General features: G+C 59.3%; 106 protein-coding genes, 1 other RNA gene and 1 pseudogene (2 of these 108 running past the window's edge). 73 read left to right on the top strand and 35 right to left on the bottom strand.

Annotation, left to right across the window (positions count from 1 at the left end; all coding sequences use genetic code 11):
* From E1573_RS00250 to E1573_RS00260, 3 genes are all read left to right on the top strand, one after another.
* Positions 1–900, top strand: the 3' portion of a protein-coding gene (locus E1573_RS00250) for a DUF1329 domain-containing protein (protein WP_133209445.1). 456 nt of this gene lie to the left of the window's left edge; the window shows 900 of its 1,356 coding nt (coding positions 457–1,356); its start codon lies beyond the left edge, outside the window; it ends in the stop codon at positions 898–900.
* 80 nt (positions 901–980) lie between these two features.
* Positions 981–2,054, top strand: a complete 1,074-nt coding sequence (locus tag E1573_RS00255; RefSeq protein ID WP_133209447.1) for a YCF48-related protein — start codon at positions 981–983, stop codon at positions 2,052–2,054.
* A 33-nt stretch (positions 2,055–2,087) separates the two neighbouring features.
* A complete protein-coding gene (locus E1573_RS00260) occupies positions 2,088–4,565 on the top strand; it encodes an RND family transporter (protein WP_133209449.1) in 2,478 nt (825 codons plus the stop codon).
* Positions 4,566–4,715: 150 nt separating this feature from the next.
* Here the strand turns inward: E1573_RS00260 and E1573_RS00265 are convergent, their stop codons facing one another.
* Genes E1573_RS00265 through E1573_RS00275 form a run of 3 tightly spaced genes read right to left on the bottom strand, consistent with a single transcriptional unit; the run spans position 4,716 to position 8,736 of the window.
* Positions 4,716–5,774 (bottom strand): NAD(P)-dependent alcohol dehydrogenase, encoded by a 1,059-nt coding sequence (locus E1573_RS00265; RefSeq protein WP_133209451.1) that lies wholly within the window; start codon positions 5,772–5,774, stop codon positions 4,716–4,718.
* 60 nt (positions 5,775–5,834) lie between these two features.
* Complete coding sequence (locus E1573_RS00270) at positions 5,835–7,292, bottom strand: acyl-CoA reductase (RefSeq protein WP_133209453.1); 1,458 nt, start codon at positions 7,290–7,292, stop codon at positions 5,835–5,837.
* Positions 7,293–7,296: 4 nt separating this feature from the next.
* Complete coding sequence (locus E1573_RS00275; RefSeq protein WP_133209455.1) at positions 7,297–8,736, bottom strand: hypothetical protein; 1,440 nt, start codon at positions 8,734–8,736, stop codon at positions 7,297–7,299.
* Positions 8,737–9,023: 287 nt separating this feature from the next.
* On the opposite strand from E1573_RS00275, the gene E1573_RS00280 reads away from it, so the two are divergent.
* The 3 genes from E1573_RS00280 to E1573_RS00290 are packed head-to-tail and all read left to right on the top strand — an operon-like array spanning position 9,024 to position 11,337.
* Positions 9,024–10,175, top strand: a complete 1,152-nt coding sequence (locus tag E1573_RS00280) for an iron-containing alcohol dehydrogenase (RefSeq protein ID WP_133209457.1) — start codon at positions 9,024–9,026, stop codon at positions 10,173–10,175.
* Positions 10,172–10,609, top strand: a complete 438-nt coding sequence (locus E1573_RS00285; protein WP_133209459.1) for a thioesterase family protein — start codon at positions 10,172–10,174, stop codon at positions 10,607–10,609. The genes E1573_RS00280 and E1573_RS00285 overlap by 4 nt, the downstream gene beginning before the upstream one ends.
* 59 nt (positions 10,610–10,668) lie before the next feature.
* The gene (locus E1573_RS00290; protein ID WP_133209461.1) at positions 10,669–11,337 is read left to right on the top strand and encodes a TetR/AcrR family transcriptional regulator; all 669 of its coding nucleotides are present in this window, start codon (positions 10,669–10,671) and stop codon (positions 11,335–11,337) included.
* Positions 11,338–11,413: 76 nt separating this feature from the next.
* On the opposite strand, the gene yaaA is transcribed toward E1573_RS00290, so the two are convergent.
* Positions 11,414–12,193, bottom strand: a complete 780-nt coding sequence (gene yaaA, locus E1573_RS00295; RefSeq protein WP_133209463.1) for a peroxide stress protein YaaA — start codon at positions 12,191–12,193, stop codon at positions 11,414–11,416.
* A gap of 134 nt (positions 12,194–12,327) precedes the next feature.
* Between yaaA and E1573_RS00300 the strand changes: the two genes are divergently transcribed.
* The 6 genes from E1573_RS00300 to E1573_RS00325 all read left to right on the top strand — a co-directional run bounded on the left by E1573_RS00300 (position 12,328) and on the right by E1573_RS00325 (position 17,388).
* Positions 12,328–13,443, top strand: coding sequence for a polysaccharide deacetylase family protein (locus E1573_RS00300; RefSeq protein ID WP_133209465.1), 1,116 nt, complete (start codon positions 12,328–12,330; stop codon positions 13,441–13,443).
* Between the two features lie 311 nt (positions 13,444–13,754).
* Positions 13,755–15,149 carry a PhoH family protein gene (locus E1573_RS00305; RefSeq protein ID WP_133209467.1) on the top strand — a complete coding sequence of 465 codons (1,395 nt, stop codon included), beginning with the start codon at positions 13,755–13,757 and terminating at the stop codon, positions 15,147–15,149.
* A 94-nt stretch (positions 15,150–15,243) separates the two neighbouring features.
* Positions 15,244–15,720, top strand: coding sequence for a cyclic pyranopterin monophosphate synthase MoaC (gene moaC, locus E1573_RS00310; RefSeq protein WP_133209469.1), 477 nt, complete (start codon positions 15,244–15,246; stop codon positions 15,718–15,720).
* Positions 15,717–15,962, top strand: a complete 246-nt coding sequence (locus tag E1573_RS00315; protein WP_133209471.1) for a MoaD/ThiS family protein — start codon at positions 15,717–15,719, stop codon at positions 15,960–15,962. Before moaC ends, E1573_RS00315 begins: the two co-directional genes overlap by 4 nt.
* A gap of 1 nt (position 15,963) precedes the next feature.
* Positions 15,964–16,410: a molybdopterin synthase catalytic subunit MoaE gene (moaE, locus tag E1573_RS00320; RefSeq protein ID WP_133209473.1), complete on the top strand. Its 447-nt coding sequence runs from the start codon at positions 15,964–15,966 to the stop codon at positions 16,408–16,410.
* 204 nt (positions 16,411–16,614) lie between these two features.
* Entirely contained in the window at positions 16,615–17,388 is a 774-nt protein-coding gene (locus E1573_RS00325) for an ABC transporter substrate-binding protein (protein WP_133209475.1), read from the top strand.
* Between the two features lie 26 nt (positions 17,389–17,414).
* Here E1573_RS00325 and E1573_RS00330 read toward each other — a convergent pair whose 3' ends face one another.
* The 5 genes from E1573_RS00330 to E1573_RS00350 form a co-directional block, all read right to left on the bottom strand.
* Positions 17,415–18,041 carry a transcriptional regulator gene (locus E1573_RS00330; protein WP_133209477.1) on the bottom strand — a complete coding sequence of 209 codons (627 nt, stop codon included), beginning with the start codon at positions 18,039–18,041 and terminating at the stop codon, positions 17,415–17,417.
* Positions 18,042–18,115: 74 nt separating this feature from the next.
* Positions 18,116–19,246: an FAD-binding oxidoreductase gene (locus tag E1573_RS00335; protein WP_133209479.1), complete on the bottom strand. Its 1,131-nt coding sequence runs from the start codon at positions 19,244–19,246 to the stop codon at positions 18,116–18,118.
* 10 nt (positions 19,247–19,256) lie between these two features.
* On the bottom strand, positions 19,257–20,207 hold the full coding sequence (locus E1573_RS00340) for an ornithine cyclodeaminase family protein (RefSeq protein WP_218568351.1): 951 nt from the start codon (positions 20,205–20,207) through the stop codon (positions 19,257–19,259).
* A gap of 143 nt (positions 20,208–20,350) precedes the next feature.
* Positions 20,351–21,787 (bottom strand): ATP-dependent RNA helicase RhlB, encoded by a 1,437-nt coding sequence (gene rhlB / locus E1573_RS00345; RefSeq protein ID WP_218568352.1) that lies wholly within the window; start codon positions 21,785–21,787, stop codon positions 20,351–20,353.
* Positions 21,788–21,889: 102 nt separating this feature from the next.
* The gene (locus E1573_RS00350) at positions 21,890–22,546 is read right to left on the bottom strand and encodes an alpha/beta hydrolase (RefSeq protein WP_133209485.1); all 657 of its coding nucleotides are present in this window, start codon (positions 22,544–22,546) and stop codon (positions 21,890–21,892) included.
* Between the two features lie 336 nt (positions 22,547–22,882).
* On the opposite strand from E1573_RS00350, the gene E1573_RS00355 reads away from it, so the two are divergent.
* The 4 genes from E1573_RS00355 (at position 22,883) to E1573_RS00370 (ending at position 27,039) form a co-directional block, all read left to right on the top strand.
* A complete protein-coding gene (locus E1573_RS00355; RefSeq protein ID WP_133209487.1) occupies positions 22,883–23,911 on the top strand; it encodes an amino acid ABC transporter substrate-binding protein in 1,029 nt (342 codons plus the stop codon).
* Positions 23,912–23,977: 66 nt separating this feature from the next.
* The gene (locus E1573_RS00360) at positions 23,978–25,156 is read left to right on the top strand and encodes an amino acid ABC transporter permease (protein ID WP_133209489.1); all 1,179 of its coding nucleotides are present in this window, start codon (positions 23,978–23,980) and stop codon (positions 25,154–25,156) included.
* 10 nt (positions 25,157–25,166) lie between these two features.
* On the top strand, positions 25,167–26,264 hold the full coding sequence (locus tag E1573_RS00365; RefSeq protein WP_133209491.1) for an amino acid ABC transporter permease: 1,098 nt from the start codon (positions 25,167–25,169) through the stop codon (positions 26,262–26,264).
* A gap of 10 nt (positions 26,265–26,274) precedes the next feature.
* Complete coding sequence (locus E1573_RS00370; protein WP_038607148.1) at positions 26,275–27,039, top strand: amino acid ABC transporter ATP-binding protein; 765 nt, start codon at positions 26,275–26,277, stop codon at positions 27,037–27,039.
* 63 nt (positions 27,040–27,102) lie between these two features.
* Here the strand turns inward: E1573_RS00370 and algW are convergent, their stop codons facing one another.
* A complete protein-coding gene (algW, locus tag E1573_RS00375) occupies positions 27,103–28,263 on the bottom strand; it encodes a Do family serine endopeptidase AlgW (protein WP_133209493.1) in 1,161 nt (386 codons plus the stop codon).
* 235 nt (positions 28,264–28,498) lie between these two features.
* Between algW and E1573_RS00380 the strand changes: the two genes are divergently transcribed.
* From E1573_RS00380 to E1573_RS00400, 5 genes are all read left to right on the top strand, one after another.
* Entirely contained in the window at positions 28,499–29,257 is a 759-nt protein-coding gene (locus E1573_RS00380; protein ID WP_133209495.1) for a Nif3-like dinuclear metal center hexameric protein, read from the top strand.
* A 136-nt stretch (positions 29,258–29,393) separates the two neighbouring features.
* A complete protein-coding gene (gene cysD / locus E1573_RS00385; RefSeq protein WP_133209497.1) occupies positions 29,394–30,311 on the top strand; it encodes a sulfate adenylyltransferase subunit CysD in 918 nt (305 codons plus the stop codon).
* Between the two features lie 101 nt (positions 30,312–30,412).
* On the top strand, positions 30,413–30,754 hold the full coding sequence (locus tag E1573_RS00390) for a four helix bundle protein (RefSeq protein ID WP_133209499.1): 342 nt from the start codon (positions 30,413–30,415) through the stop codon (positions 30,752–30,754).
* A 53-nt stretch (positions 30,755–30,807) separates the two neighbouring features.
* The gene (gene cysN, locus E1573_RS00395) at positions 30,808–32,709 is read left to right on the top strand and encodes a sulfate adenylyltransferase subunit CysN (protein WP_133209501.1); all 1,902 of its coding nucleotides are present in this window, start codon (positions 30,808–30,810) and stop codon (positions 32,707–32,709) included.
* 150 nt (positions 32,710–32,859) lie between these two features.
* Positions 32,860–33,351 (top strand): hypothetical protein, encoded by a 492-nt coding sequence (locus E1573_RS00400; protein ID WP_133209503.1) that lies wholly within the window; start codon positions 32,860–32,862, stop codon positions 33,349–33,351.
* 304 nt (positions 33,352–33,655) lie between these two features.
* Here E1573_RS00400 and E1573_RS00405 read toward each other — a convergent pair whose 3' ends face one another.
* Complete coding sequence (locus tag E1573_RS00405; protein WP_133209505.1) at positions 33,656–34,135, bottom strand: Lrp/AsnC family transcriptional regulator; 480 nt, start codon at positions 34,133–34,135, stop codon at positions 33,656–33,658.
* A gap of 127 nt (positions 34,136–34,262) precedes the next feature.
* On the opposite strand from E1573_RS00405, the gene E1573_RS00410 reads away from it, so the two are divergent.
* Both E1573_RS00410 and mdeB read left to right on the top strand, forming a co-directional pair.
* Positions 34,263–35,459 (top strand): methionine gamma-lyase, encoded by a 1,197-nt coding sequence (locus tag E1573_RS00410; RefSeq protein ID WP_133209507.1) that lies wholly within the window; start codon positions 34,263–34,265, stop codon positions 35,457–35,459.
* 38 nt (positions 35,460–35,497) lie between these two features.
* Positions 35,498–38,197 carry an alpha-ketoglutarate dehydrogenase gene (gene mdeB / locus E1573_RS00415; protein ID WP_133209509.1) on the top strand — a complete coding sequence of 900 codons (2,700 nt, stop codon included), beginning with the start codon at positions 35,498–35,500 and terminating at the stop codon, positions 38,195–38,197.
* A gap of 120 nt (positions 38,198–38,317) precedes the next feature.
* Here the strand turns inward: mdeB and E1573_RS00420 are convergent, their stop codons facing one another.
* The gene (locus tag E1573_RS00420) at positions 38,318–38,755 is read right to left on the bottom strand and encodes a YhcB family protein (protein WP_133209511.1); all 438 of its coding nucleotides are present in this window, start codon (positions 38,753–38,755) and stop codon (positions 38,318–38,320) included.
* Positions 38,756–38,884: 129 nt separating this feature from the next.
* Here E1573_RS00420 and E1573_RS00425 point away from each other — a divergent pair.
* From E1573_RS00425 to zapE, 3 genes and pseudogenes are all read left to right on the top strand, one after another.
* Positions 38,885–39,532, top strand: a pseudogene (locus E1573_RS00425) (alpha/beta hydrolase); the annotation flags it as partial.
* Between the two features lie 24 nt (positions 39,533–39,556).
* Positions 39,557–40,906 carry a tryptophan--tRNA ligase gene (locus E1573_RS00430; protein WP_133209515.1) on the top strand — a complete coding sequence of 450 codons (1,350 nt, stop codon included), beginning with the start codon at positions 39,557–39,559 and terminating at the stop codon, positions 40,904–40,906.
* An 82-nt stretch (positions 40,907–40,988) separates the two neighbouring features.
* On the top strand, positions 40,989–42,083 hold the full coding sequence (gene zapE / locus E1573_RS00435) for a cell division protein ZapE (protein ID WP_133209517.1): 1,095 nt from the start codon (positions 40,989–40,991) through the stop codon (positions 42,081–42,083).
* 69 nt (positions 42,084–42,152) lie between these two features.
* Here the strand turns inward: zapE and E1573_RS00440 are convergent, their stop codons facing one another.
* Positions 42,153–43,001 (bottom strand): GlxA family transcriptional regulator, encoded by an 849-nt coding sequence (locus E1573_RS00440; RefSeq protein WP_177494553.1) that lies wholly within the window; start codon positions 42,999–43,001, stop codon positions 42,153–42,155.
* Between the two features lie 321 nt (positions 43,002–43,322).
* Positions 43,323–44,363 carry an NADP(H)-dependent aldo-keto reductase gene (locus E1573_RS00445; RefSeq protein ID WP_133209519.1) on the bottom strand — a complete coding sequence of 347 codons (1,041 nt, stop codon included), beginning with the start codon at positions 44,361–44,363 and terminating at the stop codon, positions 43,323–43,325.
* Between the two features lie 248 nt (positions 44,364–44,611).
* On the opposite strand from E1573_RS00445, the gene rplM reads away from it, so the two are divergent.
* The 7 genes from rplM to E1573_RS00480 all read left to right on the top strand — a co-directional run bounded on the left by rplM (position 44,612) and on the right by E1573_RS00480 (position 49,482).
* Positions 44,612–45,040: a 50S ribosomal protein L13 gene (gene rplM, locus E1573_RS00450; protein WP_038607182.1), complete on the top strand. Its 429-nt coding sequence runs from the start codon at positions 44,612–44,614 to the stop codon at positions 45,038–45,040.
* Between the two features lie 14 nt (positions 45,041–45,054).
* Positions 45,055–45,447, top strand: coding sequence for a 30S ribosomal protein S9 (gene rpsI / locus E1573_RS00455; protein WP_036996798.1), 393 nt, complete (start codon positions 45,055–45,057; stop codon positions 45,445–45,447).
* Between the two features lie 263 nt (positions 45,448–45,710).
* The gene (petA, locus tag E1573_RS00460) at positions 45,711–46,304 is read left to right on the top strand and encodes a ubiquinol-cytochrome c reductase iron-sulfur subunit (protein WP_133209521.1); all 594 of its coding nucleotides are present in this window, start codon (positions 45,711–45,713) and stop codon (positions 46,302–46,304) included.
* On the top strand, positions 46,304–47,515 hold the full coding sequence (locus tag E1573_RS00465; RefSeq protein WP_133209523.1) for a cytochrome bc complex cytochrome b subunit: 1,212 nt from the start codon (positions 46,304–46,306) through the stop codon (positions 47,513–47,515). Before petA ends, E1573_RS00465 begins: the two co-directional genes overlap by 1 nt.
* The gene (locus tag E1573_RS00470; RefSeq protein ID WP_133209525.1) at positions 47,515–48,297 is read left to right on the top strand and encodes a cytochrome c1; all 783 of its coding nucleotides are present in this window, start codon (positions 47,515–47,517) and stop codon (positions 48,295–48,297) included. Before E1573_RS00465 ends, E1573_RS00470 begins: the two co-directional genes overlap by 1 nt.
* Before the next feature lie 118 nt (positions 48,298–48,415).
* On the top strand, positions 48,416–49,033 hold the full coding sequence (locus tag E1573_RS00475) for a glutathione S-transferase N-terminal domain-containing protein (RefSeq protein WP_133209527.1): 618 nt from the start codon (positions 48,416–48,418) through the stop codon (positions 49,031–49,033).
* Positions 49,034–49,050: 17 nt separating this feature from the next.
* Positions 49,051–49,482, top strand: coding sequence for a ClpXP protease specificity-enhancing factor (locus E1573_RS00480; RefSeq protein WP_133209529.1), 432 nt, complete (start codon positions 49,051–49,053; stop codon positions 49,480–49,482).
* 44 nt (positions 49,483–49,526) lie between these two features.
* Here the strand turns inward: E1573_RS00480 and E1573_RS00485 are convergent, their stop codons facing one another.
* The 5 genes from E1573_RS00485 to E1573_RS00505 all read right to left on the bottom strand — a co-directional run bounded on the left by E1573_RS00485 (position 49,527) and on the right by E1573_RS00505 (position 53,332).
* Positions 49,527–49,745: a YgdI/YgdR family lipoprotein gene (locus tag E1573_RS00485; protein WP_133209531.1), complete on the bottom strand. Its 219-nt coding sequence runs from the start codon at positions 49,743–49,745 to the stop codon at positions 49,527–49,529.
* A gap of 93 nt (positions 49,746–49,838) precedes the next feature.
* On the bottom strand, positions 49,839–50,417 hold the full coding sequence (locus E1573_RS00490) for a BON domain-containing protein (protein WP_133209533.1): 579 nt from the start codon (positions 50,415–50,417) through the stop codon (positions 49,839–49,841).
* Entirely contained in the window at positions 50,414–51,007 is a 594-nt protein-coding gene (locus E1573_RS00495) for a phosphoheptose isomerase (RefSeq protein ID WP_026001179.1), read from the bottom strand. Before E1573_RS00495 ends, E1573_RS00490 begins: the two co-directional genes overlap by 4 nt.
* A 133-nt stretch (positions 51,008–51,140) precedes the next feature.
* Entirely contained in the window at positions 51,141–51,512 is a 372-nt protein-coding gene (locus E1573_RS00500) for a YraN family protein (protein ID WP_133209535.1), read from the bottom strand.
* The gene (locus tag E1573_RS00505; protein ID WP_133209537.1) at positions 51,512–53,332 is read right to left on the bottom strand and encodes a penicillin-binding protein activator; all 1,821 of its coding nucleotides are present in this window, start codon (positions 53,330–53,332) and stop codon (positions 51,512–51,514) included. Before E1573_RS00505 ends, E1573_RS00500 begins: the two co-directional genes overlap by 1 nt.
* Before the next feature lie 185 nt (positions 53,333–53,517).
* Here E1573_RS00505 and rsmI point away from each other — a divergent pair, with 185 nt between their 5' ends.
* From rsmI to lpxC, 18 genes are all read left to right on the top strand, one after another.
* Positions 53,518–54,393, top strand: coding sequence for a 16S rRNA (cytidine(1402)-2'-O)-methyltransferase (gene rsmI / locus E1573_RS00510; protein WP_133209539.1), 876 nt, complete (start codon positions 53,518–53,520; stop codon positions 54,391–54,393).
* 67 nt (positions 54,394–54,460) lie between these two features.
* An RNA gene (gene rnpB / locus E1573_RS00515) (RNase P RNA component class A) lies at positions 54,461–54,820 on the top strand.
* A gap of 309 nt (positions 54,821–55,129) precedes the next feature.
* A complete protein-coding gene (mraZ, locus tag E1573_RS00520; protein WP_010220775.1) occupies positions 55,130–55,585 on the top strand; it encodes a division/cell wall cluster transcriptional repressor MraZ in 456 nt (151 codons plus the stop codon).
* Positions 55,582–56,529 (top strand): 16S rRNA (cytosine(1402)-N(4))-methyltransferase RsmH, encoded by a 948-nt coding sequence (gene rsmH, locus E1573_RS00525; protein WP_165957274.1) that lies wholly within the window; start codon positions 55,582–55,584, stop codon positions 56,527–56,529. The genes mraZ and rsmH overlap by 4 nt, the downstream gene beginning before the upstream one ends.
* Positions 56,526–56,819, top strand: a complete 294-nt coding sequence (gene ftsL, locus E1573_RS00530; protein ID WP_133209541.1) for a cell division protein FtsL — start codon at positions 56,526–56,528, stop codon at positions 56,817–56,819. The genes rsmH and ftsL overlap by 4 nt, the downstream gene beginning before the upstream one ends.
* Positions 56,819–58,552, top strand: coding sequence for a penicillin-binding protein 2 (locus E1573_RS00535; protein ID WP_165957275.1), 1,734 nt, complete (start codon positions 56,819–56,821; stop codon positions 58,550–58,552). Before ftsL ends, E1573_RS00535 begins: the two co-directional genes overlap by 1 nt.
* Entirely contained in the window at positions 58,552–60,015 is a 1,464-nt protein-coding gene (locus E1573_RS00540; RefSeq protein WP_133209545.1) for a UDP-N-acetylmuramoyl-L-alanyl-D-glutamate--2,6-diaminopimelate ligase, read from the top strand. Before E1573_RS00535 ends, E1573_RS00540 begins: the two co-directional genes overlap by 1 nt.
* Positions 60,008–61,375, top strand: a complete 1,368-nt coding sequence (murF, locus tag E1573_RS00545) for a UDP-N-acetylmuramoyl-tripeptide--D-alanyl-D-alanine ligase (RefSeq protein ID WP_133209547.1) — start codon at positions 60,008–60,010, stop codon at positions 61,373–61,375. The genes E1573_RS00540 and murF overlap by 8 nt, the downstream gene beginning before the upstream one ends.
* A complete protein-coding gene (mraY, locus tag E1573_RS00550; RefSeq protein ID WP_107025105.1) occupies positions 61,375–62,457 on the top strand; it encodes a phospho-N-acetylmuramoyl-pentapeptide-transferase in 1,083 nt (360 codons plus the stop codon). Before murF ends, mraY begins: the two co-directional genes overlap by 1 nt.
* Positions 62,458–62,463: 6 nt before the next feature.
* Entirely contained in the window at positions 62,464–63,810 is a 1,347-nt protein-coding gene (gene murD / locus E1573_RS00555) for a UDP-N-acetylmuramoyl-L-alanine--D-glutamate ligase (RefSeq protein WP_133209549.1), read from the top strand.
* On the top strand, positions 63,807–65,021 hold the full coding sequence (gene ftsW / locus E1573_RS00560; protein ID WP_133209551.1) for a putative lipid II flippase FtsW: 1,215 nt from the start codon (positions 63,807–63,809) through the stop codon (positions 65,019–65,021). Before murD ends, ftsW begins: the two co-directional genes overlap by 4 nt.
* Positions 65,011–66,090: an undecaprenyldiphospho-muramoylpentapeptide beta-N-acetylglucosaminyltransferase gene (gene murG, locus E1573_RS00565; RefSeq protein ID WP_133209553.1), complete on the top strand. Its 1,080-nt coding sequence runs from the start codon at positions 65,011–65,013 to the stop codon at positions 66,088–66,090. The genes ftsW and murG overlap by 11 nt, the downstream gene beginning before the upstream one ends.
* Positions 66,083–67,537 carry a UDP-N-acetylmuramate--L-alanine ligase gene (gene murC, locus E1573_RS00570; RefSeq protein WP_133209555.1) on the top strand — a complete coding sequence of 485 codons (1,455 nt, stop codon included), beginning with the start codon at positions 66,083–66,085 and terminating at the stop codon, positions 67,535–67,537. Before murG ends, murC begins: the two co-directional genes overlap by 8 nt.
* On the top strand, positions 67,534–68,493 hold the full coding sequence (locus tag E1573_RS00575; RefSeq protein WP_133209557.1) for a D-alanine--D-alanine ligase: 960 nt from the start codon (positions 67,534–67,536) through the stop codon (positions 68,491–68,493). The genes murC and E1573_RS00575 overlap by 4 nt, the downstream gene beginning before the upstream one ends.
* 4 nt (positions 68,494–68,497) lie before the next feature.
* Positions 68,498–69,367, top strand: a complete 870-nt coding sequence (locus tag E1573_RS00580; protein ID WP_133209559.1) for a cell division protein FtsQ/DivIB — start codon at positions 68,498–68,500, stop codon at positions 69,365–69,367.
* Positions 69,368–69,381: 14 nt separating this feature from the next.
* Entirely contained in the window at positions 69,382–70,635 is a 1,254-nt protein-coding gene (gene ftsA / locus E1573_RS00585; RefSeq protein ID WP_133209561.1) for a cell division protein FtsA, read from the top strand.
* 56 nt (positions 70,636–70,691) lie between these two features.
* A complete protein-coding gene (gene ftsZ, locus E1573_RS00590; RefSeq protein ID WP_045183523.1) occupies positions 70,692–71,882 on the top strand; it encodes a cell division protein FtsZ in 1,191 nt (396 codons plus the stop codon).
* A gap of 111 nt (positions 71,883–71,993) precedes the next feature.
* On the top strand, positions 71,994–72,905 hold the full coding sequence (lpxC, locus tag E1573_RS00595; protein ID WP_133209563.1) for a UDP-3-O-acyl-N-acetylglucosamine deacetylase: 912 nt from the start codon (positions 71,994–71,996) through the stop codon (positions 72,903–72,905).
* 133 nt (positions 72,906–73,038) lie between these two features.
* Here lpxC and E1573_RS00600 read toward each other — a convergent pair whose 3' ends face one another.
* Positions 73,039–73,494 (bottom strand): DUF721 domain-containing protein, encoded by a 456-nt coding sequence (locus E1573_RS00600; RefSeq protein WP_133209565.1) that lies wholly within the window; start codon positions 73,492–73,494, stop codon positions 73,039–73,041.
* Between the two features lie 284 nt (positions 73,495–73,778).
* Between E1573_RS00600 and secA the strand changes: the two genes are divergently transcribed.
* The 4 genes from secA to E1573_RS00620 all read left to right on the top strand — a co-directional run bounded on the left by secA (position 73,779) and on the right by E1573_RS00620 (position 79,520).
* Positions 73,779–76,514, top strand: a complete 2,736-nt coding sequence (gene secA, locus E1573_RS00605) for a preprotein translocase subunit SecA (protein ID WP_133209567.1) — start codon at positions 73,779–73,781, stop codon at positions 76,512–76,514.
* Between the two features lie 127 nt (positions 76,515–76,641).
* The gene (gene argJ, locus E1573_RS00610; protein WP_133209569.1) at positions 76,642–77,859 is read left to right on the top strand and encodes a bifunctional glutamate N-acetyltransferase/amino-acid acetyltransferase ArgJ; all 1,218 of its coding nucleotides are present in this window, start codon (positions 76,642–76,644) and stop codon (positions 77,857–77,859) included.
* An 87-nt stretch (positions 77,860–77,946) separates the two neighbouring features.
* Positions 77,947–78,579, top strand: coding sequence for a glutathione S-transferase (locus E1573_RS00615; RefSeq protein WP_133209571.1), 633 nt, complete (start codon positions 77,947–77,949; stop codon positions 78,577–78,579).
* The gene (locus E1573_RS00620) at positions 78,576–79,520 is read left to right on the top strand and encodes a Nudix family hydrolase (protein WP_133209573.1); all 945 of its coding nucleotides are present in this window, start codon (positions 78,576–78,578) and stop codon (positions 79,518–79,520) included. The genes E1573_RS00615 and E1573_RS00620 overlap by 4 nt, the downstream gene beginning before the upstream one ends.
* A gap of 72 nt (positions 79,521–79,592) precedes the next feature.
* Here the strand turns inward: E1573_RS00620 and E1573_RS00625 are convergent, their stop codons facing one another.
* The 3 genes from E1573_RS00625 to E1573_RS00635 are packed head-to-tail and all read right to left on the bottom strand — an operon-like array spanning position 79,593 to position 83,161.
* Positions 79,593–80,153 (bottom strand): cob(I)yrinic acid a,c-diamide adenosyltransferase, encoded by a 561-nt coding sequence (locus tag E1573_RS00625; protein WP_133209575.1) that lies wholly within the window; start codon positions 80,151–80,153, stop codon positions 79,593–79,595.
* Between the two features lie 2 nt (positions 80,154–80,155).
* Complete coding sequence (locus E1573_RS00630) at positions 80,156–82,192, bottom strand: ATP-binding protein (protein ID WP_133209577.1); 2,037 nt, start codon at positions 82,190–82,192, stop codon at positions 80,156–80,158.
* 51 nt (positions 82,193–82,243) lie between these two features.
* Entirely contained in the window at positions 82,244–83,161 is a 918-nt protein-coding gene (locus E1573_RS00635; RefSeq protein WP_133209579.1) for a putative 2-dehydropantoate 2-reductase, read from the bottom strand.
* 113 nt (positions 83,162–83,274) lie between these two features.
* Here E1573_RS00635 and E1573_RS00640 point away from each other — a divergent pair, with 113 nt between their 5' ends.
* The 3 genes from E1573_RS00640 to E1573_RS00650 all read left to right on the top strand — a co-directional run bounded on the left by E1573_RS00640 (position 83,275) and on the right by E1573_RS00650 (position 86,154).
* Entirely contained in the window at positions 83,275–83,760 is a 486-nt protein-coding gene (locus E1573_RS00640) for a YajQ family cyclic di-GMP-binding protein (protein ID WP_133209581.1), read from the top strand.
* 112 nt (positions 83,761–83,872) lie between these two features.
* Positions 83,873–84,712, top strand: a complete 840-nt coding sequence (locus E1573_RS00645) for a mechanosensitive ion channel family protein (protein WP_133209583.1) — start codon at positions 83,873–83,875, stop codon at positions 84,710–84,712.
* A 191-nt stretch (positions 84,713–84,903) separates the two neighbouring features.
* Positions 84,904–86,154, top strand: coding sequence for an MFS transporter (locus tag E1573_RS00650; RefSeq protein WP_133209585.1), 1,251 nt, complete (start codon positions 84,904–84,906; stop codon positions 86,152–86,154).
* A 24-nt stretch (positions 86,155–86,178) separates the two neighbouring features.
* Here E1573_RS00650 and E1573_RS00655 read toward each other — a convergent pair whose 3' ends face one another.
* Together E1573_RS00655 and E1573_RS00660 are read right to left on the bottom strand one after the other, a co-directional pair.
* Positions 86,179–87,732, bottom strand: a complete 1,554-nt coding sequence (locus E1573_RS00655) for an AmpG family muropeptide MFS transporter (protein WP_133209587.1) — start codon at positions 87,730–87,732, stop codon at positions 86,179–86,181.
* A 43-nt stretch (positions 87,733–87,775) separates the two neighbouring features.
* Positions 87,776–88,129 (bottom strand): MGMT family protein, encoded by a 354-nt coding sequence (locus E1573_RS00660; protein WP_133209589.1) that lies wholly within the window; start codon positions 88,127–88,129, stop codon positions 87,776–87,778.
* Positions 88,130–88,280: 151 nt separating this feature from the next.
* Between E1573_RS00660 and E1573_RS00665 the strand changes: the two genes are divergently transcribed.
* The 5 genes from E1573_RS00665 to groL all read left to right on the top strand — a co-directional run bounded on the left by E1573_RS00665 (position 88,281) and on the right by groL (position 92,938).
* On the top strand, positions 88,281–89,288 hold the full coding sequence (locus tag E1573_RS00665) for a DUF481 domain-containing protein (protein WP_133209591.1): 1,008 nt from the start codon (positions 88,281–88,283) through the stop codon (positions 89,286–89,288).
* Between the two features lie 106 nt (positions 89,289–89,394).
* Positions 89,395–90,123: a HugZ family protein gene (locus tag E1573_RS00670; protein ID WP_133209593.1), complete on the top strand. Its 729-nt coding sequence runs from the start codon at positions 89,395–89,397 to the stop codon at positions 90,121–90,123.
* A gap of 64 nt (positions 90,124–90,187) precedes the next feature.
* Positions 90,188–90,688 (top strand): FxsA family protein, encoded by a 501-nt coding sequence (locus E1573_RS00675; protein WP_133209595.1) that lies wholly within the window; start codon positions 90,188–90,190, stop codon positions 90,686–90,688.
* 256 nt (positions 90,689–90,944) lie between these two features.
* On the top strand, positions 90,945–91,238 hold the full coding sequence (locus E1573_RS00680) for a co-chaperone GroES (protein ID WP_009050540.1): 294 nt from the start codon (positions 90,945–90,947) through the stop codon (positions 91,236–91,238).
* 47 nt (positions 91,239–91,285) lie between these two features.
* The gene (gene groL / locus E1573_RS00685; RefSeq protein ID WP_133209597.1) at positions 91,286–92,938 is read left to right on the top strand and encodes a chaperonin GroEL; all 1,653 of its coding nucleotides are present in this window, start codon (positions 91,286–91,288) and stop codon (positions 92,936–92,938) included.
* Positions 92,939–93,005: 67 nt separating this feature from the next.
* Here the strand turns inward: groL and E1573_RS00690 are convergent, their stop codons facing one another.
* A complete protein-coding gene (locus E1573_RS00690) occupies positions 93,006–93,773 on the bottom strand; it encodes a phosphatase PAP2 family protein (RefSeq protein WP_133209599.1) in 768 nt (255 codons plus the stop codon).
* A 189-nt stretch (positions 93,774–93,962) separates the two neighbouring features.
* On the opposite strand from E1573_RS00690, the gene colR reads away from it, so the two are divergent.
* The 5 genes from colR (at position 93,963) to E1573_RS00715 (ending at position 97,695) form a co-directional block, all read left to right on the top strand.
* Complete coding sequence (colR, locus tag E1573_RS00695; protein ID WP_038998896.1) at positions 93,963–94,646, top strand: two-component system response regulator ColR; 684 nt, start codon at positions 93,963–93,965, stop codon at positions 94,644–94,646.
* Positions 94,636–95,934, top strand: coding sequence for a HAMP domain-containing sensor histidine kinase (locus E1573_RS00700; protein ID WP_133209601.1), 1,299 nt, complete (start codon positions 94,636–94,638; stop codon positions 95,932–95,934). Before colR ends, E1573_RS00700 begins: the two co-directional genes overlap by 11 nt.
* Before the next feature lie 136 nt (positions 95,935–96,070).
* Positions 96,071–96,751 carry a class I SAM-dependent methyltransferase gene (locus tag E1573_RS00705; RefSeq protein WP_133209603.1) on the top strand — a complete coding sequence of 227 codons (681 nt, stop codon included), beginning with the start codon at positions 96,071–96,073 and terminating at the stop codon, positions 96,749–96,751.
* 6 nt (positions 96,752–96,757) lie between these two features.
* On the top strand, positions 96,758–97,468 hold the full coding sequence (locus tag E1573_RS00710; protein ID WP_133209605.1) for a lipopolysaccharide kinase InaA family protein: 711 nt from the start codon (positions 96,758–96,760) through the stop codon (positions 97,466–97,468).
* Positions 97,468–97,695: a hypothetical protein gene (locus tag E1573_RS00715; protein WP_133209607.1), complete on the top strand. Its 228-nt coding sequence runs from the start codon at positions 97,468–97,470 to the stop codon at positions 97,693–97,695. The genes E1573_RS00710 and E1573_RS00715 overlap by 1 nt, the downstream gene beginning before the upstream one ends.
* Before the next feature lie 45 nt (positions 97,696–97,740).
* On the opposite strand, the gene E1573_RS00720 is transcribed toward E1573_RS00715, so the two are convergent.
* From E1573_RS00720 to E1573_RS00755, 8 genes are all read right to left on the bottom strand, one after another.
* The gene (locus E1573_RS00720; RefSeq protein ID WP_256659443.1) at positions 97,741–100,833 is read right to left on the bottom strand and encodes a multidrug efflux RND transporter permease subunit; all 3,093 of its coding nucleotides are present in this window, start codon (positions 100,831–100,833) and stop codon (positions 97,741–97,743) included.
* Between the two features lie 13 nt (positions 100,834–100,846).
* Positions 100,847–101,998 carry an efflux RND transporter periplasmic adaptor subunit gene (locus E1573_RS00725; RefSeq protein ID WP_133209609.1) on the bottom strand — a complete coding sequence of 384 codons (1,152 nt, stop codon included), beginning with the start codon at positions 101,996–101,998 and terminating at the stop codon, positions 100,847–100,849.
* A 220-nt stretch (positions 101,999–102,218) separates the two neighbouring features.
* Complete coding sequence (locus E1573_RS00730) at positions 102,219–103,316, bottom strand: DUF1513 domain-containing protein (protein ID WP_133209611.1); 1,098 nt, start codon at positions 103,314–103,316, stop codon at positions 102,219–102,221.
* A 2-nt stretch (positions 103,317–103,318) separates the two neighbouring features.
* Complete coding sequence (locus E1573_RS00735) at positions 103,319–104,383, bottom strand: imelysin family protein (protein WP_133209613.1); 1,065 nt, start codon at positions 104,381–104,383, stop codon at positions 103,319–103,321.
* Positions 104,384–104,399: 16 nt separating this feature from the next.
* On the bottom strand, positions 104,400–105,827 hold the full coding sequence (locus E1573_RS00740; protein ID WP_133209614.1) for a di-heme oxidoredictase family protein: 1,428 nt from the start codon (positions 105,825–105,827) through the stop codon (positions 104,400–104,402).
* 113 nt (positions 105,828–105,940) lie between these two features.
* Complete coding sequence (locus E1573_RS00745) at positions 105,941–106,324, bottom strand: hypothetical protein (protein ID WP_133209616.1); 384 nt, start codon at positions 106,322–106,324, stop codon at positions 105,941–105,943.
* A 23-nt stretch (positions 106,325–106,347) separates the two neighbouring features.
* Positions 106,348–106,830 (bottom strand): hypothetical protein, encoded by a 483-nt coding sequence (locus tag E1573_RS00750; protein ID WP_133209618.1) that lies wholly within the window; start codon positions 106,828–106,830, stop codon positions 106,348–106,350.
* Between the two features lie 175 nt (positions 106,831–107,005).
* Positions 107,006–107,941, bottom strand: coding sequence for a LysR family transcriptional regulator (locus tag E1573_RS00755; protein ID WP_133209620.1), 936 nt, complete (start codon positions 107,939–107,941; stop codon positions 107,006–107,008).
* A 164-nt stretch (positions 107,942–108,105) separates the two neighbouring features.
* Between E1573_RS00755 and E1573_RS00760 the strand changes: the two genes are divergently transcribed.
* From E1573_RS00760 to E1573_RS00780, 5 genes are read left to right on the top strand one after another with little or no spacing between them, the layout of a single operon-like run.
* Positions 108,106–109,035, top strand: a complete 930-nt coding sequence (locus tag E1573_RS00760; RefSeq protein WP_133209622.1) for an alpha/beta hydrolase — start codon at positions 108,106–108,108, stop codon at positions 109,033–109,035.
* A 41-nt stretch (positions 109,036–109,076) separates the two neighbouring features.
* Entirely contained in the window at positions 109,077–110,411 is a 1,335-nt protein-coding gene (locus E1573_RS00765; RefSeq protein WP_133209624.1) for an MFS transporter, read from the top strand.
* On the top strand, positions 110,408–111,166 hold the full coding sequence (locus E1573_RS00770; protein WP_133209626.1) for an SDR family NAD(P)-dependent oxidoreductase: 759 nt from the start codon (positions 110,408–110,410) through the stop codon (positions 111,164–111,166). Before E1573_RS00765 ends, E1573_RS00770 begins: the two co-directional genes overlap by 4 nt.
* A gap of 13 nt (positions 111,167–111,179) precedes the next feature.
* A complete protein-coding gene (locus tag E1573_RS00775) occupies positions 111,180–111,995 on the top strand; it encodes an SDR family NAD(P)-dependent oxidoreductase (protein WP_218568353.1) in 816 nt (271 codons plus the stop codon).
* Entirely contained in the window at positions 111,992–112,675 is a 684-nt protein-coding gene (locus tag E1573_RS00780) for an SDR family NAD(P)-dependent oxidoreductase (protein ID WP_133209630.1), read from the top strand. Before E1573_RS00775 ends, E1573_RS00780 begins: the two co-directional genes overlap by 4 nt.
* Positions 112,676–112,883: 208 nt before the next feature.
* On the opposite strand, the gene E1573_RS00785 is transcribed toward E1573_RS00780, so the two are convergent.
* A protein-coding gene (locus E1573_RS00785) for an imelysin family protein (RefSeq protein ID WP_133209632.1) crosses the window boundary here: on the bottom strand, positions 112,884–113,379 show its final stretch. The gene runs 839 nt beyond the window's last position; the window shows 496 of its 1,335 coding nt (coding positions 840–1,335); its start codon lies off the right edge, out of view — the gene reads right to left on this strand; its stop codon occupies positions 112,884–112,886.

Genomic DNA, 113,379 nt, shown 5'->3' on the forward strand with positions numbered 1-113,379 from the left:
CCGGGCGTACCGTTCCCGATACCGACCTCAGGTGCCGAGGCCATGTGGAACCACCTGCTGCGCGTCGGCGGTAACCGTAACGTCAAGTACGACTCCTGGAACGTCGACTCGGCGGGTGTGCCGACACTCTCGACCACGGCGCTGTCGTTCTCCAACTACCCGGTTTACGACGACATGTCGAAGCCGTTCAACAGCACCGACGTGTTCTTTCAGATGAAGCTGTACTACACCGGCCCCGCACGCCGTGCGGGTGAGGCGATCATGCTCAAAGACACCGCCAACCCCTTGGTACAGGCGCGCCGCAGTTGGCAGTACTTGCCTGGCCAGCGCCGCGTGAAGCTGGCCCCTGATCTGGCTTACGACACTCCGAACCCAGGCACTGGCGGGGCCGGCACTTATGATGACGTGTTCGTTTTCAACGGTGCTCTGGACCGCTTTGACTGGAAGCTGGTGGGCAAGCAGGAAATGATCATTCCCTACAACACCTACAAGCTGACCTACGCCGTGGACCCGAAAAAGGTGGTGACGCCCAACCATATTTCGCCGGACTTCGTGCGATGGGAGAAGCACCGGGTCTGGGTGGTGGAAGGCACGCTCAAGTCTGGTGCACGGCACATCTATCAGAAACGCCGCATGTACCTGGACGAAGACAGCTGGATCGCTCTGGCCTCTGATCAATATGACTCCAACGGCACGCTCTACCGTGGCTCGTTCGCCTTCCTGAGCCAGAGCTACGACAAGAACATCCCGGATGTCACGCCGTTCATGATCTACGACCTGGTGGGCGGCTCTTACAACATCAACGGTGTTGCTGGCACTTACGGCGGTATCAAGTACATCGAGTCGCTATCGAAGGCGCAGTGGGCGCCTGATGCACTGGCCGCGTCCGGTATCCGCTGAGCGCCCGTTCTGGGTTACCGACTTGGTCACCGGGCAGCCTGTCTCAGGCTGTCCGGTGCCGCTTTTCTGAAAGGTGCGGTATGGAATTCTTGAGAAATTGCGTGCTGGCACTGCTGTGTGCGCTGCTGGCGTTGATTCACAGCGTCGCTCAGGCGGCCGCTTACGTTGATGTGTTGGACCTGCCAGCCAGGCACAGTGCCTTGGCTGCGCACAGCCCGTTGACCGCTATTGCGCGTGCCGGTGATCGCCTGGTCGCGGTTGGCCAACGTGGCCATATTGTTTACTCCGACGATGCCGGCAAGCACTGGCAGCAGGCGAGCGTCCCGGTCAGCAGTGACCTGACGGCGGTGTTTTTCCCTTCGCCTCGGCAGGGCTGGGCCGTCGGCAATGATGGTGTGGTACTGCACAGTAGCGATGCTGGCGTCAGTTGGCGCAAGCAGCTCGACGGTCGGCAGATCGGCGCTTTGCTGGTGGCTCACTATGAAGCGCTGGCCAGCGCCCAGCCGGGCAACGAGCATTGGGCGCAGTGGGTGGCTGAAGGTCAGCGCCTGGTGGCGCAGAGCGCCGACAAACCCTTCCTCGATGTGTGGTTCGCCAACGACCGGCTGGGCTTTGTGGTGGGGGTGTTCAACCTGATTCTGCGCACTGAAGACGGGGGGCAGAGCTGGACGCCCATGCAGGACCGCACCGACAACCCGCAGGCCTTTCACCTCAATGCCATCGCCTCCACTGGCGATGCGTTGTACATCGCCGGTGAGCAAGGGCTGCTGCTCAAGTGGGATGACGCCAGGCAGCGTTTCAAGGCACTGCAGACGCCTTACCAGGGCAGCTACTTTGGCGTCGTCGGCAAACCTGGCGAAGTGCTTGCCTACGGCCTGGCTGGCAACGTGGTGCGCAGCAGCGATGGCGGCCAGCACTGGAGCCCGGTGCCCAGCGGTCTGCCTGTCAGCATCACGGCTGCGCTGCTCGATGCCCAGGGTCAGTACGCGCTGTTCACCCAGGCCGGCCAAGGGCTGATCAGCCAGATGGGGGCTCAGCCCTTGCACTGGTCACAGCGCGAGGGGCTGCCTCCAGTGGCTGATGCCGTCCAGGCTGCCGATGGCTCGCTGGTGGTGGTCGGTAGCCACGGTGCGCAGGCACTGTCGGCCAAGTAAGCCCTAGACAACAATTAGAACGAGAACTTCGCCATGGGCACTATCAAACAAGACACCATGCCGGTGATCCGCGCGTTGCGTGACTTCGACCAGTCTTCGGGTAATCGCCTGGAACGTCTGGTGTTCAATTTCCGTCCGCTGTTCATGCTGCTGATGGCGCTGACCACGCTGGTGCTGGGCTATGGCGCGCTGACCCGCCTGGAACTGCATCCCAGCTTTGAGAAGATGATTCCGCAGAGCCAGCCGTACATCCAGAATTTCCTGGAAAACCGTCAGTCGCTGCGTGGTCTGGGCAATTCGGTGCGGGTGGTGGTCGAGAACACCCAGGGCGATATCTTCGACCCTGAATACCTGGATGTGCTCAAGCAAGTCAACGATCAGTTGTTCCTCGCTGAAGGCGTCGACCGCTCGTGGATGAAGTCGTTATGGAGCCCGGGCGTACGCTGGACGGAAGTTACTGAAGAAGGCTTTCGTGGTGGCCCGGTAATGCCCGACAACTATCAGGGCACGCCCGAACAGATCGAGCAGTTACGCCAGAACATTGCCCGTGCGGGGATTGTCGGCAGTCTGGTGGCCAGTGATTACAAATCGAGCATGCTGATCGTGCCGCTGCTGGACAAGGCCACGGCAACGGGCAAGAGCATCGACTATCACCAGTTCTCGCGGTTGCTCGAAGAGCAGTTGCGCGACAAGGTCGAGTTTGCCGGCGACAGCGCTGCGCGCAAGGCTGGGGGCGAAGGCAAGGGCCCGTACAAGGTGCGGGTGATCGGCTTTGCCAAACTGATGGGCGACCTGATCGATGGCTTGATTCAGGTAATGATGTTCTTTGGTTTGGCGGTGATCACTTCGCTGTTGATCATTTACGCCTACACCCGCTGCGTGCGCAGCACGTTACTGGTGGTCGGTTGCTCGCTGATTGCGGTGGTCTGGCAGCTGGGTATTGTCGCCTGGCTGGGGTATGCAATTGATCCGTACTCGGTGTTGGTGCCGTTCCTGATCTTCGCCATTGGGGTGTCCCATGCCGCGCAGAAGATGAACGGCATCATGCAAGACATCGCGCGAGGTACGCACAAGCTGATCGCTGCGCGTTACACCTTCCGGCGCCTGTTCATTGCCGGTATCACGGCGCTGTTGGCCGATGCGGTGGGCTTCGCCGTGTTGATGCTGATCGATATCCCGGTGATCCAGGACCTGGCAATTACCGCCAGCATCGGTGTCGCCGTGTTGATTTTCACGTCGTTGCTGCTGATGCCGGTGGCGCTGTCTTACATCGGTGTCGGGCGCAAGGCTGCCGAGCGAGCCCTGAAGATCGACACTCGTGGGGCAGGGCACAGCGGCTTCGGCAAACTATGGGACTGGTTAGACCGCTTCACCACACGCAGATGGGCAGCGGCAGCGGTGTTGCTGGCGACGCTGATGGGCATCGGCGGTTTTATGGTCAGCCTGCAATTGAAAATCGGCGACCTCGACAGCGGTGCTCCGGAGTTGCGTGCCGACTCGCGCTACAACCGCGATAACGCCTACATCACCAGCCACTATGCGCTGTCGAGTGATCTGTTCGCGGTGATGATCAAAACCGCGCCTGAAGGCTGCTTGAACTACCAGACGCTGGTACTTGCCGATCGACTGGCCTGGGAGCTGCAGCAATACCCAGGGGTTCAGGCTACTACCTCATTGGTCAACGCCGTGCGCCAGATCACCGCAGGTACCTACGAGGGTAACCCCAAGCTCAACAGCATCCAGCGCAATCAGGATGTGTTGAACTACGCGGCCCAGCAGGCTTCGGTCAACTCGCCGGAGTTGTTCAATAACGACTGTTCGTTGATGCCGGTGATTGCCTATCTCAAGGACCACAAGGCGCAAACGCTGGACGCGGTGGTGGCCATTGCCGAGCAGTTCGCCCGCGAAAACAGCACCCCGGAGCGTCAGTTCCTGCTGGCCGCTGGTAGCGCCGGAATCGAAGCGGCAACCAACATCGTGGTTCGCGAGGCCAACCGTACCATGCTGTTTTACGTCTACGCCGCGGTGACGCTGTTCTGCCTGATTACCTTCCGTAGCTGGCGTGCCACGCTGGTGGCCTTGTTGCCGCTGGTGCTGACCTCGATTTTGTGCGAGGCGCTGATGGTGGCGATGGGGATTGGGGTGAAGGTCGCGACCTTGCCAGTGATCGCGCTGGGCGTCGGTATTGGTGTGGATTACGCCTTGTACTTGCTCAGCGTTCAACTGCACCACCAGCGTCAGGGCCTGTCGCTGGCCGAGGCCTACCGTAAAGCAGTGCTGTTTACCGGTCGGGTTGTGGGGTTGGTGGGCATTACCCTGGCGGCTGGTGTGGTGTGCTGGATCTGGTCGCCGATCAAGTTCCAGGCTGATATGGGCATCCTGCTGACCTTCATGTTCCTGTGGAACATGCTGGGGGCGTTGATTCTGATTCCGGCGCTGTCGTACTTCCTGTTGCGCGAGCCTGAGTCGAGCCGTCTCACCGTGTCAATTCAGCCATCGCCAACGGCCTGAGACTAACGCCGGTGGGAGCGGGCTTGCCCCGCGATGCGATGTGACAGACAGATCGCAATCGCGGGGCAAGCCAGCTCCCACCGGGAGCTGGCTTCATCGTCGATGGTCACTTCGGGCAAAGCCCTGCAAAGCAGTTGCTCCCACCGTAGGTTAAAGCGTTACGTCGCGCAGGCTGTTCATGTCGATGACGAAGCGGTACTTCACATCGTTGTTCTGCAGGCGTTCGAACGCGGTGTTGATGTCTTGGATAGCGATCATTTCGCAGCTTGGCAGCACCTGATGTTCGGCACAGAAATCCAGCAGTTCCTGGATCGCCTGAATACCTCCGATCAGCGAGCCGGCAATGCTGCGGTTGTTGCGGATCAGCAAGCCGCCGTGAATCGGTTCCAGCGGTTCAATGGCACCGACCAGCACCAGTACGCCATTGCGGCCCAACAGCATCAGGTAGGGGTTGACGTTGTGGCGGCTGGGGATGGTGTCGATGATGAATTCGAAGGCATTGGCCGCTGCTGCCATGGCCGCTTCATCGTTGGACAGCAACACATGATTGGCACCCAGGGCACGAGCATCATCGGCCTTGCCCGGCGAGGTGGAAATCACCGTTACATCAGCCCCCAGTGCCACGGCCAGTTTGACGGCCATGTGTCCAAGCCCGCCGAGGCCGACCACCGCCACTTTCGATCCCTGGCCGACGGCGTAGCGGCGCATCGGGTTCCAGACCGTGATTCCGGCGCAGAGTAACGGTGCGGCGAATCGTGGATCGAGGCTTTCGGGCATGCGCAGCACGAACTGTTCGCGAACAACAATGGACTCAGCGTAGCCGCCATAGGTGTTTTCACCGGTATGACGGTCTTTGCCGTTGTAAGTGGGAGTAGGGCCGTGGGCGCAGAGCTGTTCTTGATGCTCGGCACAAGGTGCGCACTGCAGGCAGCTATCGACCTGGCAGCCAACAGCAACCCGATCACCGACCTTGAAGCGGCTGACATTGCTGCCAACAGCCGTGACCTGGCCGATGATTTCGTGCCCCGGCACGATTGGGTACACCGTGTTGTTCCAGTCGTTGTGCACCTGATGGGCGTCGGAGTGGCACACGCCGCAGTAGTTGATCTGGATGGCGACATCATCGGCGCGCAAGTTGCGGCGCTCGAAGCGAAACGGTTTAAGGGCGCTGCGAGAATCAAAGGCGGCAAATCCCAGGCAAGTCGTCATGGTTCAATCCTGTCTCAATGAAGGCGTACCCCCGGCAATGGCCAGGGGTACGGGAGGGGGTCAGATGGAGGGGCGCAGCCAGGGCGCTGGGGTCATTTCTGGCGAAGCGATCTGGTTGACGATCCACTTGCCCATGCGTCGCAGCGGTTCAATGGAGTCTTGCGGGCCCGCCCATTTCAGCCCGGCCGCGTAGCCCAGCGAGACGATGCGCTGCGCACCGTAGAGGGGCAGGATGTTGATGAGTTCGTCCTTGATGCTTTCCGGGTAAACGCCAACGGTTTGGGTGTAGGCATCCACGGCATCCATCATCTCGGTCAAGTCATCGACCGGTACCAGGTTGGCGGTGCGGTCGTCGAGGCGAGTGGCAAACGACACCGCTTCCGGAAGCTGCGAGCAAATGACCGCGCCTTCGCCATCCTGGCCACCGATCACGTGGTACCACAGGTCGTCCAGGCGCAGTGCATCGACTTCAGCCTTCAGGCCTTGGTCGTAACGCTTAGGGGCGGTACTGAGGGTGTTGGGCAAGGTCTGCATGGCGTCGTAGACATACCGGCCGAAGGTATTGAGGTTGGCCAGGCCAGCCTCGTCGGTGCCGCTCTGCACATACACCACGCGTGCGCACACGCAAGCTTTCTGGTTCAACGCACCGATGTCACTGGCCAGGCGCAGAGCGGCCTCGCGCATGGTTTCTTCGCTGTCGAAGGCGCCCTTGCCGATGATGCTCGCGCTGCGTTTCGGGTCGAGTGAAATCAGCTCAAGGCCCGGCTGGATGTAACGGGTGACATGCTTCATCGAGTTGAAGCCACCCCAGGCCACGATCTTCTCCAGGTTCTGCGGCTGGTACAGACGCTCTTCAAAGGCCTGGTCGCCACCTTTCCAGTAGGCGACGCTGAGGTGTTTGGTCAGCGGGTGGTCCGGTGCCATGTCAACCATGGTGCGGGCGATGGCCAGGGCGGTGAACGGGTCGTTGGACGGTGCCTTGATGATCGCATCGCTGCGCAGCACCATGTTGCGCAGGATGGTCAACAGCGACAGCCCGGTCGCGTTGCCGGCGACGATGTGCAGGGTGCGCGCGCCGAAGCAGCGGACATCCAGTTCGGTGCCGTCGAGCAGGCGTTGCTTGACCCAGCCTTCCAGGTACTTGACGCCTATCGAGTTCTCCACCTGTTCGGTGACCGACTCGCGGGTGAGCATGTGGCGCAGCCCCATGTAGCTGCCCCTGACCATGCTCGGTGTAACCGGTGCGGTCAGGTACGACAGCTCGCAGGCTTCCTGCAGGAACGGGTTCTTGTTGAACTCTAGGCGCTCGCCGAGGGCTTCGGCGTAGTCGAGAATGTCGTTGAAGCTCAGGGTGTACAGGTCGGCCAGCTTCGCCGGGTTGCCCAGCGGTAGTTGTTCAATGTACTTGTGCGCATCCGGGGTCTGGAACACCAGGTCGCCACCCCGACCGCCGACGTCGATCAGGTTATCGGTGATGACGTTGCCGCGGATGATCATTGGCGCTATCGGTTTACTCATGGTGTCAGCCCTCCAAGGTATTCAGGAAATCCATCGCCTGGCGATGGGAGTCTTCGGTTGCGGCACAGGTGATCTTGTCGTCGCCGCCGTTGAGCTCGCTGTAGCGCTGGATCGGCCCGACCACGTAGTGACTCGGATTGCCGCAAGCGCATGGCTTGTCCCATTCAACGGTGATCTCGTCGCCGGTGATAAAACCGCCCCAGCGGATCTCGGCACCGAGGTCGTAGAAGGCTGCACGGCCGGTCACGCGACCGTGACGCGGCAGCGGCTTGCTGGTCTCGGGGTCGAGTAAGAAGGGGATAACGGTGGGGGCGAAGTGGAAATGACCCGCTTCGCAACGCGCATGGGCGCCGCCGACCACTTCAGACATGGCATAGGATTCATTGAGGGTCTTGGCACCAGTGAAGCGCAGCACGTCTTCGCGCCAGCCCTCCGGTTGCACGACACCCTTGCCGCCACCGGCGGTGTGCACGAACGAGTCTGGGTGGAAGACACCTTCCAGACCACGCTCAAGCCCGGCCTTGGCCATGCTGTGCAGCAGGTTCCAGGTCGCACCGATGTACACACGCTGGCCCTTGAGCTTGGTAGACATGTGGTCGAAGAACGCCGCCAGGTGCTGGGGCATTTCCAGTTGCAGCTGGTCGAAGGCTTTTTTCTTTTCCAACAGTTCCGGGCTGATCACCAGGCGATCAAGCGTGCCTTTGGACTGTGCCGCACGCAGCTTGGCGCCCAGGTGCAGCACGTCGGTGCTGAGGGTGGTCGGGTAGGCGGCGTGGAAGTGTGATTCGTTTGGCAACAGCGCTGGAATCATGGCCGCGTGGACGCGCACATGGCTCAGGTAGCCGCGACGGTAGTAGGGGTAGATCGTGTGCAAGTCAGGGTCCGGGGTGTCTGGCCCTTCCATGTTCCACACCATCATTTTGCGCAGTTGGGCGAACTTCTCCCACTCATGCACGCCTTGCGGCAGAAACGACAAGGTGCCCGAGGTGCCCGAGGTGTGGCTGATACGCAGCGCTGGAACGCCTTCATCCATGGTTTCGAACCAGTCATCCAGGCCCTGGCAATCGCTGACGTTGACCTGAGCGATGGCCTCGGCGACTTCCGGCGTTACCAGCTTGCCGAGCCACTTGTTGATCTGGGCGAAGCTGCGTTTTTCCAGCAACGACGGCGGGTAGGACTTGTAAACGGTGTGTTCGAACAGCAGCGGTACCACGTCATCAAGCTGCTCGATTTGCTCCACGCCTTGGGCGTCGGCGAGCTTCTTGAGTACCGGGATGCGATCGCGAAGTTGTGCAAAGCGCAGCTTCAGGCCATTGAGCTGAAGTGCGTCGATTTCTTCGCGGGGCAAGGTGTTCCAGGCGTGCTGGGAATAGTTGACCAACGCTGCCGGGTTGTTCAGCAACTGCTGGGTTTTTTGTTCTATCGACAGGGGGGCAGTGGGCATTTTCTGGCTCGCTACTCGACTTGTGGGAACCGGCGAGGCCGGGGGCAGGTTCGGCTCAAGTATGGGGGTGTCAAGGCGGGCTTTTGTTCCGGATTCCGGAGATTGGATGTTCTTTATAACTATCTGATAAATAACGATATTTACTGAATTTTCGAGCAGTGTTCGAAGGCTATTCCGGATTCGCTGGGAAGGTGCGTAATTCAGGCGGGAGCCGCTGATTTGCTGACGTACACTCGGTGAAAATCACCAGAAAAACTCAGTGCAATCGACCTACTCGTGAGGCTCCTATGTTGAAAATGGTGTTCCAAACCACTCCATCACTGATCATCGAACAGGGGGCTTCGACACGGCTCGCTGACCACGTTCGCACCCTGGGCGGCAGCTCGGTCTTGTTGGTGACCGACGCAGGGGTTGTTGCCGCTCGGTTGTTGGATGCAGTGCTTGCCGGGCTCAAAGAGCAGGCAGTTGCCGTCACTGTGTTTTCCCAGGTGCAGGCCGACCCGCCAGAGTCGGTGATCGAGGCCGCCGTCGGTGCTGCCAAAGCCTGTGGTGCTGATTGCGTGGTGGGCCTGGGCGGCGGCAGTTCGCTGGACGCTGCCAAGCTGGCCGCGTTGTTGGCGCGCAGCGGTGAATCGCTGAGTGAAGTCTATGGCATCAACAAGGCCAAGGGCCCGCGTCTGCCCTTGATACTGGTACCTACCACAGCAGGCACCGGTTCTGAAGTGACATCAGTGTCGGTGGTGACCACCGGCGCCGGTGAAAAGAATGTGGTGTACTCGCCACTGCTGCTACCCGACGTAGCCGTGCTGGACGCCCAACTGACACTGGGCTTGCCGCCCCACGTCACCGCAGCAACCGGCATTGATGCCATGGTGCATGCCATCGAGGCCTATACCACGAAAAACCTGAAGAACCCGATTTCCGATTGCCTGGCCAAAGAGGCATTGCGCCTGTTGTCTGGCAGCCTGTTCCAGGCCTGTCAGGATGGCAGCAACCTGAAGGCTCGGGAGAATATGTTGCTAGGCGCTTGCCTGGCGGGCATGGCCTTCGCTAACGCTCCGGTGGCGGCGGTGCATGCGCTGGCGTACCCGCTCGGGGCGCGTTTTCATGTGCCACACGGGCTGTCCAATGCCTTGGTGCTCGGCCCGGTGATGCGCTTCAACCTTGAGGCTGTGGCGCCGCTGTATGCGCAGCTGGCGGATATCGTCTTGCCTGGCACGCTGGGCAGCGATTGGGAAAAGGCCACGGCGCTGGCCAATTACCTCGGCTCCCTGACGGCTCAACTGGGGCTGGCGACCTGCTTGCGTGACCTTGGCATCACCGAGTCCGACATCGAGGCACTGGCGCTCGATGCAATGAAGCAGCAACGCCTGCTCGGTAATAACCCACGTGAACTGTACCTGGACGATGTGCGCGCGATTTACCAGGAGGTGCTATGAGCAACAAGCGCACCGCACCGCACCGCGAACAGTTCAGGCATTTCACTACGATGTCGACACGCTGGGGTGACAACGACGCCTACGGGCATGTGAACAACGTTGTCTATTACTCCTACTGTGAGGCGGCAATCACTGCGTACCTGATTGAGCAGGGCACTTTGGAGATTGCCTCCAGCCCGGTGATCGGCTTGATCGTCAATTCGGGCTGCGACTACTTTTCATCCATCGGCTTTCCCGACCGAGTCACCGTGGCCATGAAAATAGCCCATTTGGGCAACAGCAGTGCGCGCTACGAGCTGGCGCTGTTTCGCAACGATGAGCAGGTCGCTGCCGCTGCCGCCCACATCGTCTATGTGTACGTCGATCGCGTTAGCAACACTTCGGTGTCGATGCCGGAGCACGTGCGCGCAGCGCTGGCAAAGCTCGCTGACTAAGGGCGTTGGCTAGGTCATACTCCGGGTGCTGCGTGGCGGCGCATTCTGGAGATGACACGATGATCAAAGCTAACCCTGATAAGCCCGGCGTGCAGGTAGAAATCCCTGCACAGCCGCGCAAAGAGCCGCGTCAGGCACGCTCGATTGCCTTGGTCGAGGCTGTGAAACAGACGGGTCGGCAGATCCTTGAAAGCGAGGGGCGCGACGCCTTGAATGCCATGCGCCTGGCGGAAGACTCAGGGGTAGCGATCAGTTCGATCTATGAGTACTTCCCAACGATGGAAGCGTTGATCGCGGCGGTATTCGATGACTATCGAACCGAGGCACGCAAAGGGCTGTACACCGACATCATGGCGCTGCCGCCTGGCAGTTCGTTGATGGATGGAATTATGCTCGCCTTGCAGGCGGTACTGGCCTCCCATCGCAAGAAGACCGCCTACGATCCAGCGTTCAGCGTGCGTTCCACCCATTACGACGAGTTGGTGCGCCTGGATGTGGTCAAGGCCAAGCAGCTGTGGACTGCCACTGCCAGTTCCGCCTTGATGCAGCGTTTTGCCAGTGAAATCCGGATCAAAGACCGGGAAAAGGCAGAGTACCTGGTTTATCAGACATGGACGGTGCTGCCACGGGCCATGCTGCTGGAGCGCCCCGGTTATCTCACTGACGAAGATACGCCCAAAATGCTGGCGACAATGCTGCACGCGTTGTTGACTGACCCGAACGTGTAAACCGCGTAACACAGCGACGCCCCGTCTCGGGGCGTCAGATCTCGTCGATGCTCGAAGACCGAGTCTCTAGCGAGGTTCAGGCGTCCGGATGATCGCGCAGGAACACCAGGTTGTCCGGCTTCGACTGCTCGGGGCTGTAGTAGTAACCCTGCACATCGAACTGCTTGAGCTGCTCAGGATCGTTGATACGCTCCTGGATCACGAAACGGCTCATCATGCCGCGGGCTTTCTTGGCGTAGAAGCTGATGATCTTGTACTGGCCATTTTTGAAGTCGCGGAACTCGGTGTTGATGACCCGCGCGTTGAGGGCATTGCGCTTGACCGCGCTGAAGTATTCGTTGCTGGCCAGGTTGAGTAAAACATCGTCGCCTTGTTCGGCCAGGGCCTGGTTCAGCCATTCACTAATGCGTGTGCCCCAGAAAGCGTACAAGTCTTTACCGCGGGCGTTGGCCAGCTTGGTGCCCATTTCCAGGCGGTAAGGTTGCATCAGGTCGAGCGGGCGCAGCAGGCCGTACAGCCCCGAGAGCATGCGCAGGTGGTCCTGGGCATAGCTGAAGTCGTCTTCGCTCAGGCTTTCGGCATCCAGCCCGGTGTATACGTCACCCTTGAAAGCGAGCAGGGCCTGTTTGGCGTTGTCGGGCGTGAAGGCTGGGGTCCAGCTGCCGAAACGCGCGGCATTGAGGCCGGCGAGTTTGTCGGAGAGGTGCATCAGCTCACTGATTTGTGCCGGCGACAGCTCACGCAATTGCTCGATCAGCTCCTGGGAATCATCCAGGTACTGCGGCTGGGTGTAGCGCTGGGTTACCGGCGGGGTTTCGTAGTCGAGGGTCTTGGCGGGGGAAATCACCGTCAGCATCGGTCGGGCTCCTTAAATCGTGGCGCCGATTCTACGGGGCGAGGGCGCTGATCTCCAGCTATGACGTTGATAGCCACAGACCATCCCGACGCTTGACGTTATAGTGCGCGGCGAGAAAACCGGAGAGCTCGACTGTGCGTATTGCTTTTCTACTACTGACAGGCCTGTTGAGTGTCGCGGTGCAGGCCGCGCCTGTGCCGCCGACCACCTTCGATCGTGCCTACTGGCCCGAGCAGCTTGAAAACCCGACGTTGTTCGATGTTGCCTCGCGCGCCGAGATTCTCGGTTTTGCCCAGGCGCTGGAGGCCAGCGAAGCGCTCGATGAGCCCGCGCTGGCAGCGCGCCTGGGGCTCAAGCAGATCAACCTGGCCTCGATCAATCAGGTGCGCGCGCGCCTCTGGCAGCAGCTATGGCGCAACTATGCGCTGGCGCAGCAGAGTTGCGAACAGGATGCGTCGTTCTGCTATGCCATCGACTCACAGCACGAGCTGCGCCAGCAGGCCGCCCGGTTTGAAGTGGCCAGCGACTCGTTCTACGCCGGCTGGGCCGAGCCCAGCCGTGAGTTCCACCAGAGCTACCTGAACGAGTTGTTGCGAAAAGCGGCGTTGTTTCCGCAAACCACCAGCGAAGTCGAGCGTTTTTCCGACATTGAACGCAACGGTGATGAGCTTAATGACCGGGTTTTTCTGCTCACTTTCGATGCTGGCCCCAGCACGGTGGGTACGGCGACCGATGCGCTGACCGACTATTTGCGCCGGCAGAAACTCGCGGCGACCTTCTTTGTACTGGGTAACAGCCTGCAAACACGCCGCGACAAGACTTCGTTGGCGCAGGTGCGTGCGCTCTACAAAGGTCAATGTGTCGGCCTTCAAGGTTGGCAGTACCGCTCTCATGGCCAATGGCAGGACTGGCAAAGTTCGGTCACCCGCACTCAGGCACAACTTGAGGCTGACCTGCCCGATCAATATGTGCCTTTGTTCAGGCCGCCCTATGGCCAGCGCCGGGCGGACAGCCAGGGCTTCTTTGCCAGACAGGGGCTTGCAGTGGTGCTGTGGAATATCGATGCCCAGGACCAGAGCACGCTCAGTGCCGAGCAGTCAGCGCAACGGGTGCTGACCCTGATGCTGCTGTGGCGGCGCGGGGTGATCCAGTTTCAGGACGGCCAGCCCAAGGCACAAGAGGCACTGGCGTGGCTGCTGAAACAGACGGCACAAAGTGGGATTGGCTGGGAAGACTGTAAGCATTACTGAAAGCGGCAAGCTTGAAGCTATTAGCTTGAAACAAAAAGCTTAGCGGTGGTTAGACCGCGCGCCAAGGGCAAGATGCCCTTTGAAAAAATAAACTTCAAAAATACGTAAAAATGCTTTTTTCGGTCATGGGTTTTGCGGTATCAAGAAGACAGACCGCCGAACCCTGCAGCACAGGTGGCGTCATTGGGCACCGATTCTGTGAGGGCACTTCCCACCCGTAACGACGCGGACAAGGGAAGAAACGGCGGCCACTTCACGGCGCAACACCGTTCAGGTATTGCGTTGTATGGCTCCCACAAAGGTGACCGAGTATGGATGATCAAGGACGCACCAATTCCTCCAACAAGCCAATCCTTTATGTGCTCGATACCAATGTACTGATCCACGATCCCAACGCATTGCTCAATTTCGAGGAGCACCACGTCGCCATACCGATGACGGTGCTGGAGGAGCTCGACAAACTCAAGACCGGCAAACACACCATCGCCGCCGAATGCCGCCAAGCCATCCGCCTGATTGACCAGACCCTGGGCGATGCCTCTCCCGCTGATGTCGAGCAGGGCGTGCCGATCCAGCGTGGCAAGAGTGGACCCAAGGGCTTTCTGTCGATTCTGATGAGCCCGCGCAACGAACCGAACCACCTGCTGCCGGAAACACTCAACGACAACATCATCATCAACCAGTTGCTGGAGCTGCGCAGTCGGCGTAAAGACCTGGATGTGGTGCTGGTGACCAAAGACATCAACATGCGCCTCAAGGCCCGCGCCTGTGGGATCGCGGCCGAGGATTACAGCACTGACCAACTGGTTGACGACGTGTCGCTGCTGCCCAAGGGCTATCACAGTGTCACCGGGTCATTCTGGGACCGCGTCAGCAAGGTCGAGACTCGTCAGGAGCGCGGTCGCACCTGGCACCGGGTGCAGATGATCGACAACCTGCCGGCGGTGCACATCAACGAGTTCATTATCGATGAGCAGGGCTTCGTCGGCTGGATCAAGGGGATTCGCGACGATGAGCTGCTGCTGCTCGACCTGCACCAGGAGCCGCTGCTGCACCAGGAAGCCTGGGGCTTGAAACCGCGCGATATCCATCAAAGCCTGGCGCTGTTCGCGTTGCTCGACCCGGATATTCATTTGGTCAACCTGACCGGGGCGGCGGGTTCTGGTAAAACCATTCTGGCCCTGGCTGCGGCCATTGAGCAGACCATGGTCAGCAAGCGCTACCGGCGCATTATCGCCACCCGCAGTGTGCAGGGGCTGGATCAGGAGATCGGCTTCCTGCCGGGCACCGAAGCCGAGAAAATGGAGCCTTGGCTGGGCGCCATCACTGACAACCTTGAAGCACTGCACATGGATGATGAAAGCACCCACGGCAGTGTCGACTACATCCTTGAGCGTGTTCCGCTGCAATTCAAATCGCTGAACTACATTCGCGGTCGCAGCTTCCAGCAAAGCCTGATTCTGATCGACGAATGCCAGAACCTCACTCCGCACCAGATGAAAACCATCATCACCCGTGCCGGTGCTGGTTCGAAGGTGATCTGCCTGGGTAACCTGGCACAGATCGACACCCCGTACCTGTCTGCGACCAGCTCGGGCCTGACCTACCTGACCGAGCGTTTCAAGGACTTCCCCAACGGCGTTCACATTACCCTGCAAGGTGTACCGCGTTCGATTCTGGCCGAATACGCCGAATCGCATCTGTAACCTTCCCCCGGGCGGCCATGCCGCCCGGCTTTTTTTCGCTGCGAATTCCTGACTCCTGGGTTTACACTCAGCATTCCTGAACAGGAGGAAGGTTGTGCTGACTCATCTCGATTCCCAAGGTCGGGCCAATATGGTCGACGTCACCGATAAAGCCGTGACCTCGCGTGAGGCTGTGGCCGAAGCGCGGGTGCGCATGCTCCCGCAAACCCTGCAAATGATCGTCGAAGGTGAGCATCCCAAGGGGGATGTGTTCGCTGTGGCGCGCATTGCCGGTATTCAGGCGGCGAAGAAAACCAGTGATCTGATTCCGTTGTGCCATCCGCTGATGCTGACCAGCGTTAAAGTCGAGCTCAACGCTGAAGGCAACGACACCGTTCATATCGTCGCGCGCTGCAAACTGGCCGGGCAGACGGGTGTAGAAATGGAAGCCCTGACCGCTGCCAGCGTGGCGGCGCTGACGATTTATGACATGTGCAAGGCGGTTGACCGCGGCATGATCATCGACGGTGTGCGGGTGCTGGAAAAACTCGGCGGCAAGAGCGGCCATTACCAGGCGGACGCTGCGCAATGAAGGTTCAGGTGATGTATTTCGCGCGTTACCGGGAAGCACTGGAGCGCGACGGCGAGACGCTTGAAGGCGCCTTTGCGACGTTGGACGACGTGCGCCGGGCATTGCTTGAGAAAGGCGCAGGCTATGCGGTGCTGCAAGAGCAGAACTTGATGTGCGCGCGCAATGAAGATTTGTGCAAGCTCGATGAAGCTGTCGCTGACGGCGATGTGGTGGCGTTCTTTCCGCCCGTGACCGGAGGCTGAGATGAGTGTTCGAGTACAGACCACAGCGTTTGACCCGGGTGTTGAAGTCAACGCCATGCACGCGGCCAATGTCGGTGTTGGCGCAGTGGTCAGTTTTGTTGGCTATGTACGCGACTTCAATGATGGCCGGGAAGTTGCAGGTATGTTTCTGGAGCACTACCCGGGCATGACCGAAAAGGCGCTGGCCAAGATTGTGATGGAAGCCGAGCAGCGCTGGCCGCTGCTCAAGGTCGAGGTGTTGCACCGTATTGGCGCGCTTGAACCGGGTGAGCCCATTGTTTTCGTCGGCGTGGCCAGTGCACACCGACAGGCTGCCTTCGATGCCTGCAATTTCATCATGGACTACCTCAAGACCCGTGCACCCTTCTGGAAGAAAGAACAGACCGGCGACGGCCCACGTTGGGTCGAGGGCAAGCAGAGCGACGAAGACGCAGCAAGCCGCTGGTAACTGTAGGAGCGGGCTTGCCCCGCGATCGCAATTTGACAGACACACCGCAATCGCGGGGCAAGCCCGCTCCCACAGTGCTTGAGTTTTTATACAATAAAGTCCAGTATGGAATTATAAGTACAAAATAGTTCCAGGCCGTTGCGTGCCTGCTTCCTTTTCTCTGTCTTGCAACACACCTCCAATAACGAGCGAGAGAGACCCAGCATGAAGAAGTTCACCCTGATCAGTGGTCTGGCCCTGAGCCTGTTGACCAGCAGCCTGTTCGCTGCCGAGGACACTTTGCGCATCGGCATCGAAGCGGCCTACCCACCCTTCGCTTCGAAAAACGACAAAGGCGAGATCGTCGGCTTTGATTACGACATCGGTAACGCTTTGTGCGCACAGATGCAGGTCAAGTGCGTGTGGAACGAGGTGGAGTTCGACGGCCTGATTCCTTCGCTGAAGGTGAAGAAAATCGACGCTGCGCTGTCGTCGATGACCATCACTGACGAACGTAAGAAGTCGGTCGATTTCACCCACAAGTACTACTTCACCTCCTCGCGCCTGGTGATGAAGAAAGGTGCGGTGGTCGATGACCAGTACGCCAGCCTCAAAGGCAAGACCGTTGGGGTGCAGCGCGCCACCACGACCGATCGCTACGCCACCGAAGTGCTGGAGCCCAAGGGCATCACCATCAAGCGCTACAGCAACAACGAAGAAATCTACATGGACCTGGCGTCCGGGCGCGTCGATGCGATTTTCGCCGACACCATTCCGCTGGATGATTTCCTGTCAATGCCGCGCGGCGCGGATTACGCCTTTGTCGGCCCAGAGCTGAAAGACCCGAAATATGTCGGTGAAGGTGCCGGGATCGCGGTGCGCAAGGGTAACGAGGTGTTGGTGAGCAAGCTCAACAAAGCCATCGACGACCTGCGCGCCAATGGCGAGTACCAGAAGATTCAGGCGAAGTACTTCAAGTCGGATATCTACGGCGATTGATCGATCACCTCAAGGCCTGAAGCGCTTCAGGCCTTGAGTTCCTTCAGGTGCTTGTACACCGTCGCGCGCCCCATCCCCAGCACATTGGCCACATAGTTGGCCGAACTCTTGCCCTTGAAGGCGCCTTCGGCGTGCAGGGCCAGTACCAGCTCGCGCTTGTGATCGCGGGTCAGCAGGTTCAGGCTCAACTGGCGCTGACGCAGCCAAGCGTTGAGGAAGGTATTGATGCGCTCCTGCCAGTCGTCGCGAAACAGCGCGTCGGGCTGCGGAATCAGTTTGCTCGGCGAGAGGAACAGATCCAGCGCAGCCTTGGCATTTTCAAACAAGGTGATGTTCAGGTTGATGCACAGGACTGCCTGCGGCGTGCCGGCCGCATTGCGCAGTACGGTGCTCAGTGAACGAATTTTCTGCCCGTCCCAGTTGAGCTTTTCATAGGGGCCGATGTTGGTTTCATCGGTGCCTTTCTCCAGCATGTCTTCCAGCGCGGCGTCATCACCGATCTGGCGCTTGGACAGGTTGTTGGCGATGTAATCGATCTTCTGGCTGCGCAAATCGTGCAGCACCACCTCAGCGTGAGGGAAGAACAGCGTGGCGATGGCATCGGCGATGGCCCGGTAGTTATCCAGGACCGGGTCAGGGCGGGGTGTCGACATTGGGGCAGGCTCCAAACGGTGTCAGCGCCCTCGGCACAAGGGCGCTGCGAGTGTGCCGCAATCGTAGCGGCGCGTCACCTTTGCAGGCGGTGCGGTGACAGCATCTGAGCGTTGAGGCCAAAGCCTTTGAGGGCTTCGGGCAGGTCTTCGCCACGCACCAGTGCCGCACTGGCCTGACCCATGGCGGGGGAGGTCTGGATGCCGTAGCCACCTTGTGCTGCCACCCAGAACAGGCCAGGCACCTGTGGATCGAAGCCTGCCACCAAGTCTCCATCGGCCACGAAGCTGCGCAGGCCGGCCCAGGTGCGGGTCGGGCGGCGAATGCTCAGGGTGGTGGCTTCTTCGATCTGGTAGATACCCATGGCAATGTCCAGCTCTTCAGCCTGCACGTCATGCGCTTCGACCGGGTCGGCGTTGGCGGGCGAACCCAGCAACATGCCGGCATCAGGCTTCATGTAGAACGATTCGTCGAGGCTGACCAGCATGGGCCAAGCATGGCTGTCGATGCCTTCGGGCGCGGCGAAGATGAACGCCGCACGGCGCTTTGGTTGCAGGCCGAGGGGCTGTGCGCCGGCCATTACCCCGATGTGATCGGCCCAGGCGCCAGCGGCGTTGATCACGACCGGGGCGCTGAACAGGCCGCGGCTGGTGTGCACTTGCCAGAGGCCATCGCTGCTACGGCTCAATTGCTGGACTTCACAATCGCTGTGCACTTCGCCCTGTTGGCGACGAATGCCACGCAGGTAGCCTTGGTGCAGCGCGTCGGTGTCGATGTCGCTGGCGCTGGGGTCGTAGAGAGCGCCGTGGACCTTGTCACGGCGCAGTACCGGCAGGCGCGCGCAGGCCTGGTCGGCGCTGAGCAGTTCGACTTCGGGTACGCATGCCTTGGCACTTTGGTACTGACGCTGCAGCTCTTGCGGATCGCCGGAAAGGTCGACGGTCATTTCCCCGCGCGGGCTGAGCAACGGGTGCTCGGCGAACCCTGCCGGTGGTTGATCAAAAAAGGCGCGGCTGGCCAGAGTCAATGCGCGCACCTGGGGCGTACCGTAAGCGGCGGTGTACAGCGCTGCTGAGCGGCCGGTGGAGTGGTAGCCCGGTTGCGACTCGCGTTCGAGTACCACCACCCGGCCGTGGCTGGCCAGCCAGTAACCGGTGGATGCACCGGCGATACCGCCGCCAATAATGATGAAGTCAGCCTGTTGCATGAAGGTGTCCTCAGTCGGCGCGCGGCAAACGGTACAGGGCATTGGCCAGGGCGATGTCTTCCAGGCCCAGACCGATGGAGCGGAAGAAGGCGTGGCGCTGATAGCTCGGGGCAGGCGCCTGATTGCTCAAAACCTGCGGCAGATCACCGACAATCGCCTCGGGGTGCCAACCGTGTTGCTCGGCGGCGATGCGCATCTCACCGGCGCTGCCTGGCGTGGTTACCCGATAGTCGCAATACACATCCATGGCACTGAGGCTGGCGGGTGGCACTTCGTGGGCACGCACGGCGTTGGTGCTGATCGAGGTGATCAGTGCTGGTTTGCTCAAGGTAGCCGGGTCGATGACCGGAGTGGCCGAGGAAGTGCACAGCATGATCACGTCAGCATCGGCTACTGCCTGTTCGAGGCTGTCGCACAGGACCAGACGTTGATCGAGGTCGATCAGTGCCTGGCGTTGTTCGGCACTTTGCTCGGCCAGGCTGCGGGAGAACAGACGGATGTCCTGCCATTCGCGCAGGCCGCGTACATAGCGCAGGTGCGCACGGGCAATCGGGCCGCTGCCAATCAGGGTCAGGCGGCGGGCGCCGCTTGCCGCCAGAGCATCGACGGCCACGGCGGTGGTGGCGGCGGTGCGCGCGGTGGTCAGTTCACCGGCGTCGCACAGCAGCAGTGGCTGGCCGCTGTCCATGGACATCAACAGCGTCCAGGCGGTTACCAGCGGGCCTTGTTCGCGGACGATGTAGGGCGAGGTTTTGACCCCGTACACTCGCTCGTTAGCCAGCACGCCACCGTAGTTGATGAAGTCTCCTTGCCCCGCCGGAAACTCCACCAGTTGCTGTGGGGGCTGTACGGCTTGCCCGGCCGCCAGGTCACGGAACAGGTTGCGCAGGATCTGTGGGACATCCACCTGTGTAAGCAGATGACGAGCACGCTGTTGATCGATGACGAGAGGCGCGGACATACGAGACTCCAAATAAACTATTTTGTCCATTATGGACTCTTTGTGTATTTGAGCAATAACCGGCCGTATAAAAGCATCGCGGGGCAAGCCCGCTCCCACCGGTCTGGTAGGAGCGAGCTTGCCCCGCGATAGATTTGAATCGATCAGTGATGCTTACGCGGTACCGGCTTGAGCAGCTCGGTTGGCGGCATCTCACAGCTGATCTTGCGACCCAGCAGTTCTTCGATCGCTGGCAATTGGTAGGAGTCATCCTCACCGGCAAAGCTGATCGACACGCCACTGGTGCCAGCACGACCGGTACGGCCGATGCGATGCACGTAGTCGTCCGGATCTTCCGGCAGGGTGAAGTTGATCACATGGCTGATGCCGTCAATGTGAATGCCACGCCCGGCCACATCGGTGGCCACCAGCACGGTAATACGGCCTTCGCGGAAGTTTTCCAGAGTCTTGATGCGCTTGTGTTGCGGCACGTCACCCGACAGCTGGGCAGCATTGACGCCATCACGCACCAGGCGTTCTTCGATGCGCCGCACTTCGTCTTTGCGGTTGGCGAAGACCATCACCCGTTCCCACTTGTTCTCGGTCACCAGGTTGTACAACAGCTTGTACTTGTCGCTGCCGGCCACGGCGTAAACGTGCTGCTCGACGGTTTCGCTGGCAACGTTTTCCGGCTCGATTTCGACGATGGCCGGGTTGGTGGTCCATTGCTTGGCCAGGTTCATCACGTCTTCGGTGAAGGTGGCAGAGAACAGCAGTGTTTGCCGTTCGCTCTTCGGTGGGGTCTGGCGGATGATCTGGCGGACCTGCGGGATGAAGCCCATGTCGAGCATGCGGTCGGCTTCGTCCAGTACCAGTACTTCGACCATGTCCAGGTGCGCTTCACCGCGCTGGTTGAAGTCGAGCAGACGGCCTGGCGTCGCCACCAGAATGTCGCAGTGCCGTGCTTCAAGGGCCTTGAGTTGCTTGTCGAAGTCCATGCCGCCAACGAAGGTCATGACGTTCAGGCCGGTGTACTTGGTCAGTGCGGCGGCGTCTTTGGCAATTTGCACCACCAGCTCGCGAGTCGGAGCAATGATCAATGCCCGTGGCTCGCCCATGTAGCGCTCTTTCGGCGGTGGGGTCTGCTGCAGCTGGGTGATGATCGAAATCAGGAAGGCTGCGGTTTTGCCGGTACCGGTCTGGGCACGGCCAATGGCGTCCTGACCGCGCAGGGTGTAACCCAGCACTTGTGCCTGAATCGGCGTGCAATACGGGAAGCCCAGGTCGTGGATTGCATGCATCAGCTCGGGCGAGAGCTTGAAATCATGGAAACGGGTCTTGCCTTCTTGCGGCTCGACCACGAAATCCTCCAGCTTCCAGGTGGAGGCTGCAGGTTTTGGTTTACGGGCGCGGCGTGGCTTGGGCTCGGCAGGTTTCTCGCTGCGTGCCGGTGCGCTGGCCGTCTTGGCCTCAGGGTTGAGCGGGGCAGCCGGGGCAGGGGCCTTGGGTGCTGCGGGGGGCTGCTCTACAGGGGCAGCAACTTGGGGAGCGAGTTGCTCAACCTCGCTCTTGCCGAACATTTTTTTGAGTGCTTTGAGCACGGTCATCTCGTCAATTGGTTAAGGAATGTACGCCGGCCAGTGTAATGCAAGAATCGGGCGCGGCGTAGTGGATTGCACTCACAACTACCGGGAAGTGTGCTTTTAGCGCAGGCGTTTGCTCAGCCAGTCAGCAATATCCTGAACTTCCTCAGGCAGTACTTCGTGCTCCATCGGGTATTCCTTCCACTCCGTATTGACGCCCCAATGCTTGAGGTGCTCGAAGGCACTGCGGCCCATGGCTGACGGTACCACCGGGTCGTGTACGCCATGCAGGCACAGGGCCGGAGTACGTTGCTGGCAAGCACTCAGTTCACGCTCCTGAGCAAAGGTCGGCGCGTAGGTCGACAGTGCGATCACGCCACCCAGCGCTTCTTGCCACTTTATATAGGCCGTGTGCAGCACCACCGCGCCGCCTTGGGAAAAACCGGCCAGGATGATGCGTGCCAGGTCGATGCCTTTGGCCTGTTCGGCCTTGATCAGCTCGATTACCAGGTCGGCTGAGGCTTTCAATTGTTCTTCGTCGATGGCCCGGGCCGGGGTCATGGCCTTGATGTCGTACCAGCTGGGCATCTCATAGCCGCCGTTGACGGTCACTGGCCGGGTAGGAGCCTGAGGCATGACGAAACGGGTACTTAGCAGCGCTTCCTGCAAGGCCTCGGCCACGGGCAGGAAGTCGTAACGATCGGCGCCCAGGCCGTGCAACCAGATCACACAAGCGTCTGCGGTTTTTTCTGGTTCGAGAATTAGCGGGTTAGTCATGACTGCTCCGAAAGTGTGCGCGCGCTCTTGTTTGCGTGCATGAAATGAAGGCGCGTTGAGTAAATCCGGGAAGAACCTGTCGCAACGGTGCAAGTTTTCCTCTTGACGTTAACTGAAACGCTTTAGCCGCTAAGAGTGGTACGCGCTTTGCTATGAAACCTCTGACGCGAGGTTACACGTTTTGGACGGTAACACCCGTTGGCGGTCCCCAAGGCTGTCACAGAACAGCGCATTGCGCCAATTGACCCAAAAACAAGCCAACACGGGTCGGATGCGCCTCATAAGGGTGCGGTGCAATCCCGGCTCAACACAATAAGAGCAAAACTGGAGGTTTGAATGAAGATGTTGAAATCCACCTTGGCAGTGGTTACCGCTGCAACCGTGCTGGGTATCAGTGGTATGGCACAGGCAGGTGCAACCCTGGATGCGGTGCAGAAGAAGGGCTTCGTTCAGTGTGGTGTGAGTGACGGCTTGCCGGGTTTCTCGGTTCCTGATGCCAAAGGCACCATCGTCGGTATCGACGCCGATGTCTGCCGCGCAGTCGCGGCTGCGGTATTTGGCGATGCCACCAAGGTCAAGTTCAGCCAGCTCAACGCCAAAGAGCGTTTCACTGCGTTGCAGTCGGGTGAAGTCGATGTGCTTTCGCGTAACACTACCTGGACCAGCTCCCGCGATGCTGGCATGGGTCTGGTGTTCGCCGGTGTTACCTACTACGACGGCATCGGTTTTCTGGTCAATAAAAAGCTCGGTGTTTCCAGCGCCAAGGAGCTGGACGGTGCAACCATCTGCATCCAGGCTGGTACCACCACTGAGCTCAACGTCTCCGATTACTTCCGCGCCAATGGCCTGAAGTACACCCCGATCACCTTCGACACCTCCGACGAAAGCGCCAAGTCGCTGGAATCCGGCCGTTGCGACGTGCTGACCTCCGACAAGTCGCAGCTCTACGCACAGCGCTCCAAGCTGGCTGCTCCGGCTGACTATGTAGTGCTGCCGGAAACCATCTCCAAAGAGCCGCTGGGCCCAGTGGTACGTAAAGGCGATGAAGAGTGGTTCAGCATCGTTAAATGGACCCTGTTCGCCATGCTCAACGCCGAGGAAATGGGGATCACCTCGAAAAACGTTGAAGCCGAAGCCAAAGCCACCAAAAACCCTGACGTCGCGCGCATGCTCGGCGCTGACGGTGAATATGGCAAAGACCTGAAACTGCCGAAAGACTGGGTGGTGCAGATCGTCAAGCAGGTTGGTAACTACGGCGAAGTATTCGAGAAGAACCTGGGCAAGGAAACCCCACTGCAAATCGACCGCGGCCTGAACGCCCTGTGGAACAACGGCGGCATTCAGTACGCGCCCCCGGTGCGCTGATGGCTGCGGCCAGCGGCGGCCTTGGCCGTCGCTGGCTGTTTGGTTCCCTTTCTTTCGGGGCATTACATGCAAAATCAAATTGGCGCACCCAAGGGGCTCTCCTTCAGCGATCCACGTGTGCGTGCCTGGCTGTTCCAGATCCTTACCGTGATCACGGTGGTGGCTCTGGGCTGGTACCTGTTCCACAACACACAGACCAACCTGCAGCACCGCGGCATTACCTCAGGTTTCGACTTTCTTGAACGCAGTGCCGGTTTCGGCATCGCCCAACACCTGATCCCCTACACCGAGCAAGACAGCTATGCCCGGGTATTTGTCATCGGCTTGCTCAACACGCTGCTGGTGACCTTTATCGGTATCGTTCTGGCTACGTTGTTGGGGTTCATCATCGGCGTAGCGCGGTTGTCACCGAACTGGATGATCAACAAGCTGGCCACGGTGTATGTCGAGACGTTCCGTAACATTCCACCGCTACTTCAGATTCTGTTCTGGTACTTCGCGGTGTTCCTGACCCTGCCGGGACCGCGGGGTAGCATCAACATCAACGATGCCTTCTTTATCAGCAACCGCGGCCTGAACATGCCCGGTGCTTCCATGGCCGAAGGATTCTGGCCATTCGTTGTCAGCTTGGTGCTGGCCGTTATCGCCATTGTGGTGATGGTGCGCCTGGCCAACCGGCGTTTCGAGGCCACAGGCGAGCCCTTCCACAAGTTTTGGGTCGGCCTGTTCCTGTTCTTGGGTATTCCTGCGCTCAGCGTGTTGCTGGCAGGCAGCCCGGTGCACTGGGAACTGCCTCAGCTCAAGGGTTTCAACTTCGTCGGCGGTTGGGTGTTGATCCCGGAGCTACTGGCCTTGACCCTGGCCCTGACCATCTACACCGCAGCGTTCATCGCCGAGATCGTGCGCTCGGGCATTCGCTCGGTCAGCCATGGCCAGACCGAAGCGGCCCGTTCCCTGGGGCTGCGTGAAGGCCCGACGCTGCGCAAGGTGATCATTCCCCAGGCGTTGCGGGTGATCATCCCGCCGTTGACCAGCCAATACCTGAACCTGGCGAAGAACTCTTCGCTGGCGGCCGGTATCGGTTACCCGGAAATGGTCTCGCTGTTCGCCGGGACTGTGCTCAACCAGACCGGTCAGGCCATTGAGGTTATCGCCATCACCATGAGCGTTTACCTGGCCATCAGCATCAGCATTTCCTTGTTGATGAACTGGTACAACAAGCGCATTGCGCTGATCGAGCGGTGAGGACACGCGCATGAGTACCCATGTTTTCAAACCTGATATGCCGCCACCGGTGAAAACCGTCGGCGTGCTGGCCTGGATGCGCGCCAACCTGTTCTCCAGTTGGCTCAACACCCTGCTGACCTTGTTTGCCTTTTACCTGGTATGGCTGATCGTACCGCCACTGCTGCAGTGGTCGATCTTCGATGCTAACTGGGTGGGCACCACCCGTGCCGACTGCACCAAGGAGGGCGCTTGCTGGGTGTTTATCCAACAGCGCTTCGGCCAATTCATGTACGGCTACTACCCGACCGAGCTGCGTTGGCGCGTCGACTTGACGGTATGGCTGGCGGTGATTGGCGCCGCGCCATTGTTCATCTCGCGCTTCCCGCGCAAGGCGATCTACGGGCTGTGCTTTCTGGTGCTGTACCCGATCATTGCCTTTACCCTGCTGCACGGTGGTTACCTGGGCCTGAGCACAGTACCGACCAACCAGTGGGGCGGGCTGATGCTGACCCTGGTGATTGCTACCGTTGGTATCGTTGGGGCATTGCCGCTGGGTATTTTGCTGGCGCTGGGGCGGCGTTCGAACATGCCGGCGGTGAAGGTGGTGTGTGTCACCTTCATTGAATTCTGGCGCGGCGTGCCGCTGATCACCGTGCTGTTCATGTCGTCGGTCATGCTGCCGCTGTTCCTGCCCGAGGGCATGAGCTTCGACAAGCTGTTGCGGGCGATGATCGGGGTCATTCTGTTCCAGTCGGCATACATCGCTGAAGTGGTGCGCGGTGGCCTGCAAGCCATTCCCAAAGGGCAGTACGAAGCTGCGGCAGCCATGGGCCTGGGCTACTGGCGCGCAATGGGCCTGGTGATTTTGCCGCAAGCCCTGAAGCTCGTGATTCCCGGCATCGTCAACACCTTCATTGCCCTGTTCAAAGACACCAGCCTGGTCATCATCATTGGCTTGTTCGACCTGCTCAACAGCGTCAAACAGGCGGCTGCCGACCCCACTTGGCTGGGCATGGCCACTGAGGGCTATGTGTTTGCCGCCCTGGTTTTCTGGATTTTCTGTTTTGGTATGTCCCGCTACTCCATGCATCTGGAGCGCAAGCTGGACACAGGCCACAAGCGTTAGGAGTGTTCCCATGAGTGAAGCGATCAAACAGCCTGTGAGCCCTGAAGGCATTATTCAGATGCAGGGCGTGAACAAGTGGTACGGCCAGTTCCACGTGCTCAAAGACATCAACCTCAACGTACGCCAGGGCGAGCGCATCGTGCTGTGTGGGCCGTCGGGCTCGGGTAAATCCACCACCATCCGCTGCCTAAATCGATTGGAAGAGCACCAGCAAGGCCGCATTGTGGTCGATGGCGTGGAGCTGACCAACGACCTCAAGCAGATTGAAGCGATCCGTCGCGAAGTGGGCATGGTGTTCCAGCACTTCAACCTGTTCCCGCACCTGACCATCCTGCAGAACTGCACTCTGGCACCGATGTGGGTGCGCAAGCTGCCCAAGCGCAAGGCTGAAGAAATTGCCATGCATTACCTTGAGCGAGTGCGTATTCCTGAGCAGGCCAACAAGTACCCGGGGCAGCTATCGGGTGGTCAGCAGCAGCGCGTGGCGATTGCCCGTGCGCTGTGCATGAAGCCGAAGATCATGCTGTTCGACGAACCGACCTCGGCGCTTGATCCGGAAATGGTCAAAGAAGTGCTCGATACCATGGTCAGCCTGGCGGAAGACGGTATGACCATGCTCTGCGTGACCCACGAAATGGGCTTCGCCCGGACCGTGGCAAACCGGGTGATTTTCATGGACAAGGGCGAGATTGTTGAACAGGCAGCGCCGGACGACTTCTTCGACCGGCCGCAGAATGAGCGGACCAAGCTGTTCTTGAGCCAGATTCTGCATTGATGTTATCGCGGGGCAAGCCCGCTCCCACCCGTGTGGTGGGAGCGGGCTTGCCCCGCGATGCTATTACTCTTCTTTAGCCACTGGCGCCGGCGCAGGCGGTGGACGCAGGCCGATTTCGGCCGTCAGCTTCAATTCCTTGCCGTTGCGGTTCACTTCGATAACCACTTTGTCGTTGGGCTTGATCCGGGCAACCTGGTTCATCGAGCGACGACCATCACCGGCGGGTTCGCCGTTGATGCTGAGGATCACATCACCCAACTGCAAGCCGGCCTTCTGCGCCGGACCATCACGGAAAATACCCGCTACCACGATGCCTGGGCGCCCCTGCATGCCGAAGGAGTCTGCCAGTTCCTGGCTCAGCGGTTGCACTTCGATACCCAGCCAGCCACGAATGACCTGACCATGCTCGATGATCGACTTCATGACCTCCAGTGCCAGCTTGGTCGGAATGGCAAAGCCGATCCCTTGCGAACCACCGGACTTGGAGAAGATCGCCGTGTTGATGCCGGTGAGGTTGCCGCTGGCATCGACCAGGGCGCCGCCCGAGTTACCGGGGTTGATCGCCGCATCGGTCTGGATGAAGTCTTCATAGTTGTTCAGGCCGAGCTGGTTGCGGCCGGTGGCGCTGATGATGCCCATGGTGACGGTCTGGCCGACGCCGAAGGGGTTGCCGATGGCCAGGGCGACGTCACCGATGTGGATGTTGTCGGAGCGGCCAATGGTGATCGATGGCAGGTTTTTCAGGTCGATCTTGAGCACTGCCAGGTCGGTTTCAGGGTCGCTACCGATGACCCGTGCCAGGGTTTCACGGCCGTCTTTGAGCGCCACGACAATCTGGTCGGCACCGGCGGTCACGTGGTTGTTGGTCAGCAGATAGCCTTCCGGGCTCATGATCACCGCCGAACCCAGGCTCGACTCCCAACGGCGCTGCTTGGGCAGGTTGTCACCGAAGAAGCGGCGGAACTGTGGGTCTTCGAACAGCGGGTGGGTGGTTTTGTTGACCACTTTGGTGGTGTACAGGTTGGCTACTGCCGGTGCGGCTTTGCTCACCGCGTCGGCATAGGACACCGGGCCCTGCATGATGCGCTTGGTTTGCGGTGCCTGCTGCAGGTTAACGTCCTGGCTGGGCAGGCCGACCCATTGCGGAAAACGCTGGATGATCAGCAGGGCGATCAGTACGCCGACCAACAACGGCCAGCCAAAGTAACGCAAAGCCTTGAACATTGAAGAAATCCTGGGTGTGGGCAGAGGGCCGTCTTGCTGCGTGGGAGCGAGCGCGCGCGATCATACTGCGACCAAGGCAGTGCAGAAACTGCTAAATCGTAACGCGAGCGGTGAATTGTGCGTGCAGCCCCCAGACAGCCGCCATCGGTTTCCCCAAACCCGGCGACGGCCCATAATGACGCTCATTATACGGGGCCTTGCGCCGCGCTGAACTGCTGATTTGAGGAGTCTTTTCATGGCTGTTGCCCTGAGTACCCTGGTTGAGGAAGCGGAACGCTACCTTGGCAGCGCAAAAATCCAGGACTACTGCCCCAATGGCCTGCAGGTCGAGGGGCGGCCACAGGTCACCCGCATCGTCAGTGGCGTGACCGCCAGTCAGGCGCTGCTGGATGCGGCCGTCGAAGCCGACGCTGACCTGGTACTGGTGCACCACGGTTATTTCTGGAAAGGCGAGAACCCGTGCATTACCGGGATGAAACAGCGCCGACTGAAAACCCTGCTCAAGCACGACGTGAGCCTGCTGGCCTACCACTTGCCGCTGGATGTGCATCCGGAAGTCGGGAACAACGTGCAACTGGCACGTCAGCTCGACATCACCGTAGAAGGACCACTGGATCCGGAAAACCCGCGAGTGGTCGGCCTGGTCGGTTCGCTCGCCGAACCGATGTCGGCCCGCGATTTTGCCCGCAAGGTGCAAGAGGTCATGGGACGTGAGCCTTTGGTGATCGAAGGTGAGCAGATCATTCGTCGGGTCGGTTGGTGCACCGGCGGTGGGCAAGGCTACATCGACCAGGCGATTGCTGCTGGCGTCGACCTGTTCCTGAGTGGTGAAGCCTCAGAGCAAACTTTCCACAGCGCACGAGAAAACGGCATCAGTTTCATCGCCGCCGGCCACCATGCGACTGAGCGTTACGGCGTGCAGGCCCTGGGTGATTACCTGGCGCGACGCTTTGCCTTGGAGCACCTGTTCATCGACTGCCCGAACCCGATCTGAGGCTAAAACGGCAGGGCATATTCTTATACTGTTTCGTTCTAGTTGGGCGCCTAAATAGAATCGAGTGCTGTGATACAGTGGCCCGCTCGAACACGGCCCGCTGGCCGTCCATAAGATCGTATTTCCGTGAGTAGCCATGGTCGACAAACTGACGCATTTGAAACAGTTGGAGGCGGAGAGCATCCACATCATTCGTGAGGTGGCCGCCGAGTTCGATAACCCGGTGATGCTGTACTCGATCGGCAAGGATTCGGCCGTGATGCTGCACCTGGCCCGCAAAGCCTTCTTCCCGGGCAAACTGCCGTTCCCGGTGATGCATGTCGACACCCAGTGGAAATTCCAGGAGATGTACCGCTTCCGCGACAAGATGGTCGAGGAAATGGGCCTGGAACTGATCACTCACGTGAACCCGGACGGCGTCGCTCAGGGCATCAACCCGTTCACCCACGGCAGCGCCAAGCACACCGACATCATGAAGACCGAGGGCCTCAAGCAGGCGCTCGACAAGCACGGCTTCGATGCCGCCTTCGGTGGTGCGCGTCGTGACGAAGAAAAGTCGCGCGCCAAAGAGCGTGTGTATTCGTTCCGCGACAGCAAACACCGCTGGGACCCGAAGAACCAGCGTCCGGAGCTGTGGAACGTCTACAACGGCAAGGTCAACAAAGGCGAATCGATTCGCGTGTTCCCGCTGTCGAACTGGACCGAGCTGGACATCTGGCAGTACATCTATCTGGAAGGTATTCCGATCGTACCGCTGTACTTCGCTGCTGAGCGCGAAGTGATCGAGAAGAACGGCACCCTGATCATGATCGATGACGAGCGCATCCTCGAGCACCTCTCGGATGAAGAAAAAGCCCGCATCGTCAAAAAGAAAGTGCGCTTCCGTACCCTTGGTTGCTACCCGCTGACGGGCGCTGTCGAATCGGAAGCAGAAACGCTGACCGACATCATTCAAGAAATGCTCTTGACGCGCACTTCCGAGCGCCAGGGCCGAGTCATCGACCACGATGGCGCCGGTTCTATGGAAGACAAAAAACGTCAAGGCTATTTCTAAGCTTCAAGTTACAAGCGGCAAGCTGCAAGTTAGAAGCGGGAGGCGTAGCTTCTGGGTTTTGTCAGCTGCCGCGCCATTGTGGGCACGTATAGGTGCTCGTGATGGACTTTGAGAGGCTGGTTGTTTGGCAGCGAAGTAAGGATCTGGCGGTAGCGATTTACAGACAGTTAGAGAGGTTTCGGGATCTTGGATTCAAAGACCAGATCACCCGGGCAGCACTCTCGGTGCCGTCAAATATCGCTGAAGGCATGGAGCGCCGAACCGCTAAAGAGAAGGTTCGGTTCCTATGCATTGCCAAGGCTTCCTGTGGTGAGTTGCGCACGCAGATCATCATTGGAGGAGAGGTCGGCTACCTGCCACAGCCGTTGACGAATGAGTGGATTACTGAGACTCGTGAGCTTTCTAGAATGCTGAGCGGGTTGATCAACAAAATTTCTGACTAGTTGTACGCCGACAAGCTTGCCGCTTGAAGCTTACAACTTGGAGCTTGAATGCAATGAGCCACCAATCCGAATTGATCAGCGAGGATATCCTCGCCTACCTGGCCCAGCACGAACGTAAAGAACTGCTGCGCTTTTTGACTTGCGGTAACGTGGACGACGGCAAGAGCACCCTGATCGGGCGCTTGCTGCACGACTCCAAGATGATCTACGAAGACCATCTGGAAGCGATCACCCGCGATTCGAAGAAAGTTGGCACCACCGGCGACGATATCGACCTGGCGTTGCTGGTCGACGGCCTGCAGGCCGAGCGTGAGCAGGGCATCACCATCGATGTCGCCTACCGCTATTTCTCCACCGCCAAGCGCAAGTTCATCATTGCCGACACCCCGGGCCACGAGCAGTACACCCGCAACATGGCCACCGGTGCGTCCACCTGTGACCTGGCGATCATCCTCGTCGATGCCCGTTATGGTGTGCAGACGCAAACCCGCCGTCACAGCTACATTGCCTCGCTGCTGGGCATCAAGCACATCGTCGTGGCCGTGAACAAGATGGACCTCAAAGGCTTCGACGAAGGCGTCTTTGAGAGCATCAAGGCTGACTACCTGCAGTTTGCCGAGGCCATCAACATGACCCCGAGCAGCCTGCACTTCGTGCCGATGTCGGCGCTCAAGGGCGACAACGTGGTCAACCGCAGCGAGCGTTCGCCGTGGTACACAGGCCCTGCGTTGATGGAAATCCTCGAAACCGTGGAAGTGGCGGCCGACCGCAACTTCACCGATTTGCGTTTCCCGGTACAGTACGTCAACCGTCCGAACCTGAACTTCCGTGGCTTCGCCGGTACCCTGGCCAGTGGCGTAGTACACAAGGGCGATGAAATCGTCGTGCTGCCGTCGGGCAAGAGCAGCCGGGTCAAGTCCATCGTCACTTTCGAAGGTGAGCTGGAGAACGCCGGCCCAGGCCAGGCCGTGACCCTGACCATGGAAGACGAGATCGACATCTCCCGTGGCGACCTGTTGGTACACGCCGACAACGTACCGCCGGTGACCGACCAGTTCGATGCCATGCTGGTGTGGATGGCTGAAGAGCCGATGCTGCCGGGCAAGAAATACGACATCAAGCGCGCTACCAGCTATGTACCGGGCTCGATTGCCAGCATCACCCACAAGGTTGATGTGAACACCCTGGAGCAGGGTGCGGCCAGTGCCTTGCAGCTCAATGAAATCGGCAAGGTCAAGGTCAGTCTCGACGCGCCGATCGCCCTGGACGGTTACGACAGCAACCGCACCACCGGTGCCTTCATTGTCATCGACCGCCTGACCAACGGCACCGTCGGTGCGGGCATGATCATCGCACCTCCGGTTGTGCCGCACGGCACCATCGGTCAGCACGGCAAGCTGGCACACGTGGCCACTGAAGAACGTGCCCTGCGATTTGGCCAGCAACCTGCCACCGTGCTGTTCAGCGGCCTGTCGGGCGCTGGCAAGAGCACCCTGGCATACGCCGTGGAGCGCAAGCTGTTCGACATGGGCCGTGCGGTCTATGTGCTTGACGGTCAGAACCTGCGTCATGACCTGAACAAAGGTCTGCCACAAGACCGCGCCGGGCGTACTGAAAACTGGCGTCGTGCCGCGCATGTCGCGCGTCAGTTCAACGAAGCAGGCCTGCTGACCCTGGCCGCCTTCGTTGCCCCGGACGCTGAAGGCCGCGAACAAGCCAAGGCGCTGATTGGCAAAGAACGCCTGCTGACTGTTTATGTCCAGGCTTCGCCAATGGCCTGCCGCGAGCGTGATCCGCAAGGCCTGTACGCTGCTGGTGGTGACAACATCCCAGGCGAAAGCTTCCCGTACGACGTGCCGCTGGATGCCGACCTGGTGGTCGACACCCAGAACGTCAGCGTGGAAGAGGGCGTTAAGCAGGTGCTGGAATTGCTGCGTCAGCGTGGCGCGATCTAAGCGTCGCACTTGAACAAGAAACCTCACTTCGGTGGGGTTTTTTGTTGTCCTGAAAAACTAACTTTAATGATAGTGAAGTATATGTTTACCGCATAATTTTGCAGGCTAAGCGTATTTTTGAATCTCATTGGTTGAATAATGAGGTTTGTGATGTCAATTAATTACACGCAATTTCAGCGATCTGGTTCGATGCTCTTGCCTCCAAATCAAATGCTCTCGCCTGGTCAGTTTTTGAAGTCTGAAAACGGAAGGTATTATTTTCGTTTGAAATCAGATGGGAATTTAGTGGTTGAGCAGGATGGGAAGGTGGTTTGGGTGGCTGATTCTAAACAGCCATTCAGCAAGACTATTAATAGAAAAAAGATGCGTGAAAAAACACATTTTTTGGTGAGTAATTCTGGGTTTTTATATGACCCTTCCAGAGGTAGGTTGTGGATAGCTGAAAGTACACATACGACTGATAAATCCTATTGGTACAACAACTGCCTGGTGCTTCGTGATGATGGGAATTTAGTTATTTACGATCAACGATCAGGCGCTGTCCGTTGGGCTAGGACAGGTTTTACCCCAGGGCGGATTCCAAAACCAAAGCCCTACAAGGAGCTATTTAGTTTTCCTTTATATACGTGGGAGTTTGATTGATGCTTCTGTTGCACATTTGCATGTTCGGGTCCATATCACACTTGAATTGTTTTTCGTAAAGTGGTTCCGTTAGCGTGAGCCTGCCGTTGCTGCAGGCAAATAAAGTCATCGTGCTGAGGATTATTAGATATTTCATGGGGCACTATCTCATGTCGGGAGGGTAAAATGATCTCCCGGCACGAGTGGTGAGGGTATTTCAATGTTTCCCATTGTTGTGTAGGGAAAAGCTGTTCTGGAGTAAAATTTCGTAGCCCTTGTGAGTAGGATGCTTGCGGATGCAATGTACAAATAGCCTTGTCTCTATTCAGATATGCTTCTCCGACACCGGTATCACCCGCTTCTCCTTCACTGCTTTGAACGAGAAACTCGAGTAAATCTCCTTCACCCCAGGCAAGGTCTGCAGCACTTCGCGGGCAAATTCGCCAAACGATTCAAGATCCCGAGCAAGTATCTCCAGCAAAAAATCATAGCGCCCAGAAATATTGTGACAGGCAACGATCTCGGGGATCTCCATCAGCCGCTGTTCGAAGGCGAGCGCCATGTCTTTGGAATGCGAGTCCATCATGATGCTGACAAACGCCGTCACGCCAAAGCCCAGGGCCTTGGGCGAGAGGATGGCCTGATAGCCGGTGATATAGCCGCTTTCTTCCAGCAGTTTGACCCGTCGCCAGCAGGGTGAAGTGGTCAGGGCGACATCGTCGGCCAGCTCGGAAATGGTCAGTCGGGCGTTGTCTTGCAGGGCGGCGAGCAGAGCGCGGTCGGTGCGGTCGAGGGTGGTAGGCATGTTTTGCCCTCCGTGGCCTGAATTCATGGGTTTTTTGTTAATAACCACGCTGAGCAGTGGTCATATTTGGAAAAAAATCAGCACCTCAGTGGCATAAGCTTATAACAAACCACAAGAGGCTGTTGTCATGAGCGGCTCCACCAAGGATTCAGGTTTTGCGACCCGTGCCATCCACCACGGCTACGACCCACTGGCCCACCAAGGCTCGCTGGTGCCTCCGGTCTACCAGACCGCTACCTTCGCATTTCCCACGGTTGAATACGGCGCAGCCTGCTTTGCCGGTGAGCAGGGCGGGCACTTCTATACGAGAATTTCCAACCCCACTCTGGCCCTGCTGGAGACACGCATCGCCTCGCTGGAAGGCGGTGAGGCCGGATTGGCACTGGCGTCGGGAATGGGCGCAATAACCTCTACCTTGTGGACGCTGCTGCGGCCGGGGGATGAGGTGTTGGTGGGGCGCACGTTGTATGGCTGCACTTTTGCGTTCCTGCACCATGGTATCGGAGAGTTCGGGGTCAAGGTCCGGCATGTGGACATGTCCGACCTGCAGGCGCTGGAATCGGCGATCAGTGCACAAACCAAGGTGATCTACTTCGAAACGCCAGCCAACCCGAACATGCACATGGCGGACATCGCAGCAGTGGCAGCCCTTGCGCGTAGCCGTGGTATCACCGTGGTAGTCGACAACACCTACTGCACACCGTACCTGCAACGGCCGCTGGAGCTGGGGGCGGATCTGGTGGTGCATTCGGCGACCAAGTACCTCAGCGGTCATGGCGATATCACCGCAGGCCTGGTGGTCGGACGCAAGGCGCTGGTGGATCGCATCCGCCTTGAAGGCCTGAAGGATATGACCGGCGCGGTGATGTCTCCACAGGATGCCGCTTTGCTCATGCGTGGCATGAAGACCCTGAACTTGCGCATGGACCGCCATTGCAGCAACGCCCAGACCATCGCAGAGTACCTACAGCAACACCCGGCAGTAGAACTGATCAACTACCCCGGTCTACCCGGTTTTCCGCAGTACCCATTGGCCCAGCAACAGATGCGCTTGCCCGGCGGCATGATCGCCTTTGAGCTCAAAGGTGGGATCAGCGCCGGCCGACGCTTCATGAATGCGCTGCAACTGTTCAGTCGCGCCGTCAGTCTCGGGGACGCTGAGTCCCTGGCCCAGCACCCGGCCAGCATGACCCACTCCAGCTATACCCCGGAGGAACGTGCCCAGTACGGCATTTCCGAAGGACTGGTGCGCTTGTCAGTAGGCCTTGAGGATATAGAAGACCTGCTAGCCGATATCGAACAGGCCCTGAAGGCCTGTGCCTGAGACCGTCACGGATGAGGTCCAATGCAATGGTGGCAATGATGAGCCTTGTGTCAGGTGATGGTACGCCGCGCAGTCTGGGCGACGCCCCTCAGGCCGACAGCGATCCTAATGAAACGGCGGAGTGGCTGGACGCGCTGGATTCAACCCTGCAGCACTGCGGTCCGGAACGTGCGCGCTTTCTGCTGGAGCAGTTGGAAGCGCACGCCCGCGAGTTGGGGCTGGAGCGTGGAACCCAGGCCTATTCGGCGTACCGTAATACCTTAACGGTGGAGCAGCAGGGGGCTTATCCGGGGGATCTGGAACTGGAGGAGAGGATCACCAGCCTGTTGCGCTGGAATGCCCTGGCGATGGTGGTGCGGGCTAATCATGCTTATGGCGACTTGGGTGGGCATATCGCCAGTTATGCCTCGGCGGCGGAAATCTTCGAAGTCGGTTTTCAGCACTTTTTCCGTGGTGAGTCCGGTACCGGGCCACGCACTGCGGATCTGGTGTTTTTTCAACCGCACTCGGCACCTGGCATTTACGCCCGGGCGTTTCTTGAAGGGCGCCTGAGCGAAGCACAGTTGGCCAGTTACCGTCAGGAAGTCGCTGGCGCAGGTCTGTGCTCTTATCCACACCCTTGGCTGATGCCCGACTTCTGGCAGTTCCCTACCGGCTCCATGGGCATTGGCCCGCTCAATGCGATTTATCAGGCGCGGTTCATGCGCTACCTGCACCACCGCCAGTTGCTGGACACCGGCGCACGGCATGTCTGGGGTGTATTTGGCGATGGTGAAATGGATGAGCCTGAGTCCATCGCCGGCCTGACCCTGGCGGCACGTGAGCAACTGGATAACCTCACCTTCGTGGTCAACTGCAACCTGCAGCGCCTTGACGGCCCTGTACGGGGCAACGGCCAGATCATTCAGGAGCTCGAAGCCCTTTTCAGCGGCGCGGGGTGGAATGTGATCAAGGTGCTTTGGGGCTCGGAGTGGGACGCGCTGTTTGCCCGTGATCGAGAGCATGTGCTGTTACGCCAATTGGCAGCGACACCGGATGGCCAGTTCCAGAATCTCGGCGCCAAGGATGGTGCCTACAACCTTGAGCACTTTTTCAATCAGCAGCCGGCCCTGCAAAAGCTGGTTGAGCACATGAGTTCTGCCGAGATCAACGCGCTTAAGCGTGGTGGTCACGACTTTCGCAAACTGTACGCCGCTTTTGCCGCAGCCAAGGCCTGCAAGGGGCGCCCGAGCGTGATCCTGGCCAAGACCAAGAAAGGTTACGGCATGAGCGCGGCTGGTGAATCGAGGATGACTGCGCACCAGGCCAAGAAGCTGGATGTCGAGGCCTTGCTGGCTTTTCGTGACCGCTTTCATTTGCCGCTCAGCGACAGTCAGGTGGAGCAACTGCAGTTCTATCGCCCGGCCCAAGACAGTGCCGAGCTGCGCTATTTACGTGAACGACGCGCTGCGCTCGGTGGCCCGTTGCCGGCTCGGCGCAGCGAGGTGCATCCGGTGCCAGTGCCTGCACTGGAAACCATGGGGGGCTTTGCCTTGCAGGCAGAAGGCAAGGAAATGTCGACCACAATGGCTGCAGTGCGGATGCTCAGTGCCTGGCTCAAGGCGCCGGAACTGGGGCCGCGCGTGGTGCCGATCGTTGCCGACGAGGCGAGGACCTTTGGTATGGCCAGCCTGTTTCGCCAGATCGGTATCTACTCGCCTCAAGGGCAGTGTTACGAACCTGAGGATGCCGGTTCGCTGCTGTCCTACAAGGAGGCCCGCGACGGTCAGTTGCTGGAGGAGGGGATCACCGAAGCCGGGGCCATTTCTTCCTGGGTGGCGGCGGCAACGTCCTATGCCGTGCATGGCGAGCCGATGTTGCCGGTGTACATCTATTACTCGATGTTCGGATTCCAGCGCGTCGGCGACCTGATCTGGGCGGCGGCAGACCAGCGCGCCCGAGGCTTGTTGCTGGGCGCTACTGCCGGTCGCACGACCTTGGGTGGCGAAGGCTTGCAGCATCAGGACGGTTCAAGCCTGGTGATGGCAGCGATGGTGCCCAATTGCCGGGCCTGGGAGCCGTGCTTTGCTGGCGAGCTGGCGGTGATTCTCGAGCACGCGGCGCGGCGCATGCTGACCGAGCAATGCGACGAGTTTCATTATGTGGCCGTGATGAATGAAAACTATCCACAACCTTCCCTGCCAGCGCAGGTGCACGAAGAGGTTTTGTGCGGCATGTACCGTTATGTTGAACAACGCGTCGAGGCCGCCAAGGGGCGCGTACGCTTGCTGGGCTCCGGCGCGATTTTGCGCGAAGTGATTGCTGCCAGCGAACTGCTCAAAGACGAATGGCAGATCGACAGTGAGGTGTTCAGTGTCACCAGTTTCAGTGAACTGGCGCGAGAGGCACGAGATATCCAGCGGGCTGACCGTCTGGGGCCTGACACCGGGGTAGTCAGTCATGTCCAGCGTTGCCTGGGCGGTTGTGATCCTGTGATCGCGGCCAGTGACTATGTACGGGCCTGGCCGCAGTTGATTGCCGAATACGTGCAGGCGCCGTATGTCACCCTGGGCACTGATGGGTTTGGCCGCAGTGATACGCGCCAGCAATTGCGTAGGTTTTTTGAGGTCGACCGCTTCAGTATCGTGCTAGCCAGTCTGCACAGCTTGGTGACGCAGGGAGAGGTGGAGCGACAGGTGCTGGATCAGGCACTGGCACGCTATGGTCACAGCGCAGAATCTGCGCCTTGGTACCGGTAGGAGCGGGCTTGCCCCGCGATCGCGATTATTCAGGCACATTGCATCGCGGGGCAAGCCCGCTCCCACAAGGATCTAACAGCTTTGTAATAAAAAGCCCCGCCGATTGGCGGGGCTTTTTTGTCAGTTACGCTTGAGCCCGTAGTGCTCATCCAGCATACCCGGCGCGTTCGGTGCTTTCGGCGCGTAGTCACGCGGTACTTCAGCGTCCCGGGGTGGGGTCAGGCGATCACGCGGGGCCTGGGTGGCTTCCGAGTGCAGCGAGGCCAGCAGACGCTGGCGGGTCAGTTCGTCCAGGGCCAGGCGGTTGGCACCGTCGGCCAGGTGGTCCTGAACTTCCTGGTAACTTTGGGTCAGCTTCTTGACCAGCGCAGCCGTACTGTTGAAGTGAGTAACCACCTCATTCTGGTAGCTGTCGAAACGTTCCTGAATATCATCCAACTGCCGCTGAGTGCTGCTCGGCGCGGCATTGGGCAGCAAGCGGGCGACCAGGAAACCAACGACGACGCCCACGACGAGGGCCAGGGTCGGCAACAACCAAACTAAGAGCGAGAGTTCCACGAGTCCTTCCTCTATAAACGGCTTTGCTTTACGTTAACGGCTCGGACCTGCGCTGTATACCGCGAACGATCGCAAATATCTCAGACAGAATCATTCAGCTAGACGAGTCGACCCTTTCCGAGGTCACGGAGTTTACCTTTGCTTATCCGCGAAACCCCTGTATTCATCGATGGCCCGGTCGGCCAACTGGAAGCCTTGTACCTTGATGCCGCCGAACCGCGCGGTGTGGTGTTGCTGTGTCACCCCAACCCGGTGCAGGGCGGCACCATGACCAACAAAGTGGTGTCGATGCTTCAGCGCACGGCCCGCGATGCTGGTTACATTACCTTGCGATTCAATTACCGTGGCGTCGGCGCCAGTGCTGGCAGCCATGACATGGGCAGCGGTGAAGTGGACGATGCCGAGGCCGTTGCCGCCTGGTTGCTGGAAAAGCATCCGGACCTGCCACTGACCCTGATGGGCTTTTCCTTCGGTGGTTTTGTCGCGGCAAGCCTGGGCGGGCGCCTGGAAGCGGCTGGCAAAACGTCGCTTAAACAACTGTTCATGGTTGCCCCTGCGGTGATGCGTTTGAAGGATCATGATGCGCTGCCACTGAACTGTGCCCTGAGCGTTATTCAGCCAGAAACCGACGAAGTGATCGATCCACAGCTCGTCTACGACTGGTCTGACGCACTCACGCGCCCCCATGAGCTGCTGAAAGTGGCAGAATGCGGACACTTTTTCCACGGCAAGCTCACCGACCTGAAGGAACTGGTGCTGCCGCGCCTTTCGAACTGATAAAAGCCTGATAAGCGATTACCCATGACTACGCGCATCCTTACCGGTATCACCACCACGGGCACGCCTCACCTGGGCAACTACGCCGGTGCCATCCGCCCGGCGATCCTCGCCAGCCGTGAGCCGGGTGTCGACTCGTTCTACTTCCTGGCCGACTACCACGCCTTGATCAAATGCGATGACCCGCAGCGCATTCAGCGTTCGCGTCTGGAAATTGCTGCGACCTGGCTGGCCGGTGGCCTGGACCCGGAACGCGTGACCTTCTATCGCCAGTCCGACATTCCGGAAATCCCTGAGCTGACATGGCTGTTGACCTGCGTCGCCGCCAAGGGCCTGCTCAACCGTGCTCACGCCTACAAGGCCTCGGTAGACAAGAACCTGGAGAACGGTGAAGACCCGGATGCTGGTATCAGCATGGGCCTGTACAGCTATCCGGTACTGATGGCTGCCGACATCCTGATGTTCAACGCCAACAAGGTGCCGGTAGGTCGCGACCAGATCCAGCACGTTGAAATGGCGCGTGACATCGGTCAGCGCTTCAACCACCTGTTTGGCCAGGGCAAGGAATTCTTTGCCATGCCAGAGGCGCTGATCGAAGAAAGTGTGGCAACCCTGCCGGGCCTGGATGGCCGCAAAATGTCCAAAAGCTACGACAACACCATTCCGTTGTTCAGCAGCGCCAAGGACATGAAAGACGCCATCTCGCGGATCGTCACCGACTCGCGCGCCCCGGGTGAAGCCAAAGATCCGGACAACGCGCACCTGTTTACCTTGTTCCAGGCATTTGCCACGCCGGCACAGGCTGACGAATTCCGCAGCGAACTGTTGCAGGGGCTGGGTTGGGGTGAAGCCAAGCAGCGCTTGTTCCAACTGCTCGACGGTCAGCTGAGTGAGCCGCGCGAGCGCTATCACCAATTGATCAGCCGCCCGGGCGACCTGGAAGACATCTTGCTGGCTGGCGCCGAAAAAGCCCGCAAGGTGGCTACGCCATTCCTTCAGGAGCTGCGTGAGGCCGTAGGCCTGCGTTCGTTCCGCAACATTGAGCAGGGCACTGCCCAGGTCAAGAAGAAAGCGGCCAAGGCTGCACGCTTCGTCAGCTTCCGTGAAGACGACGGTAGCTTCCGTTTCCGCCTGCTGGCGGCTGATGGCGAGCAGTTGCTGTTGTCGCGCAATTTCGCCGACGGTAAAACCGCGGGTGCGGTGAGCAAGCAATTGCAGCAGGGCGGTGAGCTGGATGTGCGTACCGAAGGTCTGGGCTTCAGCCTGTGGCTGGAAGGTGAATGCGTTGCCGAAGGCCCGCAACTGGCCGACGAGGCTGCACGCGATGCGGCGATCGAAAGCCTGCGTGCTGCCTTGCAGCCACAACAGGACTGAACGGCCAGACGCAAGTCTGATTGCCATTATCCGGGGCCGTCGCTACAGTGACGGCCCGCTTTTGTTACCTTGCTAACGAATTATGACGCCCCTAGAACGATATCAAGCAGATCTGAAACGTCCCGAATTCTTCCATGACGCGGCGCAGGAAACAGCGGTGCGTCATCTGCAGCGCCTGTACGACGATCTGATCGCGGCGCAGAACAACAAGCCAGGCGTGTTCGGCAAGTTGTTCGGCAAGAAGGACCAGGCTCCGGTCAAGGGCTTGTATTTCTGGGGTGGGGTAGGCCGCGGTAAAACCTACCTGGTCGATACCTTCTTCGAAGCGCTGCCGTTCAAGCAGAAGATGCGCACTCACTTCCACCGCTTCATGAAGCGTGTGCATGACGAAATGAAGACGCTCAAAGGCGAGAAAAACCCGCTGACGGTCATCGCCAAGCGTTTTTCCGAAGAAGCGCGGGTAATCTGCTTCGACGAGTTCTTCGTCTCCGATATTACCGACGCGATGATCCTCGGCACCCTGATGGAAGAGCTGTTCAAGAACGGCGTAACCCTGGTGGCGACCTCCAACATCGTGCCAGACGGCCTGTACAAAGACGGATTGCAGCGCGCACGCTTCCTGCCGGCTATTGCCCTGATCAAGCAGAACACCGATATCGTCAACGTCGACAGCGGCGTCGACTATCGCCTGCGTCACCTTGAACAGGCTGAGTTGTTCCACTTCCCGCTGGACGAAGCCGCGCACGAAAGCTTGCGCAAGAGCTTCCGCGCGCTGACCCCAGAGTGCACCCAGGCGGTGGAAAACGACGTGCTGATCGTTGAAAACCGTGAGATTCGTGCGCTGCGCACTTGTGATGACGTCGCCTGGTTCGACTTCCGCGAGCTGTGTGACGGCCCGCGTAGCCAGAACGACTACATTGAGCTGGGCAAGATCTTCCATGCCGTGCTGCTCAGCGACGTTGAGCAAATGGGTGTGGCCACCGATGACATCGCCCGCCGTTTCATCAACATGGTCGACGAGTTCTATGATCGCAACGTCAAGTTGATCATCTCGGCTGAAGTTGAACTCAAAGACCTGTACACCGGCGGTCGCCTGACCTTCGAATTCCAGCGTACGCTCAGCCGTTTGCTGGAAATGCAGTCGCACGAATTCCTCGCGCGGGCGCACAAGCCCTGATTCATCGCGGGGCAAGCCCGCTCCCACCGAGATGCTCTGTGGGAGCGGGCTTGCCCCGCGAAAAGGCCTTCAGGCCTCCTGCATGAACTGCTGCCGATACTGATTCGGCGACAGTTCCGTGTGCTGCCTGAACAGGCGCGCAAAGAAGCTGGCATCGTCGTAACCGACCTCGTAACTGATGGTTTTGATGCTCTTGCGCGTGCCGGACAACAACCCCTTGGCTGTTTCGATCCGTAGCCGTTGCAGGTAGTGCAGGGGCTTGTCGCCGGTCGCGGTCTGGAAGCGGCGCATGAAGTTACGAATGCTCATGCCGTGCTCGCGGGCAACGTCTTCGAAGCGGAATTTGTCGGCAAAGTGTTCTTCGAGCCACTGCTGGATCTGCAGGATGGTCAGGTCCTGGTGCAGTTTCTGGCCACCAAAGCCCATACGCCCCGGCGTGTAATTACGCTGCACTTCATAGAGGATGTCACGGGCCACCGCTTGGGCAACATTGGCACCGCAGAAACGCTCGATCAGGTAAATGTACAGGTCGCAGGCCGAGGTGGTGCCACCCGCGCAGTAGAGGTTGTTGGCGTCGGTCAGGTGCTTGTCCTGGTTCAGGTTGACCTTGGGGAAGCGCTCGCTGAACTGGTTGAAGAAGCGCCAGTAAGTGGTGGCCTCCTTGCCGTCGAGCAGGCCGGATTCAGCCAGCCAGAACACACCGCTGGCCTCACCACAAAGCACGGCACCGCGTGCGTGCTGCTCGCGTAGCCAAGGCAGCACTTGAGGGTAGCGTTGGCAGAGGGCGTCGAAATCGTCCCAGAAGGCCGGCAGGATGATTACATCGGCCTCTTCCAGGCCGCTGTCCACCGGCAGCACGACATCACTGAAACTGCGCACAGGTTGGCCGTCCGGGCTGACCAGGCGAGTTTCGAACATCGGCTTTAAACCCAGGCCCAACTGCTTGCCATAACGCAGGCTGGCGAGGTGGAAGAAGTCTTTGGCCTGCGTCACCGTTGAAGCAAAGACGTTATCGATGGCCAGGATGCTGACGCGCCGCAAGGACGCGGAGGGTTGGGTAAACATCATTTTCGTTGTTCTTATAGGGGAGAGTGGTCAATCACCGGCTGGATCGTCTTATTTTTTGGCCGTTGTGTCTAGGCTTTGCCTCCATCCGGTAGGAGCGGGCTTGCCCCGCGAGGTGATGTGACTGACACACCCAGGTCGCGGGGCAAGCCCGCTCCTACCGGTTTGGCTGTTTTAAGGCGCGGGGTTGGGCTGGTCCTGATGGATGGCTTCGATGCCTGTGAGCAGCTCGTCAGAGAGCTTGAGGCTGAAGCTGGCCAGGTTGCTGTCCAGTTGCTCGAGGGTGGTAGCGCCGATGATGTTGCTGGTCACGAAGGGTTGGCGGGTGACAAAGGCAAGGGCCATTTGCGCAGGGTCCAGGCCGTGCTCGCGAGCCAGTTGCACATAGCGGCTGCAGGCCGCCACGGTTTGCGGGTTGGAGTAGCGTGAGAAACGGCTGAACAGGGTCAGGCGGCCGTTGGCGGGGCGAGCGCCGTTCTCGTATTTGCCCGAGAGCATGCCGAATGCCAGAGGCGAGTACGCCAGCAGCCCGCATTGTTCGCGAATCGCGATTTCCGCCAGACCGACTTCGAAACTGCGGTTAAGCAGGTTGTAGGGGTTCTGGATCGAAACTGCGCGGCTCCAGCCACGGCTCTCGGCCAGTTGCAGGAATTTCATGGTGCCCCACGGGGTTTCGTTGGACAGGCCGATATGGCGAATTTTGCCCGCCTTGACCTGCTCATCGAGCACTTCCAGGGTTTCTTCCAGCGGAGTGAAGTGGTCTTGGGGCAGGTGCTGGTAACCCAGCTTGCCGAAGAAGTTGGTGCTGCGTTCGGGCCAGTGCAGTTGGTAGAGGTCGATCCAGTCGGTCTGCAGGCGCTTGAGGCTGTCGTCCAGGGCGGCAACGATGTGCTGGCGGTTGTGCTTGAGCTGGCCATCACGGATATGGCTGATGCCATTGCCCGGGCCGGCTACTTTGCTGGCCAGAATCCAGTCGGCACGATCGCCATAGCGTTTGAACCAGTTGCCGATGATGCGCTCGGTAGCGGCGTAGGTTTCCGGGCGAGGTGGCACCGGGTACATCTCGGCGGTGTCGATAAAGTTGATGCCTGCGGCTTTGGCCCGTTCGATCTGGCTGAAGGCCTCGGCCTCTTCATTCTGTTCGCCCCAGGTCATGGTACCCAGGCACAGTGCGCTGACATTGAGGTCGGTGCGGCCCAGCTGGCGGTAGTCCATCGGCTTCTCCCTGGCAAAAGAAGCATAAAAGCAGGTTGAAATTTTTTTCGCAATCTGGATAATTCGGCCCCTCTCCGTGTGTGGAAGTGATGCCCCGCACATAGAAGAACCCTGCCGAATATTGGACGCGCTGACCCGAGCCCCCGATAGCGTCCGTGTGCGGCTGTGTCCTTGTATTGTCAAGGTACGCACTATCCAGTAAGATCTGCCGTCTTATTTTCGCTGGGCGGCCCCTGAGGCTATAAAGAATGAAAACTTTTACTGCTAAACCGGAAACAGTAAAGCGCGACTGGTTCGTAGTTGACGCCGCTGGTCAGACCCTGGGTCGTCTGGCTACCGAAATCGCTAGCCGTCTGCGTGGCAAGCACAAGCCAGAGTACACCCCTCACGTTGACACCGGCGACTACATCGTCGTAATCAACGCTGAGCAGATCCGTGTCACTGGTGCCAAGACTTCGGACAAGATGTACTACTCCCACTCCGGCTTCCCGGGCGGTATCAAGGAAATCAACTTCGAGAAGTTGATCGCCAAGGCCCCAGAGCGCGTGATCGAGACCGCGGTTAAAGGCATGCTGCCTAAAAACCCACTGGGTCGCGACATGTACCGTAAGCTGAAAGTCTATGCGGGCGCTACTCACCCTCATACTGCTCAGCAGCCCCAAGAACTGAAGATTTAACGGAATAGTTCATTATGTCGGCGACTCAAAATTACGGCACTGGCCGTCGCAAGACCGCAACCGCTCGCGTTTTCCTGCGTCCAGGTACCGGTAACATCTCCATCAACAACCGTTCTCTGGACGTGTTCTTCGGTCGTGAAACCGCGCGCATGGTAGTTCGCCAGCCGCTGGAACTGACCGAGACCACCGAGAAGTTCGACATCTACGTCACCGTTATCGGTGGTGGTGTCAGCGGCCAGGCTGGTGCAATCCGTCACGGTATCACCCGTGCACTGATGGACTACGACGAAACTCTGCGTGGCGCTCTGCGTCGTGCTGGTTACGTTACCCGTGACGCTCGTGAAGTTGAGCGTAAGAAAGTGGGTCTGCGTAAAGCGCGTAAGCGTCCTCAGTACTCCAAGCGTTAATTTCGCTTCGGCGTTCAAAAAAAGCCCGGTTCCTGGTGGAACCGGGCTTTTTTTATGTCTTGAATAAGTAAGTTGGTCTTTACTGTGACAACTTGCCGCATAGACGCAAGTCAAGAGCTACAAGGGATTGCGGCTTGGGCGCAGGCTAATCACCTTGTCAGAGAAGGGTCTTTTCATTACCATGCGGCAAATTTTTAGCAGTTCAGAAATTACTTAGTAGATGCCTGTTGTAACAGGCCATAAAGCTGATGGGAGAGGACTGAATGAGCAATGACGGCGTCAATGCAGGCCGGCGTCGCTTCCTCGTAGCAGCCACATCCGTGGTGGGTGCTGCAGGAGCGGTGGGGGCTGCGGTCCCGTTCGTGGGGTCATGGTTCCCCAGTGCCAAGGCGAAAGCCGCAGGTGCACCGGTGAAGGTCAATATTGCCAAGGTGGAGCCAGGTCAGCAGATGATTGCTGAATGGCGTGGCCAGCCGGTCTTCATCGTCCGTCGCACCGAAGAGATTCTTGGCAACCTCAAGAAAATCACCGGTGACCTCTCCGACCCTGAATCCAAGGCATCGGTTCAACCGACTTACGTCAACCCGGAAAACCGTGCGATCAAGCCGGAAATCCTGGTACTGGTTGGTCTGTGCACCCACTTGGGTTGTTCGCCAACTTTCCGTCCTGAAGTTGCTCCAGTCGATTTGGGTCCCAAGTGGGTCGGCGGTTACTTCTGCCCATGCCACGGTTCCCACTACGATCTGGCGGGTCGCGTCTACAAGGCCCAACCGGCGCCGCTCAATCTGCCAGTGCCGCCGCACTCTTATGAGTCGGACGACATCATTGTCGTCGGCGTCGATCAGGAGAACGCGTGATGAGTAAGTTCATGGATTGGGTTGACGCCCGCTTCCCCGCGACCAAGATGTGGGAAGACCATCTCAGCAAGTATTACGCACCGAAGAACTTCAACTTCTTCTACTTTTTCGGCTCCCTGGCACTGCTGGTGCTGGTTAACCAGATCGTTACCGGTGTCTGGCTGACCATGAGCTTCACGCCGTCGGCCGAAGAGGCATTTGCCTCGGTCGAATACATCATGCGTGACGTCGAGTACGGCTGGATCCTGCGCTATCTGCACTCCACCGGTGCGTCGGCGTTCTTCATCGTCGTGTACCTGCACATGTTCCGTGGTCTGCTGTACGGCTCGTACCAGAAGCCTCGTGAACTGGTCTGGGTGTTCGGCATGCTGATCTACCTGGCGCTGATGGCCGAAGCGTTCATGGGCTACCTGCTGCCATGGGGCCAGATGTCGTACTGGGGTGCCCAGGTAATTATCTCGCTGTTCGGCGCGATTCCGGTGATCGGCGACGACCTGACTCAGTGGATCCGCGGTGACTACCTGATCTCCGGTATTACCCTGAACCGCTTCTTCGCCCTGCACGTCGTCGCTCTGCCGATCGTGATCCTCGGTCTGGTGGTGCTGCACATTCTGGCGCTGCACGAAGTAGGCTCGAACAACCCTGACGGCGTCGATATCAAGAAGCTCAAGGACGAGAATGGTGTACCGCTCGATGGTATCGCCTTCCACCCTTACTACACCGTGAAAGACATCGTCGGCGTAGTCGTGTTCCTCTTCGTGTTCTGTGCCGTGGTGTTCTTCTTCCCGGAAATGGGCGGTTACTTCCTGGAAAAACCGAACTTCGAGCAGGCTAACGCCTTCAAGACCCCTGAGCACATCGCGCCGGTCTGGTACTTCACGCCGTTCTACGCGATCCTGCGGGCCGTTCCGGACAAGCTCCTGGGTGTTATCGCCATGGGCGCTGCGATTGCCGTGCTGTTCGTCCTGCCGTGGCTCGACCGCAGCCCGGTCAAATCCATGCGCTACAAAGGTTGGATGAGCAAAATCTGGCTGCTGGTGTTCTGCATCTCGTTCGTGATCCTCGGTGTGCTGGGCGTACTGGCACCAACCCCGGGCCGTACGTTGCTGTCGCAGGTATGCACCTTCCTGTATTTCGCCTACTTCATTCTGATGCCGTTCTACACCAGGCTTGAGAAGACCAAACCGGTTCCGGAAAGGGTGACTGGCTGATGAAAAAGCTATTTGCAGTAATGATCCTGGCATTGATGCCAACACTGACCTTTGCCGCCTCCGAGCACGGCCCGGTTCTGGACAAGGTCGATATCGACCTCACCGACAAGGCCGCCATGCAAGACGGTGCGCGCACCTTTGCCAACTATTGCATGGGCTGCCATAGCGCCAAGTTCCAGCGTTACGAGCGGGTTGCTGATGACCTGGGCATTCCTCATGAGCTGATGCTTGAGAAGCTGGTGTTCACCGGTGCCAAAATCGGTGACCACATGAAGATCGGCATGAAGCCTGAAGACGCCAAGACCTGGTTCGGTGCGGCGCCGCCAGACCTGACCCTGGTTGCGCGTGTGCGTGGCACCGATTGGCTGTACACCTACCTGCGCAGCTTCTATGAAGACAAGTCGCGTCCGTACGGGGTGAACAACAAGGTGTTCCCGAACGTCGGTATGCCTAACGTGCTGGTTGGCCTGCAAGGTAACCAGGTCATCGGTTGCAAACAGGTGCAGACGGTGGTCGATGGCAAGAAGCAATTTGACCCACTGACCGGTTCGCCTTTGACACATGAAGCGTGCGACCAGCTGACCGTAGAGCCGAAATCCGGTACTCTGACCGAAGAGCAGTTCGACGAGAAGGTCAAGAATCTGGTGACCTTCCTGGCTTACTCGGCCAACCCGGTCAAACTGGAAAGTCAGCGTATCGGCACCTACGTGCTGCTGTACCTGGCCTTCTTCTTCGTATTCGCCTACTTGCTCAAGCGCGAATACTGGAAGGACGTGCACTGATCACGCAGTAGTTTCTGGTAGTTGAACGCGCCCTGGGGCACCTCTGGATAACGGAGGTGCCTGCAGGGCGCGTTTGCATTTGTAGCTTTATAATTTCATCTGCGAGGAGAGGACCACTATGGGCGTGACCAACCGGTTAGCCTGCTACTCCGACCCCGCTGACCATTATTCTCATCGGGTGCGCATCGTTCTCGCCGAGAAGGGTGTCAGCTGCGAGATCATCAATGTCGATCCCGGTCGCTTGCCGCCCAAGCTGGTCGAAGTGAACCCCTATGGTGGCGTGCCGACCCTGGTTGACCGCGATCTGGCTTTGTATGAGTCGACTGTAGTGATGGAGTACCTCGACGAGCGTTACCCGCATCCGCCACTGCTGCCGGTGTATCCGGTGGCCCGGGCGAACAGTCGTCTGCTGATGCATCGCATCCAGCGCGATTGGTGTGCGCTGGTTGATTTGATTCTCGACCCGCGGACGAAAGACACCGCACGCGCTCAGGCGCGCAAAGAGTTGCGCGAAAGCCTGACTGGGGTGTCGCCGTTGTTCGCTGACAAGCCTTGTTTCCTCAGTGAGGAGCAAAGTCTGGTCGATTGTTGTCTACTGCCCATACTCTGGCGTTTGCCGGTGTTGGGAATTGAACTGCCGCGGCCGGCCAAACCGTTGCTCGATTATATGGAGCGACAGTTTGCCCGCGAGGCTTTCCAGGCAAGCCTGTCCGCTGCTGAACGTGAAATGCGCTAGGTTTTAAGGAGCTGTCGATGAACTCCAGTCGCCCTTATTTGGTACGTGCACTCTATGAGTGGATCGTCGATAACGACTGCACCCCCCACATGTTGGTCAATGCCGAGTACCCGGCGGTCCAGGTGCCTCAGGGCTTTGCCAGCGATGGCCAGATTGTCCTGAATATTTCGCCCAGTGCTGTGCGTCATCTGCACATGGATAACGAGGCGGTGAGCTTCGAGGGGCGCTTTGGTGGCGTCGCTCATACCTTGTTCGTGCCGGCGGGTGCAATTCTCGGTATTTATGCCCGTGAGAATGGCCAGGGCATGGTCTTCGAGCTTGAGCCTCCGGTGCTGGAAGAGGACGAGTATGAAGAGGACGAGAGTGTTGAGCCGGATGATGATGGTCCGCCAGCCGGTGGGCAGCCGCCGCGCCCAAGCGGGCGCCCGAGCCTGAAGGTTGTGAAGTAAAAAAAAAGGCGATCCCCAGGGATCGCCTTTTTTATTCGCCCTGATTACAGGTCGGTGATGGTGCGAACCTGGTCTTTGTTGACACGGGTTACTTTGCCATCGAGTTGTTCGAACTCGTAGAAACCGGAACTGCGCTCGTAGCGTGGTGCGTCGACTGCCTGGAACTCGCGGCCGTCGTTGAGCGTAATCAGGCTCGGGGTGGAGCAGCCGGCCAGAGCGGCGAAAGCGCCGATCAGAAGGGTCGACAGGAGGCCATTTTTCATTGGTACTTCCTTGGAGGTAAATGATCGCGGGGCAAGCCCGCTCCCACAGGATTGATGATGCCTGTGGGAGCGGGCTTGCCCCGCGAGGGTGGATTAGTCAATGTATTCGAACAGCTTGACGATCTTCTGCACGCCCGACACGCCCTGCACCAGGCTGGTGGCGCGAGCCGCTTCCTGTTGTGTCAGCAGGCCCAGCATGTAAACGATGCCGTTCTCGGTGATCACCTTGATGCGCGAGGCGGGAATGTTAGCGTCGGTCAGCATCTGGGTCTTGATCTTGGTGGTCAGCCAGGCGTCGTTGTTGCGCGCCAGGATCGAGGAGGGCGGCAGTACCTGCAGTTCGTTATGCACCTTTTTCACCCGCTGAACCTGAGTCGCGGCTTGTTCGGCCAGGCTCTTGAGGTCAGCGCGCGGGGTTTGCCCGGCGAGCAGGACGATGCCGTTGAAGCTGCTGACGACAATGTGCGAGTTTTTGTCCAGGTCAGGGCTGGCTTTGGCAACGTTGACCGACACCTTGGTTTCGATCAGTGAGTCGTCGATCTTGCTACCGAAGGTGCGGGTGCCCCGATCATCTTCAATCGGCGTGTCGCGGGTGGCGGTGAGAACCGAGCTGCAGCCGGTTAGGCTCAGGCACAGGGTCAGGGCCATCAGGCCGATGTGCTTAGGGGTCATTCTTCACTCCCGAACAATTGGCTGTCGATCAAATCGCAAAGGCAGTGGATCGCCAGCAGGTGGACTTCCTGGATACGTGCGGTGACGTTGGCCGGAACGCGAATCTCGACGTCTTCTGGCAGTAGCAGCGAAGCCATGCCGCCGCCGTCGCGTCCGGTCAAAGCTACGACAATCATTTCGCGATCATGTGCGGCCTGGATCGCTTGAATGATGTTCGCTGAGTTACCGCTGGTCGAAATGGCCAGCAATACGTCACCCGGTTGGCCCAGGGCGCGAATCTGCTTGGAAAAGATTTCGTTGTAGCTGTAGTCGTTGGCAATCGAGGTGATGGTCGAACTGTCGGTGGTCAGCGCGATGGCCGGCAAGCTTGGGCGCTCGCGTTCAAAGCGGTTGAGCAGTTCGGAGGAGAAGTGCTGGGCATCGCCGGCCGAGCCGCCGTTGCCGCAAGCAAGCATTTTGCCCTCGTTGAGCAGCGCGTTGACCATGACCTGACTGGCTTGCTCGATGTGTGGTGCAAGGACTTCCATCGCCTGTTGCTTGGTGTTGATGCTGGCTTGAAAAAGCTGGCGAATTCGGGATTGCATGTCCATCAGTGAGACCTTAAGTAGGGCGGCTGGTCGGGCGTGTCGGGAGTGTACAGAAAAGGTCCCGGCACATGACTGTGCAGCCCGCGAAGCAAAGAGCAAAAAAGGTTTAGGGTAAACGTGCAGGGTCTGGGCGGGCTCAGCAATCAAAGGCGTTTTTCAGCCATTGGAGCGCTTGGCCCGAGTGGCCTCTGCCTTGCACGGCGATTACATCGAAACGGCAGGGGTAGTTGGCCCAGCGTGTTTCCTTGTGCAGAAAAGATTCGGCGGCGAGCACCAGTCTGTCCTGCTTGCGCCCGTCGATACTGCCGAGCGCACCGCCAAAGTTCGCATGCAACCGATAGCGAACTTCGACGAATACTACTGTATCGCTGTCGAGCATGACCAGATCAAGCTCGCCACCTTTGCACCGCCAGTTCTGCGCCAGCAGGCTCAAGCCTTGCCCTTGAAGGTATTCAAGGGCGTGCCGTTCGGCGGCCTGGCCTGTGTGTTGGCGTGAACTGTCAGGCATCAGCGCGGGGTGTCTGGCAGGCGGACGATCTGGCCACCAGAGAACTCTGCCCACGGCAGCTGGCGTTCGATGCGTTGGTTAGGGTTCATGCTCAGGCTGCCGGAGAAGCCTTCGATGCGGTTGTCCGGCAGCGCCTTGAGCTGACCCAGGCGCGGCGCCAGGCTGTAGGCGTCGATACCCATGGCATACAGGCGGCCGAGGCTACCGGCGGCTTGTGGCCACTGGCTCACGACCTGCTGGCGCAGGTTGTTGTTGGTGTCGAGCAGCCATGGCGTTTCGCAGAAGCGGATACCATTCATGTCGTTGTACTGGTTCACGTCACCACTGGCGCTGTACAGGTGAGAAGTGGCGTAAACCGGAACGTCACCGGCGTATTGGAAATTGAGGGTCGGCTTGATCTGCTGGCCTTGCTGAGGCGTGGCGGCCAGGAAGATGAAGTCGATGTCCTGGCGGCGCGACGGCTGTGCCGATACGTTGCCACCCACGGTGTCCTGCAGGCTCTTGGCGCGGCCTTCGCTTTGACGCAGCTGGAACAGGTCGGCGATCTGCTGAGCTAGAGCTACCGGCTGGTCAATGTGCTCGGCGGCGAGCAGGGTGCCGCCACGGGCCTCCCAGTCCTGGCGGAAAGCCTTGAGGACGCGATCACCCCATTCGCCACGTGGCACCAGGGCCACAGCGCGTACCATGCCGTCGGCATGGGCGCGACGCGATACTTCGCGGGCTTCGTCTTCGGCGGCCAGGCCGAACTGGAACAGTTGTGCCGGACCTTTCTGGCCAGCATCGCTGTAGTTCAGGGCCAGGGTGGTAATAGGCAGTTGTGGGCGTGCGGCCAGCTGCTTGACCAGGGGTTTTTCCAGCGGGCCAACGACCAACTGAGCACCTGCGGCCTGGGCCTGGCGATAGAAGTCGTCCAGGGAGGTCAGGCGCGAGCTGTCGAACACTTCAATGGCGGGAGGCTTTTGCCCGGCTTGCTGGGCCTGGAAGTGCGCGGCCATGAAGCCGTCACGCAGGGCGCGAGCCACACCGGCCAGTTGACCTTCCTGAGGCAGCAGCAGGGCGATCTTGGTCAGAGGCTGGCTGGCCATTTCCTTGAGCTTGACCAGTGGCAGGGGCAGTTGCAGTGCCGCTGGGTGCTCAGGGTGCTGGCTGCGCCAGGTCTCGATAGCAGCTTGTTGTTGCTCCAGGGTGCCGGCGCTTTTTACGGCCAGGGCCAGGCTGGCCCAGCCGGCCAGAGGTTCGGAGCCGGTGCTTGCGCTTTGCAGCTGATCGTTTGGCAAAGCGGCAACCAGGTTCCAGGTGGCATTTTGGTTGTCGCTGGCGGCGTTGCCAGTGAGCAGTGGCGCCAGGTCTACGCGAGCTTGAGCTGCGGCCAGCGTCTGGCCGTTGGCTTCCAGGACGATGGCCTGGATGCTGCGAGTGCGACGTTGCTGGGCGTCTGGCAGCTCACCCAGGCGTGCCAGGCTTGGATGGCTCAGGGCGGTCAGGGCGGCCTTGGGCTGGTTGCGGCTCATGGCCAGTTCGGCGCTCAGCGTGCTGGCGAAGATCTGTTGTGCTGGCTTGAGTTGATCAACCGGTACTTGCTCAAGGATGCGCGCGGCGCGCACGTTGTCTTTTTGCTGGTGAGCCAGGTCGGCTGCGCTCAGGCGCAACAGGGCGGCGTCTTCCGGGGTCTTGCTGGTGTTGGCCTGTTCAAGCAGTTGCTCGATGCTGGCGTCCGGGGTGCGCGGCAGTTCGCCGAGGCTCGACGAGGGCGAGCTGGCGCAGGCTGCCAACAGGGCGGCGAGGCAAAGGGCTGTGAACAGCCGCAGGCAAGCGATCATGTAAAGGTCCTGTTACTCGATCAAATTAACGGGCAATTGTACCCAAGCGCTGGCCGGGGTGCGATGTTGCTGGTGTTAATCCTTCAATATAGGTGCTGGAGCGCGGCCTGCAGGCTGTGCAGGTTACGCATTGTTGCCGTCAGTCGGGCTACAATGGCGCTTTGTTCAAACGACAGGTACGTGCTGTGACTGATGTTCCGGGGGCTTCCCATTCCACTGTTGGCACGCTTTACGTGGTGGCCACGCCTATCGGCAACCTGGACGACATGAGTGCGCGGGCGCTCAAAGTGCTCAGCGATGTGGCCTTGATTGCCGCTGAAGACACCCGTCATTCCATTCGTTTATTGCAACACTTCGGCATCAATACCCCCTTGGCTGCTTGCCATGAACACAACGAGCGCGACGAGGGCAGCCGCTTTCTGACGCGCCTGCTGGCGGGCGATAACGTAGCGTTGATTTCCGATGCCGGCACACCGTTGATCTCTGATCCGGGCTATCACCTGGTACGCCAGGCGCGTGCTGCAGGGGTTGCCGTGGTTCCGGTGCCGGGAGCTTGTGCCCTGATTGCGGCCTTGTCGGCGGCAGGGTTGCCATCGGACCGTTTCATCTTCGAAGGGTTCTTGCCGGCCAAGGCCGTTGGGCGCCGAGCGCGCCTGGATCAGGTCAAGGAAGAGCCTCGTACGCTGATTTTCTATGAGGCGCCGCACCGGATTCTCGAGTGCCTGCAAGACATGGAGGCGGTGTTTGGTGCCGAGCGCCCGGCGTTGCTGGCGCGCGAGCTGACCAAAACCTTCGAAACCCTTAAAGGGCTGCCACTGGGTGAGCTGCGCGCGTTCGTGGAAGCTGACAGCAATCAGCAGCGTGGTGAGTGCGTGGTGCTGGTGGCCGGTTGGACTGCGCCTGAAGATGAGCAGGCGGTCAGCAGCGAAGCAATGCGTGTGCTAGACCTGCTGTTGGCAGAGATGCCGCTCAAGCGGGCTGCGGCCTTGGCGGCGGAAATCACTGGCGTGCGCAAGAATGTGTTGTATCAGGTAGCCCTGGAAAAACAGAAAGACAAATAGTGGCTTTATACTACTATTGGTTTTATCGCTTGTTCTTAGGCGCCTGTGCCGTTAACCTTTGCGGCGGAGAGTCGATCGGACAGTCGCTGCCTTCTTTTGTTCCGCAAAAGAGGGGGGAGGAAAGTCCGGGCTCCATAGGGCAGAGTGCCAGGTAACACCTGGGGGGCGTGAGCCTACGGAAAGTGCCACAGAAAACAACCGCCTAAGCACTTCGGTGCCGGTAAGGGTGAAAAGGTGCGGTAAGAGCGCACCGCACGACTGGTAACAGTTCGTGGCTAGGTAAACCCCACTCGGAGCAAGACCAAATAGGGTTCCATATGGCGCGGCCCGCGTTGGAACCGGGTAGGTTGCTAAAGACGTCCAGTGATGGCCGTCGTAGAGGAATGACTGTCCTCGACAGAACCCGGCTTACAGATCGACTCTCCGCTTTTCCTTCCTCTGCCTGATTCGATGGCAGGTGTGCCTTCGTAATACCGAAAAAATCTTACTCTTAATAAATCACTTTAACTTCGGGCTCTATTTGTCTGAATGAGTTTGATTTTTTTTGTAAGAAATCTCCCAAGATCGTCCTTCCATCTTCCTACATTGAGCTAAATCTCCGATCTGTAAGGGATTTCCTTATAGGCGTGCCTTGACGGTGTGGTAGGCGGATTCCTATAGTGTGCGCAAGTGGCAGAAAGTGGCATGAAGTGGGTTTTCTGATCACAAAAAAGCTAACAAGTGGGGAATCGCAGCCGTGTTCCGCGGAGCCAACGCCATCAACCTCGACGCAAAGGGCCGTCTCGCAATGCCGAGCCGGTACCGTGACGAGCTCGATTCGCGTAGTTCCGGGCAGTTGATTGTGACCATCGACGCGGTTGACCCCTGCTTGTGTGTATACCCGCTCGATGAGTGGGAACTGATTGAAGCCAAGTTACGCGCGTTGCCGTCATTGCGTGAAGAGAACCGTCGCCTGCAGCGTCTGCTGATCGGCAATGCGGTGGATCTGGAGCTTGATGGCAGCGGGCGTTTCCTGGTGCCTCCGCGTTTGCGCGAATACGCCAAGCTCGACAAGAAGGCGATGTTGGTGGGGCAACTGAACAAATTTCAGCTGTGGGACGAAGATGCCTGGAACGCAGTTTCGGCAGCCGACCTTGCAGCTATTCAACAACCGGGCGCGATGCCTGACGAACTGCGTGATTTGATCCTGTGACTATAGATAGCGGCTTTAACCACATCACCGTACTGCTTGACGAAGCCGTCGAGGCTCTCGCCGTACGCGCCGATGGCTGCTATCTGGATGGCACCTTCGGGCGCGGCGGGCACAGCCGGTTGATTCTCAGCAAGCTCGGGCCGCAAGGGCGGCTGTTGGGTTTCGACAAAGATCCTCAAGCGATTGCCACCGGGCAAGCGCTGGCGGCCGAAGACGGCCGCTTTGTCATTGTGCAACGTAGTTTTGCCGAGCTGGGTTCGGAAGTGCTCGAGCGTGGTCTCCACGGTAAGGTCAGCGGCATCCTGCTTGACCTGGGCGTGTCGTCGCCACAGCTGGATGACCCCGAGCGCGGCTTCAGTTTCCTCAATGACGGCCCGCTGGACATGCGCATGGACCCAAGCCGCGGAGTGAGTGCCGCCGAGTTCATCGCTACAGCACCGGAAGAAGAAATCGCCCGGGTATTCAAAGAGTACGGCGAAGAGCGTTTTGCCAAGCGCATGGCTCGTGCTGTGGTATTGCGTCGTGAACAAACCCCGTTCACCCGCACCGCTGACCTGGCTGAAGTGCTCAAGGTCGCCAACCCTGCCTGGGAAAAGGGCAAGAACCCTGCGACCCGCGCGTTTCAGGGGCTGCGCATTCACGTCAATAACGAACTGGGCGACCTCGAAGCCGGGCTTGAAGCAGCACTCGATGCGCTGGAAGTCGGTGGCCGCCTGGTGGTTATCAGCTTCCATTCCCTGGAAGACCGTATCGTCAAACTGTTCATGCGCAAGCTGGTCAAGGGCGAGGCCGACAACCTGCCGCGTAACCTGCCGGTCCAGCACAAGCCGTTTGAGCCACGAATCAAAGTGCATGGCAAAGCGCAGTTCGCCTCCGAAGCGGAACTCAAGGCCAACCCACGTTCGCGCAGTGCTGTCATGCGCGTTGCCGAGAAGCTGCGGTGAGCCGCCTGTTCGCCAAGCCTTTGCCAGGCGGAAGCTTCCTGATGCTTCTGCTGTTCATTGCCGTGCTTGTTTCATCGGTGGCGGTGTCGTACAGCGCGCATTGGAACCGTCAGTTGCTCAATACCCTGTACGGCGAACTCAGCGAGCGTGACAAGGCACAGGCTGAATGGGGTCGGCTGATCCTTGAACAAAGCACCTGGACCGCACACAGCCGTATCGAGAACCTGGCCAGCGACCAACTGAAAATGCGCATCCCGGCCGCTGACGAAGTGCGGATGGTGGCGCCATGATGAAGCTCGAGGGTGCACTCTATCCGTGGCGGTTCCGCGTGGTCATCGCCTTGCTGGCACTGATGGTCGGTGCGATTGCCTGGCGAATCATTGACCTGCAGGTGGTTGACCGTGACTTCCTCAAAGGCCAGGGCGATGCTCGTAGCCTGCGTCATATTCCGATTCCGGCGCACCGTGGGCTAATCACTGACCGTAACGGTGAACCGCTGGCGGTCAGTACCCCGGTGACCACTTTGTGGGCCAACCCCAAAGAGATGCAGGCGTCCAAAGAGCGCTGGCCAGCGTTGGCCGCTGCGCTCAAACAAGACCCGCAGCAATTGTCCCAGCGCCTGGAGCAGCAGGCCAATAAAGAATTTATCTATCTGGTCCGTGGTCTGACCCCGGAGCAGGGGCAGGTGGTACTCGATCTCAAGGTTCCTGGTGTCTATGGCATCGAGGAATTTCGTCGTTTCTACCCGGCCGGCGATGTTGCCGCGCACATGGTCGGCTTCACCGACCTAGATGACCACGGCCGTGAAGGGGTGGAGCTGGCCTACGACGAGTGGCTGGCCGGCGTGCCCGGCAAGCGGCAAGTGATCAAGGACCGGCGTGGCCGGCTGATCAAAGACATTCAGGTAACCAAAAACGCCAAGGCCGGAAAGACCTTGGCGTTGTCCATCGATCTGCGCCTGCAATACCTGGCAACCCGCGAGCTGCGCAATGCCATTGCCGAGCAGGAAGCCAAGGCTGGCAGCCTGGTGATCCTCGATGTGAAAACCGGTGAAGTGCTGGCGATGGTCAACCAGCCGACCTACAACCCCAACAACCGTCGTAGCATGTTCCCGGCGGCCATGCGTAACCGCGCGATCATCGACGTGTTCGAGCCTGGTTCCACGGTCAAACCGTTGTCCATGAGTGCCGCCCTGCAAAGCGGACGCTGGAAACCGACCGACAAAGTCGAGGTTTACCCCGGCACCCTGCAACTGGGGCGTTACACCATTCGTGACGTGTCCAAGAGCGAGGGCCCGATCCTCGACCTGACCGGCATTCTGATCAACTCCAGTAACGTGGGTATGAGCAAGATCGCCTTCGATATCGGCGGTGAGTCGATTTATCGCGTGATGTCCCAGTTGGGGCTTGGCCAGTACACCGGCCTGGGCTTCCCGGGTGAGCGGGTGGGTAACCTGCCGAACCATCGCGAGTGGCGTAAGGCTGAAACCGCGACGCTGTCGTACGGTTATGGCGTATCTGTGACTGCGTTGCAGCTGGTGCACGCCTATGCTGCGCTGGCCAACGACGGCAAGATGGTGCCGCTGAGCATTCTCAAGGTCGATAAAACACCAGAGTCCACTCAGGTTGTGCCGGTAGAAGTGGCCAAGACCATTCAGGGTATGGTGCAGCAAGTGATCGAAGCGCCGCGGGGTGTATTCCGTGCCCAGGTGCCGTTCTATCACGTCGGTGGCAAGAGTGGTACGGCGCGTAAGGCGACCGTCGGCTCCAAAGGCTACACCGAGAATTCCTACCGTTCGCTGTTCGCCGGTTTCGGGCCGATGAGCGACCCGCGTTATGCCGTGGTGGTGGTGATTGATGAGCCGAGCAAAGGGGGCTACTTCGGTGGCCTGGTTTCGGCACCTGTATTTAGCAAGGTCATGTCTGGCACGTTGCGCCTGATGAACATTCCGCCGGATAACCTGCCGCCGGCGACTCCACAGCAGCAAGCCGATGCTGCGCCCGCCAAAGGAGGGCGCGGTTGATGACGATGCCATTGAGTAAACTTTTCGCCCAGGCCAGCCGTGATCCGCTGATCCGCGAGTTGACGCTGGACAGCCGCAAAGTCCGCCCGGGTGATTTGTTCCTGGCGGTGCCGGGTGCGCTGGTAGACGGTCGCGACCACATTGCCGATGCGCTCAAGCGCGGTGCGGCTGCGGTCGCCTATGAGGCACAAGGTGCCACTGTGCTGCCGATCACCGAAGCACCGTTGATTCCGGTCAAGGGCCTGATCGCCCAGCTGTCGGACATTGCCGGGCGCTTTTATGGCGAGCCGAGCCGTCAGCTTGATCTGGTCGGTGTGACTGGCACCAACGGCAAAACCAGCGTCACCCAATTGGTGGCCCAGGCCCTGGACAAACTCGGCCAGCGCTGCGGCCTGATCGGCACCCTGGGTACCGGTTTTTACGGCGAGCTGCAAAGTGGCCGTCTGACCACACCAGACCCGATTGCGGTGCAGGCGACGCTGAATGATTTGAAGAAGGCGGGTGCCAAAGCGGTTGCTATGGAGGTCTCTTCCCACGCCCTGGATCAGGGGCGGGTGGCCGCACTGGAATTCGATATCGCGGTGATGACTAACCTGTCGCGCGATCACCTCGACTACCACGGCAGCATGCAGGCCTACGAAGATGCCAAGGCGCGATTGTTCGCCTGGCCGAACCTGCGGTGCCGCGTGGTTAACCTGGATGACGACTTTGGTCGTCGCCTGGCCAGCGAGCACGCCGAATCGCGCCTGATCAGCTACAGCCTTAACGACAGCAGTGCCTCGCTGTACTGCCGCGAAGCGCATTTTGATGACGATGGCGTGCGTGCCGTGATTGTCACCGCCCAAGGTGAGCGTACTTTGCGCAGCCGCCTGCTTGGTCGTTTCAACCTGAGCAACATGCTGGCGGCTGTCGGTACTCTGCTGGCGCTGGACTATGCGCTGGATGAAATTCTCAAGGTAACGCCGTTGCTTGAGGGGCCGGTTGGTCGTATGCAGCGCCTCGGTGGTGGTAGCAAGCCGCTGGTGGTTGTCGATTATGCCCATACCCCGGATGCCCTGGAGCAAGTGCTGCAAGCGCTGCGCCCGCACGCCAAGGGTCAGTTGCTGTGCCTGTTCGGTTGCGGTGGTGATCGCGATCGCGGCAAGCGTCCGTTGATGGCCGAAGTGGCCGAACGCCTGGCTGACCGGGTGCTGGTCACCGATGACAACCCGCGTACTGAAGACCCGCAACAGATTTTTGCCGACATTCGCCCTGGCTTTGCCAGTGCTGATGCGGTGCAGTTCGTCGCCGGGCGTGGCGCGGCGATTGCTCAGCTGATTGCCAGCGCAGGCGTTGATGATGTGATCGTTCTGGCCGGTAAAGGCCATGAGGATTATCAGGAAATCAACGGCCAGCGCCACGATTTCTCCGACCTTGTCGAAGCCGAAAAAGCCCTTGCTGTCTGGGAGGCTCCCCATGCTTAAGCCCTTGACGCTCAGCCAGTTGACCGCGCCGTTGCAGGGCCGCCTGCTGGGTGGCGATGCACAATTCAACGGCGTTAGCATCGACAGCCGTGCCATTGTTGCCGGGCAACTGTTTGTTGCGCTGGCCGGCCCGCGTTTTGACGGTCACGATTACCTGAATGATGTTCAGGCCAAAGGCGCCGTTGCCGCGCTGGTGGAGCGCGAAGTGCCAGGCAGTAGCCTGCCGCAACTGCTGGTTGCCGATTGCCGGCTGGCCCTGGGCCAGTTGGGTGCGCTCAACCGCGCTGCGTTCGACAAACCCGTCGCTGCCATCACCGGTTCCAGCGGCAAGACCACGGTGAAGGAAATGCTCGCCAGCATTCTGCACACCCGTGGCCCGGTTCTGGCGACCCGCGGCAACCTGAACAACGACCTCGGTGCCCCCCTGACATTGCTTGAAATCGCTGCCGAACATACGGCGGCAGTCATCGAGCTGGGCGCTTCGCGCATCGGTGAAATTGCCTACACCGTTGGCCTGACCAAGCCGCAGGTAGCGTTGCTTAACAACGCAGGGACCGCGCACGTCGGCGAGTTCGGCGGGCCAGAAAAAATTGTCGAAGCCAAAGGCGAAATCATCGAAGGCCTGAATCAGGATGGCGTTGCCGTATTGAACCTGGATGACAAAGCCTTTGGCATCTGGAAACAACGCGCCGGCAATCGCCGTGTGCTGACCTTTGCGCTGAACAACCCGAGCGCTGATTTGCACGCCAGCAATATTGCTCAGGATCAGCGCGGTTGCCCGGCGTTCGATCTGCACAGCCCAATGGGTGTAGCGCGGGTGCAACTGAACCTGCTTGGCACCCATAACGTTGCCAACGCCCTGGCCGCAGCTGCTGCAGCGCATGCCTTTGGTCTGACGCTGGACGGTATCGTCGAGGGCTTGAATAACGTGCAACCGGTCAAGGGCCGCACTGTGGTGCAGATGGCTGCCAACGGTGTGCGGGTGATCGACGACACATACAACGCAAACCCCACCTCCATGTGCGCTGCCGTTGATATACTCGCCGGCTTTTCCGGGCGCACCGTTCTGGTGCTCGGGGATATCGGCGAACTGGGCCAGTGGGCTGAGGAAGGGCATCGGCAGGTAGGCGAGTACGCCAAAGACAAGGTATCGGCACTCTACGCAGTGGGGCAGAACATGGCTCACGCGGTAGCGGCGTTCGGTGCCAATGCCCGACATTTCGCTAATCAAGCTGACCTGATCGACGCCGTTCGCGCCGAACAGGCCACCAACACCACTATTTTGATCAAAGGTTCGCGCAGCGCTGCGATGGAGAACGTCGTAGCGGCTTTGTGTGGTCCCAGCGGGGAGAAACATTAATGCTGCTGCTGTTGGCTGAGTATCTGCAACAGTTTTACAAGGGCTTCGCGGTCTTCCAGTACCTGTCCCTGCGCGGGATTCTTGGTGTGCTGACCGCGTTGTCGCTGGCCCTGTGGTTGGGCCCCTGGATGATCCGTACCTTGCAGATTCGCCAGATCGGCCAAGCGGTTCGTAATGACGGCCCGCAATCGCACTTGTCCAAATCCGGCACTCCGACCATGGGTGGTGCCCTGATTCTTTCGGCTATCGGTATCAGCACCTTGCTGTGGGCCGACCTGACCAACCGTTACGTTTGGGTGGTGCTGATCGTTACTTTACTGTTCGGCGCGATCGGCTGGGTTGATGACTACCGCAAAGTCATCGAGAAAAACTCGCGTGGCCTGCCAAGCCGCTGGAAGTATTTCTGGCAATCGGTGTTCGGCCTGGGCGCGGCGATTTTCCTTTACATGACAGCACCGAGCAGCGTTGAAACCACGCTGATCGTTCCGATGCTCAAGGATGTCACCATCCCGCTGGGCATTGGCTTTGTAGTGCTGACCTATTTCGTGATTGTCGGCTCAAGCAACGCGGTCAACCTGACTGACGGTCTGGACGGCCTGGCGATCATGCCAACGGTTATGGTCGGCGGTGCCCTGGGTATCTTCTGCTACCTCTCGGGTAACGTGAAGTTCGCCGAATACTTGCTGATTCCTTACGTGCCGGGTGCCGGTGAGCTGATTGTCTTCTGCGGCGCGTTGATTGGTGCCGGTTTGGGCTTTCTGTGGTTCAACACCTATCCGGCCCAGGTGTTCATGGGCGATGTCGGTGCGCTGGCACTGGGCGCAGCGCTGGGCACTATCGCGGTCATCGTTCGTCAGGAAATCGTCCTGTTCATCATGGGCGGCGTGTTCGTCATGGAGACCTTGTCGGTGGTGATCCAGGTCGCTTCGTTCAAGCTGACCGGCAAGCGGGTGTTCCGTATGGCCCCGATCCACCACCATTTTGAACTCAAGGGTTGGCCCGAGCCTCGGGTGATCGTCCGCTTCTGGATTATCACCGTGATTCTGGTGCTGATCGGCCTTGCCACCCTGAAACTGAGGTAGAAACGCGTGTCACTGATCGCTTCTGACCACTTCCGCATCGTTGTCGGCCTCGGCAAGAGCGGCATGTCCCTGGTTCGCTTCCTGGCGAACCGGGGCATTGCCTTTGCGGTCGTCGACACCCGTGAACAACCGCCGGAGCTGGAAACCCTGCGTCGCGATTACCCGCAGGTAGAAGTGCGCTGTGGAGAACTGGACGTCGAGTTTCTGTGCCGCGCCGACGAGTTGTACGTCAGCCCCGGCCTGGCCCTGGCCACCCCTGCCTTGCAGCAAGCGGCGGCCCGTGGCGTGAAATTGTCCGGCGATATCGAACTGTTCGCGCGCAATGCCAAGGCGCCGGTCATCGCCATCAGCGGCTCTAACGCCAAGAGCACCGTGACCACGCTGGTCGGTGAAATGGCTGCAGCGGCGGGTAAGCGTGTCGCCGTGGGCGGCAACCTCGGTACGCCGGCGTTGGACTTGCTCAGCGATGACGTCGAGTTGTACGTGTTGGAGTTGTCGAGTTTCCAGCTGGAAACCACCGATCAACTCAACGCCGAAGTCGCCACTGTGCTCAACGTCAGTGAAGACCACATGGACCGCTACAGCGGTCTGCCGGCTTATCACCTGGCCAAGCACCGGATCTTCCGTGGCGCGCGGCAAGTGGTGGTCAACCGTCAGGATGCCCTGACTCGCCCGCTGCTGGCAGAAGGTCAGCCGTGCTGGACCTTTGGTTTGAACACCCCTGATTTCAAAGCCTTCGGCTTGCGCGAAGAAAACGGCGAGAAGTACCTGGCGTTCGAATTCCAGAATCTGATGCCGGTGCGCGAGTTGAAGATCCGCGGCGCGCACAACCAGTCCAATGCCCTGGCAGCACTGGCCTTGGGGCACGCTGTAGGTTTGCCGTTTGACGCCATGCTGGCCAGTTTGCGCAACTTTTCCGGCCTTGCCCATCGCTGCCAGTGGCTGCGTGAGCGCGACGGCGTGAACTGGTACGACGACTCCAAAGCTACCAACGTTGGTGCTGCGCTGGCGGCAATCGAAGGTCTGGGGACCGATATCGACGGCAAGTTGGTACTGGTTGCCGGCGGTGACGGTAAAGGTGCTGATTTCAGCGCGCTGCGTGCGCCGGTTGCGGCGTACTGCCGTGCCGTCGTGTTGCTGGGTCGTGATGCCGAGCTGCTGGCTCAGGCCTTGGGCGATGACGTGCCACTGATTCGGGTCAAAACCCTGGATGAAGCGGTAGAGCGTTCCGCTGCCTTGGCCCAGCCTGGTGATGCTGTGCTGCTGTCGCCGGCCTGCGCCAGCCTCGACATGTTCAAGAACTTCGAAGAGCGTGGGCGCTTGTTCGCCCAGGCCGTAGGAGGGCTGGCATGATCTTCGGCATCATCAAGCCTTATCCTTCGCCGCTGATCAGCGGTCGCGGTATCGACCTCGATTTCGCCATGCTCGCCGGCTGCCTGGCGCTGCTTGGTCTTGGCCTGGTGATGATCACTTCGGCGTCCTCGGAAGTGGCCGCCGCACAATCGGGTAACCCGCTGTACCACATGTTCCGCCACCTGGTGTATGTGGCCATTGGTGTGGTCGCCTGTGTCGTCACCATGATGGTACCGATCGCCACCTGGCAGAAGATGGGCTTTGCCATGCTGGTGTGCGCCTTTGGCCTGCTGGTGCTGGTACTGGTACCCGGCATCGGTCGCGAAGTAAACGGTTCGATGCGCTGGATCGGCTTTAGCTTCTTCAACGTCCAGCCTTCGGAAATCGCCAAGGTGTTCGTGGTGATTTACCTCGCCGGTTACCTGGTGCGTCGCCAGACCGAAGTGCGGGAAAGCTGGATGGGCTTCTTCAAGCCGTTCATCGTGTTGTTGCCGATGGCCGGTCTGCTGCTGATGGAGCCGGACTTCGGTGCCACCGTCGTCATGATGGGCGCTGCGGCCGCGATGCTGTTCCTCGGCGGGGTGGGTTTGTTCCGCTTCAGTTTGATGGTAGTGCTGGCGGTGGCTGCGGTGTTCGTTCTGGTGCAGGCCCAGCCGTACCGGATGGCACGTTTGATCACCTTCACCGACCCATGGTCCGACCAGTTTGGTTCGGGTTACCAGCTGACTCAGGCATTGATTGCATTCGGTCGTGGCGAATGGTTCGGCGTCGGCCTTGGCAATAGCGTGCAGAAGCAGTTCTACCTGCCTGAAGCGCACACTGACTTTGTGTTCTCGGTACTGGCCGAAGAGCTGGGTGTGGTCGGCTCGCTGGTGACCGTGGCGCTGTTCGTATTCGTCACCGTGCGTGCCTTGTACATCGGTTTGTGGGCTGAAAAAGCCAAACAGTACTTTGCTGCCTATACGGCCTTTGGCCTGGCCTTCCTGTGGATCGGTCAGTTCCTGATCAACATCGGCGTGAACGTCGGCTTGCTGCCGACCAAAGGCTTGACCCTGCCGTTCCTCAGTTACGGCGGTAGTTCGCTGGTGATCTGCTGCGCCTGTGTCGGGCTGTTATTGCGGATCGAGTGGGAGAGTCGCACTCACCTGGGCAGCGAAGAGCACGAGTTCAAAGAGAGCGATTTTGCCGAGGAGCCGCATCATGGCCGCTGACGGCAAGAATGTATTGATCATGGCAGGCGGAACCGGGGGCCACGTGTTCCCGGCACTCGCCTGCGCCCGTGAGTTCCAGGCACGTGGTTACACCGTGCACTGGCTGGGCACCCCGCGTGGCATCGAGAACGAACTGGTGCCGCAGGCGGGCCTGCAACTGCATTTGATTCAGGTCACCGGCCTGCGCGGCAAGGGCAAACTGTCGTTGCTCAAGGCGCCGTTCACCCTGGTTAAAGCGGTGCTGCAGGCGCGACGCATCATTCGCCAACTCAAACCGGTCTGTGTGATCGGTTTTGGTGGTTACGTGACTGGCCCTGGCGGTGTGGCTGCCCGGTTGTGTGGTGTGCCAGTGGTGGTGCACGAACAGAATGCCCGTGCCGGTACCGCCAATCGGCTGCTGGTGCCGTTGGCTGGCCGAGTCTGCGAAGCTTTCCCCGGCACATTTGCTGCGTCGGACAAATTGCGCACTACCGGAAACCCGGTGCGCAGTGAGCTGTTTATGGACATGCCACGCGAACCCTTGGGCGCGCGTCGGCCACGTTTGTTGGTGCTGGGCGGAAGCCTGGGCGCCGAACCGCTGAACAAACTGCTGCCCCAGGCTTTGGCCCAGGTACCTGTGGACATCCGTCCTGAGGTTTTCCACCAGGCTGGCAAGCAGCACGACCAGATTACCGCCGAGCGTTATCGCGAAGCAGGAGTCGAGGCTCAGGTAGAGCCGTTCATTAAAGACATGGCCAAGGCCTACGCCTGGGCCGATCTGGTGGTCTGTCGCGCAGGTGCGCTGACCGTGAGTGAACTGGCTGCGGCCGGCTTGCCTTCGATGCTGGTGCCTTTGCCCCACGCCATTGACGATCACCAGACCCACAACGCCCATTATCTGGCCCGCGAAGGCGCTGCCTTCCTGATGCCACAAGCGACAACTGGCGCAGCGCAACTCGCTGAACGCCTGAACGAGGTGCTGATGCAACCGGAAAAACTCTCCACCATGGCGGCCACTGCCCGTCGCCTGGCTAAACCTGCAGCAACCCGCACCGTGGTCGATATCTGCCTGGAGGTGGCTCATGGTTGAACGCCAGAAAGCCATGCCTCAGCCGGAAATGCGCCGTATCCGCCGTATTCACTTCGTCGGTATCGGCGGCGTGGGTATGTGCGGGATTGCCGAAGTCCTGTTGAACCTGGGTTATCAGGTCTCGGGCTCTGACCTCAAGACTTCGTCGGTCACTGAACGTCTGGAGTCCTTTGGCGCACAAATTTTCATCGGCCACCGTGCCGAGAACGCCGCCAGCGCTGATGTGCTGGTGGTGTCCAGCGCCATCAATCCGGCCAACCCGGAAGTGGCTACCGCCCTAGAACGCCGTATTCCGGTGGTTCCGCGCGCAGAAATGCTGGCTGAGCTGATGCGCTACCGCCACGGCATCGCCGTCGCCGGTACCCACGGCAAAACCACCACCACCAGCCTGTTGGCCTCGGTATTTGCCGCAGGCGGCCTGGATCCGACCTTCGTGATTGGTGGCCGCCTGAATGCAGCTGGCACCAATGCACAGCTGGGCACCAGCCGCTACCTGATCGCCGAAGCCGACGAAAGTGACGCCAGTTTCCTGCACCTGCAGCCGCTGGTGGCCGTGGTCACCAACATCGATGCCGATCACATGGCCACCTACGAAGGTGACTTCAACAAGTTGAAGAAAACCTTTGTCGAGTTCCTGCACAACCTGCCGTTCTATGGCCTGGCGGTCATGTGCCTGGACGACCCGGTGGTGCGTGAGATTCTGCCGCAGGTCAAGCGCCCGGCAGTGACTTACGGTTTCAGCGAAGAATCCGACGTGCGTGCCATCAATGTGCGTCAGTCGGGCATGCAGACCCACTTCACTGTGCTGCGTCGCGACCGCGAGCCGCTGGATGTCTCGGTCAACATGCCGGGCAACCACAACGTCCTCAACGCGCTGGCGACCATCGCCATTGCCACCGACGAAGGCATCAGCGACGAAGCCATCGTTAAAGGTCTCTCGGGGTTCCAGGGAGTAGGGCGACGCTTCCAGGTTTACGGCGAGCTGCCGGTAGACGGCGGCAGCGTAATGCTGGTCGACGACTATGGCCACCATCCGACCGAAGTGGCTGCAGTGATCAAGGCCGTGCGCGGTGGCTGGCCGGAGCGCCGCCTGGTGATGGTTTACCAGCCACACCGTTACAGCCGTACCCGTGACCTGTACGACGACTTCGTCCAGGTGCTGGCCGACGCCAACGTGCTGTTGTTGATGGAAGTCTACCCGGCCGGTGAAGAACCGATCCCAGGTGCCGATAGCCGTCAGCTGTGCCACAGCATTCGTCAGCGTGGTCAGCTCGACCCGATCTACATCGAGCGCGGCATTGAGCTGGCGCCGTTGGTCAAGCCGCTGCTGCGCGCTGGCGACATTCTGCTGTGTCAGGGCGCTGGTGATATCGGTGGCCTGGCCCCGCAACTACTCAAGAGTCCGTTGTTCGCTGGTGCCGTTGCCAGTCAGGGGAAGTCGAAATGACTGATAACCAATACACCAAGCTGCATTCGACCATTGCCGTGAAAGACTTCGGCCGTGTTGCCGTGCTCTACGGCGGTAAAAGTGCCGAACGTGAAGTGTCGCTGAAATCCGGCGCGGCGGTCATCGAAGCGCTGACCAGTGCCGGTGTCGACGTGGTGGCGATTGATGTCGGCGACGACCTGCTTGACCGCCTGCAAAGCGAAAAGATCGACCGCGCCTTCATCATTCTTCATGGCCGTGGCGGTGAAGACGGCAGCATGCAGGGCCTGCTCGAATGCCTGGGCATTCCGTATACCGGCAGCGGCATTCTGGCCTCGGCCCTGGCCATGGATAAACTGCGCACCAAGCAGGTTTGGCAGAGCCTGGGTATTCCGACCCCGCGTCACGCCGTGCTGGCCAGCGAAGCTGACTGTATTTCTGCGGGTGCGGAACTGGGCTTCCCTTTGATCGTCAAACCGGCCCATGAAGGTTCCAGTATCGGTATGGCGAAAGTGACCAGCGTCGATGAATTGATCGCCGCCTGGAAAGACGCCGCCACCTACGATTCGCAAGTGTTGGTCGAACAATGGATTCATGGTCCGGAGTTCACCGTCGCGACCCTGCGTGGTCAGGTATTGCCACCGATTGCGCTGGGCACGCCGCACACGTTCTACGACTACGACGCCAAGTACCTGGCTTCCGATACCCAGTACCGGATCCCGTGCGGCTTGAGCGCGGAGAAAGAACAGGAACTGATCGACCTGACCGCCCGTGCGTGCGATGCCGTTGGCATTGCCGGTTGGGGGCGTCTGGACGTCATGCAGGATGAGCAGGGGCGTTTCTGGCTGCTCGAAGTCAATACCGCACCAGGCATGACGGATCACAGCCTGGTCCCTATGGCGGCGCGTGCAGCCGGTCTGGACTTCCAGCAGTTGGTGCTGGCAATCCTGGCGGCCAGCGTCGAGGCGCGAGGTTAAGCCCATGCAAGGCGCGATGTTACGTCATCAGCAACCCGCCACCGGCCGTAACAAGCCGGTGCCGCGTGGTGCCAGCCGAATGGTGGCCAAGGAGCCATTGTCGGCGCGCCTGCCCAAGGCCAATTTCAGCGTTTTCAAGCGTCTGCTCTGGCCGGTGCTGTTGGTCGCGGCAGGTTTTGGTGCCTACGAAGGTGCGCAACGCCTGATGCCGTATGCCGACCGGCCGATAACCAAGATCGCGGTGCAGGGCGATCTCAGCTACATCAGCCAGCAAGCGGTGCAGCAGCGTATTGCCCCCTATGTGGCGGCCAGCTTCTTCACCGTCGACCTGGCCAGCATGCGCGCTGAGCTGGAACAGATGCCCTGGATCGCGCACGCCGAAGTTCGGCGGGTGTGGCCGGATGAAGTAGTGATCCGCCTGGAAGAACAGTTGCCAGTGGCGCGCTGGGGCGAAGAAGCCTTGCTCAATAACCAGGGCCAGGCTTTCACCCCGCGCGAGCTGGCCAACTATGAGCACCTGCCGCAGCTGTTCGGGCCGCAGCGGGCGCAGCAACAAGTGATGCAGCAATATCAGGTACTGAGCCAGATGTTGCGGCCGATGGGCTTTTCGATTGCCCGCCTGGAAGTGCGTGAACGCGGCAGCTGGTTCCTGACCACTGGCGCCGGTAGCGCCGGGCCGGGCATCGAGCTGCTGTTGGGGCGCGACCATCTGGTGGAAAAAATGCGCCGTTTCATTGCCATTTACGACAAGACACTTAAAGAACAGATCACGAACATCGCCCGCATCGATCTGCGTTATGCCAATGGCCTGGCCGTTGGCTGGCGGGAACCGATTGCACCGACGACGGCCCAACCCGCCGTTGCGAAGAATTAGAGAGAGGCAGGACCATGGCAAATGCGCATAGCGGCAAAATGATCGTCGGGCTCGATATCGGCACCTCCAAGGTAGTGGCGCTGGTAGGCGAAGTCGCGGCCGACGGTACCCTGGAAATCGTCGGTATCGGCACCCACCCTTCGCGCGGGTTGAAGAAGGGTGTCGTGGTCAATATCGAATCGACCGTGCAGTCGATCCAGCGGGCGGTAGAAGAAGCCCAGCTGATGGCCGGTTGCCGGATTCACTCGGCGTTCGTGGGTGTGGCCGGCAATCACATTCGCAGCCTGAACTCTCACGGAATTGTTGCAATTCGCGACCGTGAAGTCAGTTCGGCAGACCTTGAGCGCGTCCTCGACGCCGCCCAGGCGGTTGCCATTCCGGCCGACCAGCGCGTTCTGCACACCCTGCCGCAGGACTATGTGATCGACAACCAGGAAGGCGTGCGCGAGCCGCTGGGCATGTCCGGTGTGCGTCTGGAAGCCAAGGTTCACGTGGTCACCTGCGCCGTCAATGCCGCCCAGAACATTGAGAAATGTGTACGCCGTTGTGGCCTGGAAATCGACGACATCATCCTTGAGCAACTGGCTTCGGCCTATTCGGTGCTCACCGATGACGAGAAAGAACTGGGCGTGTGCCTGGTGGACATCGGTGGCGGCACCACTGACATCGCCATCTTCACCGAAGGCGCGATCCGTCACACCGCTGTGATCCCGATTGCCGGCGATCAGGTGACCAACGACATCGCCATGGCCCTGCGCACCCCGACCCAGTACGCCGAAGAAATCAAGATCCGTTACGCCTGCGCCCTGGCCAAGCTGGCCGGTGCCGGTGAAACCATCAAGGTGCCAAGTGTCGGTGATCGTCCGCCACGCGAACTGTCGCGTCAGGCCCTGGCAGAAGTGGTTGAGCCGCGCTACGACGAGCTGTTCACCCTGATTCAGGCCGAACTGCGCCGCAGCGGCTACGAAGACCTGGTGCCTGCGGGCATCGTCTTGACCGGTGGCACCGCGAAGATGGAAGGCGCGGTAGAACTGGCCGAAGAGATTTTCCACATGCCGGTACGCCTGGGCGTGCCGCATAGCGTTCGGGGTCTGAGTGACGTCGTGCGCAACCCGATTTATTCCACCGGTGTGGGCCTGCTGACCTACGGCTTGCAGAAGCAGTCCGACGGCGTGTCCCTGACCGGTACCAGCAGCAACAACTATGGCGATGAACCCAAGGCACCGGCGTTCGAGCGTTTCACACGCTGGGTCAAAGGCAACTTTTAAAGTTTCAAAGCAGTAGTAGTAGGCGCGAAAACTAGAGAACTGTAAGGAGAGGGAAAATGTTCGAGCTCGTAGACAACGTCCCGCAAAGTCCGGTCATTAAAGTGATCGGCGTCGGTGGCGGCGGTGGCAACGCCGTCAATCACATGGTCAAGAGCAACATCGAAGGCGTTGAGTTCATCTGCGCCAACACCGATGCTCAGGCGCTGAAAAACATCGGCGCACGTACCATTTTGCAACTGGGCACCGGCGTGACCAAGGGACTGGGTGCTGGCGCCAATCCGGAAGTGGGCCGTCAGGCCGCTCTGGAAGACCGTGAGCGCATTGCCGAAGTGCTGCAGGGCACCAACATGGTGTTCATTACTACGGGCATGGGCGGTGGTACCGGTACCGGTGCTGCGCCGATCATCGCCGAAGTGGCCAAGGAACTGGGTATTCTCACCGTTGCGGTGGTCACCCGTCCGTTCCCGTTCGAAGGCCGCAAGCGCATGCAGATCGCCGATGAAGGCATCCGTGCACTGGCAGACAGCGTCGACTCGCTGATCACCATCCCGAACGAGAAGCTGCTGACTATCCTCGGCAAAGACGCAAGCCTGCTGTCTGCTTTCGCCAAGGCTGACGATGTACTGGCTGGTGCCGTTCGCGGTATTTCCGACATCATCAAGCGTCCGGGCATGATCAACGTCGACTTCGCCGACGTACGTACCGTGATGAGCGAGATGGGCATGGCGATGATGGGCACTGGCTGCGCCAGCGGTCCGAACCGTGCACGTGAAGCCACTGAAGCGGCAATCCGCAACCCGCTGCTCGAAGACGTCAACCTGCAGGGCGCGCGCGGTATTCTGGTCAACATCACCGCCGGTCCTGACCTGTCGCTGGGTGAGTACTCGGACGTGGGTAGCATCATCGAAGCCTTCGCTTCCGATCACGCCATGGTCAAGGTCGGTACCGTTATCGATCCGGACATGCGTGACGAGCTGCACGTGACCGTGGTTGCCACTGGTCTGGGCGCAAAAATCGAGAAACCGGTAAAAGTCATCGACAACACCATGCAAACCGCTGCGATGCAGACTGCCGCCCCGGCACCTGTTCGTCAGGAGCAATCGTCGGTGAACTACCGTGATCTGGAGCGTCCGACCGTCATGCGCAATCAGGCGCACGCCGGTGCAGCCGCTGCTGCCAAGCTCAATCCGCAAGACGATCTGGACTATCTGGACATCCCAGCTTTCCTGCGTCGTCAGGCCGATTGATGAAATTTATCAGGGGTATAAGGGTGATTGGTGTTCAGCAAAGGCCGGGTCTGGTATTATCCTCAGCCTTTGTTGATACCAGTTCGCAATTTGCGCTGAAGCGGCCAAGCCATGATTAAACAACGCACCCTGAAGAATATTATCCGTGCCACAGGTGTCGGCCTGCACTCCGGGGAAAAGGTTTACCTGACCCTCAAACCTGCACCTGTGGATACCGGCATCGTATTTCGCCGTGCCGACCTCGACCCCGTGGTGGAAATTCCTGCCCGCGCGGCAAATGTCGGCGAGACCACCATGTCCACGACACTGGTCAATGGCGATACCAAGGTAGACACGGTTGAGCACTTGCTCTCGGCCATGGCTGGCCTGGGCATCGATAACGCCTACGTCGAGCTCTCCGCGTCCGAAGTGCCGATCATGGACGGTAGCGCAGGACCTTTCGTATTCCTGATTCAATCTGCCGGCCTGGAAGAACAGGACGCAGCCAAGAAATTCATCCGCATCCTGCGCGAAGTGACAGTGGAAGACGGCGACAAGCGCGCCACTTTCCTGCCGTTCGACGGATTCAAGGTGAGTTTCGAGATCGATTTCGATCACCCGGTGTTCCGCAACCGGACTCAAAGTGCCAGCGTGGACTTTTCCAGCACCTCGTTCGTGAAGGAAGTCAGCCGCGCCCGGACCTTCGGGTTCATGAGCGATATCGAGTACCTGCGCAAGCACAACCTCGCGCTCGGCGGCAGCGTGGAAAACGCCATCGTGGTCGACACGGACGGTGTGCTCAATGAAGACGGCCTTCGTTACGAAGACGAATTCGTCAAGCACAAGATCCTCGACGCCATCGGCGACCTCTACCTGCTGGGCAACAGCCTGATCGGCGAGTTCAAGGGCTTCAAGTCCGGACACGCGCTGAACAACCAGCTGCTGCGCAAGCTGATCGAGGAAACAGATGCCTGGGAAGTGGTGACTTTCGAAGATGCCAGTACGGCACCGATCTCTTACATGCGCCCTGTTGCGGCAGTGTAAGTTCGAACACTCTCTCTAGTGATTAAGGCCACCTTCGGGTGGCCTTTTTTATAGCGCTTGTAGGAGCGGGCTTGCCCCGCGACTGCGGTGTGCCAGGCGGAATGCAATCGCGGGGCAAGCCCGCTCCTACCGGTTACTTTTTGTTGCGGGTATTGCTGGCCAGGCGCTCCAGGGCTGCGCGCAGGTTTGGGTCGCTGATACCTTCGGCTGTCGCCTGAATGCTCTCGACGGCCTGGCTGGACAGGTCAACCGTGTGCCCGGCGGCGCGGCTTTGGGTGACGGGTGGTTGCACTTTGAAGAGAATGCGCGTCAGGCCGGCAAATGCATCAAGGCTCTCTAGCTGGCGCTGCAGACGTTTTTGCTGGTAGCGCAGACGAGTCGCCCAGTGGCCATCGGTGACGACCAGCAGCAGCACGCCTTCGCGCCAGGAGGCAATATGGCAATGCTCACGAGCCGCAGGTTGCAGTTGGCTGTCCAGCAGCTTTTGCAGGTGCGCCAGGCGTTGAGCCTGATTGAACAGGGCTTTGAGTGGGCGGGCTTCACGCAGCAGGACTGCGGGCGCTCGGGCCGGCAAGGGGCGAGTAGCCATGAAAGGACACCTGAAGTTACAGTCCCGGCATCTTATCAGATACCCCGACAGACGCCTTGTTCGGGTGCCTGGTGAAAAACTTCATGTTGCGAATGGGTTGAAGTTGTGAAAAAAGCCCTTATTGTTTAAAAGCCCCGTCAAAGCGCTGTGCCAGCATCGTGGAAATCCGCCACTTTCCTCACCGTCGTTTCCGGGTAGAATGCTCGTTCGCATGCGGCCATAAGGGCTGCACGGGCGACTCACGGGGCCGCCCTCCATCCCTATGTGTGGAAGATCCTGCCGATATGTTTGCGCCTTTGTTAAAAAAACTTTTTGGAAGCAAGAACGAGCGTGAGGTGAAACGCCTGCTCAAGGCGGTGCAGTCCGTCAATGCCTTCGAAGAGAAGATGGTGGCCCTCTCGGACGAACAGCTGCGTGGTAAAACCGCAGAGTTCAAAGAGCGCCTGGCCAAAGGCGAGACCCTCGACCAGTTGCTGCCGGAGGCCTTCGCCGTCGCGCGCGAGGCCGGCAAGCGGGTCATGGGCATGCGCCACTTCGATGTTCAGTTGATCGGCGGCATGGCCTTGCACGAAGGCACTATCGCAGAAATGCGCACCGGTGAAGGCAAGACCTTGGTAGCAACCCTGGGCGTGTACCTCAACGCACTGTCCGGCAAGGGCGTGCACGTGGTCACGGTCAACGACTACCTGGCCCGCCGCGACGCCAACTGGATGCGCCCGCTGTATGAATTCCTCGGTCTGACCGTCGGCGTCGTTACGCCGTTCCAGCCGCCGGAAGAAAAGCGCGCAGCCTATGCCGCCGACATCACCTACGGCACCAACAACGAATTCGGTTTCGACTACCTGCGCGACAACATGGCGTTCAGCATGGAAGAGAAATTCCAGCGTGAGCTGAATTTCGCCGTGATCGACGAAGTCGACTCCATCCTGATTGACGAAGCGCGGACCCCTCTGATCATTTCCGGTCAGGCCGAAGACAGCTCCAAGCTGTACATCGAGATCAACAAACTGATCCCGCGCCTGAAGCAGCACATCGAAGAAGTCGAAGGCCAGGTGACCCAGGAAGGCCACTACAGCATCGATGAGAAAAGCCGTCAGGTCGAACTCAACGAAGCCGGCCACCAGTACATCGAAGAGATGCTCACCCAGGTTGGCCTGCTGGCTGAAGGCGAGAGTCTCTACTCTGCACATAACCTGGGCCTGCTGACCCACGTGTATGCCGGCCTGCGCGCGCACAAGCTGTTCCATCGCAATGTCGAGTACATCGTTCAGGACGGTCAGATTCTGCTGATCGACGAGCACACCGGCCGTACCATGCCGGGTCGCCGCCTGTCCGAAGGCCTGCACCAGGCAATCGAAGCGAAGGAAAACCTGAATATCCAGGCCGAAAGCCAGACCCTGGCGTCGACCACCTTCCAGAACTACTTCCGTCTGTACAACAAGCTGTCCGGCATGACCGGTACCGCAGACACCGAAGCCTTCGAGTTCGCCCAGATCTATAACCTCAACGTTATGGTCATTCCACCGAACAAGCCACTGGCACGTAAGGACTTCAACGACCTGGTCTACCTGACCGCTGACGAGAAGTACGCAGCGATCATTGCCGACATCAAGGAAAGCATGGCTCAGGGCCGCCCGGTGCTGGTCGGTACGGCCACCATCGAAACTTCCGAGCACATGTCCAACCTGCTCAAGAAGGAAGGCATCGATCACAAGGTACTGAACGCCAAGTACCACGAGAAAGAAGCCGAGATCATTGCCCAGGCCGGTCGTCCGGGGGCGCTGACCATCGCGACCAACATGGCCGGTCGTGGTACCGACATCCTCCTGGGCGGTAACTGGGAAGTGGAAGTCGCGGCCATGGACAACCCGACCCCTGAGCAGATCGCGCAAATCAAGGCCGACTGGCAGAAGCGTCACCAGCAGGTGATCGAGTCGGGTGGTCTGCATGTGATTGCATCCGAGCGCCACGAATCCCGCCGTATCGACAACCAGCTGCGTGGTCGTGCCGGCCGTCAGGGTGACCCGGGCTCCAGCCGTTTCTACCTGTCGCTGGAAGATAGCCTGATGCGTATCTTCGCCTCTGACCGGGTGAAGAACTTCATGAAGGCCCTGGGCATGCAGTCCGGTGAAGCCATCGAGCACCGTATGGTCACCAACGCCATCGAAAAAGCGCAGCGCAAGGTCGAAGGTCGTAACTTCGACATCCGTAAGCAGCTGCTCGAATTCGACGACGTGGCCAACGAGCAACGTAAAGTCATCTACCACATGCGTAACAGCCTGCTGGCCGCTGACAACATCGGTGACACTATCGCTGAGTTCCGTCAGGAAGTGCTCGACGCCACCGTCGCCCAGCACATCCCACCGCAATCGCTGCCAGAGCAGTGGGACGTGGTAGGCCTGGAAGCAGCTCTGGCCAGCGACTTCGGGGTCAAGCTGCCGATCCAGCAATGGCTCGACGAAGACGATCACCTGTACGAAGAAACCCTGCGCGAAAAACTCATGGCCGAGTTGCTGGCGGCCTACAACGAGAAAGAAGAGCAGGCCAGTGCCGAAGCGCTGCGTACCTTCGAGAAGCAGATTCTGCTGCGCGTTCTGGACGACTTGTGGAAAGACCACCTGTCGACCATGGACCACCTGCGTCACGGTATCCACCTGCGTGGCTACGCCCAGAAGAACCCGAAGCAGGAGTACAAGCGCGAGTCGTTCGCCCTGTTCCAGGAACTGCTCGACTCGATCAAACGCGACACTATCCGAGTGCTCTCGCACGTTCAGGTGCGTCGCGAAGATCCAGCCGAAGAAGAAGCCCGCCTGCGTCGCGAAGCCGAGGAGCTGGCTGCCCGCATGCAGTTCCAGCACGCTGCAGCACCAGGCCTGGAGCAGAACCAGGAGCAAGAGGAGGGCGCTGAAGTCGCCGTCGCCGCCGCTCCGGTACGCAATGACCTGAAGTTGGGCCGTAACGAACTGTGCTGGTGTGGTTCGGGCAAGAAGTTCAAGCACTGCCACGGCCAGATCAACTAACGTCGTCTTCCCGGCCGTTCACTGATACACGAACATCACGCCGCGACCGGTCCTGTACCGTCGCGGCGTTGTTCCATCTCAAGTACCGGCTTATTCGAACCGGTGCATTTTTTCTAGGAGCGCTTTCATGGCTGTTGGTCTTGGTCCTTTGCCAACGTTGCACCCGGTTCCAGGTTTTGAACTCGGCATCGCCTCTGCGGGTATCAAGCGCCCGGGGCGCAAGGATGTTGTGGTCATGCGCTGCGCCGAAGGTTCCAGTGTGGCTGGCGTATTCACCCTCAATGCCTTTTGCGCAGCGCCGGTGATTCTCGCCAAGCAGCGCGTGCAAGGTACTGTGCGCTACCTGCTGACCAACACCGGTAATGCCAACGCCGGCACCGGTGCGCCGGGCCTGGCTGCGGCTGAGCGCACCTGTGCCAAGCTGGCTGAACTGACTGGCGTCGATGCCAGCGCCGTACTGCCATTCTCCACGGGTGTCATCGGTGAGCCGCTGCCAGTCGAGAAAATCGAAGGTGCCCTGCAGGCTGCCCTGGATGACCTGTCGGAGAACAACTGGGCTGCTGCCGCTACCGGCATCATGACCACCGACACCCTGCCCAAGGGTGCCAGCCGCCAGTTCCAACATGACGGCGTAACCATCACTGTTACCGGCATCAGCAAAGGCGCGGGGATGATCCGCCCGAACATGGCTACCATGCTCGGCTACATCGCCACCGACGCCAAAGTTGCCCCGCAGGTGCTCAAGGACCTGATCCTCGATGGCGCCAACAAGTCGTTCAACCGCATCACCATCGATGGCGATACCTCGACCAACGATTGCTGCATGCTGATCGCCACCGGCAAGGCTGATGTCGCCGAAGTGACCGAGGCTCGTGGCCCACTGTTCGAAGCACTGAAAAAAGCAGTGTTCGAAGTGTGCATGGAAGTGGCCCAGGCCATCGTCCGTGACGGCGAAGGTGCAACCAAGTTCGTGACTGTCGAAGTCAACGGTGGTGGCAACCATCAGGAGTGCCTGGACGTCGGTTATGCAGTGGCTCACTCGCCACTGATCAAAACCGCTTTGTTTGCCTCCGACCCGAACTGGGGCCGTATCCTGGCTGCTGTCGGCCGTGCCGGTGTGCCTGAGTTGGACGTCAGCCTGATCGACGTTTATCTGGGCGATGTGTGCATTGCCAGCAAAGGCGGGCGCAGTGCTACCTACACTGAAGCTCAGGGTGCAGAGGTGATGGCCAAAGAGGAAATCACCATCCGTATCGAGCTGGGGCGTGGCCAGTGCAGCGAAACGATCTGGACCACCGACCTGTCTCATGAGTACGTGAAGATCAACGCTGAATACCGTACTTGATTTGATCGCGGGACAAGCCCGCTCCCACAGATAACCAGTGTGGGAGCGGGCTTGCCCCGCGATTGTCCCCCCTGATGGAGCCGAACCATGAGCTACCACCTGATCATCGGCGACAAGCTTTACTCCTCCTGGTCGCTACGCGCTGCCCTGGCCCTTGAGCTGGCTGGCGCTACCTACGATGAAACCCTGATCAAGCTCAACCAGCCCGACACCCGTGCGCGGCTGCTGGAGTACTCCCCGACCGCTAAAGTACCGTTGCTCAAGTGCGAGCACGGCATCATTGCCGACTCCCTGGCGATTGCCGAGTACCTGGCCGAGCGTCATCCACAAGCCAATCTGTGGCCCACTGATGTAGCCGCCCGAGCCCAAGCGCGCTCCGCATGCGCGCAGATGCACAGTGGCTTCTTTGCCCTGCGCGGTAACATGCCGTTCGACCTGTCACGCGACCAAGCATTGGAGAACATGCCGTTGGACGTGCAGGTTGATATCGACCGAATCGTTGCGCTTTGGTCGGAGTGCCGATTGGCGGCCAAGGAAACCGGCCCGTTCCTGTTTGGTGCGCCGAGCCTGGCTGACGCATTCTTCGCCCCCGTCGCTGTGCGCCTGCGTACCTACCGGGTAGACGTACCGCCTGCAGCGGCTGCCTATATCGAAACCATTTACCAGTGGCCGGCCTTCCAGGCTTGGCAGAAGGCTGGCCTGGCGGAGCGTGAAGGGTGAAACGTATACATGTAGCCGCAGCCGTCATTCGCGGTACAGATGGCCGTATCCTGATTGCCCGTCGTGCCGATACCCAGCACCAAGGTGGCTTGTGGGAGTTCCCGGGCGGTAAGGTCGAAGACGGTGAAGCGGTAGAAGTTGCCCTGGCCCGCGAGTTGAATGAAGAGCTGGGCATTGTCGTCACGCGCGCGCGACCATTGATCAAGATCCACCACGACTACACGGACAAACAGGTGTTGCTGGATGTCTGGGAAGTTGATGGTTTTACTGGCGAACCTCATGGCGCCGAAGGTCAACCGCTGGCCTGGGTCACCGCCCGTGAGTTGCCGCAATATGAGTTCCCCGAGGCCAATCGGCCGATCGTGGCCGCAGCCCGTCTGCCGGGCGAGTACCTGATCACCCCGGAAGGGCTGGAAGTGCCGCAGATGCTGCGCGGTATTCAAAAAGCCATTGCCGGCGGGATCAAACTGGTCCAGCTGCGTGCACCGAACATGTACGACCCCAAGTACCGTGATGTGGCAGTGGACGCTGTTGGCTTGTGTGCTGGCAAGGCGCAGTTGATGCTCAAGGGGCCATTGGAGTGGTTGGGTGACTTCCCTTCAGCAGGCTGGCACCTGACTTCGGAACAACTGCGCAAGTACGCTCCCAACGGCCGGCCGTTCCCTAAAGAACGGTGGTTGGCAGCCTCGTGCCATAGCGCCGAGGAACTGGCGTTGGCCGAGCAGATGGGGGTGGATTTCGTCACCTTGTCGCCGGTGCAGGCGACCCAGACTCATCCGGATGCTCAGCCGCTTGGTTGGGAGCAGGCCCGCCAGTTGATCGACGGTTTTAGCAAACCGGTGTATCTGCTTGGTGGTGTTGGTGCAGCCGAGCGCGAGAAGGCTTGGTTGCATGGTGCTCAGGGCGTTGCCGGGATACGGGCATTCTGGCCCGACAATTGAGCAGATCGCGGGGCAAGCCCGCTCCCACAGGGGCATTAACTGTGGGAGCGGGCTTGCCCCGCGATAAGATCCTCAAGGCTTCGCGGCAGCCTGCCAAAGTACCTCCGCCACCCCCTGGCGCCGCCCAATCAAACGTGCTGCCACAAACAGCAAGTCCGACAATCGGTTGATGTACGCCAGGCCAACCCCGGCCAACGGCTCGACGCTGTTCAACTGCTGGCAACGCCGCTCGGCGCTGCGTGCCAGGCTGCGGCACACATGGGCCTGGGCAATCAACGCTGAGCCACTGGGCAGAATGAAGTTTTCAAGCGGTCCCAGCTCTTCGTTCCAACGATCGATTGCCGCTTCCAGGCGCTCCACTTCAGCGTTGTTCAGCGCCTGATAGCTGGGCATCGCCAACTCGCCACCCAAGTCGAACAAGCGGTGCTGGCAGGGCGCTAATACCTCGATGACTTCCTCCAGGCCCTGTTCGGCCAACCCGGCCAAGAGCAGGCCGAGTTGGCTGTTCAGGCTGTCAACCTCGCCAATCGCCTCGATACGTGGATGATCCTTGGGCACGCGGCGGCCATCGCCCAGGCCGGTTTCGCCTTTATCGCCGGTGCGGGTGTAGATCTTCGACAACCGAAAACCCATGTTTATGACTCCATTTTCTGTGGCTCAGCCCCGGTGGGCGAGCTGCTGGCCAGCGGCAGACGCAAGGTGAAGCAAGTGCCTTGCCCCGGTGCTGACTGCACCTCCATCTGGCCTTTGTGGTTGTTGGTGATGATGAAGTACGACACCGACAGGCCCAGGCCGGTGCCCTGGCCGATTTCCTTGGTAGTGAAAAATGGCTCGAAAGTACGCTTACGCACCGCTTCGGGCATGCCGACACCGTTGTCTTCCACTTGAATCTCCGCCCACGGCGGGTTGAGCCGGGTACGCAGGATAATCCGCCCCGGTTCGCTGTCGTCTTCGCGCAGGTGAATGGCCTGGGCTGCGTTTTTCAGCAGGTTGAGCAGCACTTGTTCCAGTTCGTTCGCTGTGCAAGGCACCGGCCCCAGGTTGGGGTCGAACTGGCGGACGATCGCTTGGCCCTTGAAATCGAAACCGATGGTCAGGTCAAAGTCATTACCGGCAATTTCCACCGCCTGGTCGATCAGTGCCGGCAAATCGCAAGGTGCCAGCTGGCGGTTGCTACGGCGGCTGAAACTGAGCATGTGGGTGACGATCTTCGCCGCGCGGGCTCCAGCTTGCTGGATGCCGTCGAGCAGCTGCGGCACCTCACGGCTTGCCAGATAGCGGTTGACCACCGACAGGTCGATGCCAAGCTCTTCGGCCTGTTCCTGGTTCTTTGCCAGGTCTGGTGACAGGCGTCGGCGAATGTTCTGCACGTTGTGCAGGATCGCCCCCAACGGGTTGTTGATTTCGTGCGCCATGCCCGCAGCCAGGCCACCTACCGATAGCATTTTCTCCGACTGCACCATCATTTCTTCCAGCGACAGGCGCTGGGTAATGTCGTCGATACGGATCACCACACCGCGGCCTCCACCCCCCATCAACGGATAGAAGGTCAGAGCGTAGTAGCGGGCATCGTCACCTCTGGTCCAGGTAACCCGCTCGATCTTGGCCACCCGATGTTTTTCGACGCTTTCCTTGAGCTGCGGCAAGAACGGCTTGAGCGGCTCGAAGGCAAGGAAGATCGGTTGGTTCAACGCTTCGTCCAGCGGTGTGCCGGAGAGGGCAGTGGCTTCCTGGTTCCATTGGGTTACGTAGAGTTGCTCGTCGAGGGCAATCAGTGCCGAGGGCATGGAGTCGATGATGCTGTTGAGGTAGTTCTGAAAGCCGGTGAGTTTCTTCTCGATCTTGCTGCGCACCTGAACTTCCAGTTCCAGCTTACGGTTGGTGTGGCGGGTTTCTTCAGCCAGGCCTTGGGCCTGGTCGTAGGCTTCCTGGAACTCATCACGGGCGCGCTTGAGCTGCTGCTCACGGGCTTCGATGCGTGAAAGCATGGTGTTGAACGCTTCAGCCAGGCTGCCGATTTCGTCGTCATTGCCGCGCTGGGCGCGCAGGGCATAGTTCTCTTCGCGGGTAACCTGGCGTGAAAGCAGTTCGAGCTGGTTGATCGGCTGCGTAATCAGCCGTTTGATCTGCCGGGCGATGATCATCCACAGCAGGACACTGAACACCAGAATGCCGAGGCTGGCGGTCAGTATGCCGGTATAGAAAGCCATCGGCAGTTCACTGCTGGCGACCATCAGCAGGTAGCCGGGTGGGCTGCCTGGGCGAGGCAGTTTGGTCAGTTGAGTGCTGCGAAACTCCGTTACCCGCCAGTTTTCAATGTGGCGGTAGCGGGTGGGTAGCGGCAGTTGTTCTCCGTGCTGCAATTGCGCGAGCAGTTTGCCGTCGCTGCCGTAGATGGCCGCCGCGCGCAAGGGGGTATAACTGTCGAGTTCTTTGAGCAGGGCATCCGCCGCTTCGGGAGAGTCGGCGGCCTGAGTGGAAAGCTGCGGATTGGCTACCAGCCGCCCAATGGTCTGCAGGGCCTGCGGTGCCATGCTCTCCTGGGAAATCCAGTAGGCAGCGCTGATGAAGGTCAGGTTGGCCACCAGCAATATGGTGATCAACAGCACCAGCAGGGCGGCCAGCAGTTTCTGGCCGACCGGCAGGTTTTCCAGGCGTTCGCGCAGCGTCATGTGAAAGCGGGATCCTGGTCGGTAGGTGGAAAGGGCAGGGTAACGCTGCGGTCAGTCGCAGGGCAAACCGCGCGCGCTCAGGTGCTCCAGCAGGCGCCGATAGAGGCGTTCCAGGTGCGGCAGTTCAAGTCCATGACGGCTGGCGACGCGGCAGGCGTGGCCCAGCAGATAGTGGATCTCGGTGCGCCGGCCTTGGCGGACATCCTGGTACATGGAAGAGTAGTTGGCGGCGGTGGCCTTTATCACTCTTTCCACTTCGTCGCTCAAACCCGTAGCCGCTTCCGGTTGGCCGCAGCATTGCAGCAGCTCCGTGAGCTCGGCGCACAGGGTGGCGACTTCACAGTGGTGTTGCTCAAGGCCGCCGTTTCGGCAGTCGTGCAACACGGTCAGTGGGTTGATCGCACAGTTGAGTGCCAGCTTTCGCCACAGGCGGGTGAGGATGTCGGGTGTCCACTGATGGGGGATTCCGGCGTCAGACAGGTCGTCGAGCCACTCCGGCACCGACGGGTTTGCCTGATCACCCAGCCAGTTGAAACCATGACCGGCGAAGTTCACCTGCCAGTCGGCCTCGCGAAAGGCGCCTTCGGTGCTGGAGGCAAAAATGCAACGGGCATGGGGCACTTGATTGGCGACCGCATCCTGGCTGCCCAGGCCGTTCTGCAACAGAATCAGCTCGGCGCCATGGGCCAGACGTGGCGCTATCTGCGCTACTGCGCGCTCGGCATCGTAGGCTTTACAGGCCACTAACAGGCGATGAATGGGCGTGGTGTCGTGTGCGGTGTGTGCCGGGATAGCGTGCAGTTGTGCCTGGCCCTTTTCGATCAGGGTCAGCCCGCCACTTGCCTCATAGGCCTCAAGCCGCGCGCTGTCGCGCAGGATCAACCGTACCGCTTTGCCGGCGCGAGCCAGTCGACAGGCCCAGAGGCTGCCCAGACTGCCTGCGCCGAGAATATGCCAGGTGCTGCTCATCAGCGTACCGCAACCGTTATAATGAGCCGGTATTTTAACCGTCAAACCCTGCGTGCTCCATCGCGCTCTTTCGTTAGAGCCATGAGCGTGCGTTTATTTTTTGGAGAGAAGGTATGCCGTCGTTCGACGTGGTATCGGAACTGGACAAGCACGAAGTCACCAACGCTGTCGACAACGCGATCAAAGACCTGGAACGTCGTTATGACCTCAAGGGCAAAGGTAGCTTCGACTTCAAAGATAAGGAACTGACCGTCGGTCTGACCGCCGAAGCCGAGTTCCAGCTCGAAGCGATGATCGAAATTCTCAAAATGGCCCTGATCAAGCGCAAGATCGACGTTCAGTGCCTGGAAGTGAAGGACGCCTACGCGTCGGGCAAAGTGATGAAGCAGGAAGCCACCCTCAAAGAAGGCATCGACAAAGAGCTGGCGAAGAAAATCGTCGCTCACATCAAAGAAGCCAAACTCAAGGTCCAGGCCTCTATCCAGGGTGAGCAGGTACGCGTCACCGGTAAAAAACGCGATGACCTGCAGGAAGCCATTGCTGCACTGCGCGCCAAGGAATTTGGCATGCCGCTGCAGTTCAACAACTTCCGCGACTGATCAAAGCACTTCGGAACCTTGGCGCCGTTTCGGCGTCCGAGGTCTCTGGTGCCGCTGAAACGATTGCGGCAAGATTTTTATAGCTTTTGCCGTTCGGCATCAGGAGAACATTATGGATTTGAGTGCTGAAGTCGATCAGCTGGTTAAAACGTCGCAAACCTGGCTACCGTTGATCATGGAGTACGGCAGCCGCTTTTTGCTGGCACTGCTGACCCTGGCCATTGGCTGGTGGGTGACCAACAAAGTGTCCTCTCACCTGGGTAAATTGGTGGCGTTGCGTAACGCCGACCGTGCCTTGCAGGGGTTCATTACCAGCCTGGCCAATATCATTCTGAAGATTCTGCTGGTCATCAGCGTTGCTTCGATGATCGGTATCGAAACCACTTCGTTCGTTGCTGCCATCGGTGCTGCCGGTCTGGCCATCGGCCTGGCGTTGCAGGGCAGCCTGTCGAACTTCGCGGGTGGCGTGCTGATCTTGCTGTTCCGTCCCTTCCGTCTGGGTGACTGGATCGAAGCCCAGGGCGTTGCCGGTACCGTGGACAGCATCCAGATCTTCCACACCGTGTTGCGTACCGGTGACAACAAAACCGTGATCCTGCCCAACGGCAGCCTGTCCAACGGCATCATCACCAACACCAACCGTCAGCCCACCCGTAAGGTGGTGTTCGACGTGGGTGTCGATTACGAGGCTGACCTGCAAAAGGCCCGTCAGGTGTTGCTGGACCTGGCCAAGGATCCACGCGTTCATCAAGACCCAGCGCCTCAGGCGGTGGTTTCGCTGCTGGGTGACAGTTCGATCACCCTGTCGTTGCGGGTTTGGGTCAACACTGCAGACTATTGGGATGTGATGTTCATGCTCAACGAGCATGCCCGTGACCGTCTGAAGGAAGAGGGTATCGACATTCCGTTTCCACAGCGGGTCATTCGCGTAGTACAGGAAGCCGCTGTCTAATCGTACTCTGTGGGAGCGGGCTTGCCCCGCGATAGCGATGTGGCTGTCAGGCCGCAATCGCGGGGCAAGCCCGCTCCCACCGAAGGCGGTATCTCCTACCGGGGGATTACACTTGTTCACGTCTTTGCGCTACCTGCGCCCCGGTGTTTCTGGCATATAGGCTGGCTTATTTCTGTTTGCCCGGTCTTGTCATGCTTACCCCTTTGATCAATATCACGCCCTTGCGAGCCTTGTGCTTCGCCATGACTTTGGCGCTGTTCGAGCTGCTGACCTACCTCGCCAGTGACGTGGTCATGCCGGCGATGCCGGTGGTGGTCACGGATCTCAATGCCAGCCCCGTCTACATTCCCCATGCGCTCAACCTCTATCTGCTCGGCGGCGTGCTGCTGCAATGGCTGATCGGCCCGTTGGCTGACCGCTATGGCCGCAGGCCGCTGTTGTTGGCGGGGTGCGCGATTTTCTGCGTGACTTGCCTGGCAACCTTTTGGGTGCAGGGCATCGAACTGTTCAACCTGCTGCGCCTGCTGCAGGGCATTGGCCTGGGTTTTGTGGTGACGGTCAGTTACCCCGCATTGAACGAGGCGTTCAGCGAAGCCGATGCCGTACGCATGATGGCGTTATTGGCAAACATCGCACTGCTGTCCCCATTGCTTGGCCCGTTGGTGGGCACCTTGCTGCTGGAGTGGGTGTCGTGGCGTTGGTTGTTCGTGGTCTTCGGCGCTTGCGCGGTGCTGTCGTGGCTGGCGCTGTACCGATTTATGCCCGAGACCCTGGGCGTCGTGCGCCGTGACGGTTCGCGCCTGGCGTTTCAGCCGATCCACCTGAAGGCATTGTTACTGGGGTATACCCAGTTGCTCAGCAACCGTCGCTTTGTCGCGGGCAGCGCAGCGCTGGGTCTGGTCGGCTTGCCACTGATCGGCTGGATCGGCTTGTCGCCGGTGCTCCTGATTCACGATGAAGGTCTGAGCACCCTGGACTACGCCCTGTGGCAGTTGCCGGTGTTCGGCGGGCTGATTCTGGGGAACTTGATCATTAACCGCATCGCCGACCGTTACCCACTCAAGCGCTTGGTACAGCGTGCACTGTGGCCTTACCTGGCGGGGCTTTCGGGCATGATGCTCGCCACATGGTTGCTGCCTGGTGTGCCTAGCCTGGTGGCGGGAATGTCGGTGTATGCCCTTGGCCTGGGTATTGCCAACGCCGTGCTGTACCGCATGACCCTGTTCTCCAGCGAGCAGAGCAAGGGGCTGGTCTCGGCCATGCTGGGGATGATCACCATCGCCTTGCTGGGCGTGGGCGGCGCGTTGCTGGCCATGCTGGGTGCGGGGGCGAGCTTGTTGAGTTTTGCGTTGGCGGCGGGTTCAGCCGGTATATTGGCGCTATGGCCTCTGCAGGTCGTTCTCAGGGCCTGCGGTGAGCAAACCGAGGCAATGCCGGGATAACCCCGGCAGGCGCCTCAGGCAGGCTTATGGGCGCTGTTCGGCCACCGGATTGTCGTCTTCAGGCACTTGCTTGCCCTTGTCGACCTCCTGACGCCACTGCAGGGCAATCAGGATCAGGGTCGGCACGCCGAGCAAAGCGGTGATCAGGAAGAAGTCGTGATAACCGAACTTCTCCACCATCACGCCTGAGTAGCCACCAATCAGGCGTGGCAATAGCAGCATGATCGAGCTGAGCAACGCATATTGGGTGGCGGAGAACTTCAGGTTGGTCAGGCTCGACAGGTAGGCCACGAAGGCAGAGGTGGCCAGGCCCGAGCTGAAGTTATCGAGGGAAATGGTCACCACCAGCATCTGCAGGTTCGGCCCCATATCGGCCAACATCAGGAACAGAATGTTGGTGGCTGCCGAGGCCGCGCCGCCGATGAACAGGATCGGCAAAATACCGAAGCGCACGATCAGCAAGCCACCCATGCCGGCACCGACCAGAGTCATGATCAGGCCGAAAATCTTGCTGACGCTGGCAATCTGATCTTTGGTGAAGCCCTGGTCGATGTAAAACACGTTGGCCATTACGCCCATCACCGTATCGGACATACGGTAGGTGGCAATCAGGCCGAGCAACAGCAGGGCTTGCCAGCGGTAGCGCAGAATGAAGTCGTTGACCGGTGTCAGCACCGGCGCGAGGCCTCGACGGCCCATGGACGACAGGCACAGGGCGGTCAGGGTGATGTAGAGGATGGCCCGCAGGAAGGCGCGGTCTTCCAGCAGCAGGTCGAGCAGGCTGACACCGTCGAACAGCACGCTGGCGAAATCGGTGTTGTAGAGCTGGGTGAAGGTCGCCGGTACCGAGACCAGCAGGATGATCAACACGAACACCGAAACCAATTGATGGACCAGGCCATAACGGGCTGCAGACAATTGGGTGCGCAACGGCACCGGTGGTTCGCGCATCAGCAGGGTAGTGATCACGGCAGGCAGCATCAGCACGCCGAACAGCACATAGGTGCCGGTCCAGGCTTTGTGCAGGTAACTGAAACCAGTAGAGCCGAAGCCTTCGGCAAAAAACAGCGCACCGGCGGTCGCCAACAGCGCGGCAACCCGATAACCAGCCATGTAGCTGGCGGCCAGTGCGGCCTGGCGTTGGTCGTCGGCGATTTCCAGGCGATAGGCGTCTACGGCGATATCTTGAGTGGCAGAAGCAAAGGCAACCAGTACGGCCAGGGCGATCAGCCACGACAGGTGCTTTTGCGGGTCACAAAAGCCCATGCCGACCAAACCGATTACCACCAGAACCTGAGAGAGCACCAACCAGGAGCGGCGGCGCCCGAGTTTACCGAGCAAGGGCAGGCGCCATTGGTCGAGAAGTGGCGACCAGACCCATTTGAAGGCATACGCCAAACCGATCAGGCTGGCATAACCGATGGTTTCACGGGCCACCCCGGCCTCGCGCAACCACACCGACAGCGTTGAAAACACCAGCATGTAGGGCAAGCCGGCCGCAAAGCCGAGCAGTAACAGCACCAAGGTAGACGGGCTGGCATAGGCAGCGAGCGCAGCGCGCCAGGTTTTACGGGGCATGGGCCAACATCTGCCTCAAGTTTACGAAAACAAAGCGCGCACTCTAACCGCTGTGCTCCATCGGGCGCCAGCCATGACGCAACATATCCACACGATTATTGTGCACGGTGACGCCTTCTGCCCGTAAGCGGGCACGCTGCTCGTCGCCTGAAGGCGTGCCCAGGGCCAGGCTCAAACGTCCCCCTGCTCCCAGCACCCGATGCCAGGGTAACTGCGTGTCGCCGGGCAACTGGCTCAGGGTGCGCCCGACCCAGCGCGCTGCGCGGCCCAGCCCCGCCAGTTCAGCAAGTTGGCCGTAGCTGACGACCTTGCCTGACGGCACCTGGCCGAGTACCAGATACAGTGCCATTCGTCGGGCTTGGGCGTGTTCCGTCGGATCGCCGGGTGGCGCTGTCATTGCGGCCTCGCAGGTATTTGCGCTGAAGTTGGTGCGATCGGGTAACAATCAGGAATTGAACTCATTGGCATGAGGCGGGTCAGTCCTTGCTCTACGGGCGGGTATCTGGATAATGCCCGACTTTTTTGCAAACCAGAGTCCGTCGTTGCTTATGTTTTCTAGAGTCTTGCTGTGCCTTGCCCTTGTTTCTACCTGCTCTATCGCTGTCGCAGATACAGTGTGGATGAAAAACGGTGATCGGCTAAGCGGCAAGATCACCGTTTTTGATGGCGGCAAGCTGTTGCTCAAAACTGAGTACGGTGGCTCCATCGCCCTCGACTGGAAGCAGGTCAAGACCCTGGAAAGCGACCAGGAGCTGCTGGTCAAGCAGGATGCCTACACCGGTGAGAAAGCCAAATCACTGAGCGCCGCTGAAGACGGCAAGGTTACCCTTGCCAACGGCGACGCGCCCAAGACTGTGGAACTGGCGAGCATCCAGCAAATCATGAAACCCCAGCCGGTGATCGAAGATTTGTCGTGGAAGGGCAACGTCGATGTGGCCATGGACTACAAACGCGCTGAGTCCGACAGCGATGACTACGACGTCGACTTCAAAACCACGGCACGTCACGGGCGCTGGCGGCATCAGGCGGAAGGTGAGTACAACCGCGAAAGCAAAGATGACGTCACCACCACCAATAACTGGAGTGCCGAGTACGCGCTGGACCGCTTCCTGACCGAGAAGTGGTTCTGGCAAGGGCGTCTTGAGTACAAGCGTGATCATATTGAAGACCTGGCCCGTCAACGCACCGTGGGTACCGGCCCGGGTTACCAGTTCTGGGATGACGAGTTGGGTGCTTTCTCCCTGGGTTCGCTGATCAACCGTACCGACTATGAATATGCCGACGGCGGCAAAGACAACTTCTACTCCCTGGCGATGAAGTGGGATTACAACCGCTACCTGATCGGCAAGCGCGTTGAGTTCTTCACCAGTGGCGAAGTCGGCAAGCCGCTCGACGGCGTGGCCAACTACGCACTGGATGCCGAAGTTGGCCTGCGCTACAAGGTCACCGAGTGGGCGTCATTGAACCTCAAGGCGGAAAAAGACGTGATCAGTGGTACCCGCGACAGCGACCTGGATAAAACCCGCTACACCGCAGGCTTCGGGGTGACCTGGTAAGTCTGCTGGCAAGCGCCGACGATAATGATTATTTTGGCGGTGATGCACAGGGCCGGATTTTCCCTCCGGCCAGCCCTCAATCCATTGTCGAGTCGGGAGTCACACCGTGAGCGCTAAAGTCGCACAACAGGCCCGGGAGTTGCTGCTCAAGGAGTACCGTGGAGTCCTGTCGACCCATTCCAAGTCGATGCCGGGCTTTCCCTTTGGTTCGGTAGTGCCGTACTGCCTGGATGCCGAAGGCAACCCACTGATCCTGATCAGCCGCATCGCTCAGCACACCCACAACCTGCAGAAAGACCCCAAGTGTTCTTTGCTGGTGGGCGAGCGTGATGCCGAAGACGTGCAGGCCGTCGGTCGTCTGACGGTGTTGGCTCAGGCGCACAAGCTTGATGAACCGGCACTGGTAGAAGCTGCCGCTGAGCGCTATTACCGCTATTTCCCTGAGTCGAGCAACTACCACAAAGCCCATGATTTCGATTTCTGGGTGTTGAAACCGGTGCGGCATCGCTACATCGGTGGCTTTGGCGCGATCCATTGGGTTGATCACCTGAGCCTGGCCAATCCTTTTGCCGGCAAGGCCGAGCTGAGCATGATCGAACACATGAACAGCGACCACGCTAACGCCATTGCCCATTACGTCCAGCTCAGCGGCCTGCCGCAGGGTACGGCGCAAATGGTCGGTATCGACAGCGAAGGTATGCACCTGCGCATTGGCCAGGGGTTGCACTGGCTGCCGTTCGCGGTGCCTTGCAATACGCCGATACAAGTGCGCGAAGCCTTGGTTTTTCTGGCACGTGCCGATCAGTGGCCGGCGCGTGAAAGCGCTCAGGGTTGAAATAGCGAGTGATCGCAACCATTAAAGGTCTACTGCAAGGCCTACTTGCGTAGAGGATCCATTGATGCGTGCTTTTCTATTGCTGTTTCTGATTTTTCCGGTGCTGGAGCTGTATGTGTTCTTCAAGGTCAGCAGCGCGATCGGCTTCTTTCCGGCGCTGCTGCTGATCATTGCCGGCTCCGCTCTGGGTGTGCTGGTGGTTCGGGTGGCCGGCTTGGCCACGGCCCTTCGTGCCCGCGAGAGCTTGCAGCGGGGTGAACTGCCCGCTGAAGACATGTTTCAGGGCCTGATGCTGGCCCTCGGCGGTGGCTTGCTGCTGTTGCCGGGTTTCATCAGCGACGTGATCGGCCTGATCTGCCTGTTGCCATTCACCCGCCGCCTGCTCGGGCGCAAGATGCGCGAGCGTGCTGAAGCTCAGGCCATGCGTCAACGCGCCTTCAGCGATGACCCGTTCATGGCCCGCCCAGGCAACCCGGGTAGCTCGGCACGCCAGCCCAACGTGATCGAGGGTGAATACGAGCATCGCGACTCGCGCCCCACGACTCGGGATCCGCGTGATCTGTAAGCGTTTTAATGCCTGCCATAACGGCCCCGAAAGGGGCCGTTATGCTTTGTGCGCAACGTTCGCTAAAAATTTTCATCAGCAAGCCTTGTAATTGAACTTGGCGACCTCATGTAGGGGTTACCGCAAGGTTTCCGTGGGAATGCCCCGGACATTACATGCGTAGTTCGCACTGCGAGCTACGAGCGGCTACGCCGCAAGCATCAACCAGCCGGTGTCGATACCGGCGGATGAAAACCACAATTAGGAGAGATCGACAATGAAGCTTCGTCCTCTGCATGACCGCGTCGTTATCCGTCGCAGCGAAGAAGAATCGAAAACCGCTGGCGGTATCGTTCTGCCAGGTTCGGCCGCTGAAAAACCTAACCGTGGCGAAATCGTCGCTGTAGGTACCGGTCGCATCCTGGACAACGGTGAAGTGCGTGCGCTGGCCGTGAAAGTGGGTGACAAGGTGGTTTTCGGCCCTTACTCGGGCAGCAACACTGTGAAAGTTGACGGCGAAGACCTGCTGGTAATGGCTGAGAACGAAATTCTCGCTGTTATCGAAGGCTGATTCTGCTGGTTTCCCGTTACTCCAAAGTATTCAAGGATTAAACGATCATGGCTGCTAAAGACGTAAAATTCGGCGATTCCGCCCGCAAGAAAATGCTCGTTGGTGTCAACGTACTGGCTGACGCTGTAAAAGCGACCCTCGGCCCGAAAGGCCGTAACGTTGTTCTGGCCAAGAGCTTCGGCGCTCCGACCATCACCAAAGACGGTGTTTCGGTTGCCAAAGAAATCGAACTCAAAGACGCCTTCGAAAACATGGGCGCCCAGCTGCTCAAAGACGTTGCCTCCAAGGCCAACGACGAAGCGGGTGACGGCACCACCACCGCCACCGTTCTGGCTCAAGCAATCGTTAGCGAAGGCCTGAAAGCCGTTGCTGCCGGCATGAACCCGATGGACCTCAAGCGCGGCATCGACAAGGCCACCGTTGCCATCGTCAAAGAGCTGCAATCCCTGTCCAAGCCATGCGCCGACTCCAAGGCCATCGCTCAGGTAGGTACCATCTCTGCCAACTCCGACAACTCCATCGGTGACATCATCGCCGAAGCTATGGAAAAAGTCGGTAAAGAAGGCGTGATCACCGTTGAAGAAGGCTCGGGCCTGGAAAACGAACTGTCGGTCGTAGAAGGCATGCAGTTCGACCGTGGCTACCTGTCCCCTTACTTCGTCAACAAGCCAGACACCATGGTCGCCGAGCTGGATGGCCCTCTGCTGCTGCTGGTTGACAAAAAGATCTCCAACATCCGCGAACTGCTGCCAGTTCTGGAAGCCGTTGCCAAAGCCGGCCGTCCTCTGCTGATCGTTGCTGAAGACGTTGAAGGCGAAGCCCTGGCTACCCTGGTCGTCAACAACATGCGCGGCATCGTTAAAGTCGCTGCCGTCAAGGCTCCTGGCTTCGGCGACCGCCGTAAAGCCATGCTGCAGGACATCGCCGTTCTGACCGGCGGTACCGTTATCTCCGAAGAGATCGGCCTGAGCCTGGAGTCCGCGACTCTGGAGCATCTGGGCAACGCCAAGCGCGTTACCCTGTCGAAAGAAAACACCACCATCATCGATGGTGCTGGCCAGGAAATTGACATCGAAGCACGCGTTAAGCAGATCCGTGCCCAGATCGAAGAAACTTCGTCGGACTACGACCGTGAAAAACTCCAAGAGCGTCTGGCCAAACTGGCTGGCGGTGTTGCCGTGATCAAGGTCGGTGCTGGCACCGAAGTTGAAATGAAAGAGAAGAAAGCCCGCGTTGAAGACGCCCTGCACGCTACCCGTGCAGCCGTTGAAGAAGGCGTGGTGCCTGGCGGTGGTGTTGCGCTGGTTCGCTCGCTGCAAGCCATTGCTGAGCTCAAAGGCGACAACGAAGACCAGAACGTTGGTATCCAACTGCTGCGTCGTGCTGTTGAAGCACCTCTGCGTCAGATCGTTGCCAACGCTGGCGACGAGCCAAGCGTAGTTGTCGACAAGGTCAAGCAAGGTTCGGGTAACTTCGGTTACAACGCTGCTACCGGCCAGTACGGCGACATGATCGAAATGGGTATCCTGGACCCAGCCAAAGTAACCCGTTCGGCCCTGCAAGCGGCTGCTTCGATCGGTGGTCTGATGATCACTACCGAAGCCATGGTTGCTGATGCTCCGGTTGAAGCTTCTGCTGGCGGCGGCATGCCAGACATGGGCGGCATGGGTGGTATGGGCGGCATGGGCGGCATGATGTAAGCCAGCCTTACCCGCTTCAGAAAAAGCCCCGCTTAATGCGGGGCTTTTTTGTGTCTGCTCTTCCGGCTCATCGCGGGGCAAGCCCGCTCCCACCGGAGCTTGTGGGAGCGGGCTTGCCCCGCGAAGCTTTCTCACTGTCAACTACAGGTTTGCGGTACAGCACCCAGTAATAGCAGCCCAAACTGATCAGCCAACAAAACACCGCAGTCCACACGTTGTGCGAAAAGAAATGCGCACCTTGCAGCATTCGGCCAATCGAAAACACGCTGCCCAGGCCGAAGGCAAACAGCAGCGCGGCGCGAGCCAGACGCGGGCGTCGGTCGCGCAAGGCGAAGAACAGGGCAAATAGAGTAAAACCGGTGGCCGCATGGCCACCCGGCCAGCAGCGCCCCGGCTTGTCAGTCGCTGGCCGAGGGCTGAGCAGTTCGCTGTAGGTTTCCTTGCCTCCAAACTCTTTCAGACTCCAGGGGCACTGTACGGCAGTCACGGCTTTGACCGGAGTCACGAAGCTGGTCGACAACGCCATTGCCAACACCAGGTAACCCAATTCTCGCCGCCAGCCTTTCAGACGTTGCCAGAAAAAGCTGCCGATAAAGGCGACAATGGCCCCAAGGCCCAAGACGATGACAACCTGTTTGGCACGGTCATGCAAGATGTCTTCAAGGAAGTAGCTATGCCGGCCTATGAATTGTCCGGCTGCTGGGTCATAGGCCAGTTTGGCCAAGTCCATATCCAGTGAGGTGAGTTCCAGCAGGATCAGCAGCACTGCGGTCAGTACGGGGATGCCGAGGGCAATCCAGAGGTTGAGCGGGCGCGAGGGAGAAGGTAGCGGCATGGCAGGTCCAGACAGGTCTAGGGAGGGTCCCGACCGGCAATTCTCGGGGAGTCGCTATAACCTGTCTGTGAAGACTAAGTGAAAAAAACGTCAGCCAGCAATAATGTTGCGCCGACCTAGCCGAGCGTGGCCGATGGCCGTAAGCTGCGCCTGCCAAGCAGGCAAAAGCCCCGGACGGGAGAACCCTACATGCGAATTCTACTGGTTGAAGACAACCGCGATATCCTCGCCAATCTTGCTGATTACTTGGGCCTTAAAGGCTACACGGTTGATTGCGCCCAGGACGGCTTGTCGGGTTTACACCTGGCCGCCACTGAACACTACGACTTGATCGTGCTCGACATCATGCTGCCGGGCATCGATGGCTACACCTTGTGCAAGCGTCTGCGCGAAGACGCCCGACGTGACACGCCGGTGATCATGCTCACCGCGCGCGATCAACTCGATGACCGCCTGCAAGGTTTCCGCTCCGGTGCGGATGACTACCTACTCAAGCCGTTCGCTTTGTCGGAGCTGGCCGCGCGCATTGAGGCGGTGTTGCGTCGCGCCCAGGGCGGTGGTCGGCGCACGTTGCAGGTCAGTGACCTGGTTTATGACCTCGACACCTTGGAAGTCACCCGTGAAGGCAAGCTGCTCAAGCTCAACCCGGTAGGCCTGAAGTTACTGGCCGTACTGATGCAGAAAAGCCCCCATGTGCTTCGCCGCGAAGTGCTGGAAGAGGCGCTGTGGGGCGACGATTGCCCGGACAGCGACAGCCTGCGCAGCCACGTACACCAGTTGCGCCAAGTGATCGACAAACCTTTTGAAAAGGCGCTGCTGCATACCGTCCACGGCGTGGGTTACCGCCTTGCCGAGGGCCGTGATGGAGTTTAAGCAAAGCCTTGCCCAGCGGATCATCATTGCCTTTGCATTGATGAGCGCGCTGGTAGCGGGCGCGTTCGCTTTTGGCATTGTTGCGACGGTGCATCTGGTTGAGGAGCGCTTGATCTCGGCCGTGCTGGGTGGTGATTTGCAACGCTTGCTGCGCATGGACAGCGTCAGTGACTGGAGCCACAGGCCGCGGCCCGACCAATTGTTCTATTACAGCGGTGGTCGTGGTGAGTTCGACTTGCCTAAAGACCTGCGCCACCTGGGGCCGGGCTTTCACGAAGTGTTTCGTGAGCAATTGTCTTACCACGCCATGGTCGAGGTGGTGGACGGGCGTCATTACGTCCTGCTGCAAGACCAGAGCGATTTCGAAGAGCGTGAGCGGGTGCTGTTTGCCGTGGTCGTGGTGGGCTTTGTGCTCAGCCTGGCGCTGGCGGTGTTCCTAGGCTGGGTCTTGGCACGCCGGGTGATGGCGCCGGTCATCCGCCTGGCGCACCAGGTGCGTCATCGTGATCAATTGCTGGGCTTGGCGCCACCGCTGGCGCCGGACTATGCCGCCGACGAAGTCGGCCAGTTGGCCATTGCCTTTGACGATACCCTGGGGCGTTTGCGCGATGCGTTGACGCGGGAGCGGCTGTTCACCAGCGATGTGAGCCATGAGCTGCGTACACCGCTGATGGTGTTGGCCAGCTCCTGCGAGCTGTTGATGGTCAACCCCAACATCGATCCCCGTGCCCGCTCGCAGGTCGAGCGGATCGCCAGGGCAACCGAAGAGATGCAGGAACTTGTAAAAACCTTCCTGATGCTCGCCCGGGCTCAGCGTGATGTTGGCGCGGTTGCGTCGCGCGCGACCCTCAAGGAAGTAGCCGATGATTTGATCGGTGTCTGGCGAGACACCGTTGAGCAGAAAGGTCTGTCGCTGATCTACGACTGCAAGGTCGCTCCCTCGACGCTGTTCAACGCCACGTTCTTGCAGGCGGTGATGGGCAATTTGTTACGTAACGCTGCCCACTATACGGATTACGGGTTTATCCGCCTGACACTGGATGCCAATGGCTTCACCGTTGAAGACAGTGGCGTGGGGATTCCCGAGGAGCAACGCGAGGCGATGTTCCGGCCGTTTGTGCGTGGCGATGAACGCCGTGGCGAAGGCCTGGGCCTGGGCTTGTCGTTGGTGCAGCGCATTTGCGATGACCAAGGCTGGACCGTGACACTGTCAGCCATGGTGCCCAACGGTTGCCGTTTTCATGTAGACCTGAGCCGTGCGCCGGAGTGTTTGCCCGATGTGGAGTGAGGGGCGGGAACGCTCCTCAGGCATAGTCACGTCTTGTAACTTTTCTCATGATTGCTCACAAATTTTTCACATGCGCATGACCTGACGACAACGCTTGCCCGCCTAAGGTGGGCGAATTGGAGTCAGGAGATGCACCATGCGTAGCCCTATCAAGCTCGAGTTTTCCGAAAAGTACGACCAGCAACACGCGCAGGAATACTTCCTCAAGCATCAAGACGGCCTGGCTCGGCGTTTGTCCCATCAGCGCGATGAACAGCTGGCCCGCCGCGCATTGGCACTGGCTGGCGAACCTGGCCTGGTGCTCGATCTGCCGTGCGGGGCCGGTCGTTTCTGGCCGATGCTGGCAGAAAAGCCCAACCGCGTGATCATTGGTGCGGACAACTCCGAAGCCATGCTGGAAACCGCGACCAAGTCCCAGCCGGCACACATTGTGGAGCGGGTACGGACTTTGCAAACCTCAGCATTTGCCATCGACCTGCCAGACAATTCGGTCGATAGCATTTTCTGCATGCGACTGATGCATCACATCGGTGAAGCGGAGCATCGGAAAACAATTCTTTCTGAATTTCAACGAGTTACACGCGACAGCGTGATCTTGTCGCTGTGGGTCGATGGCAATTTCAAAGCCTGGCGTCGGCAGAAACTCGAACAACGCCGCTACGCAGAAACGGGTAAGCCCAGCTATCAGAATCGTTTTGTGTTACCGGTTGCTACGGTTGAAGAAGAGTTTCAAGCGGCTGGCTTCCGAATTCAGGAACGATTGGACTTTTTACCGTTCTATGCCATGTGGCGAGTATACGTATTGCGTAAGGGGTAGTAGGGCATGGCGGTAGAGCGCTCTGGAACAACGACGGAAAACAACTGTTTTGCGCACTTTTGGCAGCAGCAGGGTGAATGGGTCGAGGCGCCCAACCAGCGGCGAGGTGGCGAAAGTGGTGTACAGCGGCTGAGCGATGAAAAGGGTCAGGTGCTGTACTCCAAGCGTCAGATCGGCCATATCTACCGTAGCCTGATGCACCCGTTCGGCCGTCCGACGGTGTTACGTGAGTACGATGCAATCAACAGCTTTGAACAATTGGGTGTGCGGGTTCCGCATATCGTTTACTGCGGTGTTGAACGTGATGCCGATCACCAGTGGCGCGCCTTGCTGGTAAGTGAAGCCCTGGATGGTTTTGAAGATTCCGACAACTGGTACGCCAACGGTGCGCGCGAACGCTACAGCGAAGTCCTGCACGAGCGCATGTTGCAAGACCTGGCGCAGAACCTGGCGCGGATGCACCGGGGGCACTGGCAGCATGGTTGCCTGTACGGCAAACACATCTTTATCAAAGTCATCGGTGAAGGCGACGAGGCACGGGCCGAAGTTGCATTGCTGGACCTTGAGAAGTGCCGTCGGCGCATCAGTTGCCAACATGCAGCCGCCAAAGACCTAAAGCAATTGCGCCGCCATTCGTCATTCAATGACGCAGAATGGCGAAAGCTGCTCTATTTTTACCAGATGGCGTTTGGCAGCGTTGTCAAAGGTTTAGAGTAATGAAACTAGAAATAGCTCGAGGTTTGTTTCTCGTGGCTGCCCTTGGGGTAGCCACTGCTGCTGTGGCGGCTTGGGAAGAGCCCGGGCCTGTGGTGTTCAGCCATTGTGACAATGCGGTGCAGTGCCCTGCGCCGAAAGTGCTGAAGCCTCAGACGTCAGCCACCCCCGACCACGACTTGTTACTGTTCCTGTTTGGCATGAGTCAGGGGTTGCGCGGGCAAAACTGATACAGCCAGTAGGAGCGGGCTTGCCCCGCAATTGCGGTGTGCCAGTCACATTCCATCGTGGGGCAAGCCGGGTCGCCGCACCGCCGCTCCTACAGGAGGCGTGCTCGTCGCTGGGCTCAAGTCCTTACGGGCCAGCAAGGTGTAGACGCACGGCAGCACGAACAGGGTGAACAGGGTGCCCACCGACATCCCGGTGGCAATCACCGTTCCGATATCAAAGCGGCTGACCGCCCCGGCACCACTGGCCAGAATCAAGGGCACCATGCCAAAGACCATTGCCGCCGTGGTCATCAGCACCGGGCGCAGGCGTATCGCCGCAGCTTCTTCCACCGCTTCCCGAGCGCTCAATCCCTTCTGCAAGCGCAACTGGTTGGCGAATTCGACCACCAGAATGCCGTGCTTACTGATCAGCCCGATCAACGTCACCAGGCCCACCTGGGTGTAGATGTTCATGCTGGAGATACCGAGGAACAGCGGTATCAGCGCTCCGCAGATTGACAGTGGTACTGTCACCAGGATCACCAGCGGGTCGCGAAAGCTTTCAAACTGGGCGGCCAGCACCAGGAAGATGATCGCCAGGGCCAGCCCGAACGTCACCCACAGGGCACTGCCTTCCTGAACGAACTGGCGCGCAGCACCGGCATAGTCAAAGGCGTAGCCTTGCGGTGCTTCTTCACGGGCAATGCTGCTTACGGTGTCCAGCGCCTCGCCCATGCTGACCATGGGAAACCCCTGGATGATTGCAGCGTTGAGCTGCTGGAACTGGTTCAACTGGCGGGGCCGCGCGCGGTCACTGATGCTGATCAGCGTCGAGAGTGGCAGCATCTGCCCTTGTTGGTTTTTCACGTAGTAGTTGCTCAACCAGTCGGGGTTGTCGCGGTAGGGCCGTTCCACCTGGGCAATGACCTTGTAGCTGCGTCCGTCGATAGTGAAGCGGTTGATCTCCGCTTCGCCGAGCAGCGTTGCCAGCGTGCTGCCCAGGGCATCCATAGACACGCCCATCTGTGCCGCCTTGGCGCGGTCGATATCGACCACCACTTCGGGTTTATCGAAGGCCAGGTCGATGTCCAGGAAGGCAAATTTGCCGGTGGCCTGTGCGCGTTCCTTGACCCGTTCGGCCACTTCCAGCAGAGATTCGTAGTCGTTGGCGGTATTGATTACGAACTGAAATGGCAACCCTTCGCCGGTACCCGGCAATGAGGGCAGGTTGAAGCCGAAAATCTGCAGGCCGGCGATGCCTTCGAGCTTGCTTTGTACCAGTGGCAGCAGTTCCATCTGCGTACGCTCGCGCTCGTTCCAGGGTTTGAGCAGAAAGCCACCGATCCCCGACTGTACACCGTTGAAACCGTTGATCTGAAACGAGGAGTAGTACTCGGGGAACGCCTTGAAGATGCCCAGGAACTCATCGGTATAGGTATTCAGATAATCGAGGTTGGTCGGCTGTGGTGCGGTGGCCATCATGAAGATCACGCCCTGATCTTCATCCGGTGCCAGTTCGTTCTTGGTGAACATCAGAAACACCGGAATCAGGCACAGCACAATCACGGCGAATACCAATACCACCGGCCGGGTGTTGAGGGTGGCGTGCAGCAGCTTCTGGTAGCGCACCTTGAGGCCTTCGAACAGTTGGTCCAAGCGGTGCGCCAGGCCACTGGGGTTGGCGTCGTGGCGCAATAGCTGGGCGCACATCATCGGCGATAGGGTCAGGGCGACAATCCCGGAAATGATCACCGCACCGGCCAGCGTCAGGGCGAATTCCTTGAACAGCGCACCGGTCAGCCCTTGCAGAAAGCCGATAGGGGCATAGACCGCAGCCAGGGTAATGGTCATCGACACCACCGGCATGGCGATCTCTCGGGCGCCTTCCAGTGCTGCCTCAAAGGGTGTTTTACCTTCTTCGATATGGCGATGGATGTTTTCCACCACGACGATGGCGTCGTCGACCACCAGGCCGATCGCCAACACCATGGCCAACAAGGTCAGCAAGTTGAGCGAGTAGCCCATCAGTTGCATGAAGAACAGCACGCCGATCATCGACAGCGGAATGGTGATTACCGGGATCAACACCGAACGCAAGGCGCCGAGGAACAAGAACACCACGACAATCACGATCAACACCGCCTCGACCAGGGTCTTGACCACCTCGTCGATCGACGCCTGGATGAACAGCGTGGCGTCGTAGGCAATCGAGGCCTTGAGGTTGGGCGGTAGCTGGCCTTGCAGCTCAGGCATCAGTTTGCGCACCTCTTTGATGACCTCCAGCGGGTTGGCACCGGGCGTGGCCTTGATGCCGATGTACACCGAGGGGGTGCCGTCGAAGGAGCTGACGGTGTCGTAGTTTTCTGCGCCCATTTCCACCCGGGCCACATCACCGAGCAGCACACGGCTGTCACCGCTGGTTTTCAGCGGGATGTTGGCGAAGGCCTCAGCGGATTTCAGCTCAGTGGTGGCGTTGATGCTGGTGACGATGTATTCGCCTTTGACCTCACCAGCTGCCGAGAGGAAGTTGTAGCGGCGAACGGCATCGGTCACTTCATTGGCGCTCAGACCGTAACCGGCGAGCTTCACCGGGTCGATCCAGATGCGCATGGCAAACAGCTGATTGCCGAGAATTTCCGCTTCAGCCATACCGGGCAGGGTGGCCAGCTTGGGCTGGATGACCCGGGACAGGTAGTCGGTAATCTGCGGGTTGCTCAGTTCACTGCTGAAGAAACTGATGTACATCAGCGCCGACGCATCGGCGGCTTCCTTGCTCAGCACCGGGTCTTCGGCGTCCTGCGGCAGTTTGTTTTTCACCTCGTTGGCCTTGGCTAGCAACTCGGTGAACAAGCGGTCGCTGTCGGCACCGATGCGGGCGTAAATGGAAATCACCGAGAAGTTCTGACGACTCACCGAGGTCATGTAGTCGATGCCCTCGGCGCTGGCCAGGCTTTGCTGCATCGGCTGGGTGATGTAGCCCTGAATGGTTTCGGCGTTGGCCCCGGGGTAGGCGGTGGTTACCGTGATCAGGGCGTTTTCCATCTGCGGATACTGGCGGATGGGCAGTTTGCTCCACGCCTGGAATCCCAGCAGCACGATCAACAGGCTGACAACGCTTGCCAGCACCGGCCGGCGGATGAACGGATCGGTAAAAGCCATGATGCGTCCTCGGTCAGTTGGCGCGTGACTGCTGGTTGTTCGATGGGGGCAGGGTTTTATCCGGAGTGATAGTGACTGACGCGCCCTGGGTCAGTTTCAACTGACCGGCAGTGACCACTTGTTCACCTGCTTGCAAACCTTTGTGGATCACCACCAAGCCATCACGGCGCTCACCTGTCTCGACAAACCGGCGTTCAGCGATCAGTTGCGGTTGGCCTTCGGCGTTTTTCTGCACCTGCCCGTCTTCAGTCTTTTTCGCTGCGACCACGTACACCGAATTGCCGTAGAGGGTATAGGTCACGGCACTCTCCGGTACCACCACCTGTGGCTTGGGATCAGGCAGTAACACCTGCAAACTGCTGAACATGCCCGGCAATAGCTTGCCTTCGGGGTTGGCCAAGGTGGCACGTACGCGCACGTTGCGGGTACTGTCTTCGACTTTGGGGTTGATGGCGCTGATGGTGCCGGGGAAGGTCTGTTGCGGATACGCCGCCACGCTGACCAGCACTTGCTGACCGATACTCAGCTTGGGGATCGCTTGTTCGGCGACAAAGAAGTCCACATACAGGCTGCTCAGATCCTGCAGGGTCGCGATGACCGTGCCGCTGGCCAGATAGTCGCCGATATCGACCTGACGAATGCCGATGGTGCCGCTGAAGGGGGCACTGATGCTTTTCTTGGCCAGGGCCGCCTTGAGCTGATCGACCACCGCCTTGCTGCGCTTGTATTGAGCGTTCAGGCGGTCGTACTCGCCGCGTGAAATAGCTTGGCTGCCGACCAGTTGGCTGCCGCGATTGAAGTCCACTTGAGCCAGGCCCAGGTCAGCCATCGCGGTGCCCAAAAGGGCGGTCTCGACATCGCTGTCCAGTTGCAGCAGCGGTTGGCCTTTGCTGACTTTCTGCCCGGACTCGAATTGCAAGGCTTTGACCGTGCCAGACGTTTCCAGGCTCAGGTCGACACCTTGGAAGGCCGTGAGACTGCCCACGGCGGGCAGGCGATTTTGCCAGGCGCGCTCGCTGGATTCGGTCGCCGCCACGCTGATAGGTGGTTTGGGGGCCGAAAACATCTGCACTTGCTGATAAATGGAGAATGCTTTGTAGCCCCCCAGTATCAACACGAGCAGCACAACAACACCTAACATGATCAGCATGCGGCGGCGCAGCATAGTCCAGTTCCTTGGATACGAATTATTGTTCGACTGGCACGACCACGGGCGATCCTGCCCACGTGCGCTGTAGCCGAATATTACTCGTTTGACAGGGTCAGGGAACCCTGTGTTCCTTGGTATTTTCTATGTAGGAGCGGGCTTGCCCCGCGATACCAGGTGACTGACAGACCGCTATCGCGGAGCAAGCCCGCTCCCACCGAATGGATTGGCTTAATTCTCAGGTCAAGTGCAGGTGGTTGTCCCAAAGCCCGGAAGGCAACTGCAGTGGCTGGCCGATCAACTCGGCCTTGCGGCAATCGTACAGCCGGCACCGGCCCTGACCGGAGGTGACGACAAAACCATCGGCCACCGCACCCACTCCAGCGCAATCGGGCATTGGCGCGTCCACACGTACTTGCGCAGTGTCCAGGTCCCAGATAAACAGACGATTGGCGCGTGGCGCAGTCAGTGCGACCAGGCGCAATTCGTTATGAATGGCCACGCTTGCGGTGTAGTTGGCCATCGACTGCAACTGCTGCTCGGGTACCGGGAATGCCTGGAAGGCTTGTCCAGGCCGCTTGATCGCCAACAGCTCGGCAGTTTCATCACCGCTCCCCATGAACTGTTGCCCAGCGACGATAGTGCCGTCGCTGGCAATCGCCAGGTGACGCACACTGTTCATTTGCTGCGCCAGCACTTCCGTGCTGATCAGCGTGCCGTCGCGTTGCATCAACACCAGGCTCGGTTGCATGGCGTCGAGGTTCATTTCTACCCGGCTTTCAGCTTCGGTACGAATCCCGCCGTTGGCTACCACCAGGGTTTCGCCATCGGGCATCCACGACACCTGATGCGGGCCAATGCCGTGGGTGGAAATTTCGCCGCTGTGGGTCAGGCGCTCACCGTCGAAGCGATATACCCCCAGCACGCCACGACCGGGATCGGTGGTGTCGTTCTCGGTAGCGTACAGCCACTCACCACTTTTATGGATCACCGCATGCCCATAGAAATGCCGGTTCGGCTGGGAGACGAGGGTCTGGATCAGGCGCCCGTCGCGCAGGTCGATCAGGTAGCTTTCGGTGCCAGGTCGGCGAGCGACGAACAGGGCTATCGGCTGCTCTGGGTGGTTGATGATGTCATGGCAACGCTGGGCCACTTCGGTAGCGAACACTTGCGTGCCGTCCAGGCGATAGCCGACGGCATAGTGTTTACCGTCGCTGTCGTCCCGCGCCGACAGCAGCAGCGGGCTGGCGTTTTTGCCACGAAACAGCGTCCAGCCACCCAAGGTGAGGGCGCTGAGCAGAACGCTACCGAGTTTGAGAGCCTGGCGTCGCAACATGATCAGTCACCATCGTTGGCATTGAAGCCCAGCTGAATGCCTAGCGCCTTGGCCAGCTCGCCTTCGTGCAGGCGGTGAACAACGTTGAGGCTGTCGTAGATGTCGTTCAGGCGTTGGCGGCCTGCTTCGTCGTCCAGCAGTTCGCTCAGCGGCTTGTCATTACCGTTCAGCAGCTTGATTGCGTTGGCGTAGGCAGCGTCGATCTTGTCGGCCAGGGCTTTCTGATCGTTGCCCAGTAGGCCACGCAGGCCTTGGTTATCGACACCCCCCCACACGGCTTGTGCGGCTGTCAGGCTGGCCTCCAGGCTCTTGAGCGAGGACTGACTACGCCAGGCTTCAGCCTGCAGCGGCTGCGGGATGCCTTTGCTCAGGCGTCCCATCGGCGCGCCGAGCTTCTTTTTCAGGGTATCGAGGGCGGTCACCTGGGCACGCAGCAGATCGGCGATCGCTTCGTGAGAGTCGGCATAGCGCTGGTTGGGGAACTTGGTCAGTTGCGCCAGCATGCCGTCGGTGCTGTTCCAGCCTTTGAGGATGTCTTCGGCCAGGGCTTTCTGGTGCTCGCCGATGGCCACCAGCAGCGGGCAGTAGCGGGCCTTTTGTTCGGCGCTGGCAACATCTGGCTTGCTGTCGAAAAGAATGTACTCGTAGGCAGACAGGCCACGCACCACGACGCTGGATTTGCCCAGGCTGGCGGCATCGATTGGCTTGTCGCCGTTGACCAATTGCTCAACCTGACGGCCTACCAGGTTCTTCTTGTCTGGCCAGAACTGTACTTGCCAGGCGCGGTTGCCTTCAGCCAGCGGGCCGATCAACAGCGGTTGCAGCTCGGCCCAGGCCTTTTGCGCGTGCAGGAAGTCGGCCCGGGCAGTGGCCAGGTCAGCCTTGCCTTCACAGTAGGCCAGTGCGCTGACGGCCAGTTGGCGGTCGGCTTCAACCCAGCGGCTGTAGGTCGGCAGGATCACCTGCTTGGCGATGGCTGCGGAAGTTACCGCTTGTGGATCTTGTGGCGAACAGGCGCCCAGGGCGAGGGCGGCAAGGCTGGTGAACAACAGTTTGGGTCGGAACATGCCCGGCTCCTCTCTTTTAAAGTGAATTCAGGAATGCCAACAACGCGGCGCGTTGCTCGGCATTGAAACTCAAGACGTGTTGCTTGGCCGCTTCTGCTTCGCCACCGTGCCAAAGTACGGCTTCAAGCAGGGTGCGGGCGCGGCCATCGTGAAGAAATCCGGCCTGGGCGTTGACCGTCTGGGTCAGGCCGATGCCCCACAGCGGCGGGGTGCGCCAGTCCTGACCGCTGGCTTTGAACTCGGTCCGGTTATCTGCCAGGCCAGGGCCCATGTCGTGCAACAGCAGGTCGCTGTAAGGACGGATCAACTGATTGGCCAGTTCGGGTTCGGCAGCATTGGCCGCAGTGGTGAAGCTTGGGGTATGGCAGCTTTGGCAGCCAGCCTGGTGAAACAAGTTCTTGCCGGCCAGCACTTGCGGTGAATCGACATCCTGACGGATCGGAACCGCCAGGTTACGGGTGTAGAACAACACGATACGGGCAATGTTGTCGCTGACTTCCTGCTCGCCGTTGGCGCCGTTGCCGTTGGGGGCCTGCAGGCAACCGACCTGTGCTGGGGTGCAGTCGTCTACCGGGCGCAGGCTGGAGGTCAGGCCCATGTCGCCGGAAAACGCGTGTACGTTCTGCTGGTGGATATTCGGTTGCCCGGCTTTCCAGCCGAAGCGCCCGATGACCGTTTTACCCAATGCATCGTCCCAAACCTGGTTGGCGCGGCCGCGCACGCCATCACCGTTGCTGTCGTGCGGGTCGGCATTGGCCAGCAGCGCCTCCTCGGGGATAGCCTCAAGCAGCCCCAGACCGATCATCGGTGGTGCCACGCGGGCGGAAAAGCGGGTGTCCGGGTGCATCGGGCCATAGCCCAACTGGCTGATCTGCAGTTGGGGTTTGCGCAGTTCGACGCTACTGCCGTCTTTGAAGGTGACAGTGAGCGGCGTGTAGTCAACGCGTACCTTGCCTTCAGGGGGCACGCCGGGAATGGCCATGTCCTGGAACTGGCCACCATAGACCGGCTCGGGAACCACACCCAGCTGCTCGATGACCTTGGCGTACTGTGGCTGATCGGGGATCGACAGGCGCACCAGCATCGACACCGCATTCTGTGCGCTGGGGCCGGGCGGATGGCCACGACCATCTTTGATATGGCAGTTCTGGCAGGCGTTGCTGTTGAACAGCGGGCCCAGGCCGTCACGCGCGGTGGTGGTCGATGGCGCGATTACCCATGGGCTGCGAAAAAAGCTGTTACCAACGCTGAAGTCCAGGCGCCGGCTGGGCGCAAGGTTGGCCGAAGGCATGGAGTAGGCGTTCTGATCACGCTTGTTTACGGTGGTTTGCCCACCGGCCAAGGCTTCACCCGGCTCAGCCTGGGTAAACCGAGGGGCGTCGTCACAGGCGGCCAGGGTGAAGGCCAGCAACAGCGGGCTGAGACGGAGCAGCAACGAAGACATCAAGAATCCTGAGCTTGAGCAAAAAACCGGCGTGCAAGCTTAGCAGGCTCAGGATTCTGGAATAAGAGGGATTTGCGTTCGCTAGATGAAATCGTCGCTAAACCCCGCTTGAACTAGACCATGGTCACTTCGAATTCTCGCTTGACCAGATTGATGATCAGGTTCTTGTTGCCACCATCACGGTTATTGCCGGGTAGCTCTTCGGTTGAGCCTTTGTAGTCCATGGCGCTACCTGTGATGTATTTGACGGCGTCTTTATGAGCCGGCAGCCAATAGTCTTGGAATAGCCAGATTTTGGTTTCCGAGCGGGGGCCGAGAATCAGTTGCAGGGCCTTGTAGTTTTCTTCAACTTTGCCAATCCAGGGGACCGCCATCGAACCATTCCAGGCACTTTGGGCGCCAATTGCGAACATGTAGCTGGAGTTCTCGCCGTTGATCAGTGTCAGGGTGTAGGGGGTGTTGTTGGCAATCGACTTGATATAGGTAACGCTAGCCATGGTGTTCTTCCTTGAAAGGTGGGTTAGGTGTTCAGATGAGGTCTGACCAGAGGCACCGGGTCGCTCATGTAGACATACACGGCCTGCAGCGAGATCTCATTGAACGGCGGCTCCAGTTCTGAGGGTTTGAAGCGGCCACGCAAGGTAATACCTTGTTCGCTCGAAACAGCTTCGAATGTTCTTCGGTCAAATTCATTGGGGTCGTAGAGGTAAATCGTCCCCGGGAGTGTCAGCACCCGGCACATCTCTTTGGCCGTGCCGGTAGTGATAGGCGCCCCCATCAGGGTGATGTGTGGCACTGACCGGTCATCCACGGGAAACACTGGGTTCTCGTATTCCGTCACAGGTAGTAAATGGGGAATCGGTTGGCCTGTGTGAGGTCCATTGGAAATGTGTTGGCCAACCTTGTTGAGGTTGTAGGCGTGGGTGAACCCGGTGGTCACTGCGGGATTGTTTGTAGCGTCTACGATTCGGCCTTCACCCCATACATCCAGTATCTGTTGCATTGGTCTTCCTGCTTCCGCTTTGGGGAGGTATCAGGATGACCAATGGCGGGCGCGGCGTTCAGCAGGTAGGGTTTCTTCGGGTGGTGCACTGAAAATACCGGCTATAGGAGCGGGCCCTAAGGCTCTTTGACACAGTGAGTTACCTCGACAGCGGGCTACTGTTGAGCCCTTTGTTTTAAGTTTTGTCACTGGTGAAAACCAGACCATGTACTGGAAGCGTGCCGAAACGCTGGGCCAGGCTTACAAGAATGTCGTTGAACTCATGCAGGATCCGCCGTGCATCGTCCGCGCGCTGTACCAGCGCCGAAGCTATGGGGGGTAACTGAATTTCGACAAAGGCGACGTTCGGCGTTGCGTAATAGTTGGCAGCCCGTTGCGTCACCATGACTAAACCTTGCCGGGCGCTGACGGCTGCTAGCGCTTCTCGAATAGTTCTGACCTGCGGGCCATCAGCGATTGGTTTTCCCTGAGGGGTGTACCTTGGGAAGTGGAAGTCTTCCCACTCCTGGCTGACGGAGCCAGGGACGAGTCTTACCACTTTTTCGTCAGCCAAGCGCTCAGGATCAATCGGCCCGTTACCAACAAAAACGTGATCTTGAGGCACGCAGAGCATACGTTGATCTTGCATGATGACCGGGCCACGAGTGAGTCCTTCTTTGCCCAAGGGCAGGCGGCAAAAAGCGGCATCGACGGTGCCATCGACAATGGCTGCAAATTGGGTGACATAAGTAAGTTCGACAAACTGCAGCTCGACTTGCGGATACCGTTCAGCGAACTCGGCCACCAGCGGGCGATACAGTTCATAAAAGCCACCGCCGAGAAAGCCGATAACCAAGCGGCGGGTTCTGCCTGAAGCCTGACTTTTGCATTCTTCGAAGGTGGACTTCAAGGTAACGAACGCAGGCCCAGCGCCTCTTAGCAGCGTTTCGCCCAATAGGGTCAGCGATACCCTGCGGCTGGTGCGTTCAAATAAAGGTCCGCCAATTGAGCGTTCCAGTGCTTTGATCGACTCCGAAACCGAAGACTGCCCCATGTGTAGCTTTTCAGCTGCGCGGCCAAAGTGCAGCTCTTTGGCCACTGATAAAAAACACTCCAGTTGACGCAACTCCATCGAGGATCTCCGCTGAGCAGGCATGAAACGCCGATACATTGTTCGTCAGCGTGGCTGTCTAATCAATCGGAATTAGCGATCGATCGGAGGCGTAATCATCCTTGTTCGAGGTAATACCGGTTCATACACTTTTTGGCATCGCTTACTGTCCAGACGAGATCAAGATGAGCCAAGCCAATCAAATGAAAGTGGAGCTCCATGGTACGGCCCAGGCTGTGGAGTTTGGCGTTGAAGGGGAGAAGGTGCGGGCCACGTTTTATCTGCCCCAGGGTCGTACGGAGCAACTGCCGGTGGTGGTACTCGCCCACGGCTGGTCGATGGTCGCCGGTGGCGACCTTGAAGATTATGCGGCAACTCTGGTCAATCAGGGGTTCGCTGCACTGACCTTTGATTTTCGAAACTTGGGCAAGAGCCAGGGGGAGCCCCGACAGGAAATTGATCCACAGCGCCAGATCGAAGATTTTCGCAATGCGATTTCTTATGTGCGTTCGCGCCCGGAAGTCGATCGGGAACGCGTCGGCATCTGGGGCACCAGTTACAGCGGTGGCCATGCTTTGGTCGTCGCAGCAATTGATAAACGGGTCAAGTGCGTGGTCAGCCAGGTGCCGACCATCGATGGATACAAGGCCGCTCAGCGGCGGGTGCGATTCGATCAATGGCAGGTCCAACAGGCGCGTTTCGAGGCTGACCGTGAAGCGCGCTTCGCGGGGGACGAACCCGTGCGCATCGCGCTGATCGATGCAGACCCTGGAGCGCCTGTCGCCTATCCGGGCATCGACTCTTTTGAGTACATGAGTGGAGAAAGTCGGCGCTGCCCTACCTGGGTCAATGCGGTCACGCTGCGCTCTCTGGAACTGGCGCGGGCTTACTTTCCCGGTGCGTTCATCCGGCGGATTGCACCGACCCCGTTATTGATGATTGTTGCCGCCGATGATGGGTTGACCCCGGCAGACCTACAGCAAGATGCATTCAATGAAGCCCATCAGCCCAAGCAAATGATTGTGCTACGGGGCGGGCACTACTCGGTATACACCGAACACTTTTCCGTCACCAGCCAGGCCGCTGCAAGGTGGTTCATGGAACACCTGGGCTAAGCCATTCAATTTCTTATTCACCTCACTAAAAAATAAAAACAATGACCTTAGACATTCATGACCGCCAGCATCGGCTGGCCTCATTGCGCGCGGTGGCTGTCGGGAACGCACTGGAATGGTTCGACTGGACCTTGTACGGAACCTTCTCGGTTTATCTCTCGCTGAACTTGTTCGATTCCACCGACCCTACGTCAGCGTTGCTGGCGACCCTGGGCGTTTTCGCCGGCGGCTTCTTGGCCAGGCCTTTGGGAGGCTGGTTATTCGGGCATATCGGTGATCGGCATGGCCGCAAGTTCACCTTGTTGCTGACCATGTGCCTGCTGGCTTTAACAAGTCTGGCGATTGCACTGATCCCCAGTTACGAAAGCATTGGTGTGTATGCATCGGTGTGCTTGTTCGTTTGCCGCTTGGTTCAGGGCTTGGCGCACGGTGGTGAGTCGGGGGTGGCGTACACCTACGTTGCAGAAATAGCCCCAGCGAACCGACGTGGGCTTTGGTCCAGTTCGGTTTTCGTCAGCGTCACGTTTGGTGTCATCAGCGCCACGGCGTTGGCTGGCCTGCTCAGCGCACTCTTGGGTGATGCTGCAATGCAAGCGTGGGGCTGGCGCGTGGGGTTCGGCATAGGGGCGCTACTGGGCGTGTACGCGTTGTTCCTGCGCCGCAGTGCTACCGAAACCGAAGTGTTCAAGCACCAAGCACCCACGCTGCACTGCGGCGAACAAAAACCGCCGGTCAGTGGCCGGCAAGCGGCACTCATCATACGCAACATCGTGATGATCGCTGCCGCTTCCAATGCCACTTACTACACCTGGGTCACCTTTGCGCCGGCCACAGCCATTGCAACCCAAGGCATGGATGCTACCGGTGCTTACCTGGCCAGTTTGTTTGCACAATTGCTGTGCATGCTCTGGTTGCCGGTGTGCGGAATGTTGTCCGACCGATACGGTCGTCGACCCATGGTCATGGCGTTTGGGCTCGGTGTAGCGCTGGTGGTTATCCCTGTGTCGATGCTCGTCACCGAGCAACCCTGGACACTGTTTGTCGCCCAGTGCATCGGGCTCTCGGTTTGGGCGTTGCTTGCCGCGATCTTCCCGGCAGTTCTGGCAGAACAAGTACCGACCCAGGTAAGGGCAATGGGCGTAGGGCTGGTGTCATCGCTCTCTGTGGCGATCTTCGGCGGTACTGCTCCCTATCTCAACACCTGGCTCTCAAGCCATGACTTGGGTTGGGTCTACAGCGTGTATGTCATGTCCCTTGGGCTGATGGCATTCGCTGCCGGCTACATCATCAAGGAAACCGCGAGGATGGATCTCAATGACATCCCATTGCCGGGCCAGGATCACACTGTTTCCAAAATGAGCGAACAAACTGCATGAACACCGAGACAGCTACATATAACGACCTGAAGGACAAGATCGCTGTGGTGACAGGGGCTGGCGGCGGAATTGGCCAGGCCACCGTACGGGCGCTGTGTGCCAATGGGGTCAAGGTCATTGCTACGGACCTGGACATTGAGGCAATCGCGTTGGCATTTGCCGGTCTGGATGTCGAATGTGAACACTTGAACGTGACGGATGTAGAGGCCATTCGTGGGTTGGTTGAACGGATCGAGGCCCGTCACGCAGGCATCGATATTTGGGTCAACAACGCGGGCATGTTAGCGCGTAGCAGCGCACTCGAGCTGAGCACTGGCGACTGGCAACGCACCCTGGATGTGAATCTCAAAGGGGCATTCTTTGGCGCGCAAGCGGCTGCGGCTTGCATGCTCAAGCGCGGTTCGGGAGCCATCGTCAACCTTTCCAGCTACGCCGGCATCAAGGCACGTCCCAACTGTGCCGACTATGCCTCAGCCAAAGCAGCCATTGCCCATTTGACCCAATGCCTGGCGCTGGAGTGGGGCCCGCTGGGAATCCGCGTGAATGCGATCGCTCCGGGTTATATCGAAACACCGATGAGTAGCTGGATGCACGGCGATCCTCAGGCTTATGAAAGCTATATGCAGCGCACCCCGGCACGTCGCTTGGGCCGCCCGGACGAAATCGCCTCGGCGGTGCTGTTTCTCTCTTCACAGGCTTCTTCCTACGTAATGGGTCATGTGTTGGTTGTCGACGGCGGAATTACTCATGCCTAGTACGGGAATGTCTATGAATAGCAATTATTGGTTGGGCAAGGCTGTAGTGGTTACCGGCGGTGCACGTGGTCAGGGCGCAGCAGAAGTCCTGCGCCTGCTGAAAGCGGGAGCAACGGTGTATGCAGTTGACGTGATTCCAGACGATGACCCGTTGTGGGATGCCTTGGTTACTGCAGCTCACACATCCGGCGCCACGTTGATCATTCGGGTCGCTGATGTGTCGCAGGAATCAACCTGGACGGGTCTGGCCCGAGACATTCTTGAGGCGGGGTTGCCACTGTTCGGTCTGGTGAACAATGCAGGCATTACGCTGCGCAAAAAAGTCACTGAGACCTCGGCGCAAGAGTGGGATCACCTGCTGGACATCAACCTCAAAGGAGCGTTTTTAGCGATCCGGGCGCTGGCGCCACTGATGCCGGCAGGTGCAGCCATCGTTAATATTTCCTCCGTCGCCGGTCTGATTGGCTATTTCAGTGCGGCCTATACCACCAGCAAATGGGCATTGCGAGGCCTGACACGAGCCGCCGCGCTGGAGCTTGCGGATCAGGGCATACGGGTCAACACCGTTTGCCCAGGGTTGGTTGAAACGCCGATGATCCTGCAGGCCAACGTGGTGCATAACGCCGAAAAAGCCCAATTGTTTCACCAGGGCAACGCCGATGCGACCTTGCTCTCGCGTGGTGCCGACCCGGATGAAATCGCGGCAGCGGTGGTTTTCCTCCTGGGGCCTGATGCGTCATTCATTACCGGAGCGGACCTGCCGGTCGATGGCGGGATGTCAGGTGGTGGCGTCTATTGGCGCATCGGCAAAGGAACGGGTGACCTGTGAGCAAACCCCGTATAGCACTGGTAACGGGCGCGGCCAGTGGGCTGGGCAAGGCTACGGCAGATCGATTGCGAGAGGATGGGCTGCGGGTTATCACGGTGGACATCCAGGCGTCGGTCGAGCATACGCTCGACGTAACAGACGCACAGGCAGTCGCTCGATTGGCAAGCCTCGTCGGCCCGGTCGATATTCTGATCAATAGTGCCGGTATCGCAGGCCCCAATACACCGCTGTGGGAGACTGATGACGGCGAGTGGAATCGCACACTGCAGGTCAATCTTACGGGCACCTTCAACCTGTGCAAGGCCTTCGTGCCGAGCATGCTTGCCAATGGGTGGGGGCGAATCGTCAACTTCTCCAGTATGGCGGGCAAGGAGGGCAACCCTAATCAGTGCGCGTATTCTGCCAGCAAAGCAGCGGTAATCGGGCTGACCAAGTCCCTGGGGAAGGAGTTGGCAACGAGCGGCGTGTTAGTCAATTCCATTGCACCGACCATTTTTGACACACCTATTATCGATGACATGTCCGATGCCAATTTGGCCCGATCCATGAGCAAAATCCCCATGGGACGCAAAGGGCAGCCCCGGGAAGTGGCTGAGCTTGTGGCGTGGTTGGTATCGGACCGCCTGAGCTATTCGACGGGTGCGGTATATGACATTTCAGGGGGGCGGGCAACTTACTAGCGCTGTATGAACAAACTGCACAGCGATCTGTCAGTCACACCGAATCGCGGGGCAAGCCCGCTCCTACCGGGAGTCGGTGGTCACTTCGGGCAAAGCCCTGTAAGACAGTTGTTCCCACTTGGGAAACAGGCATAAAAAATCCGATACCAGCGAGCTGGTATCGGATTTACAGGCAGGGTGTTGGCTTAACTCAGACGCGGAGCGCGGATCAGAATTCGTGATCAGCGGTATCCGGGTTGAGGTTGGCGATGCCCAGCTTGCCTGCGGCTTGCTCGATGGCGCCAGTCTGTTTGACCAGGGCGGCGATGGCGTCACGTACGATCTGGTTGCCGGCGGCGTTGTCGGCAGCAATCAGTTGGTCGTAGTGCTCACCTTTGGCCGCGTGGTCGACCATCACCTGGATTTTCGCTTCGGTGGCTTCGAGGTCGGCCTTGAGCGTGGTGTCGGTGGCCGGATCAACTTTAGCGACCAGCGACGACAGGCTTGGGCCGGTCATTTTGGTGCCGTCGGTGCGGGTGTACTCGCCCAGGTAGACGTTGCGGATGCCCTTGGCGTCGTAGAAGTGCGAGTTGTGGGTGTTGTCGCTGAAGCAATCCTGTTCGTCTTCTGGGGAGTTGGCTTCCAGGGAAACCTTCATACGCTCGCCCGCCAGTTCACCCAGCGACAGGCTGCCCATGCCGAACAGCATTTTGCGCAGGCCGTCG

The sequence above is a fragment of the Pseudomonas sp. H9 genome, from assembly GCF_004353925.1.
GTDB lineage: Bacteria > Pseudomonadota > Gammaproteobacteria > Pseudomonadales > Pseudomonadaceae > Aquipseudomonas.

Coding starts and splice junctions, on each gene's coding strand:
- murC (WP_133209555.1), top strand. CDS start 66,083: ATGGTTGAACGCCAGAAAGCCATGCCTCAGCCGGAAATGCGCCGTATC.
- E1573_RS00630 (WP_133209577.1), bottom strand. CDS start 82,192: ATGACGCTGCGCGAACGCCTGGAAAACCTGCCGGTCGGCCAGAAACTG.
- rpsI (WP_036996798.1), top strand. CDS start 45,055: ATGTCGGCGACTCAAAATTACGGCACTGGCCGTCGCAAGACCGCAACC.
- E1573_RS00640 (WP_133209581.1), top strand. CDS start 83,275: ATGCCGTCGTTCGACGTGGTATCGGAACTGGACAAGCACGAAGTCACC.
- E1573_RS00410 (WP_133209507.1), top strand. CDS start 34,263: ATGAGCGGCTCCACCAAGGATTCAGGTTTTGCGACCCGTGCCATCCAC.
- E1573_RS00635 (WP_133209579.1), bottom strand. CDS start 83,161: ATGAGCAGCACCTGGCATATTCTCGGCGCAGGCAGTCTGGGCAGCCTC.
- E1573_RS00750 (WP_133209618.1), bottom strand. CDS start 106,830: ATGCAACAGATACTGGATGTATGGGGTGAAGGCCGAATCGTAGACGCT.
- yaaA (WP_133209463.1), bottom strand. CDS start 12,193: ATGCTGACGGTGATTTCCCCCGCCAAGACCCTCGACTACGAAACCCCG.
- E1573_RS00465 (WP_133209523.1), top strand. CDS start 46,304: ATGAGTAAGTTCATGGATTGGGTTGACGCCCGCTTCCCCGCGACCAAG.
- E1573_RS00645 (WP_133209583.1), top strand. CDS start 83,873: ATGGATTTGAGTGCTGAAGTCGATCAGCTGGTTAAAACGTCGCAAACC.
- E1573_RS00470 (WP_133209525.1), top strand. CDS start 47,515: ATGAAAAAGCTATTTGCAGTAATGATCCTGGCATTGATGCCAACACTG.
- cysD (WP_133209497.1), top strand. CDS start 29,394: ATGGTCGACAAACTGACGCATTTGAAACAGTTGGAGGCGGAGAGCATC.
- E1573_RS00540 (WP_133209545.1), top strand. CDS start 58,552: ATGACGATGCCATTGAGTAAACTTTTCGCCCAGGCCAGCCGTGATCCG.
- ftsA (WP_133209561.1), top strand. CDS start 69,382: ATGGCAAATGCGCATAGCGGCAAAATGATCGTCGGGCTCGATATCGGC.
- E1573_RS00330 (WP_133209477.1), bottom strand. CDS start 18,041: ATGTCGACACCCCGCCCTGACCCGGTCCTGGATAACTACCGGGCCATC.
- E1573_RS00535 (WP_165957275.1), top strand. CDS start 56,819: ATGAAGCTCGAGGGTGCACTCTATCCGTGGCGGTTCCGCGTGGTCATC.
- murF (WP_133209547.1), top strand. CDS start 60,008: ATGCTTAAGCCCTTGACGCTCAGCCAGTTGACCGCGCCGTTGCAGGGC.
- E1573_RS00500 (WP_133209535.1), bottom strand. CDS start 51,512: ATGCCTGACAGTTCACGCCAACACACAGGCCAGGCCGCCGAACGGCAC.
- groL (WP_133209597.1), top strand. CDS start 91,286: ATGGCTGCTAAAGACGTAAAATTCGGCGATTCCGCCCGCAAGAAAATG.
- E1573_RS00475 (WP_133209527.1), top strand. CDS start 48,416: ATGGGCGTGACCAACCGGTTAGCCTGCTACTCCGACCCCGCTGACCAT.
- mraY (WP_107025105.1), top strand. CDS start 61,375: ATGCTGCTGCTGTTGGCTGAGTATCTGCAACAGTTTTACAAGGGCTTC.
- E1573_RS00615 (WP_133209571.1), top strand. CDS start 77,947: ATGAGCTACCACCTGATCATCGGCGACAAGCTTTACTCCTCCTGGTCG.
- E1573_RS00480 (WP_133209529.1), top strand. CDS start 49,051: ATGAACTCCAGTCGCCCTTATTTGGTACGTGCACTCTATGAGTGGATC.
- E1573_RS00260 (WP_133209449.1), top strand. CDS start 2,088: ATGGGCACTATCAAACAAGACACCATGCCGGTGATCCGCGCGTTGCGT.
- E1573_RS00305 (WP_133209467.1), top strand. CDS start 13,755: ATGGATGATCAAGGACGCACCAATTCCTCCAACAAGCCAATCCTTTAT.
- E1573_RS00740 (WP_133209614.1), bottom strand. CDS start 105,827: ATGTCTTCGTTGCTGCTCCGTCTCAGCCCGCTGTTGCTGGCCTTCACC.
- E1573_RS00710 (WP_133209605.1), top strand. CDS start 96,758: ATGGCGGTAGAGCGCTCTGGAACAACGACGGAAAACAACTGTTTTGCG.
- E1573_RS00490 (WP_133209533.1), bottom strand. CDS start 50,417: ATGACCCCTAAGCACATCGGCCTGATGGCCCTGACCCTGTGCCTGAGC.
- E1573_RS00665 (WP_133209591.1), top strand. CDS start 88,281: ATGTTTTCTAGAGTCTTGCTGTGCCTTGCCCTTGTTTCTACCTGCTCT.
- E1573_RS00680 (WP_009050540.1), top strand. CDS start 90,945: ATGAAGCTTCGTCCTCTGCATGACCGCGTCGTTATCCGTCGCAGCGAA.
- E1573_RS00270 (WP_133209453.1), bottom strand. CDS start 7,292: ATGAGTAAACCGATAGCGCCAATGATCATCCGCGGCAACGTCATCACC.
- E1573_RS00315 (WP_133209471.1), top strand. CDS start 15,717: ATGAAGGTTCAGGTGATGTATTTCGCGCGTTACCGGGAAGCACTGGAG.
- E1573_RS00505 (WP_133209537.1), bottom strand. CDS start 53,332: ATGATCGCTTGCCTGCGGCTGTTCACAGCCCTTTGCCTCGCCGCCCTG.
- zapE (WP_133209517.1), top strand. CDS start 40,989: ATGACGCCCCTAGAACGATATCAAGCAGATCTGAAACGTCCCGAATTC.
- murG (WP_133209553.1), top strand. CDS start 65,011: ATGGCCGCTGACGGCAAGAATGTATTGATCATGGCAGGCGGAACCGGG.
- E1573_RS00755 (WP_133209620.1), bottom strand. CDS start 107,941: ATGGAGTTGCGTCAACTGGAGTGTTTTTTATCAGTGGCCAAAGAGCTG.
- E1573_RS00325 (WP_133209475.1), top strand. CDS start 16,615: ATGAAGAAGTTCACCCTGATCAGTGGTCTGGCCCTGAGCCTGTTGACC.
- secA (WP_133209567.1), top strand. CDS start 73,779: ATGTTTGCGCCTTTGTTAAAAAAACTTTTTGGAAGCAAGAACGAGCGT.
- E1573_RS00745 (WP_133209616.1), bottom strand. CDS start 106,324: ATGGCTAGCGTTACCTATATCAAGTCGATTGCCAACAACACCCCCTAC.
- E1573_RS00275 (WP_133209455.1), bottom strand. CDS start 8,736: ATGCCCACTGCCCCCCTGTCGATAGAACAAAAAACCCAGCAGTTGCTG.
- E1573_RS00365 (WP_133209491.1), top strand. CDS start 25,167: ATGAGTACCCATGTTTTCAAACCTGATATGCCGCCACCGGTGAAAACC.
- E1573_RS00380 (WP_133209495.1), top strand. CDS start 28,499: ATGGCTGTTGCCCTGAGTACCCTGGTTGAGGAAGCGGAACGCTACCTT.
- cysN (WP_133209501.1), top strand. CDS start 30,808: ATGAGCCACCAATCCGAATTGATCAGCGAGGATATCCTCGCCTACCTG.
- E1573_RS00700 (WP_133209601.1), top strand. CDS start 94,636: ATGGAGTTTAAGCAAAGCCTTGCCCAGCGGATCATCATTGCCTTTGCA.
- E1573_RS00625 (WP_133209575.1), bottom strand. CDS start 80,153: ATGGGTTTTCGGTTGTCGAAGATCTACACCCGCACCGGCGATAAAGGC.
- E1573_RS00600 (WP_133209565.1), bottom strand. CDS start 73,494: ATGGCTACTCGCCCCTTGCCGGCCCGAGCGCCCGCAGTCCTGCTGCGT.
- moaE (WP_133209473.1), top strand. CDS start 15,964: ATGAGTGTTCGAGTACAGACCACAGCGTTTGACCCGGGTGTTGAAGTC.
- E1573_RS00370 (WP_038607148.1), top strand. CDS start 26,275: ATGAGTGAAGCGATCAAACAGCCTGTGAGCCCTGAAGGCATTATTCAG.
- E1573_RS00265 (WP_133209451.1), bottom strand. CDS start 5,774: ATGACGACTTGCCTGGGATTTGCCGCCTTTGATTCTCGCAGCGCCCTT.
- E1573_RS00720 (WP_256659443.1), bottom strand. CDS start 100,833: ATGGCTTTTACCGATCCGTTCATCCGCCGGCCGGTGCTGGCAAGCGTT.
- ftsZ (WP_045183523.1), top strand. CDS start 70,692: ATGTTCGAGCTCGTAGACAACGTCCCGCAAAGTCCGGTCATTAAAGTG.
- colR (WP_038998896.1), top strand. CDS start 93,963: ATGCGAATTCTACTGGTTGAAGACAACCGCGATATCCTCGCCAATCTT.
- E1573_RS00430 (WP_133209515.1), top strand. CDS start 39,557: ATGACTACGCGCATCCTTACCGGTATCACCACCACGGGCACGCCTCAC.
- E1573_RS00290 (WP_133209461.1), top strand. CDS start 10,669: ATGATCAAAGCTAACCCTGATAAGCCCGGCGTGCAGGTAGAAATCCCT.
- mdeB (WP_133209509.1), top strand. CDS start 35,498: ATGAGCCTTGTGTCAGGTGATGGTACGCCGCGCAGTCTGGGCGACGCC.
- lpxC (WP_133209563.1), top strand. CDS start 71,994: ATGATTAAACAACGCACCCTGAAGAATATTATCCGTGCCACAGGTGTC.
- E1573_RS00580 (WP_133209559.1), top strand. CDS start 68,498: ATGCAAGGCGCGATGTTACGTCATCAGCAACCCGCCACCGGCCGTAAC.
- E1573_RS00440 (WP_177494553.1), bottom strand. CDS start 43,001: ATGTTCGAAACTCGCCTGGTCAGCCCGGACGGCCAACCTGTGCGCAGT.
- E1573_RS00575 (WP_133209557.1), top strand. CDS start 67,534: ATGACTGATAACCAATACACCAAGCTGCATTCGACCATTGCCGTGAAA.
- E1573_RS00350 (WP_133209485.1), bottom strand. CDS start 22,546: ATGACTAACCCGCTAATTCTCGAACCAGAAAAAACCGCAGACGCTTGT.
- E1573_RS00400 (WP_133209503.1), top strand. CDS start 32,860: ATGTCAATTAATTACACGCAATTTCAGCGATCTGGTTCGATGCTCTTG.
- E1573_RS00355 (WP_133209487.1), top strand. CDS start 22,883: ATGAAGATGTTGAAATCCACCTTGGCAGTGGTTACCGCTGCAACCGTG.
- E1573_RS00760 (WP_133209622.1), top strand. CDS start 108,106: ATGAGCCAAGCCAATCAAATGAAAGTGGAGCTCCATGGTACGGCCCAG.
- E1573_RS00495 (WP_026001179.1), bottom strand. CDS start 51,007: ATGGACATGCAATCCCGAATTCGCCAGCTTTTTCAAGCCAGCATCAAC.
- E1573_RS00280 (WP_133209457.1), top strand. CDS start 9,024: ATGTTGAAAATGGTGTTCCAAACCACTCCATCACTGATCATCGAACAG.
- E1573_RS00735 (WP_133209613.1), bottom strand. CDS start 104,383: ATGTTCCGACCCAAACTGTTGTTCACCAGCCTTGCCGCCCTCGCCCTG.
- E1573_RS00660 (WP_133209589.1), bottom strand. CDS start 88,129: ATGACAGCGCCACCCGGCGATCCGACGGAACACGCCCAAGCCCGACGA.
- E1573_RS00445 (WP_133209519.1), bottom strand. CDS start 44,363: ATGGACTACCGCCAGCTGGGCCGCACCGACCTCAATGTCAGCGCACTG.
- E1573_RS00705 (WP_133209603.1), top strand. CDS start 96,071: ATGCGTAGCCCTATCAAGCTCGAGTTTTCCGAAAAGTACGACCAGCAA.
- E1573_RS00690 (WP_133209599.1), bottom strand. CDS start 93,773: ATGCCGCTACCTTCTCCCTCGCGCCCGCTCAACCTCTGGATTGCCCTC.
- E1573_RS00285 (WP_133209459.1), top strand. CDS start 10,172: ATGAGCAACAAGCGCACCGCACCGCACCGCGAACAGTTCAGGCATTTC.
- E1573_RS00770 (WP_133209626.1), top strand. CDS start 110,408: ATGAACACCGAGACAGCTACATATAACGACCTGAAGGACAAGATCGCT.
- E1573_RS00655 (WP_133209587.1), bottom strand. CDS start 87,732: ATGCCCCGTAAAACCTGGCGCGCTGCGCTCGCTGCCTATGCCAGCCCG.
- E1573_RS00765 (WP_133209624.1), top strand. CDS start 109,077: ATGACCTTAGACATTCATGACCGCCAGCATCGGCTGGCCTCATTGCGC.
- rplM (WP_038607182.1), top strand. CDS start 44,612: ATGAAAACTTTTACTGCTAAACCGGAAACAGTAAAGCGCGACTGGTTC.
- E1573_RS00405 (WP_133209505.1), bottom strand. CDS start 34,135: ATGCCTACCACCCTCGACCGCACCGACCGCGCTCTGCTCGCCGCCCTG.
- E1573_RS00775 (WP_218568353.1), top strand. CDS start 111,180: ATGAATAGCAATTATTGGTTGGGCAAGGCTGTAGTGGTTACCGGCGGT.
- E1573_RS00730 (WP_133209611.1), bottom strand. CDS start 103,316: ATGTTGCGACGCCAGGCTCTCAAACTCGGTAGCGTTCTGCTCAGCGCC.
- petA (WP_133209521.1), top strand. CDS start 45,711: ATGAGCAATGACGGCGTCAATGCAGGCCGGCGTCGCTTCCTCGTAGCA.
- E1573_RS00715 (WP_133209607.1), top strand. CDS start 97,468: ATGAAACTAGAAATAGCTCGAGGTTTGTTTCTCGTGGCTGCCCTTGGG.
- E1573_RS00255 (WP_133209447.1), top strand. CDS start 981: ATGGAATTCTTGAGAAATTGCGTGCTGGCACTGCTGTGTGCGCTGCTG.
- E1573_RS00360 (WP_133209489.1), top strand. CDS start 23,978: ATGCAAAATCAAATTGGCGCACCCAAGGGGCTCTCCTTCAGCGATCCA.
- ftsW (WP_133209551.1), top strand. CDS start 63,807: ATGATCTTCGGCATCATCAAGCCTTATCCTTCGCCGCTGATCAGCGGT.
- E1573_RS00675 (WP_133209595.1), top strand. CDS start 90,188: ATGCGTGCTTTTCTATTGCTGTTTCTGATTTTTCCGGTGCTGGAGCTG.
- E1573_RS00335 (WP_133209479.1), bottom strand. CDS start 19,246: ATGCAACAGGCTGACTTCATCATTATTGGCGGCGGTATCGCCGGTGCA.
- argJ (WP_133209569.1), top strand. CDS start 76,642: ATGGCTGTTGGTCTTGGTCCTTTGCCAACGTTGCACCCGGTTCCAGGT.
- E1573_RS00485 (WP_133209531.1), bottom strand. CDS start 49,745: ATGAAAAATGGCCTCCTGTCGACCCTTCTGATCGGCGCTTTCGCCGCT.
- E1573_RS00340 (WP_218568351.1), bottom strand. CDS start 20,207: ATGTCCGCGCCTCTCGTCATCGATCAACAGCGTGCTCGTCATCTGCTT.
- E1573_RS00650 (WP_133209585.1), top strand. CDS start 84,904: ATGCTTACCCCTTTGATCAATATCACGCCCTTGCGAGCCTTGTGCTTC.
- E1573_RS00725 (WP_133209609.1), bottom strand. CDS start 101,998: ATGCTGCGCCGCCGCATGCTGATCATGTTAGGTGTTGTTGTGCTGCTC.
- algW (WP_133209493.1), bottom strand. CDS start 28,263: ATGTTCAAGGCTTTGCGTTACTTTGGCTGGCCGTTGTTGGTCGGCGTA.
- E1573_RS00390 (WP_133209499.1), top strand. CDS start 30,413: ATGGACTTTGAGAGGCTGGTTGTTTGGCAGCGAAGTAAGGATCTGGCG.